The sequence below is a fragment of the Dendronalium sp. ChiSLP03b genome (assembly GCF_034531165.2).
Taxonomy (GTDB): domain Bacteria; phylum Cyanobacteriota; class Cyanobacteriia; order Cyanobacteriales; family Nostocaceae; genus Dendronalium; species Dendronalium minutum.
In genome coordinates this window covers 1-82,704 of record NZ_JAVRBR020000070.1, presented here as the reverse complement: position 1 = coordinate 82,704, position 82,704 = coordinate 1, and the positions used below count along the sequence as shown (strand labels likewise).

The window sequence follows — 82,704 nt, the reverse complement described above, 5'->3', positions numbered from 1 at the left end:
AGAACAAGTTCTTAAGAATCTCAGGAATAAAGCTCATGCTCTCGGCCTTGAACTTGTGCCAATTTCGCAAGATACGCAAAATACTCCATTCTTTTCAACCCTTGCTACATAAGCCTTACGCAAAGTGTTTCTTCAGAGTTAGGAAGCACCCACACACCGCACGCCACCTGCTACGAAGGAAACAAACACTTTTTTTCCCTACACCCGTGTTTGTTGAAAGTCAGAATGCAAGATGTAGTTATTATTTCTTTCTCATCTCTCTCATTCCCTAATTGGGGTGATTGATTTTCTTTTAGATTATGCAAAAATACCCAAAAGGTAAAAATTCTCAACAATCAACTTCAATGAGCCAAAACATATCTTAACCAAAATCTATCCGGTATCATGTGTCTAACATCTGGAGAAAAAATTGTACACAAAGGCTGAATTACAAAGGATTTAAGTCCCATGAGTCGAAAAGTCAGCAAAGCCTTTAAGCAGTCCGGGGTAATTCCTTACAGAGTGAACAACGGAAGAATTGAAATATTGCTGATTACAACCCGCGATCGCCAACACTGGGTAATTCCCAAAGGAGGAATTCCCAATGGCATGAGTCCGCCTGATTCCGCAGCAAAAGAGGCTTGGGAAGAAGCTGGAGTAATTGGACAGGTAGATGTCAAGAAACTAGGTTCTTACAAGTATCGTAAACGAGGCAAAATTTACCAAGTTCAGATGTATTTGATGCCAGTAGAAATGGTATGTGAAGAATATCCAGAAGTTGGTAAAAGACAACGCCAGTGGTTAGAAGTTACTAAAGCCATTAGTTTGGTACAGAAACCTTCTCTCAAACGCATGATCCTGAAGGGTTTTTTTCAAACCAAACTTCGCGTTTGTGCGTTATCTCTACTCAAAATCAATCTTCGCTTGAGTTTGTTAACTCTATGTAAAAATTGTGGATTAATTGGATTATGAATTATAACTCCTGACTCCTGACTTCTGAAATCTATATCTTTTTTTGTAAAAAATACCGCTGATGACCTGGGGGAAAATCTTCCAGAACACCAAATATTTGGTAGCCTAAACGTTCGTAAAAACCCAAAGCTTGAAAGCTGAATGTATCTAGATAGGCGCGATCGCAACCGCGTTCTTTAGCTGTTTGTTCGGCTTGTAACATCAGTTTTCGTCCATATCCTTGACCTCGCAACGCTTCAGCAACCCATAGATGAGAAACGAATAACCATTTCCAGTGTGTTTCGCCGACTAAACCGCCAACAATTTCACCTTCAGCATCTCGAATCAAGACGCTTAAGGGATATGCAACATCCTCTAACTTCTGACTATTGTTGTTGTAGTCTAGAAGATTGCTAATGACGGCATGAATATCTTTTGGATCGGGATTATCCTCAACTGCGATCGCTAGTGCCATTTGAGTTATCAGTTCTAAATGGCGGTACAATAACACAACCTTCTGCTTGCATCTCCCATGATATTAGCTAGTTTATAACTGCGTTGCCTTTGTCATAAGTTCAATTTATCTCTATGGGTAATAGAATAAAGACCGAAGCCTTTATCTACCTTTAACTATCTAAAGGTAGAAACTTAGTAGCAGATTGAATAAATTAGTAGAGCAAAAATCTGTATTCAAAATTAGGCTTGTAGCATCTATAACGCTTGTAAAATTTTTATGACTTCTCAGATTCGCTTTTTGATGTGCGCCCCTGACCACTACGATGTGGACTATGTGATCAATCCCTGGATGGAAGGAAATATTCACAAGTCATCGCGCGATCGCGCCGTCGAACAGTGGCAGCAGTTATATTACGTCCTTAAACAACACGCCATTGTAGATTTAGTAACGCCGGAAAAAGGTTGGCCGGACATGGTTTTTACCGCCAACGCTGGCTTAATGCTAGGGAATAATGTTGTTCTCAGTCGCTTTTTACACAAAGAACGTCAAGGAGAGGAACCGTACTTCAAACGATGGTTTGAGGAAAATGGTTACAAGGTTTATGAACTACCTAAAGATTTACCTTTTGAAGGTGCAGGGGACGCACTTTTAGATCGGGAGGGACGCTGGCTATGGTCGGGATACGGTTTTCGTTCAGAATTAGATTCTCACCCTTATCTGGCCAAATGGTTAGATATTGAGGTGCTTTCCCTACGGTTGATAGATGAGCGTTTTTATCATTTAGATACTTGCTTTTGTCCTTTAGCTAATGGATATTTACTCTATTATCCTGGCGCTTTTGATGCCTACTCCAACCGCTTAATAGAAATGCGAGTAGCACCAGAAAAGCGGATCGCAATTGCTGAAGCCGATGCCGTCAACTTCGCCTGTAATGCGGTGAATGTGGATAGCATCGTCATCATGAATAAAGCTAGTGATGCTTTAAAAGCACGCCTAGCAGATGTTCATTTCCAAGTTATTGAAACGCCGCTGACCGAATTTCTGAAAGCTGGCGGTGCGGCTAAATGTCTTACCCTCCGGGTAACAGAACCAGTAAGAGAAGAAGTTCATGCCAATGTATCGGTAGAAAGCCGGATTATTCGGATAGAAGGTCACTTGCTCGATTCTGGCTTGATTAACCGCGCTTTGGATCTGATTGTAGATGCAGGCGGCAGCTTCCAAGTTTTGAATTTCGACTTGGGAGAACAGCGGCAAAGTACCTCAGCAGCTGAGGTGAAGGTGTCAGCACCTTCCCATGAGGTGATGGAAGAAATCATCTCTCAGTTGATTGATTTGGGTGCTGTTAACTTGCCCCAAGATGAGCGGGATGCCAAACTTGAGCCTGTGATTCAAGCTGGTGTAGCTCCCGATGATTTCTATGTCAGTACAATTTATCCTACCGAAGTGCGGATAAATGGTCATTGGGTGAAGGTGGAAAATCAGCGCATGGATGGGGCGATCGCCATTACTCAAACTGCCAATGGTATAGTGGCACGGTGTAAAATTCTCCGCGACCTCGAAGTTGGCGAACAGGTGATTGTAGACGTGCTAGGTATCCGCACCATCCGTAAACCTGAATCGCGAGAACTACGCAACTCCCAAGAATTCAGCTTTATGTCGGCGGGTGTTTCCAGCGAACGGCGTGTAGAATTGGTCGTCGAACAAGTGGCTTGGGAATTACGTAAAATTAGGGATGCTGGAGGTAAAGTAGTTGTCACAGCTGGCCCTGTGGTGATTCATACTGGTGGCGGCGAACATCTATCACGGCTGATTCGTGAAGGCTACGTACAGGCGCTTTTGGGTGGCAATGCGATCGCTGTCCACGATATCGAGCAAAATATCATGGGCACATCTTTGGGTGTGGATATGAAGCGGGGTGTTGCTGTCCGTGGTGGACACCGCCATCACCTCAAGGTAATTAACACCATTCGCCGTTATGGCAGTATTGCGAAAGCAGTTGAGGCGGGAGTAATTAATAGCGGCGTAATGTATGAGTGCGTCCGCAATCATGTACCTTTTGTGCTTGCTGGTTCCATTCGTGATGATGGGCCTTTACCTGATACCCAAATGAATTTGATTCAAGCACAGCAGGAATACGCCCAACACCTAGAAGGTGCGGAGATGATTTTAATGCTGTCTAGTATGCTGCATTCAATTGGTGTGGGGAATATGACACCCGCTGGTGTGAAAATGGTCTGTGTAGATATTAATCCAGCTGTGGTAACGAAGTTAAGCGATCGCGGTTCTGTGGAATCGGTGGGTGTGGTGACAGATGTGGGATTATTCCTCAGTTTGTTAATCCAGCAATTGGATAAGTTGACAAGTCCTTATGTTTCCAAGGTAGGTTAGGAAAAGTTTCACGCACAAAGAAGTTGCGTGCGCGGGTTCCCCGCGTTGAGCAAACTTCGGGAGGCGCTGAGAAAGAGCGCAAAAAACAAAAAAGTAGGGTGGACGATGTCCACTCTACTGCTTTTAGGATTAACTCGGTTAACCGTTAACTTCCAGATGTGGGAAAAGTCTAAAGATAATCGCTTACATTATCATTTTCTATTACGTAATCTACACCATAACTACTTACATTTTTAGTGTCGAATTTTATGCAAAAAACTGTTTTTGCCATGCAATTACAGGTTCCCAAAACTCTCAATTGGGTCAGTTTCATTGCCGATTTTTTGTTGGTGGGGATGGTTTTTGGCCCGCCAGTTGCTCCCTTTCTGGCTGCGTCTGGAATGTCTTTGCTTCCTAGTATTGCCGACATCATTTATTTCATGGGTAATCATGTATGTCCGCAACCAGAGATGGGGTTAGATTTAGCACCCCCTTTTATCATGGCTGTGTGTATGCGTTGCTATGGTACTGTTACTGGTTTGCTAATTACTCGTCTACTGTATGGGGTGACTGGCGGTCAGGGTTTTTATTGGTTGAGTCAGTATGGACAGAGCGGTGCAGCCTTAGCTAGTGTGCTGATGATGGCTTATCCTTTAGAATTGGCAGCACAAGTTTTTGGTTTGTGGGATTTTAATAATTACGTGGTTGCACCTTTTGGGTTGATTACAGGTTTGGCATGGGGATTGTTTATGATGCCTATATTGCACGATAAGCAACGAAGAATCAAATCATAGGGAATTTAGTGCATTAGACCAAGCAAATACACCCCGTAAATTAAATTTTGAGAATTTTAATTAGGAGATTTAGCATCTTCTGGTAAAGGTGTCCCTACCAAGTCTGCATTATCTGGGTTGACATCAGATAAGTTAGCGCTCTTCCATCACTCTTATGAGAAAATAATTAGGTAAAGTATAGCAAACTCTTTGCTGGAGTATGTTTGAGGCAAGAGAAGCAGCCAAAACTATAAAGTTTATTGACGACTAAAGGCTACAAATGCTGGTTTGCATGTCATTGCGAGCATTCGCGTTAGCGTCTCGTACCCCTGCTAGCAAGCTACGCGATCGCAATGACAGCTATTCTCTCATTGCAAAATAAAAACTGGGATGCACCCTTCATTGCTTACCTTCACCGAATAATCATTGCTTCGTGAAAGCTGTCTAGTGTACATCGGCAGAAGTAAAAATTGACTCAAAATGCATCAAAAGATAGAATCATGCCATTTTTAATTTTTAATTACACGTAGCGGTACTAATGTGCCAGTTGTAAGTGTGGAATGTGGGTTATTGTCTCTTTTAAATGTTTATGAGAATCTATCAAAGTAATAAATAAATTATGCCGTAAATCTTGTAATTACCATACAGAACGTACTTCGTTCTGCGGCATTTTCTTAGGAGAATAAAATGAAGATGTGTGCTTCTACATCTAGGTTACTAGATGCAATTTTTGCTGTCGCTTTAGCAATTCCTTTATCTGTTACTGGTATATTTACCTTTGCTAATTCTGCTCAAGCGACCTCTTTTACTGGTGAGTTTCAGCTAAATGGGGGCTTTACTTCTTCGCCACCTATAGAAGAAACTAGCCTAGTTGAATTATCAGCAAAATCCTTAATATTCTCTCCTCAACCAGTAACACCAGTTGCACTTTCAGCTCAGACAGGAAGTTTTACATCTTTCAACTCAGCTAACATAGGTAATGTTATTAGTTTTTCTCCTTTATCTGCGGATAACCCCTTCATAGATTTTGGTAAAACTCTTTTACCTGGTATAATTCAGTCTTCATCTGATACTGCTTCAATAACAGATGGAATCAATACCTTTGCTTTGAAGTCTGCAAATTATGCACTAAAACAAAGCGGTGCAAATGTGGCTATAGACGTTGCACTTTATGGATTATTTAACAGTGCAGATGGAACTAAATCTCAGGGAGCAGGCAACTTATCTTTCCAAGTCAACGATGTCAAAGTTGCTAATGTCCAATCAATTCTTAACAGTGGTGGCTCAGTTAAAAATTTAGCTTTTGCTGGTGCTTTATTCACTACTACTTCTGTTCCCGAACCAACTACAATTCTAGGTTTAGGAATACTTGGTGTAGCATTGGCTATATCTCGCCGTCACAAAAATCAGGATAATTCAATAGATATAACCGAAATATAAATGCATGTGTGATTGTTAAGCAAGCTCAGCTAAATAAAGTTTGTGAATTAACAAATGTAGAGATTAGACATTATACTAATTTGAAATTTGAGATTTTTGATCAAAAGTACTGGCTACAAGACTGTTCCAGGAATCTCAAATAATACTAGATATCCTAATTTTGTATTAAACTAATGTTTCAAATTGGTATAGATAGATGAATGTGCTAATTTCTACATAGTGCATAAGAATAATTTTCACAAATAACTGACTACTAAACACTTAATCTGGGAATACAGATTCAAGTGTTTAGTTTTTATATTGTCAACATTTAACTCAAACTGGGATAACTTACAGCAGAATTCAGGAGTCAGGAGTCAGAATTCAGAAGTAAAACAGGCTTTATGCCTAGCTTTTAGACTTACGTTGTGTACTTCACTCAGTTAAAATCCGCTGTATATCAATTCTCTAAAATTAGGCTACAGATACAAGCCTAAAACTCACCTTAAATCTGAGATAGGTGCAAGGTCTTGCACCTGTTCATAAGGAATTACCCTTTAAGTGATGCTCCTTCTGATGCGTCCGCTACGCGTAGCTTGCTTTGACCTAAGAGTACGTCGCTAATGCTGCCAACATAGGCAGTTCCTCTTGGGGAGAACTAGCAAGACAGGGGCTACCTTATTGAACTGCCTCACGAATTACGACTTGGTATGACCACCAGACTATCACTTCAGAAAGCTTAAATTAACCTTGCCTACAAGCTATAAAGTATGTGTAGATGAAACAACCATGGTGAGACAAAATTTGTATGACAAACTACCAAGAAAGCCTAAGTGATAACGAATTCGTCAATGAGTTAATTGCAGAGACGACCAGTATAAATCATGTGGAGGTAATCGAAAATGTCATTGACACCCTAGAACAAGATGATAGTGCCATGGTTAGCCACACCCCAGAAGGTGGTTATCTTTGGAAGTTTAAGTACGGTAGTGTGGAAGTGTTCGTTCAACTCACAGGCAAAAGTGACGAAGACACCATAACAGTTTGGTCGGTGGTGCTAAAGTTACCAGCCAAAGATGAACCTAAGTTGATGCGACACCTTTTAGAGTTAAACTGCTCTAGCACCTTTGAAGCCCGCTTTGGTATTATTGAAAACCAAGTGGTTGTTATTTCAACACGCACTTTAGCAGAGTTATCTCCAGGTGAAGTCTCACGGCTGCTCACCATAGTGGCAACCATCGCCGATGACAACGACGAAGCTTTACAATCTGAGTTTGGTGCAGCTTGAATTATGAGTTGCCAGTTGTCAGTTGTCTAAAATTTTTAATTAAAAACTCCTAACTCCCCCTTCCAGCTCTTGAACTCTAAAGTGTGGCGACTGATTCCTTTGCTAGAAGCCTCTGGCAATGTGCAGATGGCAATTGACCGTTGGTTGTTAGAACAGCACCAATCAGGAAAACATCCGCCGACTCTGCGATTTTATACTTGGTCGCCACTGGCTATTTCTCTTGGCTATCATCAACGGCAATATCCTGAATATTGGCAGCATCTGACTTGGCAAGGTCAGAAATTAGATTTAGTGCGTCGTCCTACAGGGGGAAGGGCGGTACTACATCAAGGTGATTTAACTTATGCGGTAATCACATCTGGACTAATGGGTAGTCGTCTTGATGCGTACCAAAAAATTTGTGAGTTTTTGATTCAAGGATGGCGATCGCTTGGCGTTGAATTACGCTACGGTACCGCTGGACGAGGTTATATCCACAACCCTAACTGTTTTGGCACTGCCACTGGTGCAGATTTAGTTTTGCCAGATGGTAATAAACTCATTGGTAGTGCCCAACTGCGAGGTGCTGGGGCAATTTTGCAACATGGTTCAATCCGTTTGCGACCGGATGCGGCACTATTTGCTCAGGTATTTGGTTCAGAATCTTTTACAAATGTGCAACTACCTCAAAGCCTAAGTGTCGAAAAAATTATTGCCGCTTTGATTGCCGCAGCTAGTAATTGTTTTGCTATGCAAATAGAAGTACAACCCCTTTCGCAGTCAGAGTGGGAAGCAATTTTAGCGCATCAACCCTGAATTTTTATATCCGCCTCTTTTAAATACCCCGCGGCCACACAATCCTCAATCAGTTGCAGGACAAACGACCAGAGTTCTGGCGCACCTGTTTCTACTAGTCCTACCCGTTTCATTACTTGGTCGCGCCTAATGCCATGAATGCGCCAAGTCCCGCCCTCAGTTTGCTGGTTGTGCAGTAAAGGCTGTATCCGGTCTAAGGCTGCGGCAAACTTGGCGGTGGCTGTTTCCCCTGCTTCAAACTCATCCCAGAGTGAACGCAACTCGCTAGCTTGGTCTGGTGGCAAAAGTCCAAATAGGCGTAATGCTGCTTGAGCTTCTTTTTCCGCCTTGCTGTGATTACCCTGCATATCGTAACAGAAGGTGTCACCCGCATCAATTTCTACTAAATCGTGAATCAGTAGCATTTTGATGGCATGGAATATATCAACTCCTTCTGGAGCATATTCTGCCAAGGTAAACGCCATCACTGCGATATGCCAAGAATGTTCTGCACTATTTTCCCGGCGCGACCCGTCGGTAAGCGAAGTTTGACGTAGTACCTGCTTGAGGCGGTCAATTTCAATGATGAATTGAAGTTGTTGAGTCAGACGGTTGATTGCCACTTTTAGTTTTGCTCGAATTTTTAATTCACAACACAGTAAGGTAAGTATTTTTACCCTCGATTGGTAAAACTCTCAGTCGTTGATTTTGTAAATCAGGTTCTAAACCCAAATCCTCTAAGGGAATTAACCCTAACAATGGATCTGCACCTGTTGGCAACTCTATACAGTTAAAAGTCCCTTCACGACCTTCAACAGCAAGACTCAACTCCCTAAAGATACGAACTCTATGTACTCCCACAGCAATTTTTACATCTACTTCTCCTTGGAGAACTAGTCCTAGCTCACTAATAATATTTTCAGGCAGGCAAAGCCGAGTAGCACCCGTATCAACTAGGACATTCTCTAAAGTGACTGAACGGATTTGCTCGGCTTTAATAAATCCCCTTTCTGCAAGAATTTGGTCAATTCGGTTAGTGATAGTGATTGTGCTAGTAACTTTTCCTATTATTTTGTCAATGATGGTTGCCATAATTCTTGCTCCCAAACCCAGTTTTCACTAAGCTGCCTTATTTGATATTTCAGACTTCATCAGTCATAATGCCTGCTGCAACAACTTTTTTGCATTTTTAAGTGTTACAGATTGGTTGACCTAGCAATTACCGCCAACTGTAACCCTGGTGGATAGCTACCTTCTTCTTTAATCCGCTTAATTTCCGCATCGGTAATCTGCAAATTTAACTTTTGTGCTAGCTCTCGGACAATATCGCCTCGATCGATTACACCAGCTACAGCGCCAGCAGGTGAAAGCACGGTAATCCGAGGTAACTGTTCGTTTTCTAGCTTGTTGATTACGTCAGCTAAGGAAGTTGATTCAGTAATAGTCGGTATTTCTGTTAGTGGATGAACAATGCTTTGCAGGGTTTGGGTTTCCCATTCACTTCTTTCTACTAAGCGCAAATCGTCAATGGCAACCATACCTCTGTAACGTCCATCAGAAGCGGCAAAATAAACCTCTGGGGCGGTGGAGTCTAACAGGTACGAGTCAGCAAAGGAACGTAATGTTTGCTTAGCATCAACTACGCGAAAGTCACGGGTCATGACATCGGTGGCTACTAACTCTAACAAGGTTTCCTGTAATGTGGTCACGCGGTCATAACTGCTAGCATTGCGGACACCAAACCAACCTAACAGCGCAATCCACAAACCAATTACTAACTCTCTAGTCAAGAAATCTACAGCAAATCCTAAAGCGATCGCACCATAACCCAAAATTTGCCCTGCCCTGGCTGCCAAGTGTACAGCTTGAAAACGATTGCCTGTAACTTGCCAGAGTACTGCTTTTAATACTTGTCCCCCATCTAAAGGTAAGCCAGGAATCAGGTTAAATAGTGCTAAAACTAAGTTAATTCTGGCTAAATCTCCGACCATGACTGTGATGGGGCTAGTATCAGGTACAATATCAGACACAAAGCGTAGCAGCAAAAATAGGGCGATACTAACTAAAGGCCCAGCGATCGCTACTTGAAATGCTTTGCCCGGAGTTTTGGATTCTTCTTCAATAGCAGCAATGCCGCCAAATAGAAATAGGGTAATCGAGTTAACTTTAATGCCTTGCGATCGGGCTGCTAAACTGTGACCTAACTCGTGTAGTAAAACTGAACCAAATAGCAGCAATGCCATGATGATTCCAGCACTCCAAGCCGTGACAGTTCCCCATTCCTGGTAAGCTACTCCAAAATTGAGTGTTGCCAGACCTAAAATTACAAACCATAAAGGATCTAAAAATAGCGGAATTCCAAATAAAGACCCAATTCTCCAATTTGTTTGCATTACATTGTCCTAAAACTGGTATGTGAAGGCAAGAGGTGAAGCAGTGCGGTCTTGGGGTTTCCCCCATGAGCAACTGCTGAACCCCAAGGGCAGGAGGCAGAAGGAATATTGTGTCTAGTATTAAGTTTTTAAATTTTTTCTACCGGATAGTTATTTGCGCCACGCTGCACTAGATATTTTCAGCAGTTCATACTATAAATATTAGCTGTAAGTCTTGCTAATAATGATTTTTCCACCAAGAGTGTATAAAAAAGCAGCAATTTGCCACTAGACATTAAAAAATCAACCTTTGTTGATTTAGATGCCCTAAATTCTAGAATAGACAATTAAAGCTATTTAATTATTTTGAAAATAGAAAAATAAAATTCCTAGCCAAAAACGTGTAAAGACTTGCTATGACAGGTCTCTACAAGCGTTTATCATTTATGCAAATTCTCGTTATTTTATCTGTATTGGTTTAAAATATAGGGTTTTGCCCCATTACCTATTTGAATGCATCAGCTGGAATATGGTCGCAAAAACAAAATTTAAATTATGCCTAAATTGCTCAAGCCCAAAACAGTGCCAATACCAATCAAGTGACCAGCGCTCATCGCAGCCATAAATGAAGCAATGTTGGGATTGTTAAACAGTGACGGGAAGGGCAAAGGTGTCTTACGTCCAACATCAGGATAGCGAATCGTCCTAGGAATAATTAAAAGACATAATAGACAAGCGCCAGTAATAATTAGCCCTTTAATCCAGTTCCATTCTCCCGTGTTGGGAACAGTGGCTTGTACTGCTAAGAACATTGATAAGATCGTGGTTCTTTCTCCTGTATGAACAAACTAATTTAGTCAGTTATTAGCCATGTAAATACTCAGCCAATGAAGTCACTGCATCCTCCGTCCAAGGGTAGGTTAACAACTCCTACCTTAGTTAGAGTAATTACGTAAAAGCTAGCTGCGCTAATTCTGAGAGTTTCATAACTAGAGAAAGAACCGGAATTGGTTGTCAGAGTTTTGAATTCATGCGGACGTGAAATTCAACGTCTTTGGCATTTCAAATCTACAGACGACCAATATTAGTCAGACCTAGAACAATACCAACACCGATAATATGACCAAAAGCCATAGCAGCGATGAATGTTGGAACACTGACTGGCAGGATAGGCAACTTAGGCCCAACTTGGGGTTTCTCAATTCTGGTAGAAAGCAAAAGAACCACTAAGCTACTGATGCTAATGATGATAGCTACTGTGGGATTCCACACGGGAGTTGGGGGAACAGTGGATTGGACTGCTAGTAAGGTTGATGAAATCAAGCTTCTATCTCCTAGGCAAAATTAATGTAAGCCTTCAAAATTATAGAGTTACTCAGGAAACAACTGAAAACTGTTAGCAAAAATTCGACCTTTTTTTAATTTCTCAATATCTTAAATTTCTATGCGAGTTAAAATTTGCGGAATCACTCAGCCACAGCAATCTGTTGCGATCGCAACTCTTGGTGCAACAGCACTAGGATTTATTTGTGTGCCTACTTCACCCCGCTACGTTACCACTGCTCAAATTCGGGCAGCAGTGGCACAACTACCAGAAAACATTGACAAAATTGGTGTATTTGCCAATACCGACATTTCCGAAATCAGCCACACAGTGATTGATTCTGGATTGACTGGTATCCAGTTACACGGAGACGAATCTCGAGAATTTTGCTACCAGATGCGCCAGGCTTTACCCCACGTAGAAATTATTAAAGCCTTGAGAATTTCCAGTCTTGAGCATCTCGAAAAAACAGCTAATTATGCTCAATGCGTAGATAGTTTACTATTGGATGCTTATCATCCCCAGCATTTAGGTGGTACTGGTCAAACTTTAGATTGGCAGATGCTACAACAATTTAATCCTAGTTGCCCTTGGTTTTTAGCTGGGGGACTAACACCAGATAATATCGTGACAGCCTTGAGTCAGGTAAAACCCGACGGTATTGATTTATCTAGTGGTGTAGAAATTAAACCAGGAGACAAGGATTTAGATAGAGTAGCACTGTTATTTGAGAAGTTAAGGAGTAGGGAGCAGGGGGAGAGATAAAACTCCAAACTCCTAACTCAGCAATGCCAGTTGCTACAACGGAGGGAACCTCACGCCAGTTCTCTCAAGTCAGCAGAGCCTTGACGCTCGATGACTCGCGCTTCGCTGCGCTATCGCTTTTAGCGTCGCACGCCACTTGCTCTACTTGAGGAAACCCCAAGACCGCAGTGGCTCCCCTTGGGCGAGGACTCGCGCTTCACTGCGCTTACGGCAGTCGCTCATGGGGGAAACCACGCCACTTGCTTCAAGTCGGCAAAGCCGCCCAACGCAGTGGCTCCCCAAGATAGCGCTGCCTCACCACGAGACTGGCTCCGCAACGCACTGGCTTCTCAGCACTTAAAAGAATGCTGCTTGGTGACGAATCAAGTTAAAGAATTCTTCGCGGGTTTTATGCTCTTCTTGGAATACACCAACCATTGCGCTGGTCACAGTCCAAGAGCCAGGTTTCTGAACGCCCCTCATCACCATGCACATATGGCTGGCTTCCATGACAACTGCTACACCTTGAGGTTCGAGAATAGTCTGAATTGCTTCGGCGATTTGGCGGGTTAACCTTTCCTGGACTTGCAAGCGGCGAGAATACATCTCAACAATCCGGGCTAGCTTACTCAGTCCTACAACTTTTTGATTAGGGATGTAGGCAACATGCGCTCTCCCCATAAACGGCAACATGTGGTGTTCGCAGAGGCTAAAGAAGTTAATATCTCGAACCAACACCATCTCGTTATGTCCTTCATTAAAGATGGCACCATTAACGAGTTCTTCTAGAGATTGGTTGTAGCCACTGGTAAGAAACCGCATTGCTTCTGCCACGCGCTTGGGCGTTTTGAGGAGTCCTTCACGTTCGGGGTCTTCTCCGACACCCACCAGTAATGTCCTGACGGCATCCATCATTTGCTCCATGTCTTCCTCTTTAGGCTGGTGCAAATCTGGCTGCCGTCCATCATGGGTGTTGCGATCTGGTCTGGAGTTGATGGTTTCTGCCAAGTCAGGAATCAAAGGAGATTGAAAGCAATCGGAACCGTTGGAACTAGCAATAGTCATGGTGTAGGTTTTGATTAGAGTTTGAATTAGTTATGAGGCAGAAGGCAGAAGGCAGAAGGCAGAAGTTAGTAGTTATATCTCTCCCTGCTCCCTCATCTCCCTCATCTGCCCCAACTCGCCACTTAGAGAGCGCCAGCACTGGGCATCAGAGTCAATTCATCAATGACCGCCTGCTGTGGTAGTAGGGCGGTATAGAAAATTGACTGAGCAACAATTTCTGGGGTTAACATTTTTGAACGGTCAAGATTGACATGGACAGTTTCTGTATCCCATAGTTCGGTATTGACGGCACCAGGACAAATGGCGGTGACACGAATGCCGTGGGGGCGTTCTTCTTGGGCTAAGGTTTGAGAAAGGGCTACAATACCAGCTTTGCTGACGCTGTATGCTCCCCAACCGGGAAAGGGTTGCTTGGCGGCAATGGAAGCAACATTGATAATTGTGCCTGTGCCTCGATCGCGCATTCCGGGCAAAATTCCCATAATGCACTGAAACACACTGGTAAGATTTAAGTTAATTACTTGCTGCCAGTCCTCTAAGGGGGTTTCGCTTAAAGTGGCTGTGTATGCTATGCCTGCATTGTTTACCAGAATATCTATATCCCCAAAATCCAGGGCGATCGCCTGTATCTTTTTCTCTACTTGTGTTACATCAGCTAGGTCTACGGCATAAGCTTTGGCTTCTACCCCTGTGTGCTTTGCTGCTTCTGCAACCGCCTCTAATTTATTTAAAGTCCGGCTGACTAGGGCGACATCAACTCCGGCTTTCGCAAAGGCTAAAGCTGTTGCTTTCCCAATTCCACTACTCGCCCCAGTAATTAAGGCGCGTTGTTTCTGCTTGAAACTCATGCTCTCTCCCAATTGTTTTGGCAGTTCCGAAGGCTGCTTGCCACCCAATTATGAAAATCTATTGGGTTGCATAGATTAAATTAACCTTAAATTGTGATAATTTTTTCCGATAACTGCTACAATGCCTTGTCAATATAGGTATTTTTACCTGACAAATGTCCCTCTAGGGAATATGACGAATATTTGCCTAGGAACTCAGGTCATTCACTCAAAGTTGATTACTGAATACTTCACAAACCACTCATCAAGTTGAGTTGATTTGCCGAAAATGCAAATGCCTATGGCTGAGAAGATTGTTAAAAATCTTTAAGCGCCATAGGCAATTATAGCATTGCTATTGAGCTAATCAATCATCTTCCAGTGTAGTTAGTGAGCAACTTCAGTAAAAACGCCTATTTTGCGGAATTTCTCATAGCGCAGTTGCCGTCGTTCTTGAGATGTAAGTTGATTGAGTTCGTCCAAACTCTCTAATAGGGCTTGCTTGAGAGTTGTAGCAGCTTTTAAAGGGTCAGCATGAGCGCCACCGATGGGTTCAGGTAATATGTGGTCAATAATACCCAGGTTTTTCAGGTCGTGGGAAATAATTTTTAAGGCAACAGCAGCTTGTGGGGCTTTGGCAGAATCTTTCCACAAAATAGCAGCACAGCCTTCAGGACTAATAACTGTATAAACGGCGTGTTCAAACATCAACAGGCGATCGCCGATACCGATACCTAGTGCGCCACCAGAACTGGCTTCACCAATAACTGTGCAGATAATAGGCACATCCAGGCAAAACATCTCTCGCAAATTATAGGCGATCGCTTCGCCTGCTCCTTGGTTTTCTGCTGCTACTGTAGCCAAAGCACCAGGTGTATCAATAAAGGTTAAAATTGGCATACCAAATTTGTTGGCATGTTCCATCAACCGCAGTGCCTTACGATAGCCACCTGGGGCAGCCATACCGAAGTTACGAGCAATATTATCCTTGGTATCGCGTCCTTTTTGTTGACCTAACATTACCACGGGTTGCCCACCCACACGACCAACACCACCCACTAAAGCCGGATCGTCACCACCATTGCGATCGCCATGTAACTCCATCCATTCATCACTAATTGCCTGAATGTAGTCGAGAGTACTAGGGCGGCGAGGATGACGAGCGACTTGCAGTCGTTGGAACGGTGATAAACTACTGAAAATTTCCTCACGCAGTTGCATGGCGCGTGCTTCTAGTTGCTTAATTTGACCAGATACATCGACACCATTTTCTTCTGCAAGTTGCCGAATCTGATCGATTCGAGATGCCAATTCTGCTAGCGGCTTTTCAAAATCTAACAATAGCGGTTTGCGCTCAGTAGTTGCCATAGTTAGGGATTAGGGATTAGGGATTGGGGAACTCGGGGCACCCTCTGGGAATTAGGGATAATGGGGATTAGGGATTGGGTATTAGGTACTGATGATAAGGGATTGGGCATAATTTATGAAGGTTTAGCAATTAGCGATTATGAATTTCAGATTGGGGGCAATGCGAATTATATCCTAGTCCTTAGTCCCCAGTCCCCAGTCACTAGTCCCCAGTTCCTAAACCAGCAGTGGTCTAAATCCGTGTTTCACCGATGCTTGACCAATTTGCTCCATTTTGTCTACGGTAATCTGATTGCGCCCCCAAGAAAAGTTCGTATGTAACTTCTCAAATTCAAGCAACATCGACTCCGCAAAACAAGCAAATAACTGGCGTGCTGGCACTTCCATATTGACGATTTTCATAATTTTCCAGTCAATGTCTAGAGAATGCTCTACAATGCCACCATTTAGCACGTACACATCAGGGTGCTGAATTTTAGTAGCTAAATTTTTCGGATAGCCACCATCAATTAGCAAACAAGGTTTTTTCAGAACATTAGCATCTATTTCCACACCTTTAGGCATACTGGCAACCCACACTACAATATCAGCCTGAGGTAGTGCTTCATCTAAAGTCATGATTTTTCCTCGCCCGAGTTCGGCTTGTAACTCTGTGAGGCGTTCGTGGTTACGGGCTATTAGCAAGAGTTCCTTGACATCTGTTCTAGCATCTAACCAGCGTGTGACTGCACTGCCAATATCCCCAGTTGCCCCACATATAGCAACCGTCGCGTTCTTTAAATCAATCCCTATTTTTCTGGAAGCTTGTTCTACCTGCCGACAAATAATGTAAGCAGTATGAGTGTTTCCTGTGGTGAAACGTTCAAACTCTAGTTTGATGTTGCGGACTTGGCTAAACTGCTCTAATTTAAAGTTTTCAAAAATAATGGAAGAAAACCCTCCGAGAGCAGTGATGTTGATACCATGCTTTTGAGCATGGGCCATGGCGTTGAGGATTTTACGTGTTGCCGCCTTGATGCGTCGATTAGCAAGCATCTCAGGCAAAAAGCAAGATTCTACATACCGTCCTTCAATTGTCTGTCCAGTAACACTGGTAACGGTAATGTTATCGACAATTTGTGGCGGGGCGCTGCACCAAAAATCTAGCCCTTGATCGGCATATTCTGGGTAGCCTAATTCTTGAGCTACCGCTTGAGCGTGTTCTAAACTTGTCAGATGTCCAATTAGACCAAACATGTAGTGATGTGTTAGGCGTGTGCCTCGTTAAAAGCGTGTAATTAGTAGTTAGAAGGGGTGCAAGGCCGCAGCGCCCATACAGGAGTGAGGAGTAATACTCATAACTTCTCACTCCTAAATTTTTTAGGCAGCTGTGAGTCCGTAAGCTGATAAGCGCATGATATCTCTAGTTGTGAAGCCAATATTACTCAACGCTTCTCCGTATTGAATCATGAAGTCTTCAACTAAAGCATCTTTTTCCATTGCTAAAGTTTGGGCATCGTCTGCTACTTCATTGAGCATTTTCCAAACAATAGGTAGGTTTTGGCGATTTGCCTCCTCTAGCTCAGCTTTGGATTCAGCAAAATTTTCTTTCAACCAAACTTCTCCAAAGTTCAGATGACTATACTCATCTTTGACAACTCCCTCAGTAATTTTCCGAGCAAAATCATCGGCAACGGGGATATAGATGTTATATGCTGCTATGGCAAAACATTCAATAATCAAAGATTGAATTAACAAACAAGTGACGACTTTACCTTCTGCTGCTGCTTTTTGGAAATTTCCATGTAGTCCAGCAAAAAACTCCTTAGCGAATGGTAGATCCGGTTCTACTTGAAGATTGCGCCCACAGGCTTCAAAGCCTTTTTTGTGGCGACTTTCCATTTTAGATAAGCGAATCAAATCATCTTGATGTGTAGGCAGCAGTTCAGCCAGTTTGATGTAATTCTCGTGGGCTTCTTGTTCCCCTTCAATCACGATCGCATTTATACGGCTGTAAGCATCTTTGTATTTTTCACTTTTAAAATCAATTTCCAATTCGGCTGCAAACTGCTGCATAGTATGTTTACTCCTGTAAACCTGAATCATTTGATACCAGAACTTAATTTACCTTAGGAATTTAAGGTTACAAGCACTGTGATTTAATTTAACTTAACAAGTTCCTATGTTATAGATTAGCTGTTGCTGGGGGCGATGCTCTAGTACTAGAGAAATAAATGCTTTGAAGCTCAACTCATGTCTCAAGAAAACTGGAATCTCAAATCAGCCAATTTTTTCAGCCTAGGAGTCCTACTGCTAGGAGCATTTATTGTCTTATTACCATTGTTTGTGGTATTCATCACCTCTTTTACACCTCCAGGAACCGCCTTACAAATTTTTCCCCAAAATAATTGGTCTTTAGCTAATTACCGCGATGCATGGCAGCGAGGTAAATTTCTGCTGGCGTTTGCTAATTCTACCTTAGTGGCGATCGCTGTGACTGCGTTTCAAATGGTCACTTCAGCATTGGCAGGTTACGCCCTAGCACGGCTGAAATTTCGCGGTAAGCAAGCGCTGTTACTAGTCGTCTTGGCTACTTTGGTTATTCCCTTTCAGTTGTTGGTAATACCGATTTTTTTGGTATTGAAGTGGGGACACCTAATAAATACCTATGGGGCGCTAATTTTACCGACTGCTGTCAACGGCTTTGGTATTTTCTTGTTACGTCAGTATTTCCAGACAATTCCCGTAGAGTTGGAAGAAGCTGCAACCATAGATGGGGCGAACCGACTGCAAATTTTGTGGCGGGTGATGTTACCTTTAGCACGTCCAGCTTTGGTGACGCTGTTTCTCTTCACCTTTATTGCAGAATGGAACGATTTATTTAAGCCTTTGGTGTTCACAACCCGACCAGAATTAAGAACGGTGCAGCTGGCATTGGCAGAGTTTCAAGAACAATTTACGAATAATTGGCCCTTGATGATGGCAGCAGTGACAATTGCCACGGTTCCGGTAATGGTATTATTTCTTATCGGTCAGCGTCAGTTTATTCGCGGTATTGCTGCCACGGGTATTAAGAATTAGTGAAGAGCAAAGGCAATAATTTGTAACTTTTATATTGGTAACTGCCTATCAAATTCAGTAGATAATATCCAAACCATCTGGATGCGTAGGACGCAGTATTTGGCCCAGGTATCGTTAACCTTGCAACGCGAGTAATCAACACTCAAGGTAAAGTAACAAGTTAATAAAGATGTGGTGAAGGTAGGGTTTGGTCTGTAAATTGTTCAAATAGGCTTAAGAGTATGAAAGTTAGGGAGGTATCAATTACTCAACCCTTTTGAATAAAGAAAGGTTAGCAATTGAACTCGTGAAAACCTTGAGAATTTAAGTCAAAAAGTATAAAGCTTTGTTAAAGCTGCGTAATTCTTACAAGCCAGACTGAGTAATCAATTAAGTGTGAATTTGAGGAAGCTTTAGAAGTTTAATTCTTTGGTCATCCTCTAGTCTCTATATTCTTTAGTTCCCAGAATTGACTCATAGAATTCACGTTAATTCATAGATTACATATCAGTTCATACAACTATCAGTCTGTAAGGAAAGTAAAACTCATGGAATCTCAAACAGCACAGCAGTTAACAAATGATATTCAAACTGAATCAAGTGAAAGCGTAAATAACTCTCAGGTGAGTGTTGCGATCGCAAGTGACGCAAGTAACGCAACAGACGGTTTATCAGAAGATAATTCTTTAGATTTGGAGGGCAGTATCGAAACCAAGAATGATGCTCCTGCGCTACCCAATACGAAGAAGCTAAAGGATTGTTGGATAGATGAGGACGGTAATAGAAAATGTAATTAGGTCTTAAAAATCTTGTCAACTAAAATGCTACTTTCTCAATTAATTGAGAAAGTAGCAAGTGAATAAACCTGAAAAGTCAGGCAATTTTTTAAAATTGCCTAAAATCCTATCCTAGTTTTCAATAAAAAAGCTTTTCAGTAGTTAATGTTGACAATATTCTTAATTTAGATAATAGCTATTTCCAATTAAGTCGAGTAGATGTTTATCATAGGGACATAACCTTGTTATGCCCCTATTATTTATTGTTCACAGACGAGAATGCTTAAGTTTTATAACAAGTAAAATAGAGATTACCAATTTCAATGTGCTCTAATTGAAAATTGTTACAGCTTTAAGTGCTGTGCAGCAACTATCACTTTTGATGAAAGGTGCAATATAGATGAGTAATATTTTGTTCTGGGTTAAAGGTTTTGGAGTTGCAACAGTTAGTGCAATAGCTTTTTCTGGAAACTCTGCTATTGCTCTAATTAATCAGGATGCTACTTTACTGAATTATCTGAATACGTCTAACTCCAGCAGTGTGCTAGAAAATCACAATATATCAGGAGACAATGCCATAAAAAGTAATTCTAGTATTAATAGAAACCAAACTCAACTTCAAAATCAAGATGCTGTTGAAAAGCAAGAAGCTCAAAATATTTTAAGACAAATCCCAAGCAAGAAGATATTACTTGCAGATTGTTGGTATGATGCGGATGGTAATAGAATATGTAGGTAAGTTTTAACAGTATTGTCAAAGTAACGCCTATCACTATTCGTTGAAAATAGAGGTAAAAGCCTAACATAAAAAGCTAAGTATTTTGTTAGTAATTTCATAAAAATTCATCCTAATTTTCAACAAACAGATTATTTATTAGTCAATTGACAAGACTAATTGTAATTATCGCCCGTTTCAATTGCGTAGAATAAGGATTTATCGTAGGGGCACAATATTATTGTGCCCCTGTGTATTGTTTGGAACCGAGAATGTTATAAACTTTGGTAGCAAGAGAAACTTAGATTACTTATTTAGACATAGTCTACCTAATTTAGATTCAGTATCAAAGTTTATCAGCAACTAGTACTTCTCTTAAGTGGTGCAATATTCGGTATGAGTACTCTTGGGGTTTGGTTTAAAAGTCTAGGATTTGCAGTAGGTGGTGCAATAGCTTTGTCTATAAACTCTGCTGTTGCCCAAATCGACCCAGATGCTACTCTGCCTAATAATTCTCAAGTTACAACACAGTACAATATCAGAATTATTGAAGGTGGAACCCAATCTGGAAGTAATCTGTTCCACAGTTTTAAGGAATTTTCTTTACCTACTGGGAGTACAGCTGAGTTTAAAAACGCTGCGGATATTCAGAACATTATTAGTCGCGTGACGGGTAAATCAATTTCTAATATTGACGGCATCCTGAAAACTCATGGTACAGCCAACCTGTTTTTGATTAATCCCAATGGGGTTATTTTTGGTTCCAATGCTTCTTTAGACATCGGCGGTTCATTTGTCGCGAGTACAGCGAGTAGTTTGAACTTTGCTGATGGTACTAAGTTTAGTGCTATAGATCCCCAAACTACACCCTTACTGTCAGTAAGTGTTCCCATTGGTTTGCAATTTGGAGCAACTGCGGCTCCTATCCGCAATCAATCTCAAGCAAGAGTAAGTGGTATATCTAACCCTGTTGGTCTACAAGTGAAGCCAAACACAACCTTGGCACTTGTCGGTGGTGATATAACCCTAGAAGGCGGAAATTTAACAGCAGCATCGGGAAGAATTGAGCTAGGAAGTGTTGCTGCTAATAGTCTGGTTAGTCTCAAACCGATAAACCAAGGCTGGATTTTGGGATATGAAAATGTCCACAATTTCCAAAATATTCAACTCATCTGGCGAACTGTTAACGGTGTTAATATTCCATCTCAAGTAGATGCTAATAACAGAGATGGTAATGGAGGCAATATCCAGGTGCGGGGTAACACCGTTGAATTAAAGGGTTATCCTGTTCGCTTGAGAACTCAGACTACAGGTGCAAAAGATGGTGGAGACTTAACGATTAATGCTAGAAAATTAATTGTTCGGGATGGTGCAGCAGTATCTACTGCTACTAGAGGTCAGGGGAATGGAGGAAAGTTGATTGTAAATACCTCCGAAACAGTGGAAGTTTTTGGTAGCTTTACTGATCCAGATGGTGTGATTACACCAAGTTCATTATTTAGTTCAACTGCTGTTGCTGGGAAAGCAGGTGACATAACAATCAATACAGGGAAGTTACGCATTCAAGATGGGGGGCAAATAGCAACAGACTCTATTGCGAACTCACAACGTATAGCAGGTAAAGGAGCAGGAGGAAATTTGACTGTAAATGCCTCTGAGTCGGTAGAACTAATTGGAACTTCAAAAAATCCAAATGTTACTAGCGGCTTGTTTGCTTCGACTAACACTTCTGGAGATGCTGGAAAAGTGACAGTTAACACAGGTAAATTAATTATTTGGGATGGAGCGGAAATCACTGTAAACAGCCAATCGAGCAAGTCTTTTTCCTACCCACAGGGTGCAGCTAATATAGGCAAAGCAGGCGATATCAATGTAACTGCTCGCTCTATCCAGCTAGAAAACAAAGGAAAACTCACATCTAATAGTGAGTTAGGTCAGGGCGGAAATATTACTCTACAGGTGCGAGACTTATTACTGATGCGCCGCAATAGTCAAATATCAACTAATTCAGGTAAGTCAGGAACTGGTGGGAATGGCGGTAATATTAAAATTGATGCACCTAATGGTTTGATATTTGCCGTTCCTTTGAACAATAGCGATATTACAGCCAATGCTTTTTTTGGCTCTGGTGGTCAGATTACAATCAACGCTAATAGTCTATTTGGGTTTGTGCAGCGCGATCGCGCAGACTTGGTAAAGCTATTAAACACCGAAAAACCAGAGGAACTCAACCCCAGTAGAGTACCAACCAATGACATCACGGCGTTTTCTCAGGAAAACCCTTCATTAAGTGGCTCGGTAGAAATTAACTCACCAGATGTTGACCCCAGTCAAGGATTAGTAGAACTACCCGCAGATGTAGTTGATGCTTCGCGGCAAATTGTCGCTGGCTGTAATGCTGGAAAAACAGCGAGGGCTTCATTTACTACTACAGGGCGTGGAGGAATAGAATCTAGTCCCACAGATCCATTGATAAGTGATGCGGTGCTAGCAGATTGGATCTCACCAGAGGCGCAGGATAAGAATCGTGCCGATGGTCTACAGAATAGAGTAATGATGCAGCAGCAGAAGCCTGCACAAGTAATATCGCAGAAAGTTAAGTCTATGACTGCTCCTACTCAAATTGTAGAAGCTCAAGGGTGGGTAGTGGATAGCAATGGTGACGTGGTTCTGGTTGCCCAAGCACCCGCTGTAATACCCCATAGCCCAGCACTAAATCCTGCATCCTGTGCGTTAAGAAGTAGGGAGTAGGGGAGATGAGGGCAGAGCAAACGCATTGCTTGGCGGGAACTTCAGTTTAATCGTCCACTTCGACTGAATTCTTAGACCGCGTTGCTTGCCTAGTCTGGGGCTACTCCAAAGGATTATATCTCATGAGGATTGATAAACTAGTAGGTACGGAACCTGGAGGTCAAAGACTTATGCTTAAAGACTCCTTAATTATTAGTGCATCTCCTGAAATCATGGGTGGTACTCCAGTTTTTGTTGGTACTAGGGTTCCTGTACAGACGCTTCTGGACTATCTGAAAGCGGGAGAGTCGATTGACGACTTTTTGGATGGATTTCCGACTGTTACCAGAGAGCAGGTCATCGCCTTGCTAGAAGAGGCAGAAAAGCAGCTTGTTGGTATGGAAGCATGAAGCTCCTTTTGGATGAGTGCATCGATCGCAAACTAGCGAGATTTGTTGGCCATGAAGTAAAAACAGTTCCACAGATGGGATGGGCGGGGGTAAAAAATGGTCAACTTCTCACCCTTGCAGAAGCAGAGTTTGATATTTTCATCACAGTCGATCGCAACTTATCGTTTCAACAGAATCTGCCACAGTTTGATATTGCGGTAATTATTCTGCAAGCAACATCGAATCGTTTAGCGAATCTAAAGCCTTTAGTTCCAAAGGTTTTGAATATTTTAGATACGGTAACTAAAGGACAAGCTACAACAGTCAACGGGTAGAAATAGAGGTGGCAGTAAACACCTTACTAGCTCTTCAATATCGCCAAATTTTGATTGCACCATCATTGCTACTACTGATAATGCTCCTGCCATCTCGACTAAAAGCGATCGCATGAATTAAATCTAAATGTCCAGTGAGTGTTTCAATTAGTTGTCCGTTGCTCATATCCCACAATTTGATGGTTTTGTCTCGACTACCACTAACCAGCAGATTATTTTGCGGGCTAATGGCAACAGCACTCACCCAGTCAGAATGCCCTGCTAGGGTACGAATCATTGTGCCGCTTTCTAGATGCCAGAGATGAATTGTTTTGTCTCGACTGCCACTAGCTAAAGTTTGACTATCTGGGCTAATGGCAACACTATAAACCCAGTCTAAATGTCCAGTAAAGGTGCGAATTAGTTTGCCGTTGAGTAGGTTCCAAACTTTAATTGTGTTGTCCCAACTACCACTAGTAAGTATCTGACCATCAGGGCTGATGGCTAGGGTATGAATTGAGTTAGAATGCCCAGTCAGATTGCGAATTAGTTGCCCAGTAGGCAAATTCCAGACTTTGATAGTGTTGTCACGACTACCACTGACTAAAGTTTGACCATCTGGACTAAGGGCGATCGCATTTACTCGATCGGAATGCCCTTTGAGTTTGCGAAGCTGTTTGCCACTAATCCAATCCCAGAGTTTGATAGATTTGTCCAAACTACCACTGATGATTGTCTGCCCATCGCGGCTAAAGGCTATGGAAGTATACCAAGTTGTCTCGCGTTTTAATAATCCGGATGGGGAAGTCAGGGTACTCTTGAGGTTGCCACTGTCGAGATGCCACAGCTTAATTGTATTGTCGTCGCTGCCACTGGCAATGGTTTGTCCGTCTGGACTAATGGCGATGGAACGCACAGAAGCCGCATGACCTGTAAGAGTGTGGATACATCGCCAACCTTGAATTTTAGGCGCTGTTTTCGGTGGTTTAGTTATAATTGTTGGCGGAACTTCAGCAGGTGAATTGATGCCATTGACATCTTGTAGCACTTGCTGAACTGATTGGTAGCGATCGCCTACTCGGTCTTTGAGTAGTTTATCTAAAATTGCTACTAGCTGGTTGCTGATGTTTATATTTGCACTCGACAGCTGTTCTTGCCATAACCAGCGAGACTCCCAGGCATTGTAGAGATTAGAAGGATGCATTCCCGTCATCAGATGCAAGCAAGTTGCACCCAATGAGTAGAGGTCGCTAGCTGGATAAGCTTCGCCAAAGCGCATTTGTTCATCTGGGGCATACCCTGGCGTACCAGCCATTGTACCCCGCGCTCCGCTGATGATTGTACCACTTGCTTGTTTAGAAACTCCAAAATCAATGAGTACAAAAGCGCGATCGCTTTGGCGACGCATAATATTTTCCGGCTTGATATCCCGATGAATCACTCCATGTTCGTGAACGAACTTCACCACTGGCAATAAATCAGCCAAAAGCTGCCAAATCTGGCTTTCGTTAAAGGTTCCGTGACGTTCTAATTCCTTTAATAAATTCTCCCCATCAACGAATTCTTGCACTAGATACAGCCGTTTGTCTTGTTCAAAATAAGCTTGGAGATTGGGAATGCGATCGTGCTTTCCTAGTTCGTATAGGCGAATTGCTTCTTGATTAAACAGTTCAATTGCCTTATTTAGCGCTTGCGAGTTTCCTTGAATTTCTGGCGATGGAGAAAATTGCTTAATTACGCAGACTTCATTTAATCTGTCTTTATCGACTGCACGATAGGTTTTGCCAAATCCACCCTCACCCAATTGACTAATCGCTTGATATCTTTGTCTTAGCAGTAGCTTTGTCCCGCAGTTGAGGCAAAAATTTCCATCAGCGGGATTTTGGGGTTTATAGCAATCGGGATTGAGGCAGTAGGTCATACTTTGGCAGGTAATTAGCAGGAGTATTATGAAGCCTCTATTAAGTCACTAAACATAGCGACAATTTGATAATACCTTATTGAATCCACTATTTTTATATAGCAATTTTAAATCATTGGTGAAATTATTTATTTCCTTTTACTTTGCGTTCTTTGTGATTCGTTAAACTAAAGTATTTTTCACAAATCAAATGGTATTGCTATATCTCACCTTCACTTAAAAAACCAATGATTATCAATAACCATAGAACTACACCGAATATAATCCACGAGATTTCCCTGCCTGTAAAAGATTCATTGATAGGCAAATGTTGTTGTTGCTGTCCCCAGTAATAATTAAGTGCTTTCACAACAGTTAATAAGGGAATAAAACTAAAAAATGATATTAGCCACCATGGTTCTGGTAATTTTGTCAGGACTACAAATATCCAATAAAAAAATGTCACCTGAAAAGGTGAAGCTTTAACTCTGTATCCTTGTTCTTCGGCTAGAGCAAAAACTTTTTGGCATAAACTGTACAAATAAAAAGGCAAAAACCAAGACCGAAACCAAGGTCTAATGTTTAAATGCTCGCGTTCTTTAATAAATTGCCATTGCTTATGTGCCCATGGCAGTTGATAAATTCCCCAAGTAAAAATATATAAAGTGCAAAACTTCCAAATAGGCATTACATGAGAGAATTTAGTCTGATTCATATTTTTATGTAATCCATATTTAGAATATCTTTTAGAAGTTTATTTTCGTAAAGATTTATATACTTTTGTTGACCTTTTGCGCCTCTGTTACCCTTCACAAGCTCGGTTTTAACATCAGTGTTTAACCGGATATGTTATGAGAAAATTATGGCATACAAGGTAATGCGATCGGTACGCATAAACAACAACAAAATTATGAAGAATTCACAAACTTTTGAATCCTACAACAGTGCAGATAATGACTTGCTGCCTTAAGGATCGCCAAGCGAAGCCTCTCTAATTAGTCTCCTGGATTTGCAAGCGGACAGTATGCTCGGTAGTGCCACTTAGTTGCAGTTCCATGACTTCGCCACCAAGGGGTTCTATACAAGTAAGGAGCGATCGCAAATTCGGCGTACTTGCACCGGTATCCACGTACAACCGATCTGCTAAATTACCGATGCGTTTCCAAGTCATGTATAACTTGGCAATTGTTTGTTCTATTTGGGAAGCTTGATTTACCAAGTCAGCAGCTACACTCAAACAGCCAATTCTTTGTGCTTCTTCTAATGCTGTTTCGATATCAATATCTTCCTGGGCTAAGGCTTGGACTTGAGCGGCAGATTTGAGATACTTTCCTAATTGACGTGCCTCGGTAGTTACTTGTTTGAGGGTATCAACGTCAGGATTAGCGGCAATTTCTTTTTGGATAAATTTTTGATGCGATTCTGGCAGTTTCTCCATTTCCTTCACCAAGGGGGCGATGTAGCGCGGCGGAAGGGTGTTATCTGCTGCTTTGAGCTTCACTGGTTCGGGTAGCAACTCCGAGGACATAGCCGTCCATTCGTCGGTGAGTTGACGCACTTCCCGCCTGGTGATGCGATCGCCTTTTTGTGCAGCTTCACTCACCATCTGTTGTACTTCTGGGACAGCTTTGGAGGTTTCGACAAATGCTCGTTTACTAAAGTTATTCACCGCACTCGGTTCGAGTTTGCCTTCTTCTAAAAGGGTATCAGCACTATTAGCTAGTTGAATCCAAGCATACGCCTGACTTTTACTGATTTCCCGTTCTTTGAGCCATCTGAGAAAACCGGTACCCCGTCCGTCGCCACCCATTTTCTCCCTATCGCGGATAGCACGTAAAATTCGCCCCCGCCAAATTTCAGTTTGCAGGTCGAAGCGATCGCACACTTGCCAAGCTACATCAAGCTGCTGTTGAAAATCTGACTCTGGAATCTGTTCATCTTCTGGATCTGGCAGTTCAAATGCGAGGTCGGCTGGCTGTTGCAGAGCCGCAGCAAGGTCGTTGATAGAATCGGTATCTGGCACGATTGATGGCTTAGTGTATGCGACCGGCTTATTATGCCACAATCTGAGTACTTCGGTGGAGAGATAAGTTCCTTTTTTGCCGATCTATGTAGGCGTAGCCTTTGTAAGGCTAGATGAGCATTGTTTCTGTACAGGGTAGGATGCCAAGAGTAAAATTATCAAGCTAGGATATACGCTGAACTATATTTTGGGAGCATCCCACTTTTTTGCATGTCATTGCGAGCGAAGCGTTCGCTGAAAGCGTTCTCGCAGAGTAGCAATCGCCAAATCCTCAAACTACGAGCGAGTCCATGCGATTGCTTCGTCGTTCCTCCTCTCTACGAGACGCTACGCGAACGCAATGAAAGCTATTCTCTCATTAAAAAATAAAAACTGGGATGCACCCCTATGTTTTTGCCTAATCTGCACCGCTGTTGTGATTAATCAACACTCCGAAAACCTCCTGAACACACGACTAGAAAAAGCATCAGATGCAGGCTATAAATTTAGCTGGTTTGATTGGTTTTGCCTTTGGTATCCTCCTGGTTGGCTGATTTTATTTAATCGCCACTGGCAGCATTATCACACCGATCCAGATGGTTGGAATTGGCTGGAATACATATTATTTTTGCTTCCGTGCGGATTTTATTTAGCGCTACTCAGTCGATGGTTGCGTTTGGGTTGTCGTTCGCCACGAACAGAAATTGGTGAATTTAATCCCAAATATCAAGAAGCTTTTCGTCAAGAAATTTTAGCTCCTATCGTTAAATATTATTTTCAAGGAGAACTGCAACAACTTGAGAACTTGCCACAAACAGGGTCAATGATTGTGGCAATGAATCATGCAGGGATGTGTTTTCCTTGGGACTTTATCACTTTGGGTTATGTGTTAAGTGAAGAACGAAGATGGACAGTGCAACCCTTAGCAAGTCCAGTATTATTTGAGCATCCTTGGATGATTTGGTGGTTGCCACCTAAATGGTCGCAAGTTTTAGGTGGTGTGCGAGCAGAGTTAGGCAATTTTGAAGCAGCCATTGCCCAAGGTAAAACTATTTTATACGCACCAGAAGGTTTACGCGGCCCCTTAAAAGGGTGGAGTCAACGCTATCATCTGCAAAAGTTCGATGTCAGCTTTATGCAGTTAAGCGATCGCTACCATATTCCCATTCTTCCAGTACTCTGCATCGGTAGTGAATCTTTACATCCTTGGACTGTTAATCTCAAAAAATTGCAACGACTATTCAAGTTACCATTCTTACCCATATCGCCTTTGATGATTGCCTTGATTCTATTTCCTTCAATGGGAGTTTGGGCAATGAAAACTCGCCTACGTTACTTTATCCAGCCTTTAAAAAAGGATATTAATTCAGCAAAAGACCGTACAGCAGTCTATCAACAAGCGCAAAAATTTCGAGAAGAATTGCAAACTCAAATTAATCAATTGTTGAATACTATAAAAACATAAGGCAATGAGTATAAAAGAAGACTCAAGACAAACGTTATCCTGTATATCTTAATTACGAATTAGTATGGTTCTACTGACGCAGCACCAAAGCGATAGCCTTTGCCATAAACAGTGTGAATCAGTGTAGTTTCTTTACCCACCTCAATCTTACGACGCAGCAGGCGAATTAATGCGGCGATGACATTACTATTCGGTTGTTCGCCATCTTGCCACAGACTTTGCAAAATCTGGGCGTGAGTCAAAAGCTGTCCGGGGTTTTCCATAAAGTATTGCAGCAGTTGGCTTTCCTTTTGGGATAGTTCAATCATCCGTCCTTGGCGATAGGCTATTTGGTTTTCGCAATCGAGTTCTAAATCAGCTACAGTCAACCTTCCAGTTGTAATTTCATAGCTTTGAGAACCAGAACGCCGCAATAAAGCACGAACTCTAGCTAGCAATTCCCGCAATTCAAAGGGTTTGACTAAATAGTCATCTGCGCCAGCATCTAAACCTTCTACACGGTCATCTAAAGTATCTTTAGCCGTAAGGAACAGAACGGGAGTAGTTTTGCCTTGGCGGCGTAATTGCTGACAAATCTCCAACCCCGTTTTTCCTGGCAGCATCCAATCTAAAATCAGTAGGTCATAACTGCCTGCTTGTACGAGTTCATTGCCACTTGTCCCATCATAAGCGGCATCCACAGTGTAGCCCTCACGAGTTAATAAGCGACTCAAAGGGCCAGTTAGTTCAACTTCATCATCAACTAATAAAATTCTCATACTGCTTATGGTAAGCATATAGAGATATTCTCAATATAATGAATCGCCCAGTCGCCAAGGACACTGAGAAAAAGAATGCTAACTGTTGCATTGCCAAAAGGGGAACTACTCAAACATAGCATCCGCCTGCTGCAAGCTGTGGGATTAGATTTTAGTGCTTTTTTAGATTCGGGAACTCGTCAACTTCAAATTCCTGATGCTAGCGGACAAGCAAAAGCACTACTAGTAAGGGCACAAGATGTCCCCGTTTATGTAGAGTATGGTCAGGCACAGCTGGGTATTGTTGGTTATGATGTACTGCGAGAAAAACAGCCCCAAGTTGCACACTTGGTTGATTTGCAGTTCGGGTATTGTCGCATGTCGGTGGCTGTCAAAGCATCGAGTCCTTACAAATCACCTTTAGATTTGCCGCCTCATGGTCGGGTTGCTTCCAAGTATGTGAATTGCGCTCGTGAATATTTCCAAAATTTAGATCTACCGATTGAAATAGTACCGCTGTATGGTTCAGTAGAACTCGGCCCAATTACAGGGATGTCAGAGGCGATTGTAGATTTAGTTTCCACGGGGCGGACGTTGCGGGAAAATGGTCTGATTGAAATTGCTACTTTATACGAAAGTACGGCACGGTTGATTGCCCATCCCTTAAATTATCGGCTGAATACAGGTAATCTCAGTGATTTAATTAGCAAGTTCCGGGAGTCAGCTTTGGCAAAGGTATATTGAAAGGGACTAAGGACTGGTGAGCCAGTGCGGTCTTGGGGGTTTCCATGCCACTTCCTACCCTGCGGGAAGGCGTTCCGCCTACAACGGGGGGAACCCCCCTTCGGGTTCGCAGTTCCTTCAAGTCGGCGAAGCCGCCCAACGGACTGCTCACCGCAACGGAGTGGCTCCCCATGAGCGACTGGCGAACCTGAAGGGGGATTAGGTATTCGGTATTGGGGACTGAGTATTAGGGATTGGGTATTCGGTATTAGGAAAACTTTTTCCCAGTCATCATTCATCAGTTAGCAATATCAATTGATGCCAGAACATAGATTTTGATTCTAATCCACCATTTGCCGTCAACGAATACGACAACATAGCGCAAATGGCCATACCAGGTTATGAAGCAATGCACACAATAGTATTGGCTGTTTTGCGATCGCGTCTGCCAGAAAAAGCTAATGTGTTGGTTGTGGATGCTGGTACAGGTGCGGAATTAGTCAAGTTGGGCACAAGCAATTTAGAGTGGCAAATGCTAGGTGTAGATCCGTCTAGTAATATGCTAGCGATCGCCCAAGAAAAAATATCGTAACTTTGGCTAATTAACTTGTCTACACTAGAATTGTTCCAGAGGTAAAAGTTTGGGACAAATGCTTTTCCTGTTTTGCATATAGCTTTTTAATCAAAATCTAAAAAAACTTCCCTGAAAAGCCACAAGCAAAGGGATGATTAATTAATCTAAAAAAAGACTAAGCCAGTTATTGAGCATTCAAAATACTTACTAAGCCTTGTTTTGCGACTTTTTAATAAAAATTGATGAAAGCTGGATTTAATAGTTATAACGAGGCGGAGAGACTTGCAGCTCTCCGCGAGTACCAGATTCTGGACACTGAACCCGAAGAAGCTTATGATAATCTTGCTCGGTTAGCTGCTTTTATTTGTGGTACTTCCATAGCATTAGTAAATTTAATTGCCGAAGACCGTCAGTGGTTTAAGGCAAAACTAGGTTTGGAAGTCTCGGAAATGCCCCGTAATGTAGGGTTATCTTACCTGTGTCTAGAGCGACGAGATATTGTAGTGGTTCCAGATACGCTAGCTGATGAAAAGTTAGCGGCAAATCCGGTAGTAACTGATTATCCCCATGTGCGTTTTTATGCAGGGGTACCCCTGATTACTCCCAAAGGAGATATTGTCGGAACTCTGTGTGTAATCGATCAAACTCCACGAGAACTCAACCAAAAACAAATGGACGCACTTCAGGCTTTAAGCCGCCAAGTGATTAGCCAAATGGAGTTAAGACGTAATTTAGCAGAAGTGTCCCGCTTTGCCGAGGAACTCAAACAAACAGAAACGGAATTAAAACGACAACATCTGCGATCGCAATTATTTTCAGAAATCACCCTGAAAATTCGTGAGTCTTTACAATTGCCGGAAATTCTGCAAACTACAGTTACTGAAGTACAAAAACTACTGCAAGCCGACCGAGTTTTGATTTTTCGGCTTCACGCTGATGGTTCGGGAACAGTGGTACAAGAGGCGGTGCTTCCTGGTTGGCCTGTGGTGTTGGGAAAAAACATTCTCGACCCCTGCTTTAAGGAAAGCTACATAGAGAAATATCGCCAAGGAAGGGTAAGTGCAATTGTAGACATTGAACATGCCAATATCCAAGCCTGCCATCGGGAATTTCTCCAGCAATTTGGTGTCAAAGCTAACCTTGTAGTGCCAATTCTCATCAGAGATGGTATTTGGGGCTTGCTGGTTGCCCATCAATGTGCTGCACCTAGACACTGGAGCAGCTTTGAATTGGAGTTATTGCAACAGTTAGCAAATCAGATTGGTATTGCCCTTTCGCAAGCGCAAATGCTGGAGCAAGAAACCCGCCAAAGACAGGAACTTCTTCGTTCTAATGCTGAATTAGAACAGTTTGCCTATGTAGCTTCCCATGATTTGCAAGAACCGTTGCGGATGGTGACGAGTTATTTACAGCTGCTAGAGCGAAAATATAAGACTCAGCTAGATAGCAACGCCGAACAGTTTATTAACTATGCTGTAGATGGCGCACGCCGGATGCAAACCCTAATCAACGATTTATTGAACTATTCTCGTGTTAGTACTCGTGGACAGCCCTTTGAACAAGTTGATTGTCAAGTTATTTTCGATCGGGCGATCGCAAATCTTAAAGTCGCCATTGAAGAATGTGGTGGAGCAATCACCCACGATCCTTTACCTGTACTCAGAGCCGATCCTACGCAACTGGCACAGGTATTGCAAAATCTTATTGGCAATGCTATCAAATTCCGCGGGCAACAGCCACCAAAAATTCATGTTGGGGCAGTGAGGAAAGGTGGGGAAGCAGGGGAAGCAGGGGGAGCAGGGGAGGAACTTCTAACGCAGCACGGGCTAAACGCCCCACTACCGCTAACAGCACTCAGCACTCAACACTCAGAATGGCTATTTTCAGTACGCGATAATGGAATTGGCTTAGAAGCACAGTATGCTGAACGCATTTTTGTGATTTTTCAACGCCTACATGGAAGAAGTCAGTACCCAGGTACTGGAATTGGTTTGGCAATTTGTAAGAAGATTATAGAGCGACATGGTGGTTGTATCTGGGTTGAATCAGAACCGGGTCAAGGCTCGACTTTCTACTTCACAATTCCAGATCGAGCAGAGCAAAGTGCTACCTTTCTGGAAGCCACTGCCCCGTTTACAAGGGGCAGTGGGTATTAGAAAAGAAGCAAAAAGCAGAAGGTGAGACAGCGCGGTCTTGGGGGTTTCCCCCACGAGCGACTGCGTTAGCGAGCATACGATCGTCACCCTAAGGGCAGAAGGCAGAAGGCTGGAGTTATTTTCTTTGTCCCCGCATCTCCCCATGCTTCCCCTGCTCCCCCTGCCTATTAAGAATCCCCAGTCCGATCAACAATCGTGAATAACACATCAACGATTATGCCTATAGAGGTTTTGTTAGTAGAAGACAATCCTGGCGATGCCCAACTCACAAGGATCGCCTTGGAAGATAGCAAAATCTCAGTTAACCTCAATGTGGTTGAAGATGGCGTAGAAGCAATGGCATTTTTGCGTAAACAAGAAAAATATGCTAAGGTTCCGCACCCAGATATTGTACTGCTCGATTTAAATTTACCGAGAAAAGATGGGCGGGAAGTACTGGCAGAAATCAAAACCGATGTTTCTCTCAAACGAATTCCTGTGGTTGTTCTGACTACTTCCCAAGCAGAAGAAGATATTCTCAAAGCATATAACTTGGCTGCTAATTGCTATATAACTAAGCCTGTTGACTTCGATCAGTTCGTTAAAATTGTACAATCCATAGAACATTTCTGGTTTGCGATCGTAAAACTGCCACCGGAGTGATGGCAATGGCAGGTCAACTTATTAAAGTCTTATTAGTTGAAGATAACCCTGGCGATGTCTTTTTATTGCAAGAGTTTTTAAAGGAAGTAACTACAGCTAGGGTAGAGTTACAGCCAGTTGAGCGGCTTAGCGAGGCACTCGACTGTTTAGTTAATGACAGCTTCGATGTGATGCTATTAGACCTCTCCCTGCCTGACAGTCAGGGAATGGAAACGTTTGTCAGAGCAACACATCAAGCAAAAGCAACTCCCATCATCGTCTTGACTGGCCTAGATGATGAAACCTTGGCACTGCGGGCAATGCAGGAAGGAGCGCAAGATTATTTAGTCAAAGGACAAGTGACTGGCGACTTGCTAGTGCGTTCCATGCGTTATGCAATCGAGCGTCAACGGGTGGAAGATGCACTACGACAGAGCGAGGAGCGATTTCGGGTTGCGCTCAAAAACTCACCAATTTTCGTTTTCAACCAGGACAAGGAGTTACGTTATACCTGGGTTTATAATCCCATTTCTGGGTGGACAGTTGAGGAAATGTTGGGCAAACATGATTTCGATCTCATCCTAGCGAAAGATGCCCAACGTCTCACTGCTATCAAACACAGTGTACTAACCAGCGGTATCGGTACTAGAGAGGAAGTATCTATCACTACTCCCCAAGGAATTCGCTATTACGATTTGACTGTTGAGCCATTACGCAATGAGTTACAAGAAATTGTCGGTATAACCTGTGCCAGCATAGATATTAGCGAACGGCAAGCCGCCCTGCGCGATCGCCTGCTGGCTGAAGAAAAAATCCGCGAACAAGCGGCATTATTAGATGTCACCACTGATGCAATTTGCGTGCGCGATTTAGAAAATAAAATTCTATTTTGGAATAAAGGTGCAGAAAATCTCTATGGCTGGAAGGCTCACGAGGCTTGGGGGAAAAATGTCGCTGAATTATTATTTAATGAACCTTCTGCGGAAATCGAAGCAGCTTTGTTAAATGTCGTCGCTAAGGGTAAGTGGGAGGGCGAGTTAAATAAAACTACTAAAAGTGGTAGGGAAGTTTTAGTTTCTAGCCGTTGGAGTTTGGTATGCGACGCATGGGGAAAGCCGAAATCAATTCTCAGTGTCGATACAGATATTACTGAGAAGAAACAATTAGAAGCCCAATTATTTCGTGCCCAACGCCTGGAAAGTATTGGTACTTTGGCTAGCGGTATCGCTCATGACCTCAACAATATCCTGACACCGATTTTGGCAGGAGCGCAACTCCTACCACTGAAATTTCCTGATGCTGATGAGCGGACTCTGCATCTATTGGAGATTCTAGAAATTAATGCTAAACGCGGAGCCGATTTAGTCAAGCAGGTGCTGTCGTTTGCACGGGGTGTGGAAGGCAAGCACATCACTTTGCAGATTAGACACCTCATCGTAGAAGTTGCCAAGATTCTCAAAGAGACATTTCCAAAATCTATCGAAGTTTGTATCGATGTCTCAAATGAATTGTGGATGGTTTCTGGAGATAGCACCCAACTCCATCAAGTACTGATGAACTTATGCGTTAACGCCCGCGATGCCATGCCCAATGGTGGTAAATTAACTATTTCTGCCCAAAATCTGTTTATTGATGAAAATTATGCGCGGATGAACCTGGAAGCCAATGTGGGGCCATATGTGGTAATGACTGTCTCAGATACGGGAGTTGGCATTTCAGGGGAAATCTTAGATAGAATTTTTGAGCCATTCTTCACTACTAAACCAGTAGGACAAGGCACAGGATTAGGACTTTCTACCGTAATTGGTATTATCAAAAGCCACGGTGGTTTTGTAGATGTATGTAGCGAGATAGGAAGCGGCACTCACTTTAAGGTGTACTTACCAGCGGTGGGAGGAACGGAAATACTCAACGCAGAAGAGTTAACACCGTTCACAGGAAATGGAGAATTGATTTTAGTTGTGGATGATGAACCTGCAATCCAAGATATTACTAAAACATCGCTGGAGACTCACCAATACCAAACTCTGATTGCTAGTGACGGGATTGAGGCGATCGCACTATATGCCAAACACGCAGACAAAATCAGTGCTGTACTGATAGATTTAATGCTACCCTCTTTAGATGGCTTAACAGCTATTCGTACTTTGAAAAAAATTAACCCCCAGGTAAAAATTGTTGCTACTAGTGGACTGTTGTCCAGGAACAAGCTAGAGGCGCTTGATAATGCTGGTGTCGCTACCTTTTTATCAAAACCCTACACTATCAATGAATTATTGCTGGCTTTACAGAAAGTACTTAACTACTGAAGTTTAGACCTGGAGTTTAAGTAGGTCGGCGCGAATATTTATTATTAAGGCAAGGCAGAGGGCAGAGGGCAGATGGCAGAAGGGAAGAGGGTTTTAGTTAACTTTACTTTTCGTTACATAATTCTATTTATTTGCGCCTTTCTACTTAGTGGGTCATGAACATGCAGTTCAGCACAACAGTTAAAATCTCTGGCTGAATTTAGTTCTGTGCAACTGCGCTCAGTTGATTTTCTGCGATCGCTCAAGGTTTTTTATTCTTCTGTCAGGTAGTAATCCCTCTGCAAACGCTGACAACTTAAAATTTTGTTTCAAACAGCTAATGCCCGATTGGGTAATCGGTGTTTTATGTCATGATGGCAAAATAGAAGACACATGCCTTTGTAACTACAGGGAATCTCTCATGGCTCTCCGTCTTGGTGATACAGTACCCAACTTTACGCAAGCCTCTACACACGGCGACATAAATTTTTACGAATGGGCAGGTGACAGCTGGGTAGTGCTGTTTTCCCACCCTGCTGACTTTACACCTGTTTGCACGACAGAATTAGGCACAGTTGCCAAACTGAAACCAGAATTTGACAAACGCAATGTCAAAGCGATCGCTCTTAGCGTTGACGATGTAGAATCTCACAATGGATGGGTGGGAGACATCGAAGAAACTCAAAGCACTACTCTCAACTACCCAATTTTGGCAGATGCAGATCGCAAGGTTTCTGACCTTTACGATATGATTCATCCTAATGCCAACGCAGCTGTAACAGTGCGATCGGTTTTCGTTATTGACCCCAATAAGAAACTTCGTCTCTCTTTCACCTACCCACCTAGCACTGGACGCAACTTTGATGAACTTTTGCGGGTGATTGACTCTCTGCAACTGACTGATAATTACAGCGTAGCAACACCCGCCGACTGGAAAGACGGAGACGATTGCGTAATCGTCCCCTCTCTGAAAGATCCAGAAGTACTAAAAGAGAAGTTTCCCAAAGGCTACCAGGAAGTCAAGCCTTATTTGCGGCTAACTCCTCAGCCTAACAAGTAATAGCGATTCCTAATTCGTAATGAAAGGGCACAACGTCTTGTGTCCCTACTTCTGAAGAATTGGTAAAATCTAGAGACGTAGAGGCGTAAAATTATACCTAGCACCTTTGCGTCTTTATTCTTATGAATATTATTTATATTTAATCTAATGATAATTAGAAAATTAACAAAGTATGATGCAGAAGATTATAGATAGATTAAATAAGAAGAGCTAAATTCTTATTTAAAAGTTTTAATTACGAGTTACGAATTATTTTAATTTAGCTTACCCGTAATCGTAAATGCTGCCCAATAGTAAGGATGACTATATAGCTTTTTATCTGGTGCAATTTTACTCGTTCTATACAAATGTGTTGCTAAATAAGCTCTAATTCTTAATTCTTCAGTATCTAGATTATTGAGTAAACGTTCGTACCATTTTGTTAATTCTCCAGCAGTTAATTCTTTCAGCCATGCTGTGGCTTCAGCTAAAGCTGTAGTTGCAGATTTATCTTGCTGTAGTCTTTGATAAAACTCGATTATCACCAAAGCACTGGCAGATGATTCTACAGTCCAAAGAGTACTCACTACATGAGGAATTCCCATACAGATAAAACCACTGATTAAACTCACATATTCAGTGGTGACAGCATAATTGCCAGTTCTTATAGTTTCGCAAGCAGACAAAGTAACCAGATTATAACTAGCTAAATTTTGTTGGCAGATTTCTTCTAAGGTGAGTTTTTCTTCACCTGCTAAAGCTAACTCTGATTTTTGAGGCTCACGACAATTGTTCGTAACATGACCCGTAAAATGAAATATATTATAATTATTATCAAATAAAGCACTTTCTACAACATTTTTAGTAGCTTTTGTTCCCTGGATGCGATGGGGATTATTGAACATCTGGCTGACAATTTCAGATTCTAATTTGGCAAATTTGAGTGGAGGATGATTTGTGGTATTGGGATGTTCAACACTGAGTAAGTTTTGCTCTAATAATTGCCCTCTGCCTTCAGCTTTCAAAGACAAACCGCTTTGGATGCTAGGTAAATAAGAAATGCTGAAATTAGATTCCACATTTGGCAGATATTCTTCGTAGGCAGAAGATAAATGAAAAAGTGCATGGAGAGGTAATGCGTGCAAGTCACGATGGGGAACTAAAATTAGTTGAGTAATCCCTTCGAGTTCCTGCTTAATTGTGGAAATTTGGAGAATTTCTTTTAGTTGTAACAGTCTCTGTTCCATCTCCAATCGCCAAGAATGATTGCTTTTGCTTTGTTGAGATTGGTCTTGGTTGCGATATTCCTGATGTTCTTGATTCCAATCTTCTAGCCAATCTTCAAATTCAATTAAGCGTCTGACTGCTTCCGGTAGAGGCAATTCATGGTCAGGTGTAGCGGTTTCTATTATTCCTACATTTTGTATGGGTATAAAGATGAGGATGGGCGATGGGGCTTCATCTTTGATCACAAAAGTATTTAACGCTACTGGGCTAATATGCCAGTAAATAATTGCTGTGGTGGGATTGAGTAGTTGTTGAACGGAGTTATATAGGGGTGAGTAAATTTCTGCTTTCCAACCATCTAATAGCCAGGTTAAGCAACAATTTTTGATCTGTTCTGCCATTTCCCAGGCTTCTACTAAATCGCCGTACTCCACATGTAAATCTACTGCCAATTGATCGATACCGGCAAATTTCAGAGCCAACTGTTTTTTACTTTCATCAGTGCGAGTCGGTTCGCTGAGTAATTGTTGCAAGAAATCTGCACTGATTTGCTGTAATTCTTGAGCTTGGGTTATTTGTCCTAAACCCAAAAGTACTTTAACTAAAGATTGCAAACTCTCCAGATATAACTGAGGAAAATCTTCACTTGTCAGGGTTAATAATGCTTGATTGTACTCGGCTATGGCTTTGCCCCAATCGTCACGGGATGTGGAATGTTTTTTGCCTCGGTCAAAGTAAGCATTGCCGATCGCTAAATGTAATCTACCCCAGCCTTCTGGGTGAGTATTTGAATAAATATGTTTCAATCCTTCTTCGTAACTGGCTAGTTTCCCCTCAAATCCTCCCTGTTGCAAGGCAGGATTTGCTGTGGCGATGTCAGTCGATATCGCAGGTTTAAGATTCACTAAATGACCGGCAGCAGTGCCTCGACCAATCCAAGCTTCCCAGTAGTCAAGTTTAATTTGTAAAGCGTTATCGTAAGAAACGATCGCTTCAGTGTATTGTTTTAAATAAAACTGCGCTACGGCCTGGTTATACCAAGCTAAGTGAAGGTCGGGTTTAATATCTATGGCCTTGCGATAAGAGGCGATCGCTTCTTCATGGTCTCTTAGGTTATCTAACGCCACACCACGGTTGTACCAAGCTAAGTAAAAGTTAGGCTGAATTTCTAAAGCTTTGTCGTATGATGCGATCGCATCTGACCAGCGTTTTAAATTAAATAGGACTACACCCCTGTCAATCCAAACTTCGTGGTAATCTGGTTGGATTTCTAAAGCTTCATCATAAGATGCGATCGCATCTTCATGCTGTTCGGCTAAAGCTAGCGCTATACCTCGGAAATACCAATTTTCTTGGTCTTGGGGTTGTAGCTGTAAGGCTTGGTCGTAACTGGCAATTGCTTCCCATATCCGCCCTAACTTGAGCAGGGCTAAACCTTTACCAGCCCAAGCTTCTGGGTAATCGGGATGGATTTCTATGGCTTGTTCAAAGGAGGCGATCGCATCCTCAAAATATCCAATTTCACCTAAAGTTCCACCCCGGTTATACCAAGCTTTGTAGTGGTCGGGTTTCAGTTCTATGGCTTGGTTATAAGAGGCGATCGCTTCGGTAAAATGTTCTAAATGAAATAGAGTTAAGCCTCTATTAAACCAATATTCATAAGAATTTGGATTTAATTCTATAGCTTGGTCGTAAGATGCGATCGCTCCTAACAAATCTCCGCTTTTGGCTTGCCGCAGACCTTGATAAAACCAGGCTTGTGCTTGAATTGCCGCATTTGGACTGGTTGTAAAAGTTGGGTTTTGGTTCGTTTGAGTTGCCAGATTAGAAGCAAGTTGCTCAACTAAAGTGGTACTTTGATCCAACCTTATCAACAACTCATCTATGGTATACCCCACATTTGGATCTAAATTTGCCAAAGATTGATCCCAAATCCCCTCTGCTGACAAGATTGCTGCTAAAGCTTCTGGGGTAGTAGCAAGCAGGTAAGCTGGTGTGATTTCAGTCTTTTGCTGTTCGTGCTCAAACGACAGTTCGTTTAAGTTGTAAATTACATCTTCTTCAGCAGGAGTCAGCAGAGGTATTGCAGTTGCAGTTTCGCTTGCTTGTTCTTGATACTGCCATTCCTGTGAGTTTTCTGTGGCATCTTCATCTGGGACAAAATGCGGCGCTGCCGTAGTTTCGCTTGCTTGTTGATATTCCCCTTGTGAGTTTTCTGTGGTATCTTCATCTGGGACAAAATGGGGTGCTGTTGTGGTTTCGGCTGCTTCCCCTTGATATTCCCAAATTAGTTCCCCTTGGTTATTTGCTGCTATTTCTTCAGGCAGAGAAATCTGGGGTGCTACTCTGGTTTCGACTTCTGAGGCAGTCCGGTCTTGGGGGTTCCCCCCATGAGGAACTGCCGATGGCTCGTCAGACTCCCATAACAGTTCGCCTAAATTGCGGATTAACTCCTGTCCTGGAGAGTTGAGCAAAGTTTCAGAAGTTTCAGACGTTGTGGTTTCGGTTTCCGGCTCTTCGCTATCTTCGTACCATTCGCTTAAGTCCCGTGACAACAACTGTATACCAATGTCATAGGAAAGTTCTCCAATTTTACCGATACCAAGTTCACCTAGCTGCACCATCAGGCTTGCTAACTGATGGTTTGGTGCAGGTGATATGAGTAATTTTTCACCAAAGCCCAGCAGCCAATCTATCCAACGCTCATGGCTAATGCGATCTTCCATCCGCTGTAGATACTTTATTGCCCACTGTTGTTCTCGTCCTTGATTTACACCTTCCAACAGCTGGTTATACAAAAGTTCCAGATCCGCGTTAGTCAGTTCAGGTGGAGATTCTACCACCTGGTTGTCCGTCACAGTCTGGATAGCACGAGTCTGCTTACTACCAACGGGGCGATTTGAAAACGTTTTAAGCCACTGCACTAGCTGCGTGAGCATCTGCCATACTCTTGGATTTTATTTCTCCTAGATTGTAGCGGCGTTGTCTTCAAAAAATCAGTAATTACGTAAAACCTACTGGATTTCGCAGGGTTTGTAATCGTATGGTTATAAAAAATATACAAAACTTTGCCAGTCGTTATCTTCTGGGACTGAAGACTGGGGACTGGGAAGAGATTAAAGGGCAAAGGGATAGTTCTTTCCTTTTCTCCTTTCCCAATACCCAATCCCCAATCTTATGCTTGATCTGTAGAGGATTCACTAGGAGCATAATATTGATTAATTAATTCTTGGACAATAATTTCTGGATCGTCTGTCTCAATTGCCAGTTGTTCAGCAATCTGCTGGCGTAAGTTTTCATCCTGCTGCAACATCACAAACAACTGATCTATAGTGACAGTTTGATATTCTCCTTCTGCCGGAATTTCTCCCTCACCTGCTTCTTCTTGTATTGGGTAGCTTTCTTCGGGTGGGAGTGTGCTGACAGCGTCTGGCCCATCATATTCCCATATTGGTTCGCCTTGATTGCGCGTCAAAACTTGCATACCAATATCATAGGCAACGTCTCCGATTTCTCCAGTATTCAGCTCGCCCAATTGCACTAAGCGAGCAGCTAATTCATTATTGGGTGTAGGTGATGCTAGCAATCTTTCACCAAAGCGCTGTAACCATTGTATCCAGCGTTCAGTTGAGATACGATGTTCAATGTTTTGCAGCCATTTTAACGCCCAAGCTTGTCCTCTTGCTTGATGTACTCCTTCCAAAAGTTCAGTGAACAGAAATTCTAGATCCGTGTCGGTTAGGGGTGGCGCTACTTCTTTTGGCACATCTTCCGCTATTTTAGAGGAAGTCTGTCGTCTACCAAATAAGCGTTGGAAGAACCTTTTGAGCCACTGAACTAGCCGCCTGAGCATGTGCCGCACCATTGAGTATTGCCTATCCTAAGATTGTAGCGATCGCACTGTACCATCGCATTATTCCAGTCAATAAAATGTACATTACCAAGGCGGAGGAGCAGGGGCGATAAAACTACAGACGCGATTAATCGTGTCTCTACTCCTAATTTCCTAAATTGGTTCAAATGTACTATAATCAAAAGAAATGTTGGAATAATTTAATTATCCAAAAGGAATATTCCTGCGTTTAAAATAATTGAATGTCAAATGGGCGCTTGTGTTTCTAAATTAATTTATAAAAGGCATTGACATTTAAAATCCATGTCTTACGAACCCCTCCACCACAAGTATCGCCCAAAGAGTTTTGCTGAACTGGTGGGACAAGAGGCGATCGCTACTACCCTTACTAACGCAATTGCAACAGCGAAAATCGCCCCCGCTTATTTGTTCACTGGGCCGCGAGGTACAGGAAAGACATCCAGCGCCCGTATTCTCGCTAAATCTCTCAATTGTCTCAAAAATGACAAGCCTACTCCTGAACCCTGTGGTGTATGTGATGTTTGTCAGGGTATTACTAAGGGCTACTCTCTAGATGTAATTGAAATCGATGCTGCCAGCAACACTGGTGTCGATAATATCCGCGAGCTGATTGAAAAGGCACAGTTTGCGCCAGTGCAGTGCCGCTACAAGGTTTATGTAGTCGATGAATGCCACATGCTCAGTACAGCAGCATTTAATGCACTACTAAAAACACTAGAAGAACCACCGAAATACGTAGTCTTTATTTTAGCTACAACTGACCCACAGCGAGTATTGCCAACAATTATTTCACGCTGTCAGAGGTTCGATTTTAGACGCATTCAATTAGAGGCGATGGTAAAGCATTTAAGTGCGATCGCATCTTATGAACGCATTCGTATTTCTCCTGATGCTGTAACATTGGTAGCTCAAATTGCTCAGGGAGGATTGCGGGATGCGGAAAGTTTGCTCGACCAGTTAGCACTGTTATCGGGTGAAGTGACACCAGACAAAGTTTGGGATTTAGTTGGTTCGGTAAGCGAGCAAGACTTGTTAATTTTGTTGAGTGCGATTGCTCAAAACGATCCAGAAGCAGTTTTAGATTGTAGCCGTAACATTTTAGAGCGTGGTCGAGAACCGCTAACTATTCTGCAAAATCTGGCCGCTTTCTACCGCGATTTACTGATTGCCAAAACAGCCCCGAATCGTCATGATTTGATAGCTTGTACTCGCCAAACTTGGACAGCGCTAGTCGAGTTTGCCCAGCAACTGGATATGAGTACAATTTTGGTGGGACAGCAGCACTTGCGAACAGCTGAAGTACAAATTAAAAACACTACCCAGCCACGTTTGTGGTTGGAGGTGACATTACTAGGATTACTACCGAGTGCAAATATTCAGTCCACAGGCACAGGCATTTCACCTAGAGTTATCACAACCCCTGCGGTATCGGCAAGCGATCGTCAATCACCTCCGCAGTTCCTAACACAGAAAGCAGCTCCTCCAACTTCACCCCAGCAACCCAACCCAACCCTTCAGCAAGAACTATCCCACTCTGTGAGAACGGCTTCGCCTAACGGTAACAATTACCCAGGAAATACTTCGTCTAATGTTGAAGTTCCAGCAGAAAACAAGCCAGATGGTGACTATACTTCATCTACTCCAGTTTCTTTGCCAGTCGATCGCATCTCTTCTACTAACTCGGTATCGCCACCACCCACAGAAAATGGATCTACTCCTCAGCCACCTACTGAGGAGAAACCGTTCATTGCACCTGCACAACAAGTATCCCCAGTATCACCCTTAGAGGAAGTTGTTGAGACATCACAATATGACTTAACTCAGGTTTGGCAACAGGTGCGTACTAATTTTCCGATGCCTTCCAGGCAAGCTTTACTGGGGCAAATGTGCCAGCTAATAGAGTTTAACGGTACTGTAGCGCGTGTTGCTGTCAAAGGATCTAAATGGTATGAAACACTTAAATCCGATCTTCCGATGATCAAGGCAGCTTTCCAGCAGACTTTTCAGTGTGAAGTTCAGGTAAATCTAGAACAAGTAAGCTCTGTAACTCCTACCTCAGCCAAAAAAGATCCTTCTCCAAAAGACTCTGCTCGCGTTCAGCAGCCACCTCCTAAGTACAACAACCAAAACACGCCACCAACGCCAGTACCGCAGCCAACCACACCAGCACCAGCAGCAAAAACCGAGCCGCCTGCAAGGAATGGAAGTGCGCCACCTGCGAGAAATGGCAATGGGGTGCAAACTGTGCCTCCACCATCAACCGAAACACCCCCAACTGATTGGGAAACTGATGAAGTGGCGATCGCAGCTCAACGTCTAGCAAATTTTTTCGACGGACAAATTATCCGCCTCACAGATGATGGAATCGAATCATCCGACTCCACGAATACATCGGAGTGGGTAGAGGAATCAGAAACTGACTACGAATAAAATTCACTTAAAGAGCTATCCCTTCTCGACTTCCTTGCGAAGCTGTAGCTTTTAAAAGTATTGATAATGCTGGATTGTGCTAACAATTGGTAAGAAATTTTGTCCTGGATTTCTTAGTTTCGGATTTTTGAAAGCATTTTGATTTCCTTACTGTCTCTCATCTGTGCCAGTTGCGGGTGCTAAATGTGGGATAAAAAAATGCAAAATTCAAAGCAATAATTTGAATTTTGCATTTTTAATTTTTAATTACTCGCAGGTGCTATTATCAACTTCCTGAATGCACTGTCTTCACCCATTTCAAACGCTTTGGTCTGACGGATATGCGGGCAGTGGTACTGCTCATGACTACTAACCAATGCAGCATATATAAAGTGCCACGTAGCGTCTGAAGCATTAACAGAAAAGTTGTAGAAACATTGAATTTTTGCTCTTGACGTATCCGCCTGAGTCCAGCAAACATGCCTACAACAGACATAGTTAAAGACAAGCTGGTTAATGGACTAAAAATTGGTAGACGATGCCGCGCTATCGACATTAATAAATCTGGGATTGCTGCTGTCGGTATGATATACATAATCAGCATAAACATCAGGAGATCCCAAGTTTTCCGCCTACCCATGCGGTTTTTGAGAATCAGATTCCAGTAATCTAAATAGCGCTGATAGCCGCCTTCTGCCCAACGATTGCGCTGATGCCAAAGGGCGATCGCATTTGTCACGCCTTCTTCCTGCACAGCTGGGTGGAATGTACACTCAATATCCCAGTTATCGAGATGTAAGCGGAAAGTCATATCTAAATCATCGGTGATGGTTTCTTCATTCCACCCACCGCAACTTTCCAAAGCTATGCGTCGGACAAATTGACCATTGCCCCGCAGCTCGCCAATTCCACCAATAGCAATACGCTGTTTCTGTAACCATGTATCCAGAGCCATTTCCGCCATCTGTCCCTTAGTCCAGAAGTTTTCTTTGGCGTTGGCGATCGCTTTTCGTACCTGTACCGCCCCGACATTTTCTCGTTGAAATAAAGGTACTACTTGGAGCAGTAAATCTGATGGCACCTGGGCATCAGCATCGAAAACTGCTATCACTTCCCCCTTAGTAAGTGGTAAAACCTCATTCAACGCTCCTGACTTCCCGCCAGTAGCTTGGGCGGAACGCCTGAAAACCTTCAGTTGGTGGTATTCCTGCGCCAGTTCTGCTAATAACTGCGGTGTCTTATCGGTACTGTTATCATCAATTATCCATACTTCGTACTGCCCATCTGGATATTCCAGACTACAAAGACTCTTGACTAATCTGCCAATTACTGAATCTTCATTTTTTGCTGCCACTAACACAGATACAGAAGGCAAATCTCCCTGCACTTCTTTGGGATAGTGGCGGGGTCTGGCAAATATAACGTCTAAGGCATGAAGTCCTAGTACGGCGGTCAGTCCGAGTACGAATATAAAACCCCAAGAAGCTAAATGCAGAGCGATTGTACCACTCCAAACTATAGTTAAAACCAGAGCAGCTTTGCGTCTACGTCCTTGAAACCGGGATGCTAGAGAGACATTTTGTGCCTCTACAACTGACTCCTCATCTACCGATAGGTCGGACAAAAGGGAGTTAAGTGGGTCAAGCTCGTCGTAATAATCGTTTTCGGGCCAGGAATTCGCTGGCATAGGTTACTTGAATTTTAAAATCAGTATTTTTATACACCTTAAAGAAGCTGAGAATCGGGTAACACTGAACTGTGCAGCCTTCACACACTTTTATCTATCCCAGAGATTAGAGGTAATGTTCCACCGCTTAAGAACTCTGGATTGGGCAAAGTGGTAGTAAGCTAGCAATAGCTAAGTGTTGGTAACAGCCACAATAACAGCATGAACCGCCTAATAATAGGGATTTTCGATGTTATTGTCCCAGCTTCAATAAAAGCCAATGCAGCCTTATTGTAACCGACATTTTAATATTTCTTAGCAGTAACTTCAGTAATTAGTCAGTTGTCAGAAGGTAATAGGTAAGAGTCAGTGATTATGCTCCGCGTCTTTGCGTCCTCGCGTCCCCTCATATCCTGCTCCTTACTATGTGCTTTAGACATGTTTTCTGGGAATACTATTGAAATCCACTAATATCCCCAGTTGTCAACTAACTTGAGGAATATTCAAAGATGTCTATTGAGCAACTACAGCCTGCCACTCAACAACAAGCAAGCGTTTACTTACCTTACATTCAGGGTGCGAAGCGCAATTTCTTGCCTTTTGCCATTAGTCTCTATCAAAAAGGCGTTTTGGAGGGACACCGCAAAATAGAAGCAAGTGAAAATATTCCCTTTGTCGCCTCTTGGAATATTGCTACCTTACCTTCAGACTTAACGCGTTGCCGGATGCAGTTTGATGGCAATGCTGACCTCAGTTATGAAGTGATGATGGCAAGTTTTGAATTTATGAGTTTTTTAATTGAACTTATGGAAAACTATAAGCGCTATCGCGTGACTGATTTTTCCCAAGCTTTCTACCGCAAACTGCTGCGTATAGACGAATAAGCCAGTTAGTTAGAAGTGTAAGGGTAAATTCTATCCCTATGCCCTTACACCACTTCTGAAATCCCTTATTGCAGGCTTATAGGAATTAAATGGCTCATAGACTCTAGCCTGAGTTTAAAAATATTAAAAGCGATATTTTAGATACCAACTGATGACTAGCAAAATAGTATAAATATTGATAATTCCAGACAATTATATCACCTAAAAAAACTTCTTCCTTAGGAAAACGCCACTTTTTGAGAGTGCAAGGCTTCTGCCGGAACAAACTAAAATGAGGAAACACCTAGCTGGGTTCTACTTCCTTTTGAAATTAGGAGTGCATGTGTGCCAAAATCTGCTAAATATTTGCTAATTGGCTCAACCGAGGCTTACAGCGGAAAATCTGCAACTGTTCTGGGTTTGTCTCATCAGCTACAGCAAAAAGGACTGGATATTGGCTATGGCAAACCGCTAGGCACTTCTTTTAGTGCATCTGGCAAAACCGTAGTTGAGGAAGATGTCCAGTTTGTTACTCATAGTCTCAACTTGTCCGCAAACCGCATTGCTCCTACTTTGCTTGCTTTGAATGAAGTCAGCGTCCAAAAACGCCTAAGCGGTGAAGATCGAACTGATTATCGTCAGTCCCTGTTACAGCAATATTTGGAAATTTCCCAAGGGGATTTAGTCTTGCTGGAGGGACCTGGTGATTTATCAGAAGGCAATCTGTTTGATTTGTCTTTGCTGCAAGTAAGTGAAATATTAGATGCTGCTGTGTTATTGGTAGCGCGATATAACTCGCTGCTTTCTGTTGAGGCGCTACTGTCTGCTAAACAGCGTGTGGGCGATCGCTTAATTGGAGTTGCAATCAATGATATCCCTGCTGCACAAATAGAAACCGTTGACAACCTCATACGTCCGTTTTTGGAACAGCAAGGTATTCCTGTGCTGGCAACGCTGCCAAAAAGTGACTTGCTCCGCAGTGTCAGTGTTGGCGAACTAGTAAAGCAGTTAAACGCCGACGTTCTCTGTCGTAGCGATCGCTTAGATTTGTTGGTAGAAAGTTTGGCAATTGGGGCAATGAATGTCAATGCCGCTGTCAAGTATTTTCGCAAACGCCGGAATATGGCAGTAGTGACAGGAGGCGATCGCGTAGAAATTCAGCAAGCTGCTTTGGAAACCTCTACCCAGTGCCTGATCCTCACCGGACAACTGCCACCACCTCCATTCATTCTCAGTCGCGCTGAAGAACTAGAAATCCCGATTTTGTCCGTTGACTTGGATACCCTGACTACTGTGGAAATTGTTGACCGTACCTTTGGTCAAGTGCGCCTTCATGAGCCGATTAAAGTTCAGTGCATTCGCCAGTTAATGACAGAGCATTTTGACATTGACCGCCTGTTATCTAAACTAGGCTTAACTCCCGTAGCGGCTTTACCTTAGCCTCATTAACTCCAAGAGGCATAAATGAAGGCTGTGTTGCTAGTGGGATTAAGATAGTTCGCTGTCACCTAGGAGGTGACAGCGTGCTGTTCCTCTCCGTTTTACGAAAAATACCAAATTGAAATTTGTAAAACAGAGTAAGTACTAGAAACTACCTGTAGCTAGCCTGATTCTGTGGGCTTTAATTACGAGTTACGAATTACGCATTACGAATTACTGAGGCAATTACTCCAAAAATTGTAACAATGTCTAACTCAGGTTCGCTTCCTATCTACACTCTGTTTGGTAAAATATCTGGGTCGTTTAATCTGATTATGTCCATCTTTGAGCCAGTCAACAGACCTCATCAACCTCGACACATTAGCGCAAGAACTGGCGACAATCCAGCAAACAGGTTCTAAGCGAATTGCCTTGCTGGGTTCCCGTCATGTGCCAATTACGCATCAGAATCTGATTGAAATGATGACCTATGCCCTAGTTTTATCAGGCAATCGGATCATCACCTCTGGCGCTACAGGTACTAATTCAGCTGCTATCAAGGGAGCAATGCGAGCTGACCCCAATTTATTGACGGTGATTCTACCCCAAAGCCTAGAACGCCAACCCAATGAATCGCGCCAGCAACTAGAACAGGTAATGCATCTAGTAGAAAATCCCGGTAATGATAGTCTATCCCTCGCGGAAGCTAGTTACTTGTGTAATAAGGAGATTGTCTCCCGCTGTCAGCAACTGATTTGCTTTGCATTTCATGACAGTCGCACTCTACTACAAACTTGTGGAGACGCAGAAGAACAAAGAAAAGTAGTGACACTTTTTTACTTTGATTAGTTAAGAAGAGTCGGTGCGTTAGAGAGACAGCCCTGTGGGCGGGTTTCCCGACTTGAGGCGACTGTTGTCGGCTTTGCCGACTTGTACTCCTTCTCCTAGGGAGACGCTAGCGCGAACGGAGAACCCGCAGGGTAGCAAGTGGTGTGGTTTCCTCCATGAGCAACTGCTGTTAGCGCAACGTTAGCGACGTACTCCTAGGTCGAAGCAAGCTACGCGTAAGCGTCTCGCACAGAAGGAGCGTCCCCGTTGGCGTAGCGGCGACCTTAGGAGAAGGGTAGGGTTTCCCGTTCGACGAAGTCGTTCCCGCAGGGTAGGGTAGCAACTGGCGTTCAATAGTCAAAAATTTACCGACTACAGACTATGAACTAGAGTAAGGTAGCAGCGAGTCAATAGATATCGCCTTTGTCGGAGTTCGTTTTCTATACTCAATTTTCTATATTGTGAATATACTGTGCGATCGCTCACGTTTGGTATTAGCTCCTTTAGCTATGCCACTCTCATTCTCATAATTGCGGACTAAGGACTGGGGAGCCAGTCGTGTACGGTGAATCAGCGCTCTTGGTAGGGTTTCCCTCTAAAGCCACTTATGTGCTTTGGTTCCCAAAGTTGAAGAAAGTGGCATCAGGCGACTGTGAATCCGAAGAAGGGGTGTTCTCCGCCCTTGCGAACTGGCGTGATTAGAAACTAGAAATTGGGGCTATACCCAATAAGTCTTTTGCAAAAGTACTTTTAATAAAAAGCGAAGAAAGGGTAAAAGTTAAACAAAAGGAAAATTCCATTCCTTGAACCTTTTCCCCTTACCCTTTTTCCGACTTCTGCAACAAGTCTAATGTCTAGTTTTTATCCCTATCAAAATCCAACATCTCAAATCCAACATTTTTTATGGCCTCTACTTATTCCTTTGACATTGTTAGTGACTTCGATCGACAAGAATTAGTTAACGCCGTCGATCAAGTTGTGCGAGACATCAAAAGTCGTTACGACCTCAAAGATACTCAAACGAATGTCGAGTTAGGTGAAAACAGCATTACTGTCAGCACTGACAGTGAGTTTACCTTAGAGTCTGTTCACACCATCCTGCGGGAAAAAGCCGCCAAGCGTAACCTTTCCCAGAAAATTTTTGATTTTGGCAAAGTGGAATCAGCTAGTGGTAATCGTGTGCGCCAAGAAATCACACTCAAAAAAGGTATCAGCCAGGAAATTGCTAAGCAAATTTCTAAGTTAATTCGTGACGAATTCAAAAAAATACAAGCTTCAATTCAAGGTGATGCTGTCAGAGTTACAGCTAAATCTAAAGATGACTTGCAAACTGTCATCCAAAGGCTGAAGCAAGAAGACTACCCTGTTGCCTTGCAATTTACAAACTATCGTTAAAAAATTTGTAGGTTGGGTATTACCCAACCTACTACGCCTAACTAAAGGACTTCCAAATAAAAATATCTCATTGTAATTGTTGGTTGCTGACACTCATCAGTCACCAGTTATCAGTCAACAAATTCAAGCAGTTGTTTTTATTTCTTGGAGTTCCCTAAGCACGTTTACCAATGCTTTTTTGAAAAGCGGGTCTTTCAGAGAGTCGCTGAATATAGTTCAATACGGCTGGGTAGGAACTGAGGTCTAGCTTCAGCATGACGGGAATGTAACTCAGAATAGAACCTACTGCTACATCAGCAACGCTGAATTCATCTCCTAATAAAAAAGGTTGCCGCTCGAAAATTTCATTCAGGGGATTCAACAAGCGGGGTGTCTCCTGCTGTCGAGTTGCTTCTACAAAAATTCCTGGGCCAAGGGTGGCATTAGCAAATAGCACCCACTGGGAAAGTTCACCACGTTCCTCTGGTGAAAGCGGGGTTTTGCCATATTTATCAGCAAGATACAATAAAATCGCTCCTGACTCCCAAAGCTGGAAATCACCATCCACAATTGCCGGGACTTTACCTACTGGATTGATTTTCAGGTACTCCGACTGGCGATGTTCGCCCACCTGCATATCTAGAAGTACAAATTCGTAGGGCACCGCCAGCTCTTCTAGATACCATTGGACAATTGATGCACGACTACGGGCACCGCCATAAAGTTTTAGCATAATTATTGAAGCTCAAAGAACTTTGTGAGTGTGAGAATGCTGTTTCACGTTGTCTTCTTTAGTGACAACTCTGCTAGCATTTAGCACTCGCTTACGCTCAATAGAATACTTCAAATCAGTGTAAGTCGTTCCTAGAGGAATTAGAGATTTTGAAGTTTCACGACGCTTGTAGGTGCGAGCAGATGCAAATATCCGTGGCACAAATTCATCCCCAAACTGCGCTGATTCTGGGAAGCCTTCTGGCAACAGAAGTGTATCACCATCCAGCACAGATGCCAAAGTTGTCGCACGAGCTAGTTTATAGGAGGTAGGAATACCTTTTAATAGTGCTTCCAAAGCAGCAGAGGGAATTGGTTCTACAACTTCCACTTGATGAACTTCTCCATCTTCTTTGATGAAGCAGGTTGCCAAGCCTATAACTATATAATCATCCGGTGCTAAATCGGGGGCATTTTGATAGGAAATTACTGTTGACATAAGAAAATCTCAAAACTTACAAATCAGAGTTGGGGACGGGAGACTGAGGCACATTTTAGGCGCACCTAGGGAGAGACACAGCGACCTAAAGGATTTGCTAAAGCATTCCTGTGTCACCGTGTCCCTGTGTCCCTTTCTCCATCTTTAATGAACGGCTTGTTGGCATTCTACCAAGTTGTCGCTGTCACTACTTGATACTAATTCGTAATTCGTAATTAAGACATCCAAAAAAAGGGAGTGGGGAATTAGCTGTCAATTGTCAGTTGTTATTCCCCGCGTCCCTCTTCCGGTGACGCTCGTTCGCGTAGCGTCTCACGCCACTTTCTCACCGCCTCTCCCTCATCTCCCTACTCCCCTGACCCTCTGCCTTCTTTTGAATATTGATTTTTGCTATTTCTGGAATTGAACTTGGGTATGAGGTATCCATTATTAGATTGGAGCATGAATTGTTTGTGTGAGGTGAATTCTACTTGTGGCAGTACTTTAAATTCAGTGTCAATCATTTTCTAAGTAATTATAAACACATAAGTAATCGCTGCCAAAATCAAACACCATCACTTAAGAAAACTCTAATTTGATTTCAAAGAGCAATTAGCTCAGGCAATAAATATGAATAGTCACTCATTTTTAGCTTCTGGCGACCAGCAAAATAACTGTTACGGTTTTGTTCTAAATAATACATTACAGGCTCAAGAACATGGGGCTAACGGTAGAAGCGAATCTGCTTTAGGTGACGGCTACTTACGCTCTTGTGCTTTGAGATTAGCTCAAGAAGGAGATTATACTGAGGCGATCGCCCTGTTAAGCCAATTGATTCACCGCCATCCGCAAAATGCAGTTGATTACAACAACCGAGGGTTGATTTATTTTCAGAGCGGTGAAAGGCAAAAAGCGTTACGCGACTACAACACGGCGCTACAACTTAATCCGAATTTAGCTAGTGCTTATAACAATCGGGCAAATTACTATGCAGCCTGTGGAGAATTAACCGCAGCAATTGCTGACTACGATCGCGCCATTGATTTAAATCCCAGTCATGTGCGAGCGTGGATTAACCGAGGTATTACCTTGCGCGATCTAGGACAATACGAGGAGGCTGTTGAGAATTTTGAGGTAGCACTGCTTTTTGGTCAGCTAGAAGGTCATATTTGGGCTGAACGCGGCAGGACTTATCATCTTTGGGGCGATTGGAATTGTGCGATCGCAGATTATCGTCGCGCCCTCACTCAACTACCTTCCCTGGATAACACTAGAGATATTCCTGGTTATCGCTTGCGTTTACAAATCGAAAATTGGCTAAACGAACTACTGTCTTCTTAGTGCAAGCAGGCACAGAGGACGCGAGGACAAGGAGAATAAATACTGACGACTGACCCTACCCTACGGGTTCTCCGTTCGCGCTAGCGTCGACCTAGGAGAAGGAGTACGGGTGACGCTCCTGCGTCGCTAATGCTGCACTAACGCCAGTTATTGATGGGGAAACCCCCATCGCCTTTGGCATCTCCCCTTGGGAGAAGACCATACTGGTTTACAACTAACTCAGCCCTCAGCACTTTCAATAATGCAAAACTCAAAAAAATAATTTTGAATTTTAAATTTTTAATTAAAATAGCTCACCAAGATTAGCTATTAAATATTGGCTGTTAGAACTCTGCACAAAAATACAGTATTTGTACGCAACAAAGCCCATAAAGCACTTCAATCATCTCCGATCGCCGATTTGAAATTTTCTTTAGGGTAATGAGTCTGATGCCTCGATTTCCTTGCTATCCTGATTGACTATTACAACTGGCAGTTGGTTAGGATCAAACCGATATCCTTGTTGTTCCATAATACTTTTTGTTTGACGCGGATCGAAATTCCGACTAAACTCCGCTTGCAAACTATTGACGCGTCCTTCCATGAGCTTGACTTCTGTACGAATTTCTCGCAACTTTTCTTGTTGTGACCAGTGATAAGGCAAAAGTTGCACTAGGGCAGATACTGCTGCTGCTGAGATTGCAAAGTTAACCGCTATTTTTGCCGTAGTTTCCAGTACCATCACCTGGTGAGAGCGTTGGCGAAGATGCCGCTTTGGTCGAGGAACAGCCCGACGTTTTTGTATAGGTTGTAACGGGGGTGTAGAGGGTTGAATCGCGTTCATGATGCTCAAGAGAACTTTGCTGATTGAATGGCAATACCGTAAAGAGCCATCTAGCACTAATTACGGCTTGATTTAGCTGACATGTTACTTCATTTTTGGGAAATTGCTACACGTATGTTAAACGTTAAAAAATAATAGAACACACGTAAGTATCTGGTGTTTAACACTTTATGGCATCCAGCCGCCAGCATCTGGAATCTGCACCTGTCTGCCAGGATTATTATTCTTTTGTGACTTTATGTCAATTCTGATTTGTTGTCTGTTTTGTGAACGACAACTTGCAGTGTGGTAGATACTCGGCATTTTCCCATTTTCAGGAAGTTAAAATGTATCTCACCGCACAAAACAACCTTGGTAGCGGTCGTATTCAACTGGTTAATATTTGCTAGTCAGTCGTGGCTATATCAGTATTAACTTGCTGAAGTTAACTGTTAGCTCGTAAGGTTGACAATACTTTAACCTTGTTTGTCATATATTGAGCTACAGATTTTTACTTAAAATTATTAATATTTTTTATACTAAAAATTGCAGCAAAATATTTTGGATATTGCGACTAATCAAATAACTGATGTTCGTCGCACCACATACCTTGTTTGATTAGAGACAACAACCAGGCTTAGCCTGATTGTTGTTAGAGGGTGTAGTGGTTCCTAGTACGACTCGCTCACTATGCGATCGCGCGGTGTTATTTGTAAAGTTCTGTTGCTAACCGCCAAGCCAGAACTCCTGGAATCAACGCTACAACCAGAGCAATGTACACTTGAGTGTCTGAGATAGACGTAGCGAGGTACAAAGCATTTGACATGAGCATGGATAACATCCTCCAAAATGGAATAGATTTTGAGTAGTTCGTTTACTACTTTTCACTGTTTTGACAAGTTAGTGGAATATCTTGTTACAAGATGCAACATAAGCAGCGATCGGCCAGCATTCATTAGTTATTCTTCATTGAAAAAGTTTATAAAACTATGAATTTTTATCTGGGGATCGACTACGGCACTTCTGGCGCACGCGGTATCGTGATTGATGAGGCAGCTTGCATCCAGACCGAAGTGCGATATCCAATGGAAATGTTAGCTACACATCAATGGAATTCTGCTTTATGGAGTCTATTAGCAGAAATCCCAGAGTCATTGCGACGAGAAATTAAAGCGATCGCAATTAATGGTACTTCTTCCACTGTTTTGCTGTGTGATGCAACTGGCAAGCCTGTAGATGTACCTTTATTTTATAACGATGGGCGGGGAGCGGTAGTGTTAGAGCAGTTGCGGAGCATAGCACCCTCAAACCATACTGTATTGAGTGCTACCTCCAGTTTGGCCAAACTTCTGTGGATGTCGCAACAACCATTTTTTAGGGAAGCTAAATATTTCTTGCATCAGGCAGATTGGCTGGCGTTTCTGCTGCATGGGCAGTTGGGTATTAGCGATTACCACAATGCTTTAAAGCTGGGTTATGACGTGGAAGAATTGAAATACCCAGAATGGCTAGAGAAATTACAAATACCAATTCAGCTACCTCAGGTTTTACCGCCTGGTACTCCTATCGCTGAAATACGCCCGGAAATTGCAATTAAGTTTCGTTTTCGCTGTGATTGCCTCGTATGTGCTGGTACGACTGATAGCATTGCTGCTTTTCTTGCCAGTGGTGCAAAATCCCCTGGTGAAGCGGTGACTTCCCTTGGTTCGACTTTGGTACTCAAACTATTGAGTCAAAAGCGCCTAGAGGATGCGCGATATGGAATTTATAGCCATCGCCTGGGTGACTTGTGGCTAACTGGTGGTGCTTCTAATACTGGGGGTGCTGTGTTACAGCAATTTTTCACTAACGCTGAATTGGAAAGTCTTAGCTGCGAGATTGATACATCAAAAGCCAGCGAGTTAGATTATTATCCGCTATTGAAAGCAGGCGATCGCTTTCCCATCAACGATCCCAATTTACCCCCACGCTTGGAACCACGCCCAGATAATCCTGTGGAATTTCTGCATGGTTTGTTAGAAAGCATCGCCCGCATAGAAGCACATGGCTATGAATTATTACAGCAGATGGGAGCCGACAAGTTAAACCTTGTTTATACAGCCGGTGGTGGGGCAGCAAATTCCACTTGGACTGCTATTCGTGGACGATGTTTAAAAGTGCCTGTAGCTTCGTCAGTGAATACGGAAGCTGCTTATGGAACAGCGCTACTGGCAATGCGGCGAGTGGAGACGGGGAAGCAGAAAAACTAATGAATTCTTAACCAGTTCCCAGTTACTTTGTCTCTATATTCACCCTGATGAATTTGCTGGTAAACTAAATCCCGCCAGAAGTTAGCTTTTTTAACGTGAGTTCGATGAACCTCTCCCCAACCCCTCTCCGACGCGGAGCTACGGTGTACACACAAGTATGCCCAGAGCGAGTTTCCAGCCAAAAAAGGTGGATTCAAACAGATCTAGTCCGCGAACCAAAGTAGTAATACCAGGAGGTTTCTGAGACTTGTAACCAGACCAACCACCAATTCGAGCAATAATCCAAGTAGCCCAGGCAAGGGAGTCAGGAGGATAGGGATTTTTTTGAAGTTGAGTTTTACCTTCGACAGTTGGTGCAAGAGTAGATAAGCATTGCTGTTGTTCAACAGAAAAAGCAATATTTGCCGGTAAATCAGGATTGTCCCGTCCACAAATCAGTTGTAAAATCCGCACAGCAACAGACAAAGCTAATACAGTCAGTCGTTGAATGGCAGCAATTGACTCAAGTTGAGTCGCTTCGAGATTTAAACCAGCAGTTTTAAGGGTGGCAAACAGTTGTTCAATACGCCATCGCCAGGTGTACCATCGAATCACCTGTAGTGCTTGTTCTAAACAAACGATTTGGTGGGTGGTGAGCAATCGCCAATGAATCGGTTGTTGACCTAGTGGCGGATTGACTTCCACGGCTTCCACGGCATAAAGTGTCACACTAGTGGGATAATCTTGCCCATTCAATTTATCTGGACGTTGAATTTTCACCATTGCACGGCGCACAATTAACAATGCTTCTCTTGCGGTTCTACTAATGCGTGCATCTGCTGGAACATCTACTGTGTAAGTCCCCTCGCTCGGCTGTTGGTCTAAGTATGTATAAAGTGATTGGCTGTTGCCTAAAAGGCGACGGTCAATGCGCGCTCTGACCAGCACATGATTGTCTTGATTTGGGACTGTAGCAAATTCCTCATACATATCGCTTTCGCGGTCGGCGATGTGAGTCACGATTTTGGCATTCCCAATAGTTAAACATTTTTGCGTTTCTTCGGCAGAACTTAGCCACTTGTATGATTCTTTCTTTTCTATTGGTAATACCTGGTAGTTGCGCTCATGCTTATCTTGATGGTTAATCTCTCTCGTCCACAGTTTTACTGTGCTTATCCCCAAGGGAAATCCATTCTCTGCATCTAATACTAGTGTTGGATGAATATAAAATCCTATATCTATGTTGTTTCCTACTACACCTACACCCAAAGCTTTCAACCTGCCTACATGAGATTGCAAGTTAATTTCGCTTGTATCACTGATGGCTAATATATGCCTTCCTTCTACCTGAGCTACGCAGTGCTCTGATAGACTTCGCACTAATTCCCCTATTGTCACATTCTGATTCTCCAAAAACCGATAGTATCCCACTTGTTCGGCTCTATTTTTACTTATTTGGCGAATGCTCACTGATTGATGTTTTCCCATTGCTTCATACAATGCTGCCCCCTTTTAGAGAGTCGCCCGTCTCCAAATGCTTTCCCCTTAACTGCTTGCGCGTGTATTCTGATTGGATTTTCCACTGCCTTTTACTCCTCAAAACCCCTGCTCTTATTACTTTACTTCGACTTGTGTGTACACCGTAGGCTTAGACAGGGGGGACAAGGCAGACAAGGAGAACGGAGGAAATAACCAGTCCCCAGTCCCACTGAATAAAGCTTGACTTTCATGCATCCATCATGTTAATTTCAATCAGACCAATCGGTCGGAAACACTGTGATGTCTAAAGGCGAAGAAACAAAAGCCAGAATTCTACAACAAGCAGCTGAACTGTTTAACCAACAGGGGTATGCTGGCTCGTCCATGTCAGATATCATGCGTGTTACTGGATTACAGAAAGGAGGAATTTATAATCACTTCCAAAGCAAAGATGAGCTAGCATTACAGGCTTTTGACTTTGCGATCGCTCTTATCAATCAGCATACCAGAGCCGCATTGAAAAACAAACATCATGCAATTGAACGTTTGCGGGCAATCATTGATTTATTTCGCAGCCATGTAGACAATCCACCTATAAAGGGAGGATGTCCATTACTGAATACTGCCGTTGAGAGTGACGATGCTCATCCGGCGTTAAAAGAACGCGCTCAACAAGCGATGAACTCTTGGCGACACTTGATTTGTAGAATTATTGAAAAAGGAATTAAAAAAGGCGAAATTCGCTCTGAGGTAAATGCTGATGAAATCGCCACTATCATAATCGCAATGTTAGAAGGAGCTATGATGATGAGCAAACTATACGAAGACTCTATTCACATGCAAAGGACAATTAATCACCTCAATCAATACATAGAAAGTCATCTTTAAATCTATTCAATCAATAAAAGAGTACATAGAATAAGTTGAGCAAAGTTTCTTACTATTAGAGGATAATGTGTGTCATATGCAGCAATAAGAATTACAAAATTCCATTGAATAGAGCGAGCAAAATTTGTGATATCAAGGTTTGAAATAACATTACTCTAATATCGCTCATTTTTTTGTAATTAAAAAGGCCAAACGGTCTTAAAATATAAAACTGTAGGAGAAATCATGCTCATAATTAACAAACAGCACAGACCACTAGAAGTAGAACTAACAATACCTGTAAGGACATATGATATTGACTTTGCAGGAATTGTTAGCAATATTGTTTATATTAGATGGCTGGAGGATTTACGTTTAAAGTTCTTAGACGAACACTGGCAAATAGATAAACAAATCGAACAAGGATATGTACCAATTTTAGCAGGAACTGAGATTGAATATAAACGCCCAATCAAGCTTATTGACCAAGTGATTGGACGTTTATGGCTAAATAATTTAGGGCGACTAAAATGGACTGTGCAAGCTGAAATTTTATCTAACAACGAATTAGCAGCAGTAGCTACGCAGAAAGGTGCATTTGTAAATTTGCAAAATGGCCGTCCTATTGCAATTCCAGAAGAATTACAGAAGAAATATTTAGAGTATCAACAAGTTACTCAGGAAATTTGAATACTGTAAAAACAGAAAAATTTTTGTAATTTTACAAACCTATCGGTCTTTTTTAGGAAATTTGCTCAGGATTTTTATGCTCAAATTTTACTACAATCCCCTATCACCTAATGCTCGTCGTGTATGGCTCACATTATTAGAAAAAGAAATTGATTTTGAATCAGTCTTAATTAATTTAGATGGCGATCAATTACAACCAGATTTTCTAGCAATTAACCCCTTTCATCACATTCCAGTTGTGGTGGATGATGGTTTTCGAGTTGTAGAATCCTTAGCAATTCTAGACTATTTAGAAAATAAATATCCAACACCTGCAATGCTACCTACCAAACCTCAAGACTTAGCAACGGTACGGATGGTGCAAATGGTCACTGCTAATGAATTATTTCCGCAAGTGATTTCACTCATTTATGAAAGTGAAGACTCACCGCAATTTGCACAAGCAAAACAGCACATAGATAAAGTATTAAAATTTTTTACAGGAACTTTAGGCGATCGCACTTTCTTTGGCAGCGAACAGTTAACCTTAGCGGATATCGTTGCTGGAGTAGCAGTATCTTTATTGCCGAGGTTAGGTGTCAATCTCAATGATTACCCTCAGCTTCAAGATTGGTCTGAGCGTCTAATGCAACGTCCAGCATGGCAGAAAACAGAATCAAGTGCAGAAGATTTTGAGCAATTCAAGCGGCGAGTCAAAGTTTTAGTGAAACTGCGTAGACACAAATTGAATCAGGGAAACAAATAGAAGTTGTTGACTGTTAACTGTCATCAGTTATCAGTCAACCATTTTTTTGTTTAGCAGCGTCGTTTAATTTGGCTTGTATATCTGCCCACTTGATACCTGCTAGGCTGGGCAAAACAACATGAGCCGCTCCCACTCGCTCAACTGGACCGAGTCCTACAGCCCACATCCCAGCTGCGAGAGCTGCTTCAATGCCTGCGGCTGCATCTTCGATAACGACAGATTGTGCTGGTTCGAGTCCTAGTTGGTTGGCAGCGTACAGAAATAGGTCGGGTGCTGGTTTGGGTTTCTGTACGCTATAACCATCTGCGATCGCATCTACTTTATCAGCAATGCCCAATCGTTGCAAAACTGTGCGAGCGTTTTTACTCGCTGAACCTATGGCTGTCTTGATACCAGCTTGCCGTAATTCGTCCAAAAGTGCGATCGCTCCTGGTAACAAATCATCTTGTGTAATGTTTTTCAGGAGTTCTACATAGTAACGGTTTTTACGCTCCATCATTTCCTGGATTTGTGCTTCTGAATACTGCCTGTCTTTGACAATTAGCATCAGCGAAGCGCGACGGGATACTCCTCGCAATGCTTCGTTAGCCAGCCGATTAAAGGGTATACCTTCTTCATCTGCTAGTTTCTGCCAAGCTAGATAGTGGTATTCTGCTGTATCTGTGAGAACACCATCTAAATCGAAGATAACTCCTCGGATATCAGGGTTGTGGTTTGCTTCGCTTTCGGATTGGGAAGAGGACGCAAAGAAGGGGAAACGCAAAGACGCGGAGAGTGTTTGTGATAAATTCCCCTTGTCCCCCTGTCCTCCTTGTCCCCTTGTCCCCTTGTCCCCAGTCCCCAGTCCCTGATGTAGATCGAACTCATGCCATTGACCGCGCCAGTGCAACTTAAACTTTAGGCGCGTCCAGTTGTTGGGCAGGTGGGGGTTGGCTACAGGGCCATTTTCTGTCAATTGGATACCACCGAACCCAAAAACTACAACCAGCCATACGCCACCAGCACTAGCCCCATGAATTCCATCTTTGGTGTTACCTCGACTATCTTCGAGATCCACCATTGCCGCCTGCATAAACCGTTTATAAGCTTCGTCTAATTTGCCTAAATCTGCGGCTAAGATGGCGTGAATTGCTGGGCCAAGAGACGAACCATAGGTAATATCAGTGCGGGGTGCATAATAGTCCCAATTAGCCTGTAATGTTTTCTGGTTGTAGGGAAACTCTGCTGATGCTCGCATTAAATAAAGCAGCATCAATACATCTGGCTGCTTGAGTACCTGCCGCCTGTTGGCTCCTTCGATGCCTAGGATAGTTTGCATCGATTTTTGGCGTGGTTCATAGTCCTTCAAGTTGATATCTTCCAATTGGAAAAATCCGTCAAATTGCTCGATTAATCCTGTTGAAGGGTCGTAAGGAATCCACATTTTAGCGATGATGTCTTGCCAGCGCGATCGCACTTCGGAAGTTATTTGCAGTTTCTGTTCTAGGTCTTTAACTCGTTCTGGGAAGGTTTGACGCAACCAATCATAGACTATGAGTGCTTTTTCTAAATGCCATTGCACTATCCGGTTGGTGAAAGTATTGTTGTGTACGAACTCGTGGTATTCATCTGCTCCGATTACCCCACGAATTTCATAGCGATCGGATTGAGAATTATACTCAACTCGGCTACTCCAGAAAATGGCAGTATCTAAGATAATCTCTGCACCGCAGTCTCGCATCCACTCATCATCGCTAGTTGCTTGCCAGTAATACCAAATAGCGTAGGTAATATCTGCACTGATGTGAATTTCGCGATCGCGGCACCAAATCCGCACGTCTTCAGCGTAAAAATCATTCGGAAGTGACCAACGTGGTGTCACCTCATCGCCTGTAACAGCACTTTCCCAAGGATACATTGCCCCCTTATATCCTGAGTGGGATGCTTTGCGTCTAGCGCCATTTAAGGTATGGCAGCGATAACTGAGTAAGTTGCGGGCTACCTTTGGTTGAGTAAAAATAAAAAAGGGCAGAATAAAAATTTCTGTATCCCAAAATATATGACCGCGATAACCAAAACCCGAAAGGGTTTTAGCGGGAATACTTACTCTCTCATCATGCCACGGGGCAGCTATGAGCAGTTGGAAAAGATTGTAGCGCACAGCAAAAGCCGCTGTGGTATCCCCCTCAATTACGATGTCACTTTGCTGCCAAACTCTCTCCCATGCCTGTTTGTGGTCATTAAGCAGTAGTGTGTAGTCTGGCAGGTGCGCGAGTTTTTCTAAAGCTGCGGTGACTGGTGTATCAATATCCCGCGAGGTAAAAACTGTGACAAGTTTCTCTACTGTTATGGTCTGTTGCGCCACCGCCAGGAAGGTTGAGCTCAAGGTAGGATAGCCAGGTGCGGTGTTGACTTGCAACGAAGCTTCAGTTCCCGATATTGTCATTTTAGCCCCCATAGCGAGATCGATCAGAGAATTGCGGGTGCGGCTGTGCAACCAGATTCCATGCTCGGTTTTGCCTTGGTCTATATTTTCCCAGTGATTGAAACCTTGATTTTCTGGATAGCCGTTAATGCTGGCCTGAACTTCAATCAATCCATCAAAATCCAAGGGTGTTAATTGGCAGCGTTGCTCTAACACATGCTCGTCGGCTAAACTGGCAAAGCGTTCAAATTGGATATCTATGGTGTGTCCACTTGGACTGCGCCAACGTATAGAACGACTGAGAATACCATAACGCAAGTCGAGCTGCCGTTCGTACCGCAATATCTCACCCCGGTCGAGATGAAAGCGATCGCCATTGACAATTACTACCAATGGTAGCCAGTCAGGGCAGTTAACTAGTTCTGTGTACACCACAGGAACATCATTATACACACCATAGATAAAAGTAGCTGGCAATGCACGTACATAGCCTTCCTCAAAACTACCTCGTGTTCCCAAATAACCGTTGCCGATTGTGAAAATAGTTTCTCTGGAGTGCAACTTGTCAGGTTCAAACTGGGTTTCTATTAATGTCCAGTCTGTATAAATAAAAGAGCGAGCCAGACTTTTTGTATCCATCATTAACATAGTGACTAAATTATTAATTATTAATTTTTAATTAGAGCGAAGCGACTTGTGCTGTTCTAAAATATTTTCTACTATAGGTTTATAGATGAGATAAAATAAGGTTTCCATATAACGATCCCTGGCTTCATTATTTTCCGGGGCAACAAAGTTCCAAAAACTAAATATTTTGGCAAGCGATAATAGTTGGCTGGTGTGTATTTTCCAAGTGTATCTGTTACGAATTCGCTGAATCATCCACTCTGAAACTTCACTCCAGTATTCTGGTTGAGTATCGCATTGGTTAATAAAATCCAAAATTTGCTGAGCTGTTACTTCTAAGTCTGTAGGGTTAATATGAAATCTGTTATCTCTATCATCAAGAATTTCTAAAGCACCACCAAATTCTGTGGCAAAAGTTGGTAAGCCGGAAATCATAGCTTCTAAAATGCTGCGTCCGAAGGATTCAAAGAGGGCAAAGTGAACATAAATTCCTTGGCGATCGCTGACTACTCGGTAGGCTTCTCCGATTTCATTGCTAGGAAGACGCATCCCTATCCAACGAATATGACCGTAGAGATTATACTGATGAATAATGTCATGAAGTCTTTGGATTTCTTCTGTCTCTTCTGGTTTAGTAACTTCATGTGGATGCAGTTTACTGGTTACGACGATCAGATTACAACGCTCTTGCAAAGCCTGATTTTTGCCAAATAACTCAGCTAAACCAGTATGATTTTTGATAAAGTTGATAGGAGCAATAGCAAGAATTGGGCGTTTGTCAGGATCGTCTAAATGACCAAAGATTTGAGAGTCTTCGCGGTTAAATAGTAGGTCATGAATTTGTGTTGTCAAGCTAGGATCTCGGTCTTGCGTTTGACTGTAGGGGAAGAAGATATCCTCACTAACTCCTGGTGGTACCATATTGAACTTAGGACTAAATAAATTAATCCCATCGACCACATGATATAAATTGGGCATAGTAAAACACTTATAAGACTCGTACTGGCCCATAGTGTCTGGTGTCCCGACAATTTCTTGGCAGGATGAAGTAATGATAAAATCGGCAGCATTCATGCTAATTACATCGGCGGTAAATTGTGCCGAAAAGTGATATTGGTCTTCTAAATCTTGCCAATATAAATTACTAAATAGGTACTTAGGTTTTTCTAGGGAGTGGGCAATGTTGCATTGGGTAACTTTCAGCCTGCGGGATAGGAGAGATGCTACTAAGTTGCCATCGCTGTAGTTGCCAATTATTAAATTAGGTCGTCCTTGGAATTGTTCTAGCAGTTCCTTTTCTGCGTCTTGAGCAAATGTTTCTAGATAAGGCCAAATCTCAGATTTAGAAATCCAATTATTGGTAACTTCAGGATTAAATTCCCGAAAAGGAACGCGCAATATCCAGGCATTTTCAGTATCTTGGACTTTTTCAACGCGCAGATTGCAGTCTGTGCCGTCACAGTTAGGGATGAGTCTGGTAAGAATAATCACATGGGGTTGAATACCCAGCACGTCAAGACCGGCGAGTTTAATTTCTGCTTGCAATTTGTTTTCTAAGCTGCGCGCTTGTTCGAGGACATAGATAACTTGACCGAGTGTTTCATCTCGTCCCAAAACATCTTGTTGACCAACCCAACCGTGTATAGAAATGAGAACAACCCGAAAAACAGCAGGAACGCGGGCAACAAATGCTTCCAGGATGGCAGGTTGTGGGCTGTCAATCAATCGCTCAAGGAGTTCTAAGGTTTCGCACACTCGCACCGCAGTGTTGCCCCATCCTGGTTCAAAACCGAGTTCTTGGAGGTAAAAGCGAAATTCTGCGTAGGGTTCATTAGCGGGACGCTGGCTGAGGAACTTGAGGGCTGGCTTGATTTGTTTGGCGAGGTCGATAGCTGAGTTGATGCGATCGCTAATTAGTAGGGGAATGCCATCGTATTGCAAGTGATGTAATGTTTGAAATATTAGCTCTACCCAGTATTCAGGATCGGTCAATAATTGATCGCACAGGTAACGGTTGAGAAAAGCTAGACCTTGACCAATGTTTCTGGAATCGGAAATCGTAGGAGAAGCTTCGTAAAAGGGATGGAGGTCGATTTCGAGAATGTGGGGTTGGTAGCGATTCACTAGGCGATCGCTCGCATCTAAAAACGCCTGGGGTGTCATCAGCTCGAACTTAAAAAAGTCGAACATCAGTCGCCACACTTCTTGGCTAGCAATCTTCTGTCGGACAACAAACCACGTACTTTCCTCTTCCAGAATCATTTCATGAGTGTAGTGAATTAGTTTGCCAATAGAGGAAGAGTGATAAAAGTAGGCAGGCTTTTGGGATTGCTGACAGTAATCTGCAAAAGTATGGAGAATCTCGTTTCTCAGAAAGTAACGCTTCCCTGAGACGCTTTTTAATGTAGAAAGCAACTGACGTAGAGCAGTTTTTTCATCACTGTCTAAGACAGCTTGGAACAGTTCATACATAACAAATTCCAAAAATATAGCTAGGTCACGACCTCATGGTTCTCTCCTCAACAACTCTGGTTTTACTTCACGGGTGTTCAGAGGTACATTTCCCTTTTAACTTTTGTATGGTAGATAGACCGGAAAGTCTTTTGCTTCTAGCTTTGGTATGAAACCTAAAAAGAATTTTCTCATCCCAATCTAGTCAGTTGTCAGAAGTTGTTCTCTTTGTCTCCTTGTTTCTCCGTTCGCGTAGCGTCTGTAATAGGGGAAGTTCGCCCGGAGGGAAACCGTCTTTACACTTATCTCCCCATCTCCCCCATTGCCCCACCAGTGATACTGACTGTTTCTTCAAAAAAGTGCCAATTTGGCTGAGATGCCTGTTAATTAATAGTATTCTATATATATTAGGCACGTATCTCAGACATAACACTGACTTCGGCGGTTCAAGTATTGGAAATTAGATATTGAGATGGTAATTCTTAATAAGTAAAGGAAGAGTTATGAGTTATACATTTTTTGAATTCAAAACTCAGCAATTGCTAAAGAAACTTTTTGTAATTACTCATCGCTAATTAGCTTGAACAGTCTTTAATAAGTTAGTGCTTAAGTGGATTTATTCAAGTAAACTCAAGACTAAAAGTAACTTCATCATTTAGCTAGCATGGGTTTTGCTGCAAATAAAAACGTAATAGCACTGTGTTTACTATTCAGAATTTTAATAGATATTTAAACAATGCTTGTTTAAAAGTTTAGATTTGTAGTAATTACTAGCTAATTACCTTTAAATTAAAACTTTCAATTTAGTTAACCATAGAATTGAAACAGCAAAAACAGAGTTAATCAGAGATTGATATTTAATACAAATGCGCTAAATTGTGACAAAAAATATAAACTCCAAAACCTGTATTAATTAAGAGAATCTGAATTAGTAATTACAAACTTTTGTCAGTAGTAAATATAATTATAAAAAGCAAAGTCTCTAATTTTTAGACAGTTGCTATGAAACTAACATTCAAATCTCTCTACCAAACTCAATTTTTTCAACATGAAGCTTTGTTTCAAAAAATGTTTGGTCAATTAAATGCCTGTTGCTATTAATAAAGCAAGACAAGATCAAGAAGCGAGGAATGCCTAAGACTTTATTAGGATTAAGAGTTGGAAGGAGCGATCGCTTCATATTTAAATAGGTTAATACCAACTGAAATCTATGATTGACCTATTGCAGAATATCTTAAGAAGGCGGCATCAATCTATAAACCTCTAGTTGAGCAATTTATCTCAGGGTTACTCATGAACTACCATATTTCTTCTCAAAGAAATTTTCACAGTATCATTACTCCTGAACAATTGAATCAAATTATAGCAGCTATTACTGAAGGTAGATATTCCTGGGCTTGTGTGCTGATTTTGCGTTTTGTTGGTTACAATCCACTCCACTTTATTCCTCAACGAACTTACAGCCGTTTAATCAAAGAAAATAGCCAAGTTTCATCTGTGCCCTTATCTACAACTGGGAAGACACCAATAAGTATCAATTCCTCTGTTAATACTTCTAGTAACCTAGCTTCATCTCAGGTTGTGAATAAAATTAATGATTTGAATTATTTAGAAACATCTGATGAAAAACAAGCGAGTCTTGAAAATGCTAATGTACCACTTTACTTAGAGACAAAAATTACAACACTTTATTCATCAAAATCTCATAGAGCGCACAACTAGTACTTGTCCAATGTAGGAGGAGTAGGGGAGATGAGGGGACGCAAAGACAAAGAGAATAACTCCTAACTCCTGCCTACTTCCCTAGCCAAACCAATGCGACGCGACACGAGATGGATCTACTACTTCTGGAATATGGCGGTTAACCTCATGTGCTTGTTCGCACAAAACTTTCTCTATTCCTTGGTGAATTACTGCTTTTATATGCAATGTTTGTTCTAAAAAAGGTCGCAGACAATCTGAGGTTGTGAATACTTGTTTTTCTGCTTCATCAACTGTTATGTAATGATTAGGAATTCTATTTAGAATATAAGCCATTAAAATTTGTCGTAAATCAGGATGTGCAAAAGCTTCTTGATATGGATGATGAGGATAAGTTACTAGAATATTTTCAAGCTCTTGAGTCACTATTGGTATTGTTACATTTACGAGATTTTTAGGCATTTTTAGCACCCCAAATCATTTAAAATTAATGAAATTTTATATAGATTAAATCCATTAATAATATACATAATATAACTAAACATCAAAAAATAATTCAATCAAATTATTAGTTAGAGCAAACCTATTCTAATAGTTATTTGAAATACTTGTTCAAAAGCAATACCCTGTTTTGTTGCGATATACAATAATACTATTGCTGCTGAACGTAGGGAATTATCGCAATGTATCAGGATAGGTTTAGGTAATTGATTAATTATTTTAAAGATTTGAAGTGCCACTTGATGATTAATTTCTTCGGCTTTCGTAGGAAGATTAACATAAAACAAACCTAATATTTCTATTTTCTCTTGCTCGCAATCTAGCATACCTTTTTCATTTGCTAAACGTAGGTTGAGTACGGATTTATAACCATCCTCAGCAATATGTTGGAATTGCTCTGGTGTAATTTGTCCCGCGATCGCTAACTCATTGTTAATCTTCCTAATAGTATTCATTGTACTCACCTTTCAACTAATCAGTGATGAGTTAAAAAAGTTCTCAACTTAGAGAATACTCTGTTGCGGGTGACAAAATGGTTTGCCTATGCCTAATTCAATAATGCTTTTTCTTAGGAGGATCGCCCTCAAAGGGTTGAGTACCTGTTGATGGATAGTTATCATCTCTAGGTCCAAAAATTCTACTGACTGCACCTAAGATGTAGTTAATTACTTGTGAAGTTATTTCTGTAATTGCTTGAATGGTTTGTTGGATGGCGGTAGAGATAGACATATTGTAATTGTTGACTGATAACTAATGACTGTTGACTGTAAACAAATATAAGCAAAATAATTTGTTTGTGAGAGTTCCTTCAACTATTGCTGGTGTTGTTTATGCTCTCAATTTAAAAAAACATTTTGAGGAACTTGTGAGGAAACGCCTAAAGCAATCAATTCATAATTGTAAATTTTAGTAAAGCAACAATCCTACTTTTTATCCTCACAAGTTCCTCAAGTTCATACTAACTTCGGGTTAGAGCTAGAACAGTCTACTAAAGGATGAAGTCAGAAGTATGAAATATGAAAGAGCAAAATTCATCCCCAAAGTAGTTGTTTTAGAAAGGTGAAAAAGATTTTTTCCTACTCCCCACCCCATTCTCTATTTACAAGATAGGCTGCGATCGCGCCCATAACCAGGGCATGAAATTATCTCTTAATCATCAGGAGCCAGTTTCGTGGTGAGGCAGTCCGCTCAAGTCGGGAAACCTGCCCACGCGGCTGCCTCCCCGTTGAAGTAACTGGCATTCAGCAGTCGCTATTTTCAACATATAAGTCTATTGATATCTGCGTTCAGTATGGTAAGTGCGCGATCTAGCTAAAACTGCCAATTTAGTTGAACCCCTACTATATCAACTTCGCTCTCAAATTCACCTTTTAACGTATTCCTTGTGGAGTTTGACTCGTTAATAGGGCTATCGTTGGAGAAAACATGGGTATAACCAATGTCAAAACTGAGTGACTTAGAAGGTCGATAGCTGGCACCAAACCCTAGCAAGGTGCGATCGCCACCAGGCAATCGAGCAGTGACAAATTCATCACTAATAGGGCTAGGATCGTAGGTAACACCAGTCCGTAGTATCAACGTCTCATTAACAGCGTAATTAACTCCAAGCCCAAAACGGTAAGTATCATTCCAATTCTCTGGCTGCACACTATCTGGTTCGTTTGGGTTAGCAAAGGTCACTCGTAATTCCCGAAAACGGCTCCAGTTTGTCCAGGTAACATCACCGACAATCGAAACACGGGGATTGAGTTCTTGGTAAACAGCAAGTGACAGGGTATCGGGCAAATTTAAAACGGCGGTTGCACCTGTGTCTGTGAACCGTCCACCTCGTGTAAGTGCTGTGACACTTGCCGGAACTGTAAAGTCGGCATTCCCTCGGATATCTTGGGTAATGGGAGAACGGTAACTTAAACCAATGCGCGTGCTTTTGGTCGGTTCGTACATTACTCCCAAGTTGTAACCCACACTCCAATCAGAGCCAGTAACTTTAACAAAACCATCTGCTTGTTGAGGTTGGGTAGGTAAGCCTACACTCCGACCAATTGAACCAAAGTCGATCGCATTAGAAAGTTTTGCCTCGGCATATTGTATATTCAGACCCGCACCCACAGAAAAGTTATCTGTCAATTTAGCAGCAATGCTGGGATTGATATTAATAGTGGTGAGACTGGACTCTACCGCTTGGTAACGCCCAACCCAATCTCGGTTATATGTTGTAGCCAATCCAAAAGGAACGTTGATGCCAATACCTGCTTTCACGGTATCCGAAAGGCTCCAGGCAGCGTAGAAGTTAGGCACAACAATATCAACACCTGCATCGCCTCCATTGTTACCGGACAATGGCGCGCCTGTAGCCACAGTAGAACCTTGGTTTTTAAAACTGACTGTGGGAAAAATTACATAAGAAGCCCCAATAATAGAATTGCCTGTTAAGCGAGTCAACCCAGCGGGATTAAAAAAAATGGTGCTGGCATCTTCGGCGCTGGCTGCACCTCCAGCGAAGCCATTTCCCAAACCTTTTACACTTTGTTCATTGAGAGCAAATCCTCCAGCCAATGCTAAGTGTGCTGTACTACTTACCGTTAGTAGCATCAGTATTGGCACTAACGACAACTTTACCCGTAATTGCTGCATCTTACGTTGGTATAACTTTATTTTATGTTTATGTTTTAAGTGCTTATACTTAATTTTCTCCGAAGATGCGCTTATTACAGTAAAAATAATCAAATCTCTGACCGTAAGTGATACCTTTGCGATCGCTTGACTAAGATTCAATACCGTTCGGATAAGGCTGAAAACTAAGGTAGTTTGGGTTGCGCTCCGCTTAACCAAACCTACTTTTTTTATTAACTGAATCGTATTGGACTAAGATTAACTATAAAAATTCATAAAAAATCATCCACATCTTAAATCTAAAGTTGAGATGTGGATGAGGTGCGATCGCTTGCTTTATTCCACCAATTATGATTTCACTAGGCAGTGCCATGTCTGACAACAAGCTGCAAGGATCTATGTAGATATTATCGCGGTATCTCAGGCAGGAATAAACTTCAGCGCGACACCATTCATGCAGTAGCGCTTGCCAGTGGGTGCAGGGCCGTCATCAAACACATGACCCAGATGTCCACCACAGCGATGGCAATGTACTTCAGTTCTGGTCATAAAAAGCGACTTATCTACAGTCATGCCAATTGCGCCTTCAATTGGTTGAAAAAAACTGGGCCAGCCCGTACCACTATTAAATTTGGTGTCAGATGTAAACAGTGGTAGTTCACAGCCAGCGCATAGATAAGTACCATTCACATATTGCTTATCAAGTGGGCTGGTGAAAGCTCGTTCCGTCCCATGTTTCCGCAAGACACGAAACTGTTCCGGCGATAAAGTTGTCCGCCACTCTTCTTCAGGTTTGCTAATTTCAAACTCAGTATTAGAAGTTGCCATGATTTCCGACCTCTGATTGATATTGATATAGCGTGATAAAAAGGCTGCCCCAACTAATACAGCACTAGCCTCTAAAAAATAGCGTTTGTTCATACATCTATTATTTTCTAATTAAGCGCCAATCTACTCTAGTAGAGGAATCCTCCATCACTAAAGTCGGCGATCGCCCTGAATTAGACCTGATAAAGTGATTAAAATCAGCTAAGTATTTGGAAACTGGAGAGGGAAGAAGACGCACAGATGGGGAGACGCGTCTTTTTTCCCTGCTTTTGTTATTAAATCTCTGCTGGTAAAGGTTCCCAGACTTCTCCATATTTCTCCCGTAAAGCCTGCCAAGCTTCTACCTGACCTGGTTCATATTCTCCCGGTTTACCCCATTGCAAAAATAGACTTAAAGCAGGCTCTTGTTTTTCATCTAAAAACCGGATAGCGTAGGTCGTAAAGTTACCCCTTTTTGCTTCACCAGTTTCAAATTTTACCTGAATAATTTTGTCCATATTCAAGTGAAACTCAAATCCTTCGGTGTGCATGTTCGCATACTTACCTTTAGGCAACACAGCATAAAATAGCTTTTCTACCTTGCCGCGTGCTTCTAAGACAGCAGCGCTACTAGTGACAATTAAACGCAAAGTTCCCAGATCTTCGCAAGCTTCTAAAAAGTCTTTCAAATTAGTACTCATAATTTAGTTGTTAGTTGTTAGTAGTAGAGACACGATTAATCGCGTCTGTACAATAGTCAGTTGTTAGTTGTTAGTTGTCATTAGCCACTGACCACTGACCAATGACTACTGACTATTTTTCGTATTGTTCATAAGCAGCAACAATGCGCTGAACTAGAGGATGACGCACGACATCTCGCTGGGAGAATTCACAAAAAGTAATACCTTCAACATGTTTTAAAATTTGCAAAGCCACTGTTAGGCCTGATTGTTGGTTAAGGGGCAAATCGGTTTGGGTAATATCACCTGTAATCACCATCCGGGAACGGAAGCCTAAACGAGTCAAAACCATTTTCATCTGAGCGGGTGTGGTATTTTGGGCTTCATCCACAATCACAAAAGCATTATTCAAAGTGCGCCCCCGCATATAGGCTAATGGTGCAACTTCAATTACACCGCGTTCCATTAAATTGGGGACTTTTTCTGGATCGATGAATTCATAAATAGCATCGTAAAGTGGGCGTAGATAAGGATTAATTTTTTGCTGTAAGTCTCCGGGCAAAAAGCCAAGTTTTTCACCTGCTTCTACGGCAGGACGAGTTAAAATCAGTTTTTCTACTTGGTTGGCTAAAAGTGCTTGCACCGCGACAACAACAGCAAGGTAAGTCTTGCCAGTACCAGCAGGCCCGATGCAAAAAGTCAAGTCGCGCTTACGTATGGCATCAATGTACTGCCGCTGTCGAAAGGTTTTAGCACGAATTTCTTCACCTCGACGAGTTTTGGCTAAGACATCTCGCCGTAATTCTTGTAGTTCGTCTTCTCGATGGCTATCTAGGGCTTGACGAGCTGTTAAAATGTCGGCACTGGAGATAGTATTGCCTTTAATCCAGAGGTCTTCAAGCGATCGCACTAATCGTGAAGCTAGGTCTTTTTGCGCTTCGGTGCCAGAAATGTGTACTTCCTGTCCGCGTAGTACTAAGCTAGCTCCTGTTTGCCGCGATAAAATTTTCAGATTTTCTTCACCATCACCTGCTAGAGCGATCGCACTAGGAATGTTAGGCAGCTGAATTATTAAGGCATCTGCCATAAGTATTTCTTAATTTCTGAGGATGCTGTTTTTGACAAAAGATAATATTTTCCTGACAAGGCGTAAAAGTGTAATTTTTAGAACTGATTTTTATACTATTTTATAATAAATTTTAATACTACTAATTTCGGCAAAAGTTTAATTGATTTTTTTGGTTAAAATTATTACCAAATTTAAAATTATACTTTTGTATATTGGTTAACTCAAGGAATTAGGGATACTGCAATTCTTGACATATTATGATTTAATTTTGAATTTTACCCCAACTCAGGGAAGAAAAGTAGAGACATAAGTACTTGCGTCTCTACTTTGTGTAAATTTGAGCTAAGAATGTCCTCAAAACTTCACTTACAAAATTGACATAGGTTAGCTACTTTAACCAAAGACATTGTTTGTATTTAGTAGCGAACACCTTTGCGTAAGGCTTCAGCTTTGCGTTTACGACGCAAACTGGGTTTTTCGTATCTTTCCCGGCGCTTCACTTCAGATAAAATCCCGGCTTTTTGAATTTTCTTTTTAAGACATCTTAATGCAGAATCAATCGACTCATTTTCTCCTAAACGGACTTCAGCCACTGCTTAGTGTCACCTCCTTACAGAGTTATCTGAAGTGTGAAGTATGAAGTATGAAGTGTGGAATTTTATCCTTTCTCCTTCATCCTTCACCCTTCATCTTGTATCAGATTTGTTCTCTTTAACTTAACGGAAACGGGGTTTAGCAATAGGTCTACTAGGACCATTTCCACCTCGTTCCCTCGTTTTAGGAGGTGGCGATCGCTCTTCCCCGTCTTCATCAAAAGACGTACCTTCTCGGCCTGGAGTAGCGCTGCCGTAAATATCCAAGTATACCGACTGCCCAGCAGCTGCGGCAGCTGCGGCAATTACTGTCCGGATCGCCTGAATATTGCGTCCTCCTCTACCAAACACTTTTCCTTTATCTGTGCTGTCAAAGGCGATGCGAATCCAAGCCCGGTTGAGGGTCTGAGAAATTTCACAATCGACGCTTAAACTTTCTGGAGATTCTAAGAACGGTTGTATCAAAAACCGTACCAGCTCAACGTAGTTAGGACTAGCTGTCACGGATTTGATTTCAACCTTAGGATGCGGCTGGGGCACTGACCTGTTCAAAAACATTAGCTTTTACTAGGATGCGACGGACGGTGTCAGTGGGTTGAGCGCCTTGTTGTAGTCGCTTGACGATGCCGGGAACGTCTAGTCGCACTTCATCAGTTCTAGGATTGTAGAATCCCAGTTCTTCTAGGGGACGACCATCGCGGCGAGCGAGGCTATTAATGGCGATAATGCGGTAGCTCGCTTCCCGCTTTTTACCGTATCGCTTCAAGCGCAGTTTGATCATGGTTGAGGAATCATTCTCCTATTTGTAGTTCTGCTGAAATGCTAATTTTAGCACTAGCTTAAGGTTCACTGCTATTGGTCAAGGGTCAAAAATCAACAGTCAACACTCCAATTAATATTCAACTATTGACTACTGACTATGAACTAAAGATTACCGAAACCTTTTTTCTTTTTATCTTTGTTCTTTTTCTTTTTCGTGCTTGCTCCGCCAGTATAACCTCGCCATCCAGGGGCAGGACGATTTCCTCCACCTGCTAAAGCGTTACCCATACCGCCACCGCCAAACATTCCACCTGGCATACCGGGGAAGCTACCTTGACCCATTTGCTGCATGAGCGATCGCATTTTTTGAAAATCAGCCACGAGTTTGCTCACATCAGATTCTCTATAGCCGGAACCAGAAGCAATTCGTCGCCGCCGACTCGGAGAACTTGCTAATAAATCTGGGTCGTGGCGTTCTTGGCGAGTCATGGAGTTGATCATCGCTTCACAGCGCTTCAACTGGGTTTCTCCCTGCTTCAGTTGGTCATCTGAGAGCTTGTTCATCCCCGGAATCATCTTCATGATGCCTCCCAGCGATCCCATATTCTTCAGGAGACGCAGCTGCTTGAGAAAGTCAGTAAAGTCAAACTTCGCTGACAGGATTTTCTCCTGCATTTTCTCGGCATCTGCCAAGTCAATCTCTTCCTGGGCTTTTTCTACCAAGGTCAAGACATCGCCCATTCCCAGAATTCGGGATGCCATGCGATCGGGATAAAATGGTTGTAGTGCCTCGACTTTTTCACCCACGCCCACAAACTTAATCGGCGCTCCCGAAATCTGCCGCACTGACAGCGCTGCACCACCACGGCTATCACCATCCAGCTTGGTGAGAATCGCTCCAGTAATCCCAATCTGCTCGTGGAAGGTACGGGTGAGATTTGCTGCTTCTTGACCAGTCATGGCATCCACGACTAACAAAGTTTCGTCGGGTTGGACTGTCTGTTTGATGCGGGCTAATTCCGCCATCATGTCTTCGTCAATTTGCAGACGGCCAGCAGTATCGATAATTACTGTATTTACGCCTTCTGCCCTACCACGTTCTACACCTTGGCGGGCAATTTCTACTGGGTCAGCGTCGCTTCCCAGTTCAAAGACTGGCACATCAATTTGCTTACCTAATGTCACCAACTGATCGATTGCTGCTGGGCGATACACGTCTGTCGCTACCAACAAGCAACTACGATCTAACTTACGTAGATGTAAGGCTAACTTGGCAGTAGCCGTGGTTTTACCAGTACCTTGCAACCCAGCCATCAACACAATGGTGGGTTGTTCTTGGGCTTCTGCTAAGGGAACATTTTCTGTTCCCATCACCTGTACCAGCTCATCGTGAACAATTTTGATGAACTGTTGGTCAGGCCGCACGCCAGCAATCACCTCAGATCCCTGAGCTTTGGCTTCAACTTCGCTAATAAAATCTTTGACTACTTGGAGGTTGACATCTGCTTCCAACAAGGCGCGGCGCACTTCCCGCAAAGCGTCTTGAATGTTGGATTGAGAAATTTTATCCTGCCCCCGCAGTTTCTTCCAGGCGGCTTCTAAACGGTCAGATAGAGCTTCAAACATAATGTAATTACAAGTAGTTAGCCAGTGGGGAAGTCAGAACAGCCAATGAATGCGATTCAGAATTCCCTGCAAATTTTAAACGTGCTATTTACCAGCTTAGTAGTTTTCACCCCGACTTGAGCAACTGTATACCTTCCTGTATTTGGGCGATCGACCGTCATTTGTGTAGAAATTTTTATTTTTGATATCTCTACTATCTGGCTTCAAGTCATCATTCATCAAAAATCTACAAGAAAAAGTAATTGAGACAATTGCGATCGCTTACTCTCAATTCCATTAATCTATAAAGAAAAAATAAGATTAAGGTTTATTTTTATTTATACAGAGTATTAAAAACTCATAGATTTTGAGATTTTGGCTGAATCTGTATTTCTCATTTTGTTGTTTCAGTGGTAACTCAACAGAAGACTCATTATTTACCTAAGCTTATACACGAAAAACGTAAAGATGCTGTAGATATCCATAAGGATAACCATATTGGCCATCATCTTTCTATTCTCTGGGAAGATCCTGAGCTATTGCTACCCCATATTGATTATGAATGAAAATCCATTATGACAACCTGGAAAATTTTTAAAGGAACTCCTGAAAAGCCTCACGACGAAATATTACGCTTGCCCGACCCTCCTAGCTGGCGTAGCTTTGATAAAGAAGAAAAAGGTATAACTTATCAAGTGCGAGAAAATGAAATAGAGCTTGTAAATGCAGCACTGTATTTGCGTCGTCCGTTGTTAGTTTCAGGAAAGCCAGGAATAGGAAAAACATCTTTAGCTTATGCAGTGGCTCAAGAATTAAATCTAGGAAAGGTATTGCGTTGGAACATTACTACTCGCTCTAACTTACAGCAAGGATTATATTCTTATGATGCTATTTCAAGATTACAAGATGCTAAAGCTAGGGCTGATGATAATTTAGGCGAAATCGGAAAGTACATACAATTAGGGCCTTTAGGAACAGCTTTATGTCTTTCTTCTAAGGAACCTAGGCAACCTAGAGTATTATTAATTGACGAAATAGATAAAAGTGATATTGATTTACCTAATGATTTATTAAATGTTTTTGAAGAAGGAGAATTTGAGATTCCTGAATTGACAAGGATAGCTGATAAATCTTCTGAAGTTTTTATCCAAACATATGATAACAAGCCCGTAACCATTATCAAAGGGAAAATACAATATAAAGAGTTTCCATCTGTGGTTCTTACTAGTAATGGAGAACGAGAATTTCCTCCTGCTTTTTTACGACGCTGTTTAAGATTAGATTTATCACAGCCAAGCGAACAAGAATTAGGTAATATTGTAAAAGCACATTTTAAAAAAATAAAAGTTTCCGCAATCAAAACAATAAAGTTTATAAAAAAGCCGAGGAACTTATTAATAATTTTTACAACCACTGTGAGAAGGGAGAATTGGCAACAGATCAATTGTTAAATGCTATTTATATGTTAACCAGTACAGCGACTAATGATGATTCTCCGAATCTGGATTTGGAATCTATAGACAATCAGGAAACCAACCATAAAAAAGAAAAGTTAATCGAAAAATAATACAAGTGCTTGTGATTCTACTCCTTATAGACCTGAAGTATTGATTGACCCCAAGGGACAGCGTTTAATTTTATTAGTGAGTGACTGTATTTCTCCTGCTTGGCGAGAAAGGTGGATTAATCCAGTACTAAATTTGTGGGGTAAAACTGGTTTAATTACAATTCTTCAACTGCTTCCCGAACAGCTTTGGGAACGAACATCTCTTGCTTCAGAAGTTGCCGTGCAATTGCGTTCTCTGACACCTGGAACTTTTAATTCTAAGTTGGTTAAAAAAATCTGGGATGAAGATGCAATAGAGGATTCTGATAAATCAGATATTGGAAAAAATCAAGAGTTCATTTCGGTTCCTATCGTCACTCTAGAACCTGAACCTTTGCTTACATGGTCAAAATTTATTGCCTGTTTAGGGAATGTAGAAACAGTAGGATTTTGTTTTTCTGCCTTTGAAAATGGCATTGACCTCAACACAACTCAACAATCCTCAGAACAAGAGGAAGCTAAACTGACTGCAACAGAATTAGTTAATAGATTTCGTGCTACTGCTTCTCCTGTGGGAGCATCCCAGTTTTTTGCAAAGATGGCGAAAATCAGTCAGAATAAGTAAGACGAGTGTATTTAACTACCGATGACCCCAGAACAAAAGCAAGCTCTTCAAGAACATATTCAGGCAATCGCTAAAATATTGTACGAAGATACGTCAAAAGAAAAGCTTGACACACTTGCAGGAATTGAAGAAACAGTGCGGAGTCAAATGCAGAAGCACGTTATGCCAGAAGTAGGGGTTTTTTTATCGAAACAGTTACAGGTACAAGTGCAGGATACCAGCGACGGCTCAAAAGCATCCTTGGAGAGTTACCAATAACGAACAAACAAGCTGTTGAGTTAAAAGTCGCAGCGAGTACCCAACTGAGTCCATATCTAGAAACTTGTTGTTTAAGGGTAAGTGCGAATGTCAGCTATGAAGATGCGGCATCAGACGTTGAATATTTTACAGGCGTACAAGTTTCTCATAGCAGCCAACAGAGATTAGTGCATCGTCAGAATTTTGAATTACCGATATCAAAACAGACAATTGAAGAACTAAGTGTTGATGGTGAGTCCAGCCACACGTGCGGCTATGCCGCCGAGTGGACTGGCGAACCCCGAAGGGGTGGCAACATCCGTGTGCGGACTCCTAAAGGTGAAATAAGTGCTTGGCTGGGATATAAAGTTATTAGCTTACATCACAATGAAACCGTTGGAACCTCATTTCAAGATAATCAGGTTTTGATCAATTGGGTTAATGAACAACCACTAGCCAACACAGTCACTTGTATCGGTGATGGACATGACGGCATTTGGAATATCATTGACCAACTAGCCCCTGATGTTCAACGTCGGGAAGTACTTGATTGGTTTCATTTAATAGAAAACCTCCATAAAGTTGGGGGTTCACAAAGGCGGTTGAAACAAGCACAGACTTTACTATGGAAAGGTCAAGTTGAGGCTACTATTGCCCTATTTACCGATTGTAAAGGTAAACAAGTACAAAACTTTTGCCGTTATCTGGATAAGCATCGTAATCGTATTATCAATTACGAATATTATCAAGCTGAACAAATTTGTTCAATTGGTTCTGGTTCGGTTGAATCTGCCGTTAAACAAATTGACCGTCGAACAAAGATTTCAGGCGCACAATGGAAACGAAAAAATGTGCCTCAAGTCCTTGCCCATCGCTGTGCTTACCTCAATGGATTATTGTCGGTTTGAGCTACTTCAAAAACTGAGATGCTCCCGACAATACATCACTTATCGCTATGACTAGCAACACTTTAATTTAACTCGCAGTATTCACCTCTCAGGTATTAACTGGCAAATTTATGAGAACTTGCTAGTTGATTTAAGTACTAGTCGTAGCAGCCAAATTTAGCACAAGTCGTAACATGATTAAACTCGACCAGTTTTTAAAGTTGGTAGGTATAGCTCCAACTGGAGGGCAAGCTAAACTGATGATTATTGATGGTGATGTAAAAGTCAATGGCACAGTTGAAACCCGACGAGGACGAAAATTAGTATCAGGCGATCGAGTTACAATAGAAGGGCAAACTTTCAATGTAGGGGACGTAATACAATAGAGCGATGTCTATTATGTGCGATCGCAGTATTGAGGGCTTTATTCAACTGATTGCCCGCTACCGCCCAAACTTCCCTCAAGAAATTCAAGGAGCTTCTGTAGCACAGATAGATGCTTTTGCTGAGCTTGTCTATCAAGTCTCAGCGCTGACTTTGCCATTAGATTATCGTAATTTTCTGTTGAGAATGGGTGTAGCTGCTCCTGGGTTCGTTGTAGACACTTCTCAAAGCGGGTGGGGCGAACGCGTGCCTTGGTGTGCTTTTGTGGAGGATGCTTCACCGGATCTGGAAAGTTTATACGAGTACTATAGTTATCAGTTGGAAGATGGGGAAAGTCCGCCACCTCAATGTTTGGTTGTGGGGGTTTTTGGATTGCATTGTCAAGAAGTTTTCTTGGAATGTCACAAAGATTTAGCAGGTCGGGTATTCAGCCAGATATCTAACTCCAAGGTATTCTGGTCGGAAAGTTGGGTTGGACATCTCTACAAGCAGGCATTCCGTTACATTATTAGCAATCATATGCAGATACAAGCCCAGAGCCTCATCAATCGGGAAGCAGCCTCTGAACTAGCTGAACTAGCACGCATCTATGGCTTGCAGGTTATGTGGTTTAGCGATACGTTTGACTTCTGTGCGGCAAGTCTCGATTTGGAGATTTTGCTATACATTTCCAGCTATGCAACTTCTCCTAGGTTCTATTTAGCAGGCAAGAAGCAATCTTGGTCATGGATTCCCAATCGTCGTGCCAGTTCGGCTGTTGCCGATTTCTGGCAGTTTCTAAAGCGCTCAGAGGTAAATAATTAGATTAATTAAAAAAGAAAAGCTACAGATTCAAACCTGAAAACCCAGAATCAATCTGAGTAAGGGTGCAAAGCTTTGCGCCCCTTCATTACAAATTATCCTACCCTGCGGGAATGCCTGACGGCGCAGGGATGACGCTCCTGTGTGGCTCACCGTACTGCCTCATGAATTAGTAAGATTTTCTATAGTATCAAGATCGTTTGGTAATGCGGCTGTTAAAACTTCACTGCCTGATGCTGTAACTAAAACATCATCTTCAATACGAATACCTCGGACATCAGCAAATTCAGATAAACGCTCCCAATTGACGACATTTTGATATTTTGAACGCAGATTAGTATCATTTAAAATTGCTGGTACTTGATAAAAACCTGGCTCAATTGTGACTAACATTCCCGATCGCAAGGGACGATTTAAGCGCAGGTAGCTCAAACCAAAGCGATCGCTTCTTTGACGGTCTTCTTCATATCCTGCTAAATCCCCCAAATCTTCCATATCATGGACATCCAAACCCAGTAAATGACCGATACCGTGAGGAAAAAAGAGCGCGTGGGCATCCATTTCTACTAAATCTTCAGCATTTCCTTGCAGAATGCTTAAATCTACCAAACCTTCAGCTATGACTGTGGCAGCTAGCAGATGAATATCGCTATACTCCACACCAGGACGTATTTTAGCAATGCAAGCATCATGAGCTGCCAGCACAACATTATAAATATCTTTTTGAGTGGGTGAAAACTTACCAGCAACGGGCCAAGTGCGGGTGACATCAGCTGCCCAACCCATCTCGGTTTCAGCGCCGACATCAGCCAGCACTAAGTCATTTGATTGCAGAGGGTGATGATATTGGTCGTTATGCAAAACTTCACCGTAAACGGTCACAATACTGTTGTAAGAAGTAGTCATATTATTCGCAATGATTACTCCTTCCATCGCTGCCCGGACTTCTGCTTCCAGTTTTGCTTTAGGTGTCGTTGCCATACCGGCTTTGTGGGCTGCAACAGTGACAGCAGCGGCTTTTCGCAACTCAGCCAATGCCCCTTCATCATGGACAAGGCGCAGAGAAATAATTGCCTTGGCTAACTCTAAGTCAATTCCTTGGAGTGGATTTTGCGGTAAAACCCATCTATTCAAAAGCTGTGATTGTTGCGTCCAAGTGGCAGCATCTTGTACAGCAATTGTGGCTGCATCTTCTACCCAAAACTCTAATTCTGACATTGGTCTGGCAGCATCCGCCCCAATTTTTTGGGCAATCTCGTCTCGCTTCGGCATTTCTCCATGCCAAAGGGCACTGCTAGGTTTGGGATCTTCCATGAATAGTTCTAGCTTGCTCGATTCTAGTCGAATTGCCGCATTTGGCAGTGGTAGCCCAGCAAAATAAAGGAAATGACTGCTAGAACGAAACGGAAAAACATTTGCTGGAAAGTTACGCGGACTGCTGCTACCTGACCAAAGAATTGCAGGAAAATCAATCAGGTTGGCCAGTCGTTGTCGTCTGTAGCTTAGAGTATCAGCCAGTGAACTACAAGTGTTGTGGATAACCATAAATAAAACTTGAACAAAAGGATAAAGGGCGTTGCTGAATAATGGGATGATTGAGACTGACACGGAGAGAAGTGGCGTGCGGGGGTTCCTCCCGTTGAGCAAACTTCAGAGGATGCAAAGACGCACAGACACAGTGATTCTTGTTGATGCAAATTCCAAAATCATTCCGCAATTATGCAACGCCGGATAAAGATTATATTTACGCCTTTATTTAGTCTTTATCGTCTTTCTCATCATTACTATCATCTTTCTCATTGTTGCTATTATCTTGTTCGTCGTCGTCGCGATCGTTCTGGTTAAGCTGTTGGGCTGGTTCATTTTGCTCATTTGGAGTCGATCGCCGTTCCTCAACACCGCAGCTAACTAATCCTCCTAAAATAAGCGCTAAGTTGAGAGCAGCAAATATTACCCCAATGATTTTTATACTCCAGTTTTTGTTTGTATTTAACATTAACCATAACTCCTGGAGATAACATTACTAATTTCTAAGGTACTACATAGACGCGTAGCGGTGAGTTCCACACTTCGCAAGTTCCTCAAAATCTGACTATAACCCTCTTTTATCACTTTGGGAGAACCCAATCGCTGAAAGCCTTTCGAGGCTTTAATTTCTAAGTTTTGGCTATAAATTTTAGTTACTGTTAGAAAATAAAGGCTCAAAGCTTGACTCAATCAAAGTTTCAGAATCT

Annotated in this window: 75 protein-coding genes; 37 read left to right on the top strand and 38 right to left on the bottom strand. The window is 42.3% G+C overall.

Annotated features, from left to right (window positions below; translation table 11 throughout):
• Positions 1-447 precede the first annotated feature (447 nt).
• On the top strand, positions 448-951 hold the full coding sequence (locus RMY31_RS18305) for an NUDIX hydrolase (RefSeq protein WP_322662940.1): 504 nt from the start codon (positions 448-450) through the stop codon (positions 949-951).
• 31 nt (positions 952-982) lie between these two features.
• Here RMY31_RS18305 and RMY31_RS18300 read toward each other — a convergent pair whose 3' ends face one another.
• The gene (locus RMY31_RS18300; RefSeq protein ID WP_322662938.1) at positions 983-1,441 is read right to left on the bottom strand and encodes a GNAT family N-acetyltransferase; all 459 of its coding nucleotides are present in this window, start codon (positions 1,439-1,441) and stop codon (positions 983-985) included.
• A gap of 222 nt (positions 1,442-1,663) precedes the next feature.
• Here RMY31_RS18300 and RMY31_RS18295 point away from each other — a divergent pair, with 222 nt between their 5' ends.
• The 5 genes from RMY31_RS18295 (at position 1,664) to RMY31_RS18275 (ending at position 8,029) form a co-directional block, all read left to right on the top strand.
• Complete coding sequence (locus tag RMY31_RS18295; RefSeq protein WP_322662936.1) at positions 1,664-3,775, top strand: TIGR00300 family protein; 2,112 nt, start codon at positions 1,664-1,666, stop codon at positions 3,773-3,775.
• A gap of 248 nt (positions 3,776-4,023) precedes the next feature.
• Positions 4,024-4,548 carry a DUF2085 domain-containing protein gene (locus tag RMY31_RS18290; RefSeq protein ID WP_322662933.1) on the top strand — a complete coding sequence of 175 codons (525 nt, stop codon included), beginning with the start codon at positions 4,024-4,026 and terminating at the stop codon, positions 4,546-4,548.
• Positions 4,549-5,214: 666 nt separating this feature from the next.
• Positions 5,215-5,967: a PEP-CTERM sorting domain-containing protein gene (locus tag RMY31_RS18285; RefSeq protein ID WP_322662931.1), complete on the top strand. Its 753-nt coding sequence runs from the start codon at positions 5,215-5,217 to the stop codon at positions 5,965-5,967.
• A gap of 787 nt (positions 5,968-6,754) precedes the next feature.
• On the top strand, positions 6,755-7,234 hold the full coding sequence (locus tag RMY31_RS18280; protein WP_322662928.1) for a YbjN domain-containing protein: 480 nt from the start codon (positions 6,755-6,757) through the stop codon (positions 7,232-7,234).
• Between the two features lie 126 nt (positions 7,235-7,360).
• Positions 7,361-8,029, top strand: a complete 669-nt coding sequence (locus tag RMY31_RS18275; RefSeq protein ID WP_322662948.1) for a biotin/lipoate A/B protein ligase family protein — start codon at positions 7,361-7,363, stop codon at positions 8,027-8,029.
• Here the strand turns inward: RMY31_RS18275 and RMY31_RS18270 are convergent.
• The 5 genes from RMY31_RS18270 to psaK (RMY31_RS18250) all read right to left on the bottom strand — a co-directional run bounded on the left by RMY31_RS18270 (position 8,020) and on the right by psaK (RMY31_RS18250) (position 11,703).
• Positions 8,020-8,631, bottom strand: coding sequence for an HD domain-containing protein (locus tag RMY31_RS18270; protein WP_322662926.1), 612 nt, complete (start codon positions 8,629-8,631; stop codon positions 8,020-8,022). The two genes, RMY31_RS18275 and RMY31_RS18270, sit on opposite strands and share 10 nt — an antisense overlap.
• 25 nt (positions 8,632-8,656) lie before the next feature.
• Positions 8,657-9,100 (bottom strand): aspartyl protease, encoded by a 444-nt coding sequence (locus RMY31_RS18265; RefSeq protein WP_322662924.1) that lies wholly within the window; start codon positions 9,098-9,100, stop codon positions 8,657-8,659.
• Positions 9,101-9,204: 104 nt separating this feature from the next.
• The gene (locus RMY31_RS18260; protein ID WP_322662922.1) at positions 9,205-10,401 is read right to left on the bottom strand and encodes a site-2 protease family protein; all 1,197 of its coding nucleotides are present in this window, start codon (positions 10,399-10,401) and stop codon (positions 9,205-9,207) included.
• Positions 10,402-10,928: 527 nt separating this feature from the next.
• Entirely contained in the window at positions 10,929-11,192 is a 264-nt protein-coding gene (psaK, locus tag RMY31_RS18255; RefSeq protein WP_322662920.1) for a photosystem I reaction center subunit PsaK, read from the bottom strand.
• Positions 11,193-11,448: 256 nt separating this feature from the next.
• Positions 11,449-11,703 carry a photosystem I reaction center subunit PsaK gene (gene psaK, locus RMY31_RS18250; protein ID WP_322662918.1) on the bottom strand — a complete coding sequence of 85 codons (255 nt, stop codon included), beginning with the start codon at positions 11,701-11,703 and terminating at the stop codon, positions 11,449-11,451.
• 121 nt (positions 11,704-11,824) lie between these two features.
• Between psaK (RMY31_RS18250) and RMY31_RS18245 the strand changes: the two genes are divergently transcribed.
• Entirely contained in the window at positions 11,825-12,469 is a 645-nt protein-coding gene (locus tag RMY31_RS18245) for a phosphoribosylanthranilate isomerase (protein WP_322662916.1), read from the top strand.
• Between the two features lie 336 nt (positions 12,470-12,805).
• On the opposite strand, the gene folE is transcribed toward RMY31_RS18245, so the two are convergent.
• From folE to RMY31_RS18220, 5 genes are all read right to left on the bottom strand, one after another.
• The gene (folE, locus tag RMY31_RS18240) at positions 12,806-13,513 is read right to left on the bottom strand and encodes a GTP cyclohydrolase I FolE (RefSeq protein ID WP_322662914.1); all 708 of its coding nucleotides are present in this window, start codon (positions 13,511-13,513) and stop codon (positions 12,806-12,808) included.
• A gap of 122 nt (positions 13,514-13,635) precedes the next feature.
• The gene (locus RMY31_RS18235; RefSeq protein WP_322662912.1) at positions 13,636-14,361 is read right to left on the bottom strand and encodes an SDR family oxidoreductase; all 726 of its coding nucleotides are present in this window, start codon (positions 14,359-14,361) and stop codon (positions 13,636-13,638) included.
• A 366-nt stretch (positions 14,362-14,727) separates the two neighbouring features.
• Positions 14,728-15,708, bottom strand: coding sequence for an acetyl-CoA carboxylase carboxyltransferase subunit alpha (locus tag RMY31_RS18230; RefSeq protein WP_322662910.1), 981 nt, complete (start codon positions 15,706-15,708; stop codon positions 14,728-14,730).
• 216 nt (positions 15,709-15,924) lie between these two features.
• On the bottom strand, positions 15,925-16,944 hold the full coding sequence (locus RMY31_RS18225) for a long-chain acyl-[acyl-carrier-protein] reductase (RefSeq protein ID WP_322662908.1): 1,020 nt from the start codon (positions 16,942-16,944) through the stop codon (positions 15,925-15,927).
• A 123-nt stretch (positions 16,945-17,067) separates the two neighbouring features.
• Entirely contained in the window at positions 17,068-17,763 is a 696-nt protein-coding gene (locus RMY31_RS18220) for an aldehyde oxygenase (deformylating) (protein ID WP_322662906.1), read from the bottom strand.
• A 177-nt stretch (positions 17,764-17,940) separates the two neighbouring features.
• On the opposite strand from RMY31_RS18220, the gene RMY31_RS18215 reads away from it, so the two are divergent.
• The 6 genes from RMY31_RS18215 to RMY31_RS18190 all read left to right on the top strand — a co-directional run bounded on the left by RMY31_RS18215 (position 17,941) and on the right by RMY31_RS18190 (position 23,692).
• Positions 17,941-18,768 carry a carbohydrate ABC transporter permease gene (locus RMY31_RS18215; RefSeq protein ID WP_322662904.1) on the top strand — a complete coding sequence of 276 codons (828 nt, stop codon included), beginning with the start codon at positions 17,941-17,943 and terminating at the stop codon, positions 18,766-18,768.
• A gap of 527 nt (positions 18,769-19,295) precedes the next feature.
• Positions 19,296-19,544: a hypothetical protein gene (locus tag RMY31_RS18210; RefSeq protein WP_322662902.1), complete on the top strand. Its 249-nt coding sequence runs from the start codon at positions 19,296-19,298 to the stop codon at positions 19,542-19,544.
• Positions 19,545-19,923: 379 nt separating this feature from the next.
• Positions 19,924-20,262 (top strand): hypothetical protein, encoded by a 339-nt coding sequence (locus RMY31_RS18205; RefSeq protein ID WP_322662900.1) that lies wholly within the window; start codon positions 19,924-19,926, stop codon positions 20,260-20,262.
• A gap of 372 nt (positions 20,263-20,634) precedes the next feature.
• A complete protein-coding gene (locus RMY31_RS18200; RefSeq protein WP_322662898.1) occupies positions 20,635-22,989 on the top strand; it encodes a filamentous hemagglutinin N-terminal domain-containing protein in 2,355 nt (784 codons plus the stop codon).
• 170 nt (positions 22,990-23,159) lie between these two features.
• Positions 23,160-23,378, top strand: a complete 219-nt coding sequence (locus RMY31_RS18195) for a DUF433 domain-containing protein (protein WP_322662896.1) — start codon at positions 23,160-23,162, stop codon at positions 23,376-23,378.
• Positions 23,375-23,692, top strand: a complete 318-nt coding sequence (locus RMY31_RS18190; RefSeq protein ID WP_322662895.1) for a DUF5615 family PIN-like protein — start codon at positions 23,375-23,377, stop codon at positions 23,690-23,692. Before RMY31_RS18195 ends, RMY31_RS18190 begins: the two co-directional genes overlap by 4 nt.
• Before the next feature lie 34 nt (positions 23,693-23,726).
• Here RMY31_RS18190 and RMY31_RS18185 read toward each other — a convergent pair whose 3' ends face one another.
• The 3 genes from RMY31_RS18185 to RMY31_RS18175 form a co-directional block, all read right to left on the bottom strand.
• Positions 23,727-25,592 (bottom strand): serine/threonine-protein kinase, encoded by a 1,866-nt coding sequence (locus tag RMY31_RS18185; protein WP_322662892.1) that lies wholly within the window; start codon positions 25,590-25,592, stop codon positions 23,727-23,729.
• 199 nt (positions 25,593-25,791) lie between these two features.
• Positions 25,792-26,286 carry a hypothetical protein gene (locus tag RMY31_RS18180; protein ID WP_322662890.1) on the bottom strand — a complete coding sequence of 165 codons (495 nt, stop codon included), beginning with the start codon at positions 26,284-26,286 and terminating at the stop codon, positions 25,792-25,794.
• Positions 26,287-26,562: 276 nt separating this feature from the next.
• Positions 26,563-27,594 carry a hypothetical protein gene (locus RMY31_RS18175; RefSeq protein WP_322662887.1) on the bottom strand — a complete coding sequence of 344 codons (1,032 nt, stop codon included), beginning with the start codon at positions 27,592-27,594 and terminating at the stop codon, positions 26,563-26,565.
• 415 nt (positions 27,595-28,009) lie between these two features.
• Here RMY31_RS18175 and RMY31_RS18170 point away from each other — a divergent pair, with 415 nt between their 5' ends.
• Entirely contained in the window at positions 28,010-29,038 is a 1,029-nt protein-coding gene (locus RMY31_RS18170) for a lysophospholipid acyltransferase family protein (RefSeq protein ID WP_322662946.1), read from the top strand.
• A gap of 59 nt (positions 29,039-29,097) precedes the next feature.
• Here the strand turns inward: RMY31_RS18170 and rppA are convergent, their stop codons facing one another.
• Positions 29,098-29,796 carry a two-component system response regulator RppA gene (gene rppA / locus RMY31_RS18165; protein ID WP_322662944.1) on the bottom strand — a complete coding sequence of 233 codons (699 nt, stop codon included), beginning with the start codon at positions 29,794-29,796 and terminating at the stop codon, positions 29,098-29,100.
• A gap of 75 nt (positions 29,797-29,871) precedes the next feature.
• On the opposite strand from rppA, the gene hisG reads away from it, so the two are divergent.
• The 6 genes from hisG to RMY31_RS18135 all read left to right on the top strand — a co-directional run bounded on the left by hisG (position 29,872) and on the right by RMY31_RS18135 (position 37,197).
• A complete protein-coding gene (gene hisG / locus RMY31_RS18160; protein WP_322662884.1) occupies positions 29,872-30,519 on the top strand; it encodes an ATP phosphoribosyltransferase in 648 nt (215 codons plus the stop codon).
• A 364-nt stretch (positions 30,520-30,883) separates the two neighbouring features.
• The gene (locus RMY31_RS18155) at positions 30,884-31,090 is read left to right on the top strand and encodes a hypothetical protein (protein ID WP_409878071.1); all 207 of its coding nucleotides are present in this window, start codon (positions 30,884-30,886) and stop codon (positions 31,088-31,090) included.
• Positions 31,091-31,314: 224 nt separating this feature from the next.
• A complete protein-coding gene (locus tag RMY31_RS18150; protein WP_322662879.1) occupies positions 31,315-33,228 on the top strand; it encodes a GAF domain-containing protein in 1,914 nt (637 codons plus the stop codon).
• 216 nt (positions 33,229-33,444) lie between these two features.
• Positions 33,445-33,870: a response regulator gene (locus RMY31_RS18145; RefSeq protein ID WP_409878072.1), complete on the top strand. Its 426-nt coding sequence runs from the start codon at positions 33,445-33,447 to the stop codon at positions 33,868-33,870.
• A 5-nt stretch (positions 33,871-33,875) separates the two neighbouring features.
• A complete protein-coding gene (locus RMY31_RS18140) occupies positions 33,876-36,158 on the top strand; it encodes a response regulator (RefSeq protein ID WP_322662875.1) in 2,283 nt (760 codons plus the stop codon).
• A 400-nt stretch (positions 36,159-36,558) separates the two neighbouring features.
• On the top strand, positions 36,559-37,197 hold the full coding sequence (locus tag RMY31_RS18135) for a peroxiredoxin (RefSeq protein ID WP_322662873.1): 639 nt from the start codon (positions 36,559-36,561) through the stop codon (positions 37,195-37,197).
• 254 nt (positions 37,198-37,451) lie between these two features.
• Here RMY31_RS18135 and RMY31_RS18130 read toward each other — a convergent pair whose 3' ends face one another.
• Both RMY31_RS18130 and RMY31_RS18125 read right to left on the bottom strand, forming a co-directional pair.
• On the bottom strand, positions 37,452-41,342 hold the full coding sequence (locus RMY31_RS18130) for a CHAT domain-containing protein (protein WP_322662871.1): 3,891 nt from the start codon (positions 41,340-41,342) through the stop codon (positions 37,452-37,454).
• A gap of 236 nt (positions 41,343-41,578) precedes the next feature.
• A complete protein-coding gene (locus tag RMY31_RS18125) occupies positions 41,579-42,256 on the bottom strand; it encodes a hypothetical protein (RefSeq protein ID WP_409878070.1) in 678 nt (225 codons plus the stop codon).
• A 303-nt stretch (positions 42,257-42,559) separates the two neighbouring features.
• Here RMY31_RS18125 and RMY31_RS18120 point away from each other — a divergent pair, with 303 nt between their 5' ends.
• Positions 42,560-44,707 carry a DNA polymerase III subunit gamma/tau gene (locus RMY31_RS18120; protein ID WP_409878069.1) on the top strand — a complete coding sequence of 716 codons (2,148 nt, stop codon included), beginning with the start codon at positions 42,560-42,562 and terminating at the stop codon, positions 44,705-44,707.
• A gap of 265 nt (positions 44,708-44,972) precedes the next feature.
• On the opposite strand, the gene RMY31_RS18115 is transcribed toward RMY31_RS18120, so the two are convergent.
• A complete protein-coding gene (locus tag RMY31_RS18115; RefSeq protein ID WP_322662865.1) occupies positions 44,973-46,373 on the bottom strand; it encodes a glycosyltransferase family 2 protein in 1,401 nt (466 codons plus the stop codon).
• Between the two features lie 488 nt (positions 46,374-46,861).
• Between RMY31_RS18115 and ebsA the strand changes: the two genes are divergently transcribed.
• The 4 genes from ebsA (at position 46,862) to RMY31_RS18095 (ending at position 50,857) form a co-directional block, all read left to right on the top strand.
• The gene (ebsA, locus tag RMY31_RS18110) at positions 46,862-47,236 is read left to right on the top strand and encodes a type IV pilus biogenesis protein EbsA (RefSeq protein WP_322662864.1); all 375 of its coding nucleotides are present in this window, start codon (positions 46,862-46,864) and stop codon (positions 47,234-47,236) included.
• Between the two features lie 324 nt (positions 47,237-47,560).
• Positions 47,561-48,655, top strand: a complete 1,095-nt coding sequence (locus RMY31_RS18105) for a phosphotransacetylase family protein (protein ID WP_322662861.1) — start codon at positions 47,561-47,563, stop codon at positions 48,653-48,655.
• A gap of 324 nt (positions 48,656-48,979) precedes the next feature.
• A complete protein-coding gene (locus RMY31_RS18100) occupies positions 48,980-49,483 on the top strand; it encodes a DNA recombination-mediator protein A (RefSeq protein WP_322662859.1) in 504 nt (167 codons plus the stop codon).
• 882 nt (positions 49,484-50,365) lie between these two features.
• Entirely contained in the window at positions 50,366-50,857 is a 492-nt protein-coding gene (locus RMY31_RS18095) for a YajQ family cyclic di-GMP-binding protein (protein WP_214436080.1), read from the top strand.
• 154 nt (positions 50,858-51,011) lie between these two features.
• Here RMY31_RS18095 and RMY31_RS18090 read toward each other — a convergent pair whose 3' ends face one another.
• Together RMY31_RS18090 and RMY31_RS18085 are read right to left on the bottom strand one after the other, a co-directional pair.
• On the bottom strand, positions 51,012-51,569 hold the full coding sequence (locus RMY31_RS18090; protein ID WP_322662856.1) for a glutathione S-transferase family protein: 558 nt from the start codon (positions 51,567-51,569) through the stop codon (positions 51,012-51,014).
• A 12-nt stretch (positions 51,570-51,581) separates the two neighbouring features.
• Positions 51,582-52,046: a hypothetical protein gene (locus tag RMY31_RS18085; RefSeq protein ID WP_322662853.1), complete on the bottom strand. Its 465-nt coding sequence runs from the start codon at positions 52,044-52,046 to the stop codon at positions 51,582-51,584.
• Between the two features lie 609 nt (positions 52,047-52,655).
• Here RMY31_RS18085 and RMY31_RS18080 point away from each other — a divergent pair.
• Positions 52,656-53,366: a tetratricopeptide repeat protein gene (locus RMY31_RS18080; protein ID WP_322662851.1), complete on the top strand. Its 711-nt coding sequence runs from the start codon at positions 52,656-52,658 to the stop codon at positions 53,364-53,366.
• Positions 53,367-53,778: 412 nt separating this feature from the next.
• Here RMY31_RS18080 and RMY31_RS18075 read toward each other — a convergent pair whose 3' ends face one another.
• Positions 53,779-54,189 (bottom strand): hypothetical protein, encoded by a 411-nt coding sequence (locus RMY31_RS18075; protein WP_322662849.1) that lies wholly within the window; start codon positions 54,187-54,189, stop codon positions 53,779-53,781.
• Positions 54,190-54,874: 685 nt separating this feature from the next.
• Positions 54,875-54,994, bottom strand: a complete 120-nt coding sequence (gene psaM, locus RMY31_RS18070; protein WP_322662942.1) for a photosystem I reaction center subunit XII — start codon at positions 54,992-54,994, stop codon at positions 54,875-54,877.
• Positions 54,995-55,157: 163 nt separating this feature from the next.
• Here psaM and RMY31_RS18065 point away from each other — a divergent pair, with 163 nt between their 5' ends.
• Positions 55,158-56,417: an FGGY-family carbohydrate kinase gene (locus RMY31_RS18065; protein WP_322662844.1), complete on the top strand. Its 1,260-nt coding sequence runs from the start codon at positions 55,158-55,160 to the stop codon at positions 56,415-56,417.
• A 138-nt stretch (positions 56,418-56,555) separates the two neighbouring features.
• Here RMY31_RS18065 and RMY31_RS18060 read toward each other — a convergent pair whose 3' ends face one another.
• Positions 56,556-57,884, bottom strand: coding sequence for an IS4 family transposase (locus RMY31_RS18060; RefSeq protein ID WP_409878068.1), 1,329 nt, complete (start codon positions 57,882-57,884; stop codon positions 56,556-56,558).
• Positions 57,885-58,175: 291 nt separating this feature from the next.
• Here RMY31_RS18060 and RMY31_RS18055 point away from each other — a divergent pair, with 291 nt between their 5' ends.
• The 3 genes from RMY31_RS18055 (at position 58,176) to RMY31_RS18045 (ending at position 60,177) form a co-directional block, all read left to right on the top strand.
• Positions 58,176-58,763 (top strand): TetR/AcrR family transcriptional regulator, encoded by a 588-nt coding sequence (locus RMY31_RS18055; protein ID WP_322665360.1) that lies wholly within the window; start codon positions 58,176-58,178, stop codon positions 58,761-58,763.
• A gap of 225 nt (positions 58,764-58,988) precedes the next feature.
• Positions 58,989-59,432, top strand: a complete 444-nt coding sequence (locus RMY31_RS18050; protein WP_322665358.1) for a thioesterase family protein — start codon at positions 58,989-58,991, stop codon at positions 59,430-59,432.
• Positions 59,433-59,508: 76 nt separating this feature from the next.
• Positions 59,509-60,177 carry a glutathione S-transferase family protein gene (locus RMY31_RS18045; protein WP_322665356.1) on the top strand — a complete coding sequence of 223 codons (669 nt, stop codon included), beginning with the start codon at positions 59,509-59,511 and terminating at the stop codon, positions 60,175-60,177.
• Between the two features lie 34 nt (positions 60,178-60,211).
• Here the strand turns inward: RMY31_RS18045 and pgmB are convergent, their stop codons facing one another.
• Positions 60,212-63,220: a beta-phosphoglucomutase gene (gene pgmB, locus RMY31_RS18040; protein ID WP_322665361.1), complete on the bottom strand. Its 3,009-nt coding sequence runs from the start codon at positions 63,218-63,220 to the stop codon at positions 60,212-60,214.
• 36 nt (positions 63,221-63,256) lie between these two features.
• Positions 63,257-65,680 (bottom strand): sucrose synthase, encoded by a 2,424-nt coding sequence (locus tag RMY31_RS18035; protein WP_322665354.1) that lies wholly within the window; start codon positions 65,678-65,680, stop codon positions 63,257-63,259.
• A gap of 1,272 nt (positions 65,681-66,952) precedes the next feature.
• Here RMY31_RS18035 and RMY31_RS18030 point away from each other — a divergent pair.
• Positions 66,953-67,381, top strand: coding sequence for a HetP family heterocyst commitment protein (locus RMY31_RS18030; RefSeq protein WP_322665351.1), 429 nt, complete (start codon positions 66,953-66,955; stop codon positions 67,379-67,381).
• Positions 67,382-67,462: 81 nt separating this feature from the next.
• Here RMY31_RS18030 and RMY31_RS18025 read toward each other — a convergent pair whose 3' ends face one another.
• The 11 genes from RMY31_RS18025 to ffh all read right to left on the bottom strand — a co-directional run bounded on the left by RMY31_RS18025 (position 67,463) and on the right by ffh (position 76,011).
• The gene (locus RMY31_RS18025; RefSeq protein ID WP_322665349.1) at positions 67,463-67,822 is read right to left on the bottom strand and encodes a late competence development ComFB family protein; all 360 of its coding nucleotides are present in this window, start codon (positions 67,820-67,822) and stop codon (positions 67,463-67,465) included.
• A 110-nt stretch (positions 67,823-67,932) separates the two neighbouring features.
• Entirely contained in the window at positions 67,933-68,316 is a 384-nt protein-coding gene (locus RMY31_RS18020) for a beta-lactamase hydrolase domain-containing protein (RefSeq protein WP_322665347.1), read from the bottom strand.
• Positions 68,317-68,413: 97 nt separating this feature from the next.
• Positions 68,414-68,590 carry a hypothetical protein gene (locus RMY31_RS18015; protein ID WP_322665345.1) on the bottom strand — a complete coding sequence of 59 codons (177 nt, stop codon included), beginning with the start codon at positions 68,588-68,590 and terminating at the stop codon, positions 68,414-68,416.
• A gap of 582 nt (positions 68,591-69,172) precedes the next feature.
• Positions 69,173-70,495, bottom strand: a complete 1,323-nt coding sequence (locus RMY31_RS18010; RefSeq protein WP_322665343.1) for an OmpP1/FadL family transporter — start codon at positions 70,493-70,495, stop codon at positions 69,173-69,175.
• A 399-nt stretch (positions 70,496-70,894) separates the two neighbouring features.
• Complete coding sequence (gene msrB / locus RMY31_RS18005) at positions 70,895-71,395, bottom strand: peptide-methionine (R)-S-oxide reductase MsrB (RefSeq protein ID WP_322665341.1); 501 nt, start codon at positions 71,393-71,395, stop codon at positions 70,895-70,897.
• A 182-nt stretch (positions 71,396-71,577) separates the two neighbouring features.
• Positions 71,578-71,982 carry a ChuX/HutX family heme-like substrate-binding protein gene (locus RMY31_RS18000; protein ID WP_322665340.1) on the bottom strand — a complete coding sequence of 135 codons (405 nt, stop codon included), beginning with the start codon at positions 71,980-71,982 and terminating at the stop codon, positions 71,578-71,580.
• 112 nt (positions 71,983-72,094) lie between these two features.
• Positions 72,095-73,048 carry a PhoH family protein gene (locus RMY31_RS17995; protein ID WP_322665338.1) on the bottom strand — a complete coding sequence of 318 codons (954 nt, stop codon included), beginning with the start codon at positions 73,046-73,048 and terminating at the stop codon, positions 72,095-72,097.
• 398 nt (positions 73,049-73,446) lie between these two features.
• Positions 73,447-73,623, bottom strand: a complete 177-nt coding sequence (gene rpsU, locus RMY31_RS17990) for a 30S ribosomal protein S21 (RefSeq protein ID WP_322665336.1) — start codon at positions 73,621-73,623, stop codon at positions 73,447-73,449.
• A 123-nt stretch (positions 73,624-73,746) separates the two neighbouring features.
• On the bottom strand, positions 73,747-74,181 hold the full coding sequence (locus RMY31_RS17985) for a KH domain-containing protein (protein WP_322665334.1): 435 nt from the start codon (positions 74,179-74,181) through the stop codon (positions 73,747-73,749).
• Positions 74,144-74,404 (bottom strand): 30S ribosomal protein S16, encoded by a 261-nt coding sequence (gene rpsP, locus RMY31_RS17980; RefSeq protein ID WP_214431169.1) that lies wholly within the window; start codon positions 74,402-74,404, stop codon positions 74,144-74,146. The genes RMY31_RS17985 and rpsP overlap by 38 nt, the downstream gene beginning before the upstream one ends.
• 143 nt (positions 74,405-74,547) lie before the next feature.
• Complete coding sequence (ffh, locus tag RMY31_RS17975) at positions 74,548-76,011, bottom strand: signal recognition particle protein (protein WP_322665328.1); 1,464 nt, start codon at positions 76,009-76,011, stop codon at positions 74,548-74,550.
• A gap of 389 nt (positions 76,012-76,400) precedes the next feature.
• Here ffh and RMY31_RS17970 point away from each other — a divergent pair, with 389 nt between their 5' ends.
• The 6 genes from RMY31_RS17970 to RMY31_RS17945 all read left to right on the top strand — a co-directional run bounded on the left by RMY31_RS17970 (position 76,401) and on the right by RMY31_RS17945 (position 80,473).
• Positions 76,401-76,556, top strand: coding sequence for a hypothetical protein (locus RMY31_RS17970; protein WP_409878067.1), 156 nt, complete (start codon positions 76,401-76,403; stop codon positions 76,554-76,556).
• Between the two features lie 9 nt (positions 76,557-76,565).
• Positions 76,566-77,441 carry a MoxR family ATPase gene (locus RMY31_RS17965; protein WP_322665326.1) on the top strand — a complete coding sequence of 292 codons (876 nt, stop codon included), beginning with the start codon at positions 76,566-76,568 and terminating at the stop codon, positions 77,439-77,441.
• Positions 77,442-77,633: 192 nt separating this feature from the next.
• Positions 77,634-78,161, top strand: coding sequence for a hypothetical protein (locus RMY31_RS17960; RefSeq protein ID WP_409878066.1), 528 nt, complete (start codon positions 77,634-77,636; stop codon positions 78,159-78,161).
• A gap of 21 nt (positions 78,162-78,182) precedes the next feature.
• Positions 78,183-79,306, top strand: a protein-coding gene (locus RMY31_RS17955) for an ISKra4 family transposase (RefSeq protein WP_322665321.1) whose coding sequence is annotated in 2 segments (ribosomal slippage) — positions 78,183-78,339 and positions 78,339-79,306 — 1,125 coding nt in all. Because the reading frame shifts where the segments join, the coding sequence is not laid out codon by codon here.
• Positions 79,307-79,479: 173 nt separating this feature from the next.
• Positions 79,480-79,671 carry an RNA-binding S4 domain-containing protein gene (locus RMY31_RS17950; protein WP_322665319.1) on the top strand — a complete coding sequence of 64 codons (192 nt, stop codon included), beginning with the start codon at positions 79,480-79,482 and terminating at the stop codon, positions 79,669-79,671.
• 4 nt (positions 79,672-79,675) lie between these two features.
• Positions 79,676-80,473 carry a hypothetical protein gene (locus tag RMY31_RS17945; RefSeq protein WP_322665317.1) on the top strand — a complete coding sequence of 266 codons (798 nt, stop codon included), beginning with the start codon at positions 79,676-79,678 and terminating at the stop codon, positions 80,471-80,473.
• Positions 80,474-80,632: 159 nt separating this feature from the next.
• On the opposite strand, the gene RMY31_RS17940 is transcribed toward RMY31_RS17945, so the two are convergent.
• A complete protein-coding gene (locus tag RMY31_RS17940; RefSeq protein WP_322665312.1) occupies positions 80,633-82,015 on the bottom strand; it encodes an aminopeptidase P family protein in 1,383 nt (460 codons plus the stop codon).
• Positions 82,016-82,226: 211 nt separating this feature from the next.
• Positions 82,227-82,466: a hypothetical protein gene (locus tag RMY31_RS17935; protein ID WP_322665309.1), complete on the bottom strand. Its 240-nt coding sequence runs from the start codon at positions 82,464-82,466 to the stop codon at positions 82,227-82,229.
• Between the last annotated feature and the right edge of the window lie 238 nt (positions 82,467-82,704).

Excerpts from the sequence above, each read along its gene's own strand:
- RMY31_RS18305 (WP_322662940.1), top strand. The coding sequence starts at position 448 with ATGAGTCGAAAAGTCAGCAAAGCCTTTAAGCAGTCCGGGGTAATTCCT.
- RMY31_RS18295 (WP_322662936.1), top strand. The coding sequence starts at position 1,664 with ATGACTTCTCAGATTCGCTTTTTGATGTGCGCCCCTGACCACTACGAT.
- RMY31_RS18290 (WP_322662933.1), top strand. The coding sequence starts at position 4,024 with ATGCAAAAAACTGTTTTTGCCATGCAATTACAGGTTCCCAAAACTCTC.
- RMY31_RS18285 (WP_322662931.1), top strand. The coding sequence starts at position 5,215 with ATGAAGATGTGTGCTTCTACATCTAGGTTACTAGATGCAATTTTTGCT.
- RMY31_RS18280 (WP_322662928.1), top strand. The coding sequence starts at position 6,755 with ATGACAAACTACCAAGAAAGCCTAAGTGATAACGAATTCGTCAATGAG.
- RMY31_RS18275 (WP_322662948.1), top strand. The coding sequence starts at position 7,361 with ATGGCAATTGACCGTTGGTTGTTAGAACAGCACCAATCAGGAAAACAT.
- RMY31_RS18265 (WP_322662924.1), bottom strand. The coding sequence starts at position 9,100 with ATGGCAACCATCATTGACAAAATAATAGGAAAAGTTACTAGCACAATC.
- RMY31_RS18260 (WP_322662922.1), bottom strand. The coding sequence starts at position 10,401 with ATGCAAACAAATTGGAGAATTGGGTCTTTATTTGGAATTCCGCTATTT.
- psaK (WP_322662920.1), bottom strand. The coding sequence starts at position 11,192 with ATGTTCTTAGCAGTACAAGCCACTGTTCCCAACACGGGAGAATGGAAC.
- RMY31_RS18245 (WP_322662916.1), top strand. The coding sequence starts at position 11,825 with ATGCGAGTTAAAATTTGCGGAATCACTCAGCCACAGCAATCTGTTGCG.
- folE (WP_322662914.1), bottom strand. The coding sequence starts at position 13,513 with ATGACTATTGCTAGTTCCAACGGTTCCGATTGCTTTCAATCTCCTTTG.
- RMY31_RS18235 (WP_322662912.1), bottom strand. The coding sequence starts at position 14,361 with ATGAGTTTCAAGCAGAAACAACGCGCCTTAATTACTGGGGCGAGTAGT.
- RMY31_RS18230 (WP_322662910.1), bottom strand. The coding sequence starts at position 15,708 with ATGGCAACTACTGAGCGCAAACCGCTATTGTTAGATTTTGAAAAGCCG.
- RMY31_RS18225 (WP_322662908.1), bottom strand. The coding sequence starts at position 16,944 with ATGTTTGGTCTAATTGGACATCTGACAAGTTTAGAACACGCTCAAGCG.
- RMY31_RS18220 (WP_322662906.1), bottom strand. The coding sequence starts at position 17,763 with ATGCAGCAGTTTGCAGCCGAATTGGAAATTGATTTTAAAAGTGAAAAA.
- RMY31_RS18215 (WP_322662904.1), top strand. The coding sequence starts at position 17,941 with ATGTCTCAAGAAAACTGGAATCTCAAATCAGCCAATTTTTTCAGCCTA.
- RMY31_RS18210 (WP_322662902.1), top strand. The coding sequence starts at position 19,296 with ATGGAATCTCAAACAGCACAGCAGTTAACAAATGATATTCAAACTGAA.
- RMY31_RS18205 (WP_322662900.1), top strand. The coding sequence starts at position 19,924 with ATGAGTAATATTTTGTTCTGGGTTAAAGGTTTTGGAGTTGCAACAGTT.
- RMY31_RS18200 (WP_322662898.1), top strand. The coding sequence starts at position 20,635 with ATGAGTACTCTTGGGGTTTGGTTTAAAAGTCTAGGATTTGCAGTAGGT.
- RMY31_RS18195 (WP_322662896.1), top strand. The coding sequence starts at position 23,160 with ATGCTTAAAGACTCCTTAATTATTAGTGCATCTCCTGAAATCATGGGT.
- RMY31_RS18190 (WP_322662895.1), top strand. The coding sequence starts at position 23,375 with ATGAAGCTCCTTTTGGATGAGTGCATCGATCGCAAACTAGCGAGATTT.
- RMY31_RS18185 (WP_322662892.1), bottom strand. The coding sequence starts at position 25,592 with ATGACCTACTGCCTCAATCCCGATTGCTATAAACCCCAAAATCCCGCT.
- RMY31_RS18180 (WP_322662890.1), bottom strand. The coding sequence starts at position 26,286 with ATGAATCAGACTAAATTCTCTCATGTAATGCCTATTTGGAAGTTTTGC.
- rppA (WP_322662944.1), bottom strand. The coding sequence starts at position 29,796 with ATGAGAATTTTATTAGTTGATGATGAAGTTGAACTAACTGGCCCTTTG.
- hisG (WP_322662884.1), top strand. The coding sequence starts at position 29,872 with ATGCTAACTGTTGCATTGCCAAAAGGGGAACTACTCAAACATAGCATC.
- RMY31_RS18155 (WP_409878071.1), top strand. The coding sequence starts at position 30,884 with ATGGCCATACCAGGTTATGAAGCAATGCACACAATAGTATTGGCTGTT.
- RMY31_RS18150 (WP_322662879.1), top strand. The coding sequence starts at position 31,315 with ATGAAAGCTGGATTTAATAGTTATAACGAGGCGGAGAGACTTGCAGCT.
- RMY31_RS18145 (WP_409878072.1), top strand. The coding sequence starts at position 33,445 with ATGCCTATAGAGGTTTTGTTAGTAGAAGACAATCCTGGCGATGCCCAA.
- RMY31_RS18140 (WP_322662875.1), top strand. The coding sequence starts at position 33,876 with ATGGCAGGTCAACTTATTAAAGTCTTATTAGTTGAAGATAACCCTGGC.
- RMY31_RS18135 (WP_322662873.1), top strand. The coding sequence starts at position 36,559 with ATGGCTCTCCGTCTTGGTGATACAGTACCCAACTTTACGCAAGCCTCT.
- RMY31_RS18130 (WP_322662871.1), bottom strand. The coding sequence starts at position 41,342 with ATGCTCACGCAGCTAGTGCAGTGGCTTAAAACGTTTTCAAATCGCCCC.
- RMY31_RS18125 (WP_409878070.1), bottom strand. The coding sequence starts at position 42,256 with ATGCTCAGGCGGCTAGTTCAGTGGCTCAAAAGGTTCTTCCAACGCTTA.
- RMY31_RS18120 (WP_409878069.1), top strand. The coding sequence starts at position 42,560 with ATGTCTTACGAACCCCTCCACCACAAGTATCGCCCAAAGAGTTTTGCT.
- RMY31_RS18115 (WP_322662865.1), bottom strand. The coding sequence starts at position 46,373 with ATGCCAGCGAATTCCTGGCCCGAAAACGATTATTACGACGAGCTTGAC.
- ebsA (WP_322662864.1), top strand. The coding sequence starts at position 46,862 with ATGTCTATTGAGCAACTACAGCCTGCCACTCAACAACAAGCAAGCGTT.
- RMY31_RS18095 (WP_214436080.1), top strand. The coding sequence starts at position 50,366 with ATGGCCTCTACTTATTCCTTTGACATTGTTAGTGACTTCGATCGACAA.
- RMY31_RS18090 (WP_322662856.1), bottom strand. The coding sequence starts at position 51,569 with ATGCTAAAACTTTATGGCGGTGCCCGTAGTCGTGCATCAATTGTCCAA.
- RMY31_RS18085 (WP_322662853.1), bottom strand. The coding sequence starts at position 52,046 with ATGTCAACAGTAATTTCCTATCAAAATGCCCCCGATTTAGCACCGGAT.
- RMY31_RS18080 (WP_322662851.1), top strand. The coding sequence starts at position 52,656 with ATGAATAGTCACTCATTTTTAGCTTCTGGCGACCAGCAAAATAACTGT.
- RMY31_RS18075 (WP_322662849.1), bottom strand. The coding sequence starts at position 54,189 with ATGAACGCGATTCAACCCTCTACACCCCCGTTACAACCTATACAAAAA.
- psaM (WP_322662942.1), bottom strand. The coding sequence starts at position 54,994 with ATGTCAAATGCTTTGTACCTCGCTACGTCTATCTCAGACACTCAAGTG.
- RMY31_RS18065 (WP_322662844.1), top strand. The coding sequence starts at position 55,158 with ATGAATTTTTATCTGGGGATCGACTACGGCACTTCTGGCGCACGCGGT.
- RMY31_RS18060 (WP_409878068.1), bottom strand. The coding sequence starts at position 57,884 with ATGGGAAAACATCAATCAGTGAGCATTCGCCAAATAAGTAAAAATAGA.
- RMY31_RS18055 (WP_322665360.1), top strand. The coding sequence starts at position 58,176 with ATGTCTAAAGGCGAAGAAACAAAAGCCAGAATTCTACAACAAGCAGCT.
- RMY31_RS18050 (WP_322665358.1), top strand. The coding sequence starts at position 58,989 with ATGCTCATAATTAACAAACAGCACAGACCACTAGAAGTAGAACTAACA.
- RMY31_RS18045 (WP_322665356.1), top strand. The coding sequence starts at position 59,509 with ATGCTCAAATTTTACTACAATCCCCTATCACCTAATGCTCGTCGTGTA.
- pgmB (WP_322665361.1), bottom strand. The coding sequence starts at position 63,220 with ATGGATACAAAAAGTCTGGCTCGCTCTTTTATTTATACAGACTGGACA.
- RMY31_RS18035 (WP_322665354.1), bottom strand. The coding sequence starts at position 65,680 with ATGTATGAACTGTTCCAAGCTGTCTTAGACAGTGATGAAAAAACTGCT.
- RMY31_RS18030 (WP_322665351.1), top strand. The coding sequence starts at position 66,953 with ATGAACTACCATATTTCTTCTCAAAGAAATTTTCACAGTATCATTACT.
- RMY31_RS18025 (WP_322665349.1), bottom strand. The coding sequence starts at position 67,822 with ATGCCTAAAAATCTCGTAAATGTAACAATACCAATAGTGACTCAAGAG.
- RMY31_RS18020 (WP_322665347.1), bottom strand. The coding sequence starts at position 68,316 with ATGAATACTATTAGGAAGATTAACAATGAGTTAGCGATCGCGGGACAA.
- RMY31_RS18015 (WP_322665345.1), bottom strand. The coding sequence starts at position 68,590 with ATGTCTATCTCTACCGCCATCCAACAAACCATTCAAGCAATTACAGAA.
- RMY31_RS18010 (WP_322665343.1), bottom strand. The coding sequence starts at position 70,495 with ATGCAGCAATTACGGGTAAAGTTGTCGTTAGTGCCAATACTGATGCTA.
- msrB (WP_322665341.1), bottom strand. The coding sequence starts at position 71,395 with ATGAACAAACGCTATTTTTTAGAGGCTAGTGCTGTATTAGTTGGGGCA.
- RMY31_RS18000 (WP_322665340.1), bottom strand. The coding sequence starts at position 71,982 with ATGAGTACTAATTTGAAAGACTTTTTAGAAGCTTGCGAAGATCTGGGA.
- RMY31_RS17995 (WP_322665338.1), bottom strand. The coding sequence starts at position 73,048 with ATGGCAGATGCCTTAATAATTCAGCTGCCTAACATTCCTAGTGCGATC.
- RMY31_RS17985 (WP_322665334.1), bottom strand. The coding sequence starts at position 74,181 with ATGTTTTTGAACAGGTCAGTGCCCCAGCCGCATCCTAAGGTTGAAATC.
- rpsP (WP_214431169.1), bottom strand. The coding sequence starts at position 74,404 with ATGATCAAACTGCGCTTGAAGCGATACGGTAAAAAGCGGGAAGCGAGC.
- ffh (WP_322665328.1), bottom strand. The coding sequence starts at position 76,011 with ATGTTTGAAGCTCTATCTGACCGTTTAGAAGCCGCCTGGAAGAAACTG.
- RMY31_RS17965 (WP_322665326.1), top strand. The coding sequence starts at position 76,566 with ATGACAACCTGGAAAATTTTTAAAGGAACTCCTGAAAAGCCTCACGAC.
- RMY31_RS17950 (WP_322665319.1), top strand. The coding sequence starts at position 79,480 with ATGATTAAACTCGACCAGTTTTTAAAGTTGGTAGGTATAGCTCCAACT.
- RMY31_RS17945 (WP_322665317.1), top strand. The coding sequence starts at position 79,676 with ATGTCTATTATGTGCGATCGCAGTATTGAGGGCTTTATTCAACTGATT.
- RMY31_RS17940 (WP_322665312.1), bottom strand. The coding sequence starts at position 82,015 with ATGGTTATCCACAACACTTGTAGTTCACTGGCTGATACTCTAAGCTAC.
- RMY31_RS17935 (WP_322665309.1), bottom strand. The coding sequence starts at position 82,466 with ATGTTAAATACAAACAAAAACTGGAGTATAAAAATCATTGGGGTAATA.